Annotated in this window: 108 protein-coding genes, 1 other RNA gene and 1 other annotated feature (1 of these 110 running past the window's edge); of the genes, 40 read left to right on the top strand and 69 right to left on the bottom strand. The window is 51.0% G+C overall.

Annotated features, from left to right (window positions below):
- Positions 1 to 1,268: the 3' portion of a YbaL family putative K(+) efflux transporter gene (gene ybaL / locus FEK46_RS14250; RefSeq protein ID WP_135559990.1), read on the top strand. 409 nt of this gene lie to the left of the window's left edge; the window shows 1,268 of its 1,677 coding nt (coding positions 410-1,677); its start codon lies beyond the left edge, outside the window; the stop codon is at positions 1,266 to 1,268.
- Positions 1,269 to 1,398: 130 nt separating this feature from the next.
- Here the strand turns inward: ybaL and gsk are convergent, their stop codons facing one another.
- A complete protein-coding gene (gene gsk, locus FEK46_RS14245) occupies positions 1,399 to 2,703 on the bottom strand; it encodes an inosine/guanosine kinase (RefSeq protein ID WP_130206313.1) in 1,305 nt (434 codons plus the stop codon).
- 151 nt (positions 2,704 to 2,854) lie between these two features.
- Here gsk and aes point away from each other — a divergent pair, with 151 nt between their 5' ends.
- Positions 2,855 to 3,823 (top strand): acetyl esterase, encoded by a 969-nt coding sequence (aes, locus tag FEK46_RS14240; RefSeq protein WP_135559991.1) that lies wholly within the window; start codon positions 2,855 to 2,857, stop codon positions 3,821 to 3,823.
- On the opposite strand, the gene hemH is transcribed toward aes, so the two are convergent.
- The 8 genes from hemH to FEK46_RS14200 all read right to left on the bottom strand — a co-directional run bounded on the left by hemH (position 3,798) and on the right by FEK46_RS14200 (position 11,857).
- A complete protein-coding gene (gene hemH, locus FEK46_RS14235; protein ID WP_135559992.1) occupies positions 3,798 to 4,760 on the bottom strand; it encodes a ferrochelatase in 963 nt (320 codons plus the stop codon). The genes aes and hemH overlap by 26 nt on opposite strands.
- 131 nt (positions 4,761 to 4,891) lie before the next feature.
- Positions 4,892 to 5,536: an adenylate kinase gene (adk, locus tag FEK46_RS14230; protein ID WP_001313630.1), complete on the bottom strand. Its 645-nt coding sequence runs from the start codon at positions 5,534 to 5,536 to the stop codon at positions 4,892 to 4,894.
- A gap of 218 nt (positions 5,537 to 5,754) precedes the next feature.
- Entirely contained in the window at positions 5,755 to 7,629 is a 1,875-nt protein-coding gene (htpG, locus tag FEK46_RS14225) for a molecular chaperone HtpG (RefSeq protein WP_000678201.1), read from the bottom strand.
- A 109-nt stretch (positions 7,630 to 7,738) separates the two neighbouring features.
- Positions 7,739 to 8,344: a recombination mediator RecR gene (recR, locus tag FEK46_RS14220; protein ID WP_130206305.1), complete on the bottom strand. Its 606-nt coding sequence runs from the start codon at positions 8,342 to 8,344 to the stop codon at positions 7,739 to 7,741.
- A complete protein-coding gene (locus tag FEK46_RS14215; protein WP_001515903.1) occupies positions 8,344 to 8,673 on the bottom strand; it encodes a YbaB/EbfC family nucleoid-associated protein in 330 nt (109 codons plus the stop codon). Before FEK46_RS14215 ends, recR begins: the two co-directional genes overlap by 1 nt.
- Before the next feature lie 52 nt (positions 8,674 to 8,725).
- Positions 8,726 to 10,657 (bottom strand): DNA polymerase III subunit gamma/tau, encoded by a 1,932-nt coding sequence (gene dnaX / locus FEK46_RS14210; protein WP_135559993.1) that lies wholly within the window; start codon positions 10,655 to 10,657, stop codon positions 8,726 to 8,728.
- Positions 9,329 to 9,393 (bottom strand) — a sequence feature (DnaX frameshifting element). It overlaps the preceding gene by 65 nt.
- Positions 10,658 to 10,775: 118 nt before the next feature.
- Positions 10,776 to 11,327, bottom strand: a complete 552-nt coding sequence (apt, locus tag FEK46_RS14205; protein WP_064529079.1) for an adenine phosphoribosyltransferase — start codon at positions 11,325 to 11,327, stop codon at positions 10,776 to 10,778.
- 161 nt (positions 11,328 to 11,488) lie between these two features.
- Positions 11,489 to 11,857, bottom strand: coding sequence for a DUF454 family protein (locus tag FEK46_RS14200; protein WP_130215613.1), 369 nt, complete (start codon positions 11,855 to 11,857; stop codon positions 11,489 to 11,491).
- Positions 11,858 to 11,926: 69 nt separating this feature from the next.
- On the opposite strand from FEK46_RS14200, the gene priC reads away from it, so the two are divergent.
- Positions 11,927 to 12,454: a primosomal replication protein N'' gene (gene priC / locus FEK46_RS14195; protein WP_135559994.1), complete on the top strand. Its 528-nt coding sequence runs from the start codon at positions 11,927 to 11,929 to the stop codon at positions 12,452 to 12,454.
- Positions 12,455 to 12,467: 13 nt separating this feature from the next.
- On the top strand, positions 12,468 to 12,635 hold the full coding sequence (rsmS, locus tag FEK46_RS14190; RefSeq protein WP_000051154.1) for a pleiotropic regulatory protein RsmS: 168 nt from the start codon (positions 12,468 to 12,470) through the stop codon (positions 12,633 to 12,635).
- 204 nt (positions 12,636 to 12,839) lie between these two features.
- Here the strand turns inward: rsmS and mscK are convergent, their stop codons facing one another.
- Together mscK and acrR are read right to left on the bottom strand one after the other, a co-directional pair.
- Positions 12,840 to 16,202, bottom strand: coding sequence for a mechanosensitive channel MscK (gene mscK, locus FEK46_RS14185; RefSeq protein ID WP_135559995.1), 3,363 nt, complete (start codon positions 16,200 to 16,202; stop codon positions 12,840 to 12,842).
- Positions 16,203 to 16,323: 121 nt separating this feature from the next.
- On the bottom strand, positions 16,324 to 16,977 hold the full coding sequence (acrR, locus tag FEK46_RS14180) for a multidrug efflux transporter transcriptional repressor AcrR (RefSeq protein ID WP_130206295.1): 654 nt from the start codon (positions 16,975 to 16,977) through the stop codon (positions 16,324 to 16,326).
- Between the two features lie 141 nt (positions 16,978 to 17,118).
- On the opposite strand from acrR, the gene acrA reads away from it, so the two are divergent.
- From acrA to FEK46_RS14145, 7 genes are all read left to right on the top strand, one after another.
- A complete protein-coding gene (gene acrA / locus FEK46_RS14175; RefSeq protein ID WP_130206293.1) occupies positions 17,119 to 18,312 on the top strand; it encodes a multidrug efflux RND transporter periplasmic adaptor subunit AcrA in 1,194 nt (397 codons plus the stop codon).
- 22 nt (positions 18,313 to 18,334) lie between these two features.
- Entirely contained in the window at positions 18,335 to 21,484 is a 3,150-nt protein-coding gene (acrB, locus tag FEK46_RS14170) for an efflux RND transporter permease AcrB (protein ID WP_130206291.1), read from the top strand.
- A gap of 556 nt (positions 21,485 to 22,040) precedes the next feature.
- A complete protein-coding gene (tomB, locus tag FEK46_RS14165; RefSeq protein ID WP_021532618.1) occupies positions 22,041 to 22,415 on the top strand; it encodes an Hha toxicity modulator TomB in 375 nt (124 codons plus the stop codon).
- 25 nt (positions 22,416 to 22,440) lie between these two features.
- The gene (locus FEK46_RS14160) at positions 22,441 to 22,659 is read left to right on the top strand and encodes an HHA domain-containing protein (RefSeq protein ID WP_001280991.1); all 219 of its coding nucleotides are present in this window, start codon (positions 22,441 to 22,443) and stop codon (positions 22,657 to 22,659) included.
- A gap of 171 nt (positions 22,660 to 22,830) precedes the next feature.
- Entirely contained in the window at positions 22,831 to 23,382 is a 552-nt protein-coding gene (maa, locus tag FEK46_RS14155) for a maltose O-acetyltransferase (RefSeq protein ID WP_130206289.1), read from the top strand.
- Positions 23,383 to 23,495: 113 nt separating this feature from the next.
- Positions 23,496 to 23,966, top strand: coding sequence for a YlaC family protein (locus FEK46_RS14150; protein WP_130206287.1), 471 nt, complete (start codon positions 23,496 to 23,498; stop codon positions 23,964 to 23,966).
- Between the two features lie 162 nt (positions 23,967 to 24,128).
- Positions 24,129 to 25,679: an EAL domain-containing protein gene (locus FEK46_RS14145; protein ID WP_135560000.1), complete on the top strand. Its 1,551-nt coding sequence runs from the start codon at positions 24,129 to 24,131 to the stop codon at positions 25,677 to 25,679.
- A 37-nt stretch (positions 25,680 to 25,716) separates the two neighbouring features.
- Here the strand turns inward: FEK46_RS14145 and FEK46_RS14140 are convergent, their stop codons facing one another.
- Both FEK46_RS14140 and ffs read right to left on the bottom strand, forming a co-directional pair.
- Complete coding sequence (locus FEK46_RS14140) at positions 25,717 to 26,070, bottom strand: DUF1428 domain-containing protein (RefSeq protein WP_064529090.1); 354 nt, start codon at positions 26,068 to 26,070, stop codon at positions 25,717 to 25,719.
- A 119-nt stretch (positions 26,071 to 26,189) separates the two neighbouring features.
- Positions 26,190 to 26,286: signal recognition particle sRNA small type (gene ffs / locus FEK46_RS14135), an RNA gene on the bottom strand.
- Between the two features lie 162 nt (positions 26,287 to 26,448).
- On the opposite strand from ffs, the gene FEK46_RS14130 reads away from it, so the two are divergent.
- Positions 26,449 to 26,760: an MGMT family protein gene (locus FEK46_RS14130; protein ID WP_130215477.1), complete on the top strand. Its 312-nt coding sequence runs from the start codon at positions 26,449 to 26,451 to the stop codon at positions 26,758 to 26,760.
- A 30-nt stretch (positions 26,761 to 26,790) separates the two neighbouring features.
- Here the strand turns inward: FEK46_RS14130 and FEK46_RS14125 are convergent, their stop codons facing one another.
- Entirely contained in the window at positions 26,791 to 27,363 is a 573-nt protein-coding gene (locus FEK46_RS14125; RefSeq protein ID WP_131160985.1) for a YbaY family lipoprotein, read from the bottom strand.
- A gap of 218 nt (positions 27,364 to 27,581) precedes the next feature.
- Here FEK46_RS14125 and tesB point away from each other — a divergent pair, with 218 nt between their 5' ends.
- Positions 27,582 to 28,442 (top strand): acyl-CoA thioesterase II, encoded by an 861-nt coding sequence (gene tesB / locus FEK46_RS14120; RefSeq protein WP_130223207.1) that lies wholly within the window; start codon positions 27,582 to 27,584, stop codon positions 28,440 to 28,442.
- 182 nt (positions 28,443 to 28,624) lie between these two features.
- Here the strand turns inward: tesB and amtB are convergent, their stop codons facing one another.
- The 6 genes from amtB to cof form a co-directional block, all read right to left on the bottom strand.
- Positions 28,625 to 29,911 carry an ammonium transporter AmtB gene (gene amtB, locus FEK46_RS14115; protein WP_130206280.1) on the bottom strand — a complete coding sequence of 429 codons (1,287 nt, stop codon included), beginning with the start codon at positions 29,909 to 29,911 and terminating at the stop codon, positions 28,625 to 28,627.
- A 29-nt stretch (positions 29,912 to 29,940) separates the two neighbouring features.
- Positions 29,941 to 30,279: a P-II family nitrogen regulator gene (gene glnK, locus FEK46_RS14110; protein WP_000780338.1), complete on the bottom strand. Its 339-nt coding sequence runs from the start codon at positions 30,277 to 30,279 to the stop codon at positions 29,941 to 29,943.
- Between the two features lie 180 nt (positions 30,280 to 30,459).
- Positions 30,460 to 32,241, bottom strand: a complete 1,782-nt coding sequence (locus tag FEK46_RS14105; protein ID WP_135560001.1) for a SmdB family multidrug efflux ABC transporter permease/ATP-binding protein — start codon at positions 32,239 to 32,241, stop codon at positions 30,460 to 30,462.
- Complete coding sequence (locus FEK46_RS14100) at positions 32,234 to 34,006, bottom strand: SmdA family multidrug ABC transporter permease/ATP-binding protein (protein WP_130260299.1); 1,773 nt, start codon at positions 34,004 to 34,006, stop codon at positions 32,234 to 32,236. The genes FEK46_RS14105 and FEK46_RS14100 overlap by 8 nt, the downstream gene beginning before the upstream one ends.
- Before the next feature lie 29 nt (positions 34,007 to 34,035).
- Positions 34,036 to 34,494 (bottom strand): DNA-binding transcriptional regulator DecR, encoded by a 459-nt coding sequence (gene decR, locus FEK46_RS14095; protein ID WP_000884589.1) that lies wholly within the window; start codon positions 34,492 to 34,494, stop codon positions 34,036 to 34,038.
- Between the two features lie 152 nt (positions 34,495 to 34,646).
- Complete coding sequence (gene cof / locus FEK46_RS14090) at positions 34,647 to 35,465, bottom strand: HMP-PP phosphatase (protein ID WP_135406152.1); 819 nt, start codon at positions 35,463 to 35,465, stop codon at positions 34,647 to 34,649.
- Positions 35,466 to 35,564: 99 nt separating this feature from the next.
- Between cof and FEK46_RS14085 the strand changes: the two genes are divergently transcribed.
- Together FEK46_RS14085 and queC are read left to right on the top strand one after the other, a co-directional pair.
- Positions 35,565 to 37,265 carry an SgrR family transcriptional regulator gene (locus FEK46_RS14085; RefSeq protein ID WP_135560002.1) on the top strand — a complete coding sequence of 567 codons (1,701 nt, stop codon included), beginning with the start codon at positions 35,565 to 35,567 and terminating at the stop codon, positions 37,263 to 37,265.
- Positions 37,266 to 37,328: 63 nt separating this feature from the next.
- A complete protein-coding gene (queC, locus tag FEK46_RS14080; RefSeq protein WP_135560003.1) occupies positions 37,329 to 38,024 on the top strand; it encodes a 7-cyano-7-deazaguanine synthase QueC in 696 nt (231 codons plus the stop codon).
- A gap of 51 nt (positions 38,025 to 38,075) precedes the next feature.
- Here the strand turns inward: queC and fadM are convergent, their stop codons facing one another.
- The 9 genes from fadM to bolA all read right to left on the bottom strand — a co-directional run bounded on the left by fadM (position 38,076) and on the right by bolA (position 48,404).
- On the bottom strand, positions 38,076 to 38,474 hold the full coding sequence (gene fadM, locus FEK46_RS14075) for a long-chain acyl-CoA thioesterase FadM (protein ID WP_001194534.1): 399 nt from the start codon (positions 38,472 to 38,474) through the stop codon (positions 38,076 to 38,078).
- A gap of 93 nt (positions 38,475 to 38,567) precedes the next feature.
- Positions 38,568 to 38,939, bottom strand: coding sequence for a helix-hairpin-helix domain-containing protein (locus FEK46_RS14070; RefSeq protein WP_135560004.1), 372 nt, complete (start codon positions 38,937 to 38,939; stop codon positions 38,568 to 38,570).
- A gap of 150 nt (positions 38,940 to 39,089) precedes the next feature.
- Complete coding sequence (gene ppiD, locus FEK46_RS14065; protein ID WP_135560005.1) at positions 39,090 to 40,961, bottom strand: peptidylprolyl isomerase; 1,872 nt, start codon at positions 40,959 to 40,961, stop codon at positions 39,090 to 39,092.
- 191 nt (positions 40,962 to 41,152) lie between these two features.
- Entirely contained in the window at positions 41,153 to 41,443 is a 291-nt protein-coding gene (hupB, locus tag FEK46_RS14060) for a nucleoid-associated protein HU-beta (RefSeq protein WP_254892905.1), read from the bottom strand.
- A gap of 190 nt (positions 41,444 to 41,633) precedes the next feature.
- Positions 41,634 to 43,988 (bottom strand): endopeptidase La, encoded by a 2,355-nt coding sequence (lon, locus tag FEK46_RS14055; protein ID WP_064527151.1) that lies wholly within the window; start codon positions 43,986 to 43,988, stop codon positions 41,634 to 41,636.
- Positions 43,989 to 44,175: 187 nt separating this feature from the next.
- On the bottom strand, positions 44,176 to 45,450 hold the full coding sequence (gene clpX, locus FEK46_RS14050; RefSeq protein ID WP_000130305.1) for an ATP-dependent protease ATP-binding subunit ClpX: 1,275 nt from the start codon (positions 45,448 to 45,450) through the stop codon (positions 44,176 to 44,178).
- Positions 45,451 to 45,575: 125 nt separating this feature from the next.
- Entirely contained in the window at positions 45,576 to 46,199 is a 624-nt protein-coding gene (clpP, locus tag FEK46_RS14045; RefSeq protein ID WP_000122253.1) for an ATP-dependent Clp endopeptidase proteolytic subunit ClpP, read from the bottom strand.
- Positions 46,200 to 46,444: 245 nt separating this feature from the next.
- Complete coding sequence (gene tig, locus FEK46_RS14040; protein ID WP_032362268.1) at positions 46,445 to 47,743, bottom strand: trigger factor; 1,299 nt, start codon at positions 47,741 to 47,743, stop codon at positions 46,445 to 46,447.
- 343 nt (positions 47,744 to 48,086) lie between these two features.
- Complete coding sequence (gene bolA, locus FEK46_RS14035) at positions 48,087 to 48,404, bottom strand: transcriptional regulator BolA (protein WP_000973459.1); 318 nt, start codon at positions 48,402 to 48,404, stop codon at positions 48,087 to 48,089.
- Positions 48,405 to 48,709: 305 nt separating this feature from the next.
- Here bolA and FEK46_RS14030 point away from each other — a divergent pair, with 305 nt between their 5' ends.
- The 7 genes from FEK46_RS14030 to cyoE all read left to right on the top strand — a co-directional run bounded on the left by FEK46_RS14030 (position 48,710) and on the right by cyoE (position 56,063).
- Complete coding sequence (locus FEK46_RS14030) at positions 48,710 to 49,288, top strand: lipoprotein (protein WP_130206262.1); 579 nt, start codon at positions 48,710 to 48,712, stop codon at positions 49,286 to 49,288.
- A gap of 43 nt (positions 49,289 to 49,331) precedes the next feature.
- Positions 49,332 to 50,807 carry a muropeptide MFS transporter AmpG gene (gene ampG, locus FEK46_RS14025; protein ID WP_135560006.1) on the top strand — a complete coding sequence of 492 codons (1,476 nt, stop codon included), beginning with the start codon at positions 49,332 to 49,334 and terminating at the stop codon, positions 50,805 to 50,807.
- Between the two features lie 460 nt (positions 50,808 to 51,267).
- Positions 51,268 to 52,215, top strand: coding sequence for a cytochrome o ubiquinol oxidase subunit II (cyoA, locus tag FEK46_RS14020; protein ID WP_001239440.1), 948 nt, complete (start codon positions 51,268 to 51,270; stop codon positions 52,213 to 52,215).
- A gap of 21 nt (positions 52,216 to 52,236) precedes the next feature.
- The gene (gene cyoB / locus FEK46_RS14015; RefSeq protein WP_130258542.1) at positions 52,237 to 54,228 is read left to right on the top strand and encodes a cytochrome o ubiquinol oxidase subunit I; all 1,992 of its coding nucleotides are present in this window, start codon (positions 52,237 to 52,239) and stop codon (positions 54,226 to 54,228) included.
- Entirely contained in the window at positions 54,218 to 54,832 is a 615-nt protein-coding gene (locus tag FEK46_RS14010; RefSeq protein ID WP_032328763.1) for a cytochrome o ubiquinol oxidase subunit III, read from the top strand. The genes cyoB and FEK46_RS14010 overlap by 11 nt, the downstream gene beginning before the upstream one ends.
- Positions 54,832 to 55,161 (top strand): cytochrome o ubiquinol oxidase subunit IV, encoded by a 330-nt coding sequence (locus FEK46_RS14005; RefSeq protein WP_130206254.1) that lies wholly within the window; start codon positions 54,832 to 54,834, stop codon positions 55,159 to 55,161. The genes FEK46_RS14010 and FEK46_RS14005 overlap by 1 nt, the downstream gene beginning before the upstream one ends.
- 11 nt (positions 55,162 to 55,172) lie before the next feature.
- Complete coding sequence (gene cyoE, locus FEK46_RS14000; RefSeq protein ID WP_130206252.1) at positions 55,173 to 56,063, top strand: heme o synthase; 891 nt, start codon at positions 55,173 to 55,175, stop codon at positions 56,061 to 56,063.
- Positions 56,064 to 56,088: 25 nt separating this feature from the next.
- Here cyoE and FEK46_RS13995 read toward each other — a convergent pair whose 3' ends face one another.
- Together FEK46_RS13995 and FEK46_RS13990 are read right to left on the bottom strand one after the other, a co-directional pair.
- On the bottom strand, positions 56,089 to 57,027 hold the full coding sequence (locus FEK46_RS13995) for a tetratricopeptide repeat protein (protein WP_130206250.1): 939 nt from the start codon (positions 57,025 to 57,027) through the stop codon (positions 56,089 to 56,091).
- A 10-nt stretch (positions 57,028 to 57,037) separates the two neighbouring features.
- Positions 57,038 to 58,537 carry an SEL1-like repeat protein gene (locus FEK46_RS13990; RefSeq protein ID WP_135560007.1) on the bottom strand — a complete coding sequence of 500 codons (1,500 nt, stop codon included), beginning with the start codon at positions 58,535 to 58,537 and terminating at the stop codon, positions 57,038 to 57,040.
- 393 nt (positions 58,538 to 58,930) lie between these two features.
- On the opposite strand from FEK46_RS13990, the gene FEK46_RS13985 reads away from it, so the two are divergent.
- Positions 58,931 to 60,295 carry an MFS transporter gene (locus FEK46_RS13985; protein WP_135560008.1) on the top strand — a complete coding sequence of 455 codons (1,365 nt, stop codon included), beginning with the start codon at positions 58,931 to 58,933 and terminating at the stop codon, positions 60,293 to 60,295.
- Between the two features lie 127 nt (positions 60,296 to 60,422).
- Here the strand turns inward: FEK46_RS13985 and yajQ are convergent, their stop codons facing one another.
- Complete coding sequence (gene yajQ, locus FEK46_RS13980) at positions 60,423 to 60,914, bottom strand: nucleotide binding protein YajQ (RefSeq protein WP_001138904.1); 492 nt, start codon at positions 60,912 to 60,914, stop codon at positions 60,423 to 60,425.
- A 167-nt stretch (positions 60,915 to 61,081) separates the two neighbouring features.
- On the opposite strand from yajQ, the gene panE reads away from it, so the two are divergent.
- Together panE and yajL are read left to right on the top strand one after the other, a co-directional pair.
- On the top strand, positions 61,082 to 61,993 hold the full coding sequence (panE, locus tag FEK46_RS13975) for a 2-dehydropantoate 2-reductase (protein ID WP_130206244.1): 912 nt from the start codon (positions 61,082 to 61,084) through the stop codon (positions 61,991 to 61,993).
- Positions 61,956 to 62,546 carry a protein deglycase YajL gene (gene yajL, locus FEK46_RS13970; RefSeq protein WP_001276309.1) on the top strand — a complete coding sequence of 197 codons (591 nt, stop codon included), beginning with the start codon at positions 61,956 to 61,958 and terminating at the stop codon, positions 62,544 to 62,546. The genes panE and yajL overlap by 38 nt, the downstream gene beginning before the upstream one ends.
- 53 nt (positions 62,547 to 62,599) lie before the next feature.
- Here yajL and thiI read toward each other — a convergent pair whose 3' ends face one another.
- The gene (gene thiI / locus FEK46_RS13965) at positions 62,600 to 64,048 is read right to left on the bottom strand and encodes a tRNA uracil 4-sulfurtransferase ThiI (RefSeq protein ID WP_135560009.1); all 1,449 of its coding nucleotides are present in this window, start codon (positions 64,046 to 64,048) and stop codon (positions 62,600 to 62,602) included.
- A 205-nt stretch (positions 64,049 to 64,253) separates the two neighbouring features.
- Here thiI and xseB point away from each other — a divergent pair, with 205 nt between their 5' ends.
- Genes xseB through yajO form a run of 4 tightly spaced genes read left to right on the top strand, consistent with a single transcriptional unit; the run spans position 64,254 to position 68,311 of the window.
- Positions 64,254 to 64,496 carry an exodeoxyribonuclease VII small subunit gene (gene xseB / locus FEK46_RS13960; protein ID WP_001124935.1) on the top strand — a complete coding sequence of 81 codons (243 nt, stop codon included), beginning with the start codon at positions 64,254 to 64,256 and terminating at the stop codon, positions 64,494 to 64,496.
- Entirely contained in the window at positions 64,496 to 65,395 is a 900-nt protein-coding gene (gene ispA, locus FEK46_RS13955) for a (2E,6E)-farnesyl diphosphate synthase (protein WP_135560010.1), read from the top strand. The genes xseB and ispA overlap by 1 nt, the downstream gene beginning before the upstream one ends.
- A gap of 24 nt (positions 65,396 to 65,419) precedes the next feature.
- Entirely contained in the window at positions 65,420 to 67,282 is a 1,863-nt protein-coding gene (dxs, locus tag FEK46_RS13950) for a 1-deoxy-D-xylulose-5-phosphate synthase (protein WP_105477759.1), read from the top strand.
- A gap of 54 nt (positions 67,283 to 67,336) precedes the next feature.
- Positions 67,337 to 68,311, top strand: a complete 975-nt coding sequence (gene yajO / locus FEK46_RS13945) for a 1-deoxyxylulose-5-phosphate synthase YajO (RefSeq protein WP_135560011.1) — start codon at positions 67,337 to 67,339, stop codon at positions 68,309 to 68,311.
- A gap of 53 nt (positions 68,312 to 68,364) precedes the next feature.
- Here the strand turns inward: yajO and pgpA are convergent, their stop codons facing one another.
- The 6 genes from pgpA to nrdR all read right to left on the bottom strand — a co-directional run bounded on the left by pgpA (position 68,365) and on the right by nrdR (position 72,471).
- Positions 68,365 to 68,883, bottom strand: coding sequence for a phosphatidylglycerophosphatase A (gene pgpA, locus FEK46_RS13940; protein WP_130223239.1), 519 nt, complete (start codon positions 68,881 to 68,883; stop codon positions 68,365 to 68,367).
- Entirely contained in the window at positions 68,861 to 69,838 is a 978-nt protein-coding gene (gene thiL, locus FEK46_RS13935) for a thiamine-phosphate kinase (RefSeq protein ID WP_130260311.1), read from the bottom strand. Before thiL ends, pgpA begins: the two co-directional genes overlap by 23 nt.
- A 78-nt stretch (positions 69,839 to 69,916) precedes the next feature.
- Positions 69,917 to 70,336: a transcription antitermination factor NusB gene (nusB, locus tag FEK46_RS13930; RefSeq protein WP_000801121.1), complete on the bottom strand. Its 420-nt coding sequence runs from the start codon at positions 70,334 to 70,336 to the stop codon at positions 69,917 to 69,919.
- Between the two features lie 19 nt (positions 70,337 to 70,355).
- Complete coding sequence (ribE, locus tag FEK46_RS13925) at positions 70,356 to 70,826, bottom strand: 6,7-dimethyl-8-ribityllumazine synthase (RefSeq protein ID WP_001021161.1); 471 nt, start codon at positions 70,824 to 70,826, stop codon at positions 70,356 to 70,358.
- 88 nt (positions 70,827 to 70,914) lie between these two features.
- A complete protein-coding gene (gene ribD, locus FEK46_RS13920; protein ID WP_135560012.1) occupies positions 70,915 to 72,018 on the bottom strand; it encodes a bifunctional diaminohydroxyphosphoribosylaminopyrimidine deaminase/5-amino-6-(5-phosphoribosylamino)uracil reductase RibD in 1,104 nt (367 codons plus the stop codon).
- Between the two features lie 3 nt (positions 72,019 to 72,021).
- Entirely contained in the window at positions 72,022 to 72,471 is a 450-nt protein-coding gene (gene nrdR, locus FEK46_RS13915) for a transcriptional regulator NrdR (protein WP_064527125.1), read from the bottom strand.
- A 150-nt stretch (positions 72,472 to 72,621) separates the two neighbouring features.
- Between nrdR and FEK46_RS13910 the strand changes: the two genes are divergently transcribed.
- The gene (locus FEK46_RS13910) at positions 72,622 to 73,164 is read left to right on the top strand and encodes a DUF3251 domain-containing protein (RefSeq protein ID WP_130206232.1); all 543 of its coding nucleotides are present in this window, start codon (positions 72,622 to 72,624) and stop codon (positions 73,162 to 73,164) included.
- Positions 73,165 to 73,461: 297 nt separating this feature from the next.
- On the top strand, positions 73,462 to 74,346 hold the full coding sequence (gene tsx, locus FEK46_RS13905) for a nucleoside-specific channel-forming protein Tsx (RefSeq protein WP_116836751.1): 885 nt from the start codon (positions 73,462 to 73,464) through the stop codon (positions 74,344 to 74,346).
- Positions 74,347 to 74,562: 216 nt separating this feature from the next.
- Here tsx and yajD read toward each other — a convergent pair whose 3' ends face one another.
- The 8 genes from yajD to queA form a co-directional block, all read right to left on the bottom strand.
- Positions 74,563 to 74,910, bottom strand: a complete 348-nt coding sequence (gene yajD, locus FEK46_RS13900) for an HNH nuclease YajD (RefSeq protein ID WP_000974823.1) — start codon at positions 74,908 to 74,910, stop codon at positions 74,563 to 74,565.
- A gap of 87 nt (positions 74,911 to 74,997) precedes the next feature.
- Positions 74,998 to 75,279, bottom strand: coding sequence for a type II toxin-antitoxin system RelE/ParE family toxin (locus tag FEK46_RS13895; RefSeq protein WP_135409602.1), 282 nt, complete (start codon positions 75,277 to 75,279; stop codon positions 74,998 to 75,000).
- Positions 75,272 to 75,514, bottom strand: coding sequence for a type II toxin-antitoxin system ParD family antitoxin (locus tag FEK46_RS13890; RefSeq protein ID WP_001226938.1), 243 nt, complete (start codon positions 75,512 to 75,514; stop codon positions 75,272 to 75,274). Before FEK46_RS13890 ends, FEK46_RS13895 begins: the two co-directional genes overlap by 8 nt.
- Before the next feature lie 152 nt (positions 75,515 to 75,666).
- Positions 75,667 to 76,638, bottom strand: coding sequence for a protein translocase subunit SecF (gene secF / locus FEK46_RS13885; RefSeq protein WP_130206230.1), 972 nt, complete (start codon positions 76,636 to 76,638; stop codon positions 75,667 to 75,669).
- Between the two features lie 10 nt (positions 76,639 to 76,648).
- On the bottom strand, positions 76,649 to 78,496 hold the full coding sequence (secD, locus tag FEK46_RS13880) for a protein translocase subunit SecD (RefSeq protein ID WP_130206228.1): 1,848 nt from the start codon (positions 78,494 to 78,496) through the stop codon (positions 76,649 to 76,651).
- A gap of 27 nt (positions 78,497 to 78,523) precedes the next feature.
- Complete coding sequence (gene yajC / locus FEK46_RS13875; RefSeq protein WP_000007629.1) at positions 78,524 to 78,856, bottom strand: preprotein translocase subunit YajC; 333 nt, start codon at positions 78,854 to 78,856, stop codon at positions 78,524 to 78,526.
- A gap of 22 nt (positions 78,857 to 78,878) precedes the next feature.
- Positions 78,879 to 80,006: a tRNA guanosine(34) transglycosylase Tgt gene (gene tgt / locus FEK46_RS13870; protein WP_000667317.1), complete on the bottom strand. Its 1,128-nt coding sequence runs from the start codon at positions 80,004 to 80,006 to the stop codon at positions 78,879 to 78,881.
- Between the two features lie 54 nt (positions 80,007 to 80,060).
- On the bottom strand, positions 80,061 to 81,131 hold the full coding sequence (gene queA, locus FEK46_RS13865) for a tRNA preQ1(34) S-adenosylmethionine ribosyltransferase-isomerase QueA (RefSeq protein WP_130206226.1): 1,071 nt from the start codon (positions 81,129 to 81,131) through the stop codon (positions 80,061 to 80,063).
- Positions 81,132 to 81,223: 92 nt separating this feature from the next.
- On the opposite strand from queA, the gene acpH reads away from it, so the two are divergent.
- The gene (acpH, locus tag FEK46_RS13860; protein ID WP_130206223.1) at positions 81,224 to 81,805 is read left to right on the top strand and encodes an ACP phosphodiesterase; all 582 of its coding nucleotides are present in this window, start codon (positions 81,224 to 81,226) and stop codon (positions 81,803 to 81,805) included.
- 4 nt (positions 81,806 to 81,809) lie between these two features.
- On the opposite strand, the gene malZ is transcribed toward acpH, so the two are convergent.
- From malZ to phoB, 5 genes are all read right to left on the bottom strand, one after another.
- The gene (gene malZ / locus FEK46_RS13855; RefSeq protein WP_135560013.1) at positions 81,810 to 83,627 is read right to left on the bottom strand and encodes a maltodextrin glucosidase; all 1,818 of its coding nucleotides are present in this window, start codon (positions 83,625 to 83,627) and stop codon (positions 81,810 to 81,812) included.
- A gap of 154 nt (positions 83,628 to 83,781) precedes the next feature.
- A complete protein-coding gene (proY, locus tag FEK46_RS13850; protein ID WP_130206219.1) occupies positions 83,782 to 85,155 on the bottom strand; it encodes a proline-specific permease ProY in 1,374 nt (457 codons plus the stop codon).
- 75 nt (positions 85,156 to 85,230) lie between these two features.
- On the bottom strand, positions 85,231 to 86,550 hold the full coding sequence (gene brnQ / locus FEK46_RS13845) for a branched-chain amino acid transporter carrier protein BrnQ (RefSeq protein WP_130206217.1): 1,320 nt from the start codon (positions 86,548 to 86,550) through the stop codon (positions 85,231 to 85,233).
- Positions 86,551 to 86,955: 405 nt separating this feature from the next.
- Complete coding sequence (phoR, locus tag FEK46_RS13840; RefSeq protein ID WP_130206215.1) at positions 86,956 to 88,251, bottom strand: phosphate regulon sensor histidine kinase PhoR; 1,296 nt, start codon at positions 88,249 to 88,251, stop codon at positions 86,956 to 86,958.
- 57 nt (positions 88,252 to 88,308) lie between these two features.
- On the bottom strand, positions 88,309 to 88,998 hold the full coding sequence (phoB, locus tag FEK46_RS13835) for a phosphate response regulator transcription factor PhoB (RefSeq protein WP_000113933.1): 690 nt from the start codon (positions 88,996 to 88,998) through the stop codon (positions 88,309 to 88,311).
- A 189-nt stretch (positions 88,999 to 89,187) separates the two neighbouring features.
- Between phoB and sbcD the strand changes: the two genes are divergently transcribed.
- The 3 genes from sbcD (at position 89,188) to araJ (ending at position 94,840) form a co-directional block, all read left to right on the top strand.
- On the top strand, positions 89,188 to 90,390 hold the full coding sequence (gene sbcD, locus FEK46_RS13830; RefSeq protein WP_130206213.1) for an exonuclease subunit SbcD: 1,203 nt from the start codon (positions 89,188 to 89,190) through the stop codon (positions 90,388 to 90,390).
- Positions 90,387 to 93,530: an exonuclease subunit SbcC gene (gene sbcC, locus FEK46_RS13825; RefSeq protein ID WP_135560014.1), complete on the top strand. Its 3,144-nt coding sequence runs from the start codon at positions 90,387 to 90,389 to the stop codon at positions 93,528 to 93,530. Before sbcD ends, sbcC begins: the two co-directional genes overlap by 4 nt.
- Positions 93,531 to 93,655: 125 nt before the next feature.
- Positions 93,656 to 94,840 (top strand): MFS transporter AraJ, encoded by a 1,185-nt coding sequence (araJ, locus tag FEK46_RS13820; RefSeq protein ID WP_135560015.1) that lies wholly within the window; start codon positions 93,656 to 93,658, stop codon positions 94,838 to 94,840.
- A gap of 330 nt (positions 94,841 to 95,170) precedes the next feature.
- On the opposite strand, the gene mak is transcribed toward araJ, so the two are convergent.
- The gene (gene mak, locus FEK46_RS13815) at positions 95,171 to 96,079 is read right to left on the bottom strand and encodes a fructokinase (RefSeq protein WP_135560016.1); all 909 of its coding nucleotides are present in this window, start codon (positions 96,077 to 96,079) and stop codon (positions 95,171 to 95,173) included.
- A 124-nt stretch (positions 96,080 to 96,203) separates the two neighbouring features.
- Here mak and rdgC point away from each other — a divergent pair, with 124 nt between their 5' ends.
- Positions 96,204 to 97,115 carry a recombination-associated protein RdgC gene (gene rdgC / locus FEK46_RS13810; RefSeq protein WP_130206205.1) on the top strand — a complete coding sequence of 304 codons (912 nt, stop codon included), beginning with the start codon at positions 96,204 to 96,206 and terminating at the stop codon, positions 97,113 to 97,115.
- 82 nt (positions 97,116 to 97,197) lie between these two features.
- Here rdgC and FEK46_RS13805 read toward each other — a convergent pair whose 3' ends face one another.
- The 7 genes from FEK46_RS13805 to FEK46_RS13775 all read right to left on the bottom strand — a co-directional run bounded on the left by FEK46_RS13805 (position 97,198) and on the right by FEK46_RS13775 (position 102,767).
- Positions 97,198 to 97,653 carry a hypothetical protein gene (locus tag FEK46_RS13805; RefSeq protein WP_130260317.1) on the bottom strand — a complete coding sequence of 152 codons (456 nt, stop codon included), beginning with the start codon at positions 97,651 to 97,653 and terminating at the stop codon, positions 97,198 to 97,200.
- Positions 97,650 to 99,929 (bottom strand): DUF2773 domain-containing protein, encoded by a 2,280-nt coding sequence (locus FEK46_RS13800; protein ID WP_135560017.1) that lies wholly within the window; start codon positions 99,927 to 99,929, stop codon positions 97,650 to 97,652. Before FEK46_RS13800 ends, FEK46_RS13805 begins: the two co-directional genes overlap by 4 nt.
- 144 nt (positions 99,930 to 100,073) lie before the next feature.
- Positions 100,074 to 100,358 carry a pyrimidine/purine nucleoside phosphorylase gene (ppnP, locus tag FEK46_RS13795; RefSeq protein WP_130206199.1) on the bottom strand — a complete coding sequence of 95 codons (285 nt, stop codon included), beginning with the start codon at positions 100,356 to 100,358 and terminating at the stop codon, positions 100,074 to 100,076.
- A gap of 71 nt (positions 100,359 to 100,429) precedes the next feature.
- On the bottom strand, positions 100,430 to 101,107 hold the full coding sequence (locus FEK46_RS13790; protein WP_130206197.1) for an AroM family protein: 678 nt from the start codon (positions 101,105 to 101,107) through the stop codon (positions 100,430 to 100,432).
- Positions 101,108 to 101,360: 253 nt separating this feature from the next.
- Positions 101,361 to 101,552, bottom strand: a complete 192-nt coding sequence (gene yaiA / locus FEK46_RS13785) for a protein YaiA (RefSeq protein ID WP_130206195.1) — start codon at positions 101,550 to 101,552, stop codon at positions 101,361 to 101,363.
- A 28-nt stretch (positions 101,553 to 101,580) separates the two neighbouring features.
- Positions 101,581 to 102,126 carry a shikimate kinase AroL gene (gene aroL, locus FEK46_RS13780; protein WP_130206193.1) on the bottom strand — a complete coding sequence of 182 codons (546 nt, stop codon included), beginning with the start codon at positions 102,124 to 102,126 and terminating at the stop codon, positions 101,581 to 101,583.
- A gap of 182 nt (positions 102,127 to 102,308) precedes the next feature.
- Positions 102,309 to 102,767: a YaiI/YqxD family protein gene (locus FEK46_RS13775; RefSeq protein WP_130206191.1), complete on the bottom strand. Its 459-nt coding sequence runs from the start codon at positions 102,765 to 102,767 to the stop codon at positions 102,309 to 102,311.
- Between the two features lie 119 nt (positions 102,768 to 102,886).
- Here FEK46_RS13775 and proC point away from each other — a divergent pair, with 119 nt between their 5' ends.
- A complete protein-coding gene (gene proC / locus FEK46_RS13770) occupies positions 102,887 to 103,696 on the top strand; it encodes a pyrroline-5-carboxylate reductase (protein ID WP_135560018.1) in 810 nt (269 codons plus the stop codon).
- Positions 103,697 to 103,712: 16 nt separating this feature from the next.
- Here proC and adrA read toward each other — a convergent pair whose 3' ends face one another.
- From adrA to iraP, 4 genes are all read right to left on the bottom strand, one after another.
- Positions 103,713 to 104,828: a diguanylate cyclase AdrA gene (adrA, locus tag FEK46_RS13765; RefSeq protein WP_130260319.1), complete on the bottom strand. Its 1,116-nt coding sequence runs from the start codon at positions 104,826 to 104,828 to the stop codon at positions 103,713 to 103,715.
- A gap of 100 nt (positions 104,829 to 104,928) precedes the next feature.
- A complete protein-coding gene (gene psiF, locus FEK46_RS13760; protein ID WP_130206185.1) occupies positions 104,929 to 105,249 on the bottom strand; it encodes a phosphate starvation-inducible protein PsiF in 321 nt (106 codons plus the stop codon).
- Positions 105,250 to 105,367: 118 nt separating this feature from the next.
- On the bottom strand, positions 105,368 to 106,783 hold the full coding sequence (phoA, locus tag FEK46_RS13755) for an alkaline phosphatase (protein ID WP_130260321.1): 1,416 nt from the start codon (positions 106,781 to 106,783) through the stop codon (positions 105,368 to 105,370).
- A 100-nt stretch (positions 106,784 to 106,883) separates the two neighbouring features.
- Positions 106,884 to 107,144, bottom strand: a complete 261-nt coding sequence (iraP, locus tag FEK46_RS13750; RefSeq protein WP_064527081.1) for an anti-adapter protein IraP — start codon at positions 107,142 to 107,144, stop codon at positions 106,884 to 106,886.
- A gap of 463 nt (positions 107,145 to 107,607) precedes the next feature.
- Here iraP and ddlA point away from each other — a divergent pair, with 463 nt between their 5' ends.
- Complete coding sequence (gene ddlA, locus FEK46_RS13745; RefSeq protein WP_130206181.1) at positions 107,608 to 108,702, top strand: D-alanine--D-alanine ligase; 1,095 nt, start codon at positions 107,608 to 107,610, stop codon at positions 108,700 to 108,702.
- Positions 108,703 to 108,855: 153 nt separating this feature from the next.
- On the opposite strand, the gene FEK46_RS13740 is transcribed toward ddlA, so the two are convergent.
- Positions 108,856 to 109,068, bottom strand: a complete 213-nt coding sequence (locus tag FEK46_RS13740) for a DUF2754 domain-containing protein (RefSeq protein WP_130237775.1) — start codon at positions 109,066 to 109,068, stop codon at positions 108,856 to 108,858.
- A 259-nt stretch (positions 109,069 to 109,327) separates the two neighbouring features.
- Between FEK46_RS13740 and FEK46_RS13735 the strand changes: the two genes are divergently transcribed.
- Positions 109,328 to 109,636: a YaiY family protein gene (locus FEK46_RS13735; protein ID WP_064527077.1), complete on the top strand. Its 309-nt coding sequence runs from the start codon at positions 109,328 to 109,330 to the stop codon at positions 109,634 to 109,636.
- Positions 109,637 to 109,688: 52 nt separating this feature from the next.
- On the opposite strand, the gene yaiW is transcribed toward FEK46_RS13735, so the two are convergent.
- Positions 109,689 to 110,783, bottom strand: a complete 1,095-nt coding sequence (gene yaiW, locus FEK46_RS13730) for a surface-exposed outer membrane lipoprotein YaiW (protein WP_135560019.1) — start codon at positions 110,781 to 110,783, stop codon at positions 109,689 to 109,691.
- A 12-nt stretch (positions 110,784 to 110,795) separates the two neighbouring features.
- Positions 110,796 to 112,016 carry a peptide antibiotic transporter SbmA gene (sbmA, locus tag FEK46_RS13725; protein ID WP_130215390.1) on the bottom strand — a complete coding sequence of 407 codons (1,221 nt, stop codon included), beginning with the start codon at positions 112,014 to 112,016 and terminating at the stop codon, positions 110,796 to 110,798.
- A gap of 351 nt (positions 112,017 to 112,367) precedes the next feature.
- On the opposite strand from sbmA, the gene ampH reads away from it, so the two are divergent.
- Complete coding sequence (gene ampH / locus FEK46_RS13720; protein WP_130258527.1) at positions 112,368 to 113,525, top strand: D-alanyl-D-alanine-carboxypeptidase/endopeptidase AmpH; 1,158 nt, start codon at positions 112,368 to 112,370, stop codon at positions 113,523 to 113,525.
- Here the strand turns inward: ampH and iprA are convergent, their stop codons facing one another.
- Entirely contained in the window at positions 113,526 to 114,149 is a 624-nt protein-coding gene (iprA, locus tag FEK46_RS13715) for a hydrogen peroxide resistance inhibitor IprA (protein ID WP_130206171.1), read from the bottom strand.
- An 87-nt stretch (positions 114,150 to 114,236) separates the two neighbouring features.
- The coding region (locus FEK46_RS13710) for an autotransporter outer membrane beta-barrel domain-containing protein (RefSeq protein WP_138194689.1) at positions 114,237 to 115,343 on the bottom strand (1,107 nt) is incomplete at its 5' end.

Below are 115,343 nucleotides of genomic sequence, written 5' to 3'. Positions count from 1 at the left end.
AAGAACGGCAGTTGATAGACAGCCAGCGAGGGCAAATCGCCATTGGCTGGCTGATTGTGGAAGACCTGGTGATGGTCCTGACGCTGGTGTTGCTGCCAGCGGTAGCCGGAATGCTGGAACAGGGCGATGTGGGCTTTGCGACGCTGGCGCTGGATATGAGTATCACCATCGGCAAAGTCGTCGCGTTTATTGCCATTATGATGTTGGTAGGTCGCCGTCTGGTGCCGTGGATTATGGCACGTAGCGCGGCAACGGGTTCGCGTGAGCTGTTTACCCTGTCGGTGCTGGCGCTGGCGTTAGGGATTGCTTTTGGCGCGGTGGAGCTGTTTGACGTCTCCTTTGCACTCGGCGCGTTCTTTGCCGGGATGGTGCTGAATGAGTCCGAACTTAGCCACCGTGCCGCCCACGATACACTGCCATTACGTGATGCGTTTGCAGTGTTGTTCTTCGTCTCTGTCGGGATGCTGTTTGATCCGTTAATCCTGATTCAGCAGCCGTTGGCGGTGCTGGCTACGCTGGCGATTATTCTGTTTGGTAAATCGGTTGCGGCGCTTTTCCTCGTCCGGTTGTTTGGTCACTCCCAGCGTACGGCGTTGACCATCGCCGCCAGCCTGGCGCAAATTGGTGAGTTCGCCTTTATTCTGGCGGGTCTGGGGATGGCGTTGAATCTGCTGCCGCAGGCGGGGCAAAACCTGGTGCTGGCGGGGGCGATTTTGTCGATTATGCTCAACCCGGTGCTGTTCGCGCTGCTGGAGAAATACCTGGCGAAAACCGAAACGCTGGAAGAGCAGACGCTGGAGGAAGCTATCGAAGAAGAGAAGCAGATTCCGGTTGATATCTGCAACCATGCGCTGCTGGTAGGTTATGGTCGTGTGGGCAGCCTGCTGGGGGAGAAATTGCTCGCGTCTGATATTCCTTTAGTGGTGATTGAGACGTCACGTACTCGCGTCGACGAACTGCGTGAGCGCGGAGTCCGGGCGGTATTAGGCAACGCGGCTAACGAAGAGATCATGCAACTGGCGCATCTGGAATGCGCAAAATGGCTGATCCTGACGATTCCCAACGGTTACGAAGCCGGCGAGATTGTGGTGTCTGCTCGCGCGAAAAACCCGGATATTGAGATTATCGCCCGCGCCCATTATGACGACGAGGTGGCATATATCACCGAACGTGGCGCAAATCAGGTGGTGATGGGCGAGCGTGAAATTGCCCGCACCATGCTGGAACTGCTGGAAACGCCACCGGCAGGTGAAGTGGTGACGGGGTAAACGGTGGTTGCCGGATAATAGGCGCGGATATGTAGGCCTGATAAGACGCGGCCAGCGTCGCATCAGGCATCGAGCGCCAAATGCCAGATGCGGCGTGAACGCCTTATCTGGCCTACGAACCGACGATAACTTAACGATCCCAGTAAGATTCTTCCAGGCTGTCTTCACGCTCCGGCAGCCCGCGCGTTAAGCGTGGAGAATGCTGGTTCAGTACCTGATAGCTCACACGGTTGGCGTATTTACACACCTGCGCTAATGACGAATACGTCAGCCAGGTGAATTTATGTTTGCTGGAATTTGGTACGTTGCTACGGTGATAACTGTTAGCGGTAATGTCATGCAACAGCGCCGCCAGCGCCCCATCTCCGGCACCGTTGGTGTTCATGATTTTTTCTGGTCCGCCCATATACGGCGCAATGTGCGAATAGACGCGCAGCGGATTCTGGCAATCCTTGTGGCGCATAGCGCGGCTAAACTCATACTGGTTAAATTCCGCGATAGCGCCCGGCAGCAGCGGATGCTGGGTTTTGCGTTTCGCTTCGTCTTCAGTAAAGCCCGCCATATACAAACCGATTGGCCCGGCGGTACACAGCACCAGATCCACCCAGTCCAGCGCCTTATCAGACGCCAGCAGCGGATCGCTCTCTCCGGTCAACGCTTCGGCTTCTTCTTCATTCATCGCAAGGATGGAAACGTGTTCTTTGAGGAATTGCTGCCACCACTGCGGATTCTCGGCGATGACAAATTTGGTCCCCAGCGTCAGCACCACCGGCACGTTATATTTCTTCGCGTACTCAATGGCTTTCATGGTCGCTTCCGGCATCGGTTCGCCCGGCTTGCAGCGCACCAGATATGAGGTGAGTACCAGCGCCGACGCTCCGGCAATCACATCTTCCGGAATGCTTTCTGCCCGTAGCTGGTTCATGTGGCCAGGGCTAATGGCAAAAGTGCGTTCGCCAGACTCGCCAATCAGCGTAAAGCAGCGTCCAATCGGGCCGTCTACGCCTTGCAGATAATTAAGATCGGTACGGCTGGAGGTATTACACAAATAACGATAGGCGTAGCTGCCAATTTCAATATTGCTGCACATCACGCCCAGTAGTACCGAGCGGTCATCCGCCAGTACCGAGTAGTTATGCATGGTGTTACCAATAGTGCCCCCCGCAAACTGATGGGTAATCAGGTTTTTCTCTTTAAGTTCCTGATAGAGTGCTTCGGCAACATCATCTTCAATCACCAGTGAATGCCCGGCGCTTAATCCATAACGCTCAATAAATTCATCATCCACTTTTGCTTCAATATCTACCAACGTCTGGTCGATACCCACCACCCAGGCAGCGCTGGTTTCGTTTTCTGGCTGGATTTGCTGCAACAGCGGATCGCGTGCGTTTACAGGGAAGTAATGTTTGGATTTACGTTTACCGGGAAATTTCATGGTTGTTTTTACGGGTGGTTAACTGAGCGGCGAATGTTAACACAATCTCACGGGAACGCGCGAGATGCAGCCAGTTTCAATATCAGCAGACGAGATCGCATTATCATGGCAGAGCTTCCTTACAATGGCGTAATTTGAAAGGAGTTTTTCTATGAAGATGGAAAACAAATTACCCGCACTGGAACTGATTTCTGCCGAAATGAGGGCCGTTGTTAATACGCTTCAGCCTGATTTACCGCCCTGGCCCGCAGAAGGAACACTTGCCGAGCAGCGTCAGCATTACACGCTCGAGCGGCGATTCTGGAATGCGGGCGCTCCAGAAATGGAAACCAGGGATTACGCAGTTCCGACAAAATATGGACAAGTGGAGGCCCGTTTATTTTGTCCAAATTCAGATAGCCCAGCGACGCTATTTTATCTTCACGGCGGTGGTTTTATTCTCGGCAATCTCGATACTCACGATCGCATCATGCGCCTGCTGGCAATCTACACTCAGTGTACGGTGATTGGCATTGATTACACCCTTTCGCCAGAAGCGCGTTTTCCGCAGGCGATAGAGGAAATCGTGGCCGCCTGTTGTCACTTCCACCAGCAGGCGGGCGATTATCAAATTAATATGTCACGTATTGGCTTTGCCGGTGATTCCGCTGGCGCAATGCTGGCGTTCGCCAGCGCCTTGTGGCTGCGGGATAAACAGATCGATTGCGGTAAGGTTGTGGGCGTTTTGCTGTGGTATGGACTTTATGGGTTACGGGATTCCGTGACTCGTCGCCTGCTGGGCGGTGCCTGGGATGGCTTAACGCAACAGGATTTGCAGATGTATGAAGAGGCATATTTAGGCAGCGAAGCGGATCGCGAGTCGCCGTATTACTGCCTGTTTAATAATGATCTCACTCGAAATGTGCCGCCCTGTTATATCGCCGGAGCGGAGTTCGATCCGCTGCTGGATGACAGTCGCCTGCTTTACCAGACGTTAGCGGCGCATCAGCAACCTTGTGAGTTCAAACTCTACTCCGGTACGCTGCACGCCTTTTTGCATTATTCACGGATGATGAAAACCGCCGACGATGCTCTACGCGACGGTGCTCGATTCTTTAGCGATAGGCTGCAACAAGATTAGCCATCATTTCGATATGTTCCGGTGTAGCATTAAGCGCCGGAATATATTCGTATTTTTTCCCGCCAGCGCCGAGGAAGACTTCACGGTTTTGCTCGGCAATCTCTTCCAGCGTCTCCAGACAATCCGCCGCAAAGCCTGGACACATCACCTGAATATGACCGACACCTTTTTCTCCGAGCATTTTCAACGTTTCATCGGTATAAGGCATCAGCCAGGGTTCCCGACCAAAGCGCGACTGAAAGGTCATCATCACTTTTTCCGGTGCCATCCCCAGTGCGGAAGCCAGTTCGCGAGTCGTTGTGCGGCAACGCTGCGGGTAATCATCACCTTCATCCGCGTAACGCTGAGGAATGCCATGATAAGAGAGCAGCAGCAGATCCGGCTCGCCATGTTTTTCGAAAGAGGCCCGCACGCTATTTGCCAGCGCATTAATGTAATCGTGGTTATCGGCGTAATCACGAATAAACGAAATCCCCGGAATGCTACGCTTGCGCGCGAGAATGCGTGCAAGTTCATCCCACACAGCGCCAACCGTAGAACAGGAGTATTGCGGATAGAGCGGCAGCACCACAATATGATCAACATGTTCTGCCAGTAGTTCATCGACGGCGCTTTCCAGTGATGGCGAGCCGTAGCTCATGCCCAGCGCCACTGGCGTTTTCGGTAAACGTTGTGCCAGCGCCTGCTGTTGCTGGCGGCTGTAAACCATCAGTGGCGAGCCGTCTTCCATCCAGACCGAGGCGTACAGCTTCGCCACGCGCGGTGAGCGCAGCGGCAAAATCACACCACGCAGCAACGGCCACCACAACAGCCGTGAGGTATCAACCACGCGTCTATCGCTTAAAAATTGTTTCAGATAGCGTTTTACCGCTTCAGGAGTGGGGGCATCGGGCGTCCCCAGGTTTGCCAGCAGGATACCGGTTTTAGTCTGACGCATTACCGCCTCTTATCGATTCAACTTGTTGATAATTGTAGCGGAAAAGTGAGGAAGAAGAACTAATTGCTGTGAGAGGCCTGGCCTGAGGAGGATACGCAGACCTGCCCGAGAGCAGATCTGCTGCGGCTTGATTAGCCGAGGATTTTTTCCAGAGCCGCGCGAACTTCAGCAACCGGTTTGGTGCCGTCAACTTTCGCGTATTTGGTGTTACCCGCTTCTGCTTCTTTGGAGTAGTAGCCAATCAGCGGTGCAGTCATCTGATGGTATTCAACCAGACGTTTACGTACGGTTTCTTCCTGATCGTCTTTACGAGTAGTCAGCTCTTCACCAGTCACGTCGTCTTTGCCTTCTACTTTCGGCGGATTGAATTTAACGTGATATACACGACCAGACGGCGCGTGAACGCGGCGGCCCACGATACGATCAACGATCAGTTCGTCCGGCACGTCGAATTCCAGAACGTAATCAACATTGATGCCCGCTTCTTTCATCGCGTCTGCCTGCGGAATGGTACGCGGGAAGCCGTCCAACAGGAAACCATTACGGCAATCTTCCTGAGCAATGCGCTCTTTAACCAGCGCGATCACCAGTTCATCGGTGACCAGTTTGCCAGCGTCCATAATGTCTTTAGCCTGTTTACCCAGCTCGGAGCCAGATTTGACTGCGGCACGCAGCATATCGCCAGTGGAGATTTGCGGAATACCATATTTCTCCATGATGAACTGAGCCTGAGTCCCTTTCCCCGCGCCCGGAGCGCCAAGCAGAATGATACGCATTGCGAAAATCCCCTTAAATTGTGTCGAATTTTTTGAAAAAGCGATAAACGATACCACCAACAGGCGATTGCCTCAAGAAAGGCGCCCGGGGCTGAAACGGTTAATGGTGAGATAATTTGCGGAAAGTGCAGAGGATGAAAAGAAAAATGCCGGATGACACGAAGGTCATCCGGCACCACATTCAGCTGTATGCCGGATAAAATTCATCCGGCATTACATCAGGAAACCAGTAACTGGTTCATACGACGAATAAACAGGTTCGGATCTTCCAGCGTACCGCGTTCTGCCAGCAGCGCCTGATCCAGCAGCAGTTCTACCCACTCGCTGAACTTGGCTTCATCTTCAGTATCTGCAGCACGTTTCACCAGTACGTGATCCGGGTTCAGTTCGAAGATGTATTTCACTTCTGGCACTTTCTGGCCCGCTGCGGCGAACAGTTTAGCCATCTGGGTGCTCATTTCGTCCGCGTCGGTAGAAACAATCGCTGGCGTATCGGTCAGACGGTGAGTCAGACGGACATCTTTCACGCGCTCGCCGAGCAGGGCTTTCACACGGTCGATGAATGGAGTCAGTGCTTTTTCCGCTTCTTTCGCACTTTCATCGACTTCATCAGCCAGTTTTTCCAGCGATTCATCAACTTTAGACACCGACTGGAACGGTTTACCGTCGAACTCAGTCAGATAGTTCATCATCCACTCATCGATGCGGTCGGAAAGCAGCAGAACTTCGATGCCTTTCTTACGCAGCAGTTCCAGGTGCGGGCTGCTCTTCGCCGCCGCATAGCTGTCTGCGGTGATGTAGTAGATTTTCTCCTGCCCTTCTTTCATGCGGGAAACGTAGTCTTCCAGAGACACGGTCTGCGCAGAAGAATCGGTATGGGTAGACGCAAAACGCAGCAGTTTGGCGATCGCTTCCTGGTTAGCGAAATCTTCCGCCGGACCTTCTTTCAGTACCAGGCCAAACTGTTGCCAGAAGGTCTGGTATTTTTCCGCGTCGTCTTTCGCCAGTTTTTCCAGCATTTGCAGCACACGCTTGGTCAGCGCATTGCGCAGGTTACGCGTGACTGTGCTGTCCTGGAGGATTTCACGGGAAACGTTCAGCGGCAGATCGCTGGAGTCAATCAGACCACGCACGAAGCGCAGATAGTTCGGCATGAACTGTTCTGCGTCGTCCATGATGAACACACGCTGGACGTACAGTTTCAGACCGTGTTTATGATCGCGGTTCCACATATCCCACGGTGCCTGCGACGGAATGTACAGCAGGCTGGTGTACTCCTGCTTACCTTCAACGCGGTTGTGGCTCCAGGTCAGCGGATCGTTAAAGTCGTGGGCGATGTGTTTGTAGAACTCTTTGTACTCTTCATCGGTGATTTCCGACTTGTTACGGGTCCACAGCGCCTGCGCTTTGTTGATTTTCTCCCAGGAGATAACGGTTTCGCCGTCTTTCTCTTCGCGTTTTTCGATCTCTACCGGCAGCGCGATATGGTCGGAGTATTTGCTGATGATGGAACGCACGCGCCAGTCATCGAGGAACTCGTCTTCGCCTTCACGCAGATGCAGGGTGATTTCAGTACCACGATCTTCTTTGGTGATGTCGGCAACGGTGTATTCACCTTCACCAGCCGATTCCCAGAACACGCCGTTTTCTGGTTTTTCGCCCGCCGCACGAGTACGCACGGTCACTTTATCGGCCACGATAAACGCAGAGTAGAAACCAACACCGAACTGACCGATCAGCTGGCTGTCTTTTGCCTGGTCAGAGCCCAGGGATTCGAGGAATGATTTGGTGCCGGATTTAGCGATAGTCCCCAGATGGTCAATCACTTCGTCGCGGGTCATCCCCACGCCGTTATCGGAGATGGTCAGCGTGCGCTTGTCTTTATCGAAAGAAACACGAACGCGCAGTTCGCCGTCACCTTCGTACAGATCCGGGTTAGAGAGCGCGCGGAAACGCAGCTTGTCCGCCGCATCGGAGGCGTTAGAGATAAGCTCACGCAGGAAGATTTCTTTATTGGAATACAGAGAATGGATCATCAGGTGCAGAAGCTGTTTCACTTCTGACTGAAAACCACGAGTTTCTTGTCCTTTCATGTAGGTCTACCTCAATAATGCCATTTTAAGGTTAAAAATAGGATGAGGGGTAAATGGGGACAAGGAAGGATAATTTCAAGCGAGAGCAGGTGATCCTGCTCTCGTTTGCTTAAAAACGAATCTTATGACGCCCGGCAAGGGAGTGTGACAGCGTGGTGCCATCGACCATTTCCAGCTCGCCGCCAACCGGTACGCCATGAGCGATTCGGCTGGCTTCCACGTCATATTGTGCGCAAAGCTCGGCAATGTAGTTAGCGGTGGCTTCACCTTCGACCGTCGGGTTGGTGGCGAGGATCACTTCGGTGATTTTTTCTGCCGCCAGACGCTGTTCCAGGCGATCAAGTCCGATATCATCCGGGCCGATGCCGTCCAGCGGTGACAGATGCCCCATCAACACAAAATAACGACCGGAAAACTGCCCAGTCTGCTCAATGGCGTAGATGTCCGCCGGACTCTCCACCACGCAGATTTGACCGTTTTCCTGACGACGCGGATTTGAACAGATGTTACAGACTTCCTGTTCAGTGAAGGTCCGACAATCGGCGCAGTGGCCGATTTCCGACATCGCCCGGGTGAGCGCCTGCGCCAGACGCATCCCGCCGCTACGATCGCGCTGAAGCAGCGTGAACGCCATACGCTGCGCCGACTTCGGGCCAACGCCCGGCAGACAGCGCAGTGCTTCCATAAGCTGTGTTAACAGCGGGCTGGTTTGCATCAGAACGGCATCTTAAAGCCTGGCGGCAGCTGCATTCCGGAGGAAACAGAGGCCATTTTTTCTTTCTGGGTTTCTTCGATGCGACGCGCTGCGTCGTTGAATGCCGCAGCGACCAAATCTTCCAGCATCTCTTTGTCGTCTTCCAGCAGGCTCGGGTCGATCTCTACGCGACGGCAGTTGTGAGCGCCATTGATGGTCACTTTCACCAGACCTGCGCCGGATTCGCCAGTCACTTCTAGCTTCGCGATTTCTTCCTGCATCTGCTGCATTTTTTCTTGCATCTGCTGGGCTTGCTTCATCAGGTTGCCCAGACCGCCTTTACCAAACATAGGTTTCTCTCTCAATCACGTTAAGGATGACGATCGTAAGCAGTGCTTACGATCAAATGGGGCGGATACTTTCTTCATCCAGCTCTGCATCAAAGAATCGACGCAGGGTCTGAATATTATTATCCGCAATAATGGACTCGCGCGCCTGCGCAAGTTTTTCTTCGTATATCGCCTGACGCCACTCCAGCGGCGTACGCACCGCGGGATTATCATCTTCAACGATAGTCAGTTCAACCGTTGAACCTTTTAACGCGCTCAACGCTTCAGCCAGTTTTTGCTGTGCGCCGCGGTTATTCAAATGCCGCTGAGAGGAGCGCAAATGCAGGCATACAGCGTTGTCGCTCTCCTCTTTCCAGGCATTTAACGCCACCTGCTCGACCAGTTTGGGTAGCGATAGTTGGCTCACCTGTGCCGCCCACGGGTCGCGCTCAATGGCTTCTGCCGCCAGCTTCGCCGCCAGTTCCGGCGTTTTTTCATGTTCCAGCGCTTTTTTTAGCGCCTTCGGCGTGGCGACCACTTCTTTTTGCTGCATCACTGGGGTGGTCGCCTTCCAGCGATACGCTTCTTTTTTGGCTGGCGCTTTTTCCAGCGCCGATGGCACAGGACGCGACTGAACGCGATCGGTGACCGAAGCCAGTCTTTCCAGCGCAGCGTTATTCACCGGCCGCGCGCGGGTAGCGGCTGCCGGTTCACTCTTTTTTGCTTTGGTTGCTCCCTGAGCGCGCTGCAGTTGCTGACGCGCCGCCAGCACCTGGCTGGTGGTTTCTGAGAGCGGTACAGTCGGTGCCTGCTGCGGCGCTGGTTGCGGTTGCGGCGGCACCTGGGTTGGCGTCATTACTGCCGTTGGCGCGACGGGCGCAAAGGACTGGCGTGGCACTTCTGGCTCAGGCAGCGGCATACGCGGATGGAACGCCAGCGCGCGCAGCAGTGTCATCTCAACGCCCATGCGGCGGTCCGGCGCATACGGTAATTCTTTGCGACCAATCAACAGCGTCTGATAGTAAAGCTGAATATCCGTCGGCGGTATGGTGCGCGCAAGTTCACGCATCCGCAACTCGATGGCGGCCATGTCGTTGCCAAGTGCAGCAGGCGAAAGTTGTACCATCGCAATGCGGTGCAACAGGCCGAGCATTTCCACCAACAACGCTTCCCACTCGATACCACGGGCAGCAGCTTCATTAATCAGCGCCATTACGCGCTCGCCGTTGGCCTCGACCATCGCTTCAACCAGCGACAGCGCCTGATCGTCGTCAAGCGTGCCAAGCATCGCGCTTACTGACTGGGTCGAAACCTGGCCGTCGCCGCTAGCAATCGCCTGGTCGGTCAGACTTAAGGCATCTCGCAAACTGCCTTCGGCGGCGCGCGCCAGCAGTTGCAGTGCGCGTGGCTCGTGAGCGATATGTTCTTCGTTGAGGATGTGCTCAAGCTGGTGGCGAATTTGCTCGACATCCAGCGCCTTAAGATGGAATTGCAGACAGCGTGACAAAATCGTCACTGGCAATTTCTGCGGATCGGTCGTCGCCAGCAGGAACTTGACGTGCTCTGGCGGCTCTTCAAGGGTTTTTAACAGTGCGTTAAAGCTGTGACGCGACAGCATATGCACTTCGTCGATCAGATAGACTTTAAAACGACCACGCGCCGGAGCGTACTGAACGTTATCCAGCAGGTCGCGGGTATCTTCAACTTTAGTGCGCGAGGCGGCGTCGATTTCAATCAAATCGACAAAGCGCCCCTGCTCGATTTCACGGCAGTTATCGCATACGCCGCACGGCGTCGCGGTAATGCCGGTTTCGCAGTTTAGCCCCTTCGCCAGCAGTCGGGCGATAGAGGTTTTTCCGACGCCACGGGTGCCGGAAAAAAGATAAGCATGATGAATACGCCCTAACGACAAGCCGTTCGCCAGTGCGGTCAGCACATGTTCCTGGCCGACGACGTCAGCAAAGGTTTGTGGGCGCCATTTTCGGGCTAAGACCTGATAACTCATTGGCAGGCTCTGAAACGCTGGAAGGTGGATTCACGAAGGGGTAATGCTAACACAGCCCCGTCAGAACGGCGAGGCTGAATGTACAACTTGTGCTGCCCATGACGTGGGCTGGCGAAAATTAATGGCCCGGGAACGGGACAAGGCTATAACAGGTAATGCCCTGCTTTTCGAGGCGCTGTTCGCCGCCAAGATCGAACAGATTAATGATGAACGCAGCGTCAGTAACTTCACCACCTAAACGGCGGATCAGTTTAACCGTCGCTTCAATGGTGCCGCCTGTTGCCAGCAAATCATCAACCACCAGCACTTTGTCGCCAGGTTTAATGGCATCAACGTGGATTTCCAGCTTATCGGTGCCGTATTCCAGTTCATAAGATTCGTTGATAGTTTCGCGCGGCAGTTTGCCTGGTTTACGTACCGGCACAAAACCAACGCCCAGACCCAATGCTACCGGAGCGCCGAACAAGAAGCCACGAGCTTCAGTGCCGACAACTTTGGTAATGCCCGCATTTTTGTAACGCTCAACCAGTAAATCGATGCTGAGAGCGTAAGCTTTCGGGTCTTCCAGTAAGCTGGTGACATCGCGGAAAAGAATGCCGGGTTTCGGGTAGTCCTGAATGCTTTTGATGCTATTTTTGAGATACTCAAGCTGCTGTGCAGTCGCGGTCATAAGTGTATGCCTGCTTGTTACGGTGGTACTCACGGCGCGTTTTAAACGAGTCAAAAGTAACAGTTGTTTAACCTTTGACCGCCTGCGCCTGTGCTCGAAAACGCCAGAATGTACTGGCTGTGGGCGATAATTGCAACAGCGATTGTTGTGCTTTGCCGTTTTTATTGCTTTTCATCAATCACCGGGATTCGCCACATAAAAATCAGCAAACAGCCGAGGATCACCAATAACAGAATCCGCACCCACGTCATATGGACGAACCAAAGTGAAATAGCAAAAGTCAGTAAAATAATGCATATCGCCCGAGGCTTTGCGCCGCGTGGCATTGCATGATATTTCTGCCAGAAGCGTAAATAGCTGCCAAACCATGAACGGTACAGCAACCAGGCGTGGAAGCGCGGCGATGAACGGGCAAAGCACCAGGCGGCCAGCAGGATAAATGGCGTCGTCGGCAATACCGGTAATACCACGCCCAGCGTACCCAACACTACCGCCAGCCAGCCAATGATGATTAAAATGATTCGTTGCATATTATGTGTAGTCAGCATACAGAGTGGCTACTTTAGCATAACAATTATCATTTTCATTGAGGTCTTATCGTGAAAACTGCCCTGCTGCTGGAAAAACTGGAAAGTCAGCTTGTTACGCTGCGCCAGCGTTGCGCCCCGGTGGCGCAGTTCGCCACGTTAAGCGCCCGTTTCGACAGGCACCTTTTTCAGACCCGTGCGACAACGTTACAGGCGTACCTGGAAGAAGCGGGAGATAATTTGTCAGCGCTTCGCCATGCGGTTGAGCAACAGCAACTGCCGCAAGTCGCCTGGCTGGCAGAACATCTGGCGGCACAACTGGAAGCCATCGCGCGTGAAGCCGCAGCCTGGTCGCTACGCGAGTGGGATAGCGCACCACCAAAAATTGCCCGCTGGCAGCGTAAACGTATTCAGCATCAGGAGTTTGAACGACGGCTACGTGAAATGGTTGCCGAACGTAAAGCCCGTCTGGTGCGGGCGACCGATCTCGTGGAACAGCAAACGCTACATCGTGAAGTGGAAGCCTATGAAGCGCGCCTGGCGCGTTGCCGTCATGCGTTGGAAAAAATCGAAAACAGGTTAGCGCGTTTAACCCGCTAACAATGGAGAAAGTATGTCACTGGAAAATGCCCCTGACGATGTCAAACTGGCCGTCGATTTAATTGTGCTACTGGAAGAAAATCAAATCCCTGCCAGCACCGTGCTGCGCGCGCTGGATATTGTAAAGCGTGATTATGAAAAGAAATTAACGCGGGATGATGAGGCGAAAAGTGATAAATAAAAGGGGCCGCTAAATGTCCCCTAAGATTGCGGGCAAACGCAAAACTGCCTGATGCGCTACGCTTATCAGGCCTACACCGCTCCTGCAATATATTGAATTTTCGCGGTTTCGTAGGCCGGATAAGGCGGTCACGCCGCATCCGGCATGAACAACGCGCACTTTGTCAGCAATCTCGGGGGCAACTAAATGCCGCCCCTTTCGTTATTATCCTACCGCAGGCGTCGGATCGTCACCTTTGTAGTCACGTTTCACTTCCGTCACTTCATCGCCCTTCTCGTTATGCAAATGCACTTCAAGCTGGTTAAAGGCAATGTTGATGTCGTTTTCACGGCATAACTGATCGATAGTACGGTTCAGTTCATCGACGGTGCGGCTACGGTCGCGCAGTTCACGAACATACAAGCGCAGTTCGTGATCCAGCGTGCTGGCGCCAAATGCAGTAAAGAAGACTTCTGGCATTGGCTCGTGCATCACCCTTGGATGCTCAGTCGCTGCCTGGAGCAGGACTCTGCGGACTTTTTCCAGATCGGAGCCATAGGCCACGCCCAGACGGATCACCAGACGCGTGGTGGTATCAGTCAACGACCAGTTAATCAGACGCTCGGTAACAAACGCTTTGTTCGGGATGATCACTTCTTTGCGATCGAAATCGGTAATCGTTGTCGCACGAATACGGATCTTACTGACCGTCCCAGAGTAGGTACCAATGGTTACCGTATCGCCAATGCGCACCGGACGTTCGAACAAGATGATCAAACCGGAGACAAAGTTACCGAAGATCTCCTGTAAGCCAAAACCAAGACCTACGGATAATGCTGCTGCCAGCCACTGGAGTTTATCCCACGAGACTCCCAGCGATCCGAACACCATCATCGCACCAACGGCAATGATGATGTAGTTAAGGATAGTGGTGATGGCATACGATGCCCCCTGGCGCATGTTCAGGCGCGACAGCACCAGCACTTCCAGCAAACCAGGCAGGTTGCGAATCAACGCCCAGGCCACCATTGAGACGATAATCGCAAACAACAGACTGCCCATGGTGACGTTTTTCACCACCGCAGCGCCAGCTTCAGTGCCGTTGTAATGCCAGAGCGTGATGCTGTCGAGATAGCTGAACACGGTGATCAAATCGGACCAAATTGCCCAGAACATGACACCGAACAGCGCAAACATCAGCAACATGGTAATACGCAGCGTCTGTTGGTTAACCTGCTCCAGCGCGATGGTGGGTTCTTCCGGCGGTTCGGCACCTTCTGCGCCCTCTTTCACCAGATTCTGCCGACGCGCCAGCGCACGACGCCAGGCGATACGCCGCGCCGCTACGCTTAAACCGCGCAATACTGTCTGGTAGAGCAGGTTCCAGATGATCACCAGATAAACGGTTTCAATCCAACGCCCGGAGAGGCGAAGCGTGGTGTAGAAGTAACCTGTAGCGGTCAGCACCATCAGCACAATCGGGATAATCGACAGCACGGTAATGGTGACCAGTCGCATGGTGTGCGACTCTTTATCACGCCAGCTTTCGCGGCACATCGGCCACACCAGGAAGGCAATCAGCAGCAGGTTGAAGAAAATCATCGCCTGCCCCAGCACATCATCCATCAGATGCAGCGGGGAAAGTTCTGCCACCACAGACCAGAAATGGATCGGCAGCAACGCGAGGCTGATGCGGACAATTTGCCGACGCCAGTGGCTGGTCTGCTGTTCCGGCATACCAAAGTGACGCACGGCAACACCGTTTTTCTCCAGCACTTTCCAGCACAGGCCAAACACCAGCCAGAAAATCGCCAGTTTTTTGCTGAACGACCACAATAATTCACTGATGTTGAGTTGCATCGTCAGTAGAATCAGGCCGACAGCGAGAATAATCAGGCACACCGGCAGTGCGCGGATCAGATCAATAAGAATCGCTTTTGGCGTATTGAGCTGGCTATCGTTACGCAGGGAACCTACCGCCGAAGCCAGTTTTTGTTGATATGCTTTCAGCCAGCCTAAACGCCAGTGAATCAGCCCTGCAATCAACAGCAGCGGCAAACCGGCAAGGAAAGCGATAAATACGGCGGGCCAGGCTTTTTCCCAGTTCACCGTAATTTTCATCGATTTAAACTCATCTTTCAGGGTTTGCGGGAACGCTTTGATCCAGTCCCAGTCCATCGGACGGTTACTGTTCACCCAAAAAATTTGCTGAGTCAGGATGGATTTCAGGTTTTTCGATACGCTCATTAACTGCTGCTGGTTGATTTGCAGGTTAATGGCCATCATCAGCTGGTTACCCAACTGTTTGTTAAGCTGATCCAACAGTTCGCGACGCATATCAACCACTTGCAATAACGCATCGTGAACTTCGCTGTTGACTTCGTTGGCGTGACCTTCTTCCAGCTTGCTGACGAACGCATCGCTCTGGAACAGCGCGTCACGTTGCTGGTTGACTTCAAACTGTTCGAGACGCAAGTCCGCGATGCGGTTGGTCATATTTTCCAGTTCATCCGCCGAGGGCAGCGTTTGTTGTTGCTGATAAAGAATGCGTGAAAGCAGCAGACTGCCCTTCAGGACAGAAATCTGCTCTTTGATGTTACGTTCCGATTGCAGCGCCCGCTCCAGCCAGTTTTTGACTTTGATGTTTTGCTGCATCAGGACATTACCGTTTTCGGTAGCGGTAATCAGACGCTGGCTTAATTGCTGGTTTATTTCCAGCTCCTGCTTCACCAGCGGATTAGCCTGAATACGCGCAGCTTCATCCGGGGTAACGGCTTCCTGCGCCGTTTTTTCGGTTAATGTCAGGCGCTTGCTGTTCACCGCCTCCTGCAACAGTTGTAGCTGATGTTCAAGTCGCGTACTGTTCGCCGTCACGTAATCACGCTGCTTTTGCAGGGTATCCTGTAAGACTGTGTTCCCTTCCAGGCTTTTACGCTGTTGGTCAATCTCGGCATTCAGCAAAGCCTGCTGCGCCTGCATTAACACTTTCTGGCTGGGACGTAAGGCGGCTTCGCCGACCTCGGTTCCATCCAGGCGGCTGCGAATTTGTTGCAATTGCTGCGAGGCGGTATACATCGCATTTTGCACGCGTTCAGGCTGCGTCTGTAACGAAACTAACTGGCTGTTATAAGAAGCCAGATCATTTTGTGCATTCTGCAAATCGTCCAGCGCCTGGGAGACACGTAACTCCAACTGGCGCAACGATAGCGTACTCAGAATTTTGCGGGTTTCTTCGTCGTTATCCACATCGTTGAGCGCAGTTAACGCTGCGGTCGCTTGACGCATTTTCTCTGGCGCTTCGGCAACTTTTTGCCGTAATTGCACCGTTTCGTCTTTTATGCGATCGATTTTCTCGAGGGTGGCTAACGTGTCAGTAATATCTTGCTGCACCAGCTTGTCCTGGGCAGAAAGATCTTTTTGTTTATTCAGTGAGTCAAGTTGTGCCTGCAGGTCTGCTTTCGTCGGTAGATCACCATTCGATGACGCCCGCGCAAACGCCGTGTTCTGGCATAACAAGACAAGAACAAAAGCAATAAATGCTGAAAAAACAAAATGCCGTGATCGTTTGTAATACTGGAACATAGTCATGATGAATGAAGGTTTCTGAACCTGAAGAACGACCTGAACGAGTCGGGTGGCTAGAATATCACGGTGTAGAGAGCCAGAATAGCAACAGCGAAAATGTCCAGGATAAATCCTGGAGTCTGATTCAGGATTTTTCGTTGGCGGCGGGAGTACGAAGAGTCGGGCAAAGAAGATACATTTCCAACAAGATGGCTACGTAATCGCGGGCTTCTTTTTTGAGATCAAAAGATTGCGGTGCAAACAGCCAGTTTTCCATCAGGCCGGAAATATAACCGCGCATAATTATCGCCGCACGGCGCGTCATTAAATTGGTTGGTAATAATTTCTTTTCAATACAATGTCTTAACGTTTGTTCTATACGTTCATAACTTTCCAGACAGAGATTTCGTTGTGCCTGTTGGACAACCGCCATTTCTCCGACAAACTCGCATTTGTGGAAAATAATCTCCATTAATAATCGACGCCGTTCTTCCGTCACCGTCGATTCAAGCACATGAATTAGTATTTCTCTTAAAACTGAGAGTGGATCGTCAGGGAATTTTGCCTGATACTCAAGCTCTAGTTCACCAATATTGGACTCTGACAGCTCCCAGATCTCACTGAACAAATCCGACTTGTCTTTAAAATGCCAGTAGATTGCACCGCGCGTAACGCCTGCCGCTTTTGCAATCTCTCCCAGTGAGGTGGATGATACCCCCTGCTGTGAGAAAAGACGTAGCGCCACATCGAGGATGTGTTGACGCGTTTCTTGCGCTTCTTGTTTGGTTTTTCGTGCCATATGTTAGTGAATTTACAGGCGTTAGATTTACATACATTTATGAATGTATGTACCATAGCACGACGATAATATAAACGCAGCAATGGGTTTATCGACTTTTGACCATTGACCAATTTGAAATCGGACACTCGAGGTTTACATATGAACAAAAACAGAGGGTTTACGCCTCTGGCGATCGTTCTGATGCTCTCAGGCAGCTTAGCGCTTACAGGATGTGACGACAAACAGGCCCAACAAGGTGGCCAGCAGATGCCCGCCGTTGGGGTAGTAACAGTCAAAACTGAACCTCTGCAGATCACAACCGAGCTTCCGGGCCGCACCAGTGCTTTCCGGATCGCAGAAGTTCGTCCTCAAGTTAGCGGGATTATCCTGAAGCGTAATTTCAAAGAGGGTAGCGACATCGAAGCAGGTGTCTCTCTTTATCAGATTGATCCTGCTACCTACCAGGCGGCGTACGACAGTGCAAAAGGCGATCTGGCGAAAGCGCAGGCGGCAGCCAATATCGCGCAACTGACTGTTAATCGTTACCAGAAACTGCTGGGTACTCAGTACATCAGTAAGCAAGAGTACGATCAGGCGCTGGCCGATGCGCAACAGGCAAATGCGGCTGTCACTGCGGCAAAAGCGGCTGTTGAAACCGCGCGGATCAATCTGGCTTACACCAAAGTCACCTCTCCGATTACTGGCCGTATTGGTAAATCAAACGTGACGGAAGGCGCCCTGGTGCAAAACGGTCAGGCGACTGCGCTGGCAACCGTGCAGCAACTTGATCCTATCTATGTGGATGTTACCCAGTCCAGCAACGACTTCCTGCGTCTGAAACAGGAACTGGCAAACGGTACGCTGAAGCAAGAGAACGGCAAGGCCAAAGTCTCGCTGATCACCAGCGACGGCATTAAGTTCCCGCAGGACGGTACGCTGGAGTTCTCTGACGTGACTGTCGATCAGACCACTGGGTCTATCACTTTACGCGCTATCTTCCCGAACCCGGATCACACTCTGCTGCCGGGTATGTTCGTGCGCGCTCGTCTGGAAGAAGGGCTCAATCCTAACGCCATTTTAGTTCCGCAACAGGGTGTAACTCGTACACCACGCGGTGAGGCTACCGTTCTGGTGGTTGGCGCGGATGACAAAGTGGAAACCCGCCCAATCGTCGCAAGCCAGGCTATTGGCGATAAGTGGCTGGTGACAGAAGGTCTGAAAGCAGGCGACCGCGTAGTAATAAGTGGGCTGCAGAAAGTGCGTCCTGGTGTCCAGGTAAAAGCACAAGAAGTTACCGCTGATAATAACCAGCAAGCCGCAAGCGGTGCTCAGCCTGAACAGTCCAAGTCTTAACTTAAACAGGAGCCGTTAAGACATGCCTAATTTCTTTATCGATCGCCCGATTTTTGCGTGGGTGATCGCCATCATTATCATGTTGGCAGGGGGGCTGGCGATCCTCAAACTGCCGGTGGCGCAATATCCTACGATTGCACCACCGGCGGTCACGATCTCCGCTTCCTACCCCGGCGCTGATGCGAAAACAGTGCAGGACACGGTGACACAGGTTATCGAACAGAATATGAACGGTATCGATAACCTGATGTATATGTCCTCTAACAGTGACTCCACGGGTACTGTGCAGATCACCCTGACCTTTGAGTCTGGTACTGATGCGGATATCGCGCAGGTTCAGGTGCAGAACAAACTGCAACTGGCGATGCCGTTGCTGCCGCAAGAAGTACAGCAGCAAGGGGTGAGCGTTGAGAAATCTTCCAGCAGCTTCCTGATGGTTGTCGGTGTTATCAACACTGACGGCACCATGACGCAGGAAGATATCTCCGACTACGTAGCGGCAAATATGAAAGATGCCATTAGCCGTACGTCGGGCGTTGGTGACGTTCAGCTGTTCGGTTCACAGTACGCGATGCGTATCTGGATGAACCCGAATGAGTTGAACAAATACCAGCTAACGCCGGTTGATGTCATTACCGCTATCAAAGCACAGAACGCCCAGGTCGCAGCCGGTCAGCTCGGCGGTACACCGCCGGTGAAAGGCCAGCAGCTTAACGCCTCTATTATTGCTCAGACGCGTCTGACCTCTACTGAAGAGTTCGGCAAAATTCTGCTGAAAGTGAATCAGGATGGTTCCCGCGTGCTGCTGCGTGATGTGGCGAAGATTGAGCTGGGTGGTGAGAACTACGACATCATCGCGGAATTTAACGGACAACCGGCTTCTGGTCTGGGTATCAAGCTGGCAACCGGTGCGAACGCGCTGGAAACTGCTGCGGCAATCCGTGCTGAACTGGCGAAGATGGAGCCATTCTTCCCGTCAGGTCTGAAAATCGTTTATCCGTACGACACGACGCCGTTCGTGAAAATCTCTATTCACGAAGTGGTTAAAACCCTGGTCGAAGCGATCATCCTCGTGTTCCTGGTTATGTATCTGTTCCTGCAGAACTTCCGCGCGACGTTGATTCCGACCATTGCCGTACCGGTGGTATTGCTGGGGACCTTTGCTGTCCTTGCCGCCTTTGGCTTCTCGATAAACACGCTAACGATGTTCGGGATGGTGCTCGCCATCGGCCTGTTGGTGGATGACGCCATCGTCGTGGTAGAAAACGTTGAGCGTGTGATGGCGGAAGAAGGTCTGCCGCCGAAAGAAGCCACACGTAAGTCGATGGGGCAGATTCAGGGCGCACTGGTGGGTATCGCGATGGTGCTGTCGGCGGTATTTATCCCGATGGCCTTCTTCGGCGGCTCTACTGGTGCAATCTATCGTCAGTTCTCCATTACCATTGTTTCGGCAATGGCACTGTCAGTGCTGGTGGCGTTGATCCTGACTCCGGCACTTTGTGCCACTATGCTGAAACCTATCGCTAAAGGCGATCACGGCGAAGGCAAAAAAGGCTTCTTCGGCTGGTTTAACCGCATGTTCGAGAAGAGCACGCACCACTACACCGACAGCGTAGGCGGTATTCTGCGCAGCACGGGGCGTTATCTGGTGCTGTATCTGATCATTGTGGTCGGCATGGCTTATCTGTTTGTACGTCTGCCAAGTTCCTTCTTGCCAGATGAAGACCAGGGTGTATTTATGACCATGGTCCAACTGCCAGCGGGTGCGACGCAGGAACGTACGCAGAAAGTGCTCAATGAGGTGACGGATTACTATCTGACCAAAGAGAAGAACAACGTTGAGTCGGTATTCGCCGTTAACGGCTTCGGCTTTGCGGGACGTGGTCAGAACACCGGTATTGCGTTCGTTTCGTTGAAGGACTGGGCTGACCGTCCGGGTGATGAAAACAAAGTTGAAGCGATTACCACGCGTGCAACGCGCGCTTTCTCGCAGATTAAAGATGCGATGGTCTTCGCCTTTAACCTGCCTGCGATTGTGGAACTGGGTACGGCAACGGGCTTCGACTTTGAGCTGATTGACCAGGCGGGCCTCGGTCACGAAAAACTGACTCAAGCGCGTAACCAGCTGCTGGGCGAAGCGGCGAAACATCCTGATCTGTTGACCAGCGTGCGTCCAAACGGTCTGGAAGATACTCCGCAGTTCAAGATTGATATCGACCAGGAGAAAGCTCAGGCACTGGGTGTTTCTATTAACGATATTAACACTACCCTGGGCGCTGCATGGGGCGGCAGCTACGTGAACGACTTTATCGACCGCGGTCGTGTGAAAAAAGTTTACGTCATGTCAGAAGCAAAATACCGCATGCTGCCGGAAGATATCGGTAACTGGTATGTGCGTGCTGCTGATGGCCAGATGGTGCCGTTCTCGGCATTCTCATCTTCGCGTTGGGAGTACGGTTCGCCGCGTCTGGAACGTTACAACGGCCTGCCATCCATGGAGATCTTAGGCCAGGCGGCACCAGGTAAGAGTACCGGTGAAGCAATGGCGCTGATGGAACAACTGGCGAGCAAACTGCCTACCGGTGTTGGCTACGACTGGACGGGGATGTCCTATCAGGAACGTCTCTCCGGCAACCAGGCGCCGTCGCTGTATGCGATTTCGTTGATTGTCGTGTTCCTGTGTCTGGCGGCATTGTACGAGAGCTGGTCGATTCCGTTCTCCGTTATGCTGGTCGTGCCGCTGGGGGTTATCGGTGCGTTGCTGGCAGCCACCTTCCGCGGCCTGACCAACGACGTCTACTTCCAGGTGGGCCTGCTCACAACCATTGGGTTGTCGGCGAAGAACGCGATACTTATCGTCGAATTCGCCAAAGACTTGATGGATAAAGAAGGTAAAGGTCTGATTGAAGCAACTCTGGATGCGGTGCGGATGCGTTTACGTCCAATCCTGATGACTTCACTGGCATTTATCCTCGGTGTTATGCCGCTGGTTATCAGCACCGGTGCTGGTTCCGGCGCGCAGAACGCAGTAGGTACTGGTGTAATGGGCGGGATGGTGACCGCAACGGTACTGGCTATCTTCTTCGTTCCGGTGTTCTTCGTGGTGGTTCGCCGCCGCTTTAGCCGCAAAAATGAAGATATCGAACATAACCATACAGTCGATCATCATTGATTAACGTCGTAATCACTAAGGCCGCGCAAGCGGCCTTTTTTATACGCGTAATCTTAATGTTGAAATGTTTATAGTTAATGATTTCAAACGTAAGTTAGTTTTAACGCCGCATAAAATTCATAAAAAATACTTATTGTTAGTTAATTTATATTAAGTCGTACCGATGGATTTAATAACCCCCAGGCATCTAGAGGCTATTCTTAATTATTTGCGGCAATTCTTTATTTGTTCATGTCAATTACATCATAATCAGAGTAATCCTGGGTATTAGTGTGACAAATCGTCAGACCATTTTATCACTCTCAAACATCCTGATTACATTATGTTATGAATAGCATCAGACAAAGTGCTTTAGCCATTACGTCGTCAGCGCTGGAATGAGGAAGAGAGTCTTTTCCCTCCCCTCCTCCTAATTGTAATTTTTCGTAATAATACGATGAAAACCGCCAAAGAGTAGCTTATAGTTAATCTAACAAGTGAGAGGGCAGGCCAGGTCTGTAAGTTTTCCATCCCAAAAGGTGTCCGTTAGTTCAACCGCTAAGAAGGGGGACGCGTTATGGATGAATACTCACCAAAAAGACATGATGTCGCGCAGCTTAAATTTCTCTGCGAAACCTTGTATCATGACTGTCTTGCAAACCTTGAAGAAAGTAACCATGGTTGGGTTAACGACCCTACCTCGGCCATCAATCTGCAGCTTAATGAACTCATTGAACATATAGCAACCTTCGCACTTAATTACAAAATTAAGTATAATGAAGACAATAAGCTCATTGAGCAGATAGATGAATATCTGGACGACACCTTTATGTTGTTCAGTAGTTATGGTATTAATATGCAGGATCTCCAGAAATGGCGGAAGTCAGGTAACCGACTGTTCCGTTGTTTTGTGAATGCCACTAAAGAGAATCCTGCGAGTTTATCTTGTTAGAATTATTACAACCATGGGTAGAAGTATGTCCGATAAACCTTTAACGAAAACCGATTATTTGATGCGTCTGCGTCGTTGCCAGACAATTGACACGCTAGAGCGTGTTATCGAGAAAAATAAATACGAATTATCAGATAATGAACTGGCGGTATTTTACTCAGCCGCAGATCACCGCCTCGCAGAATTGACCATGAATAAACTGTACGACAAGATCCCCTCCTCTGTATGGAAATTTATTCGGTAATTAAATAGCAGACATTCGAAAATGTAACCGACTGTTTATTAACATTATTATATTATTCGCAATGAAAGCATACTGCATGTGACCTTCATCACATTCGGAAAACGGGAACGTTCTCTTAACTGACTATTCGCATTACCGTGTTGCCGCATTTTCAGCAACGGGAGGTCAGTAATGAGCACAGAAAAAGAAAAAATGATTGCTGGTGAGTTGTATCGCTCGGCAGATGAGGAGTTATCTCGCGATCGCCTGCGCGCTCGTCAGCTTATTCACCAATACAATCACTCCGCACCGGAAGAACAAACATTACGCCAGAAAATTCTCACCGATTTATTCGGTCAGGTAGCAGATGCTTATATTGAACCCTCTTTTCGCTGCGACTATGGCTATAACATTTTTTTGGGCAAAGGATTTTACGCCAACTTCGATTGCGTGATGCTCGATGTCTGCCCAATTCGTATCGGTGATAATTGCATGTTGGCACCAGGTGTTCACATTTATACCGCTACGCACCCTGTCGACCCAGTAGCCCGTAATAGTGGCGCTGAACTGGGGAAACCTGTGACTATCGGTAATAACGTCTGGATTGGCGGACGTGCTGTCATCAACCCTGGTGTAACCATTGGCGATAACGTCGTGGTGGCCTCTGGTGCCGTCGTCACAAAAGATGTTCCGGCTAACGTTGTCGTGGGCGGTAACCCGGCCACTGTCATTAAAAAACTGTAACCATAGTTGCAACTGTTATGCAAAATTGTGGTTAATCTGTTACTTTCATCATATGATTCCCACGTTAAAATAGGGTGTTCCCTGAAAAGTTGCAGATACCACAAAGGCAAAAGATGACTGAAATACAACGCCTGCTGACCGAAACAATTGATGCACTAAATGCACACGAAAAACGCGATAATAAACCTCGCTTTAGTATCAGTTTTATCCGTAAACATCCGGGGCTGTTTATCGGTATGTATGTCGCTTTTTTTGCCACTCTGGCTGTGATGTTACAGTCTGAAACGCTGGTTGGTTCAGTCTGGCTCCTGGTGGTATTGTTCATCCTGCTTAACGGTTTCTTCTTTTTTGACGTTTATCCACGTTACCATTACGAAGATATCGACGTTCTTGATTTCCGGGTTTGCTACAACGGCGAATGGTACAATACACGCTTTGTTCCAACTGCATTGGTCGACGCTATTCTGAACTCGCCGCGTGTCGCGAACATCCACAAAGAACAGTTGCAGAAAATGATCGCTCGTAAAGGTGAGTTGTCCTTTTACGATATTTTCACTCTCGCCCGCACCGAAGCGACACCATAAGTTGTATCGCCCTCACCAGGCGTAAACATCCGCGCCTGGTGAATTGACAACAATCGTTGCCACAACGCATTTAACGAAACTCCCCCGCATCACTTATCTTTTGCATGCCCTTATTCGCTATCGGATATACTTTCCCTACACTGCGTAAATAAGGACATGCTGGTGAGAACACGACATCTGGTCAGCCTAATTTCAGGAGTACTGATCCTTTCCGTACTTCTACCAGTGGGCTTAAGCATCTGGCTGGCTCATCAACAGGTAGAAACGTCATTTGTTGAGGAGCTACATACCTACTCATCCCGCGTCGCTATTCGCGCCAACAAAGTGGCGTCGCAAGGGAAAGATGCACTACAAAAACTGGAAAAATGGCAAGGCGCAGCCTGTAGCAAGGCTCATCTAATGGAAATGCGCCGGGTATCTTATAGTTATCGTTATATTCAGGAAGTGATCTATGTTGATAACAACGTGCCTCAGTGCTCTTCTCTGGAACATGAAAGTCCGCCAGATACCTTCCCCGAGCCAGGTAAAATATCGAACGATGGTTATCGGGTATGGTTAACCTCGCACAACGATTTAGGTATTACCCGCTACATGGTTGCAATGGGAACTGCACATTACATAGTGATGATTGACCCCGCCTCATTTATAGATGTGATTCCTTATAGCTCGTGGCAAATTGATGCCGCGATTATTGGCAATGTGCATAACATTATCATTACCAGCAGTGACGAAATAGCCCAGGGAATTATTACCCAGCTGCAAAAAACACCGGGTGAACACATCGAAAAGAATGGAATCATTTACGATATCCTGCCTCTCCCCGAGATGAATATTTCCATAATCACCTGGGCTTCGACAAAAACGTTACAAAAAGGTTGGCATCGGCAGGTCTTTATCTGGTTGCCTGTCGGATTGTTAATTGGCCTACTGGCGGCAATGTTCGTCCTGCGGATTTTACGCCGTATCCAGTCACCGCATCATCGCCTGCAGGATGCTATCGAGAACCGCGATATTTGCGTGCACTATCAGCCTATTATCTCCTTATCGAATGGAAAGATTGTCGGAGCCGAAGCGCTGGCGCGCTGGCCGCAGACAGACGGTAGCTGGTTGTCACCGGATAGTTTTATCCCGCTGGCGCAACAAACGGGCCTGTCAGAATCTCTGACTCTGCTTATTATCAAAACGGTCTTTGAAGATATGGGCGACTGGCTGCGTCAGCATCCACAGCAACATATTTCGATCAATCTTGAATCCACTGTGCTCACCTCGGAAAAAATCCCGCAATTGCTGCGTGAAATGATCAATCACTACCAGGTCAATCCCAAACAGATCGCTCTTGAACTCACTGAACGCGAGTTTGCTGATCCAAAAATCAGCGCCCCGGTAATCTCCCGATATCGACAGGTTGGTCATGAAATTTATCTTGATGATTTTGGTACCGGTTATTCGAGCTTAAGTTATTTGCAGGATCTGGATGTCGATATTCTGAAGATCGATAAATCTTTTGTTGATGCGCTGGAATATAAAAATGTCACACCGCATATCATCGAAATGGCAAAAACACTGAAACTTAAAATGGTGGCGGAAGGGATCGAAACCAGCAAACAGGAAGAGTGGCTACGCCAGCATGGCGTGCATTACGGCCAGGGATGGTTGTACAGCAAAGCATTACCGAAAGAGGAGTTTATACGCTGGGCAGAACACCATCTGTGAATTTTGGGGCTGGCGGCACGCCGCACAGCCCGTCACGCTACTCGTCAATGATTGACTCGAACCCACCGTAGATCATTCGTTTACCATCAAACGGCATGGACTCGCCGAACTCTTTCATCCGTGGGTCCGACATCATCTTCTGATTGGCAGCGTCGCGGACCTCTTTTGAAGGGTATTCAATCCAGCTAAAAACCACTTCCTCATTCTCTTCCGCTTTGACCGCCATACGAAAATCGGTCACTTTGCCATTCGGTACATCGCTGGCCCAGCATTCAACAATGCGCAGGGCGCCAAACTCTTTAAACAGCGGCGCGGCCTTTGCGGCCATTTCACGATAGGCATCCTTTTTGTCGGCAGGAACAGCAACCACAAAACCATCAACATACTTCATCAGACATACCTCCGAAGCGTACCGTGCAGCCAGAAAATTCTTGCGGCATCAGTCGTGGTTAAAGTTTAGCCATATTGAGGTTTTTTGACGAAACGGTGGGAGGCAGAAATGGGTGGGGGCCCTGCCAGCTACATCCCGGCACACGCGTCATCTGCCTTGGCTGCTTCCTTCCGGACCTGACCTGGTAAACAGAGTAGCGTTGCGGGAGAACCAACAGAGCCCCCATTGAGAGCGTTGAGAACCAACGCGCAGGCGCATTATCACTGCTGCCCCGGCTAATTGCAACCCATTGCGTGCCGGATGCTGGTTTCTTGCGCAATGCGACTTCACTCGGACGTTTTTCCAGATTATGCTGAAAAATTACCTCAGGAAGAAAAGATGGAAAAAGAAGATTCATTTCCCCAGCGCGTGTGGCAAATCGTAGCCGCTATTCCCGAAGGGTATGTCACTACTTACGGCGATGTCGCGAAACTGGCAGGATCGCCCCGTGCCGCGCGCCAGGTGGGCGGTGTGTTAAAGCGCCTGCCCGAAGGCAGCACTTTGCCCTGGCATCGGGTGGTTAACCGCCACGGCACAATCTCATTAACCGGACCAGATTTACAGCGTCAGCGGCAGGCATTACTGGCAGAAGGCGTGATGGTATCGGGAAACGGACAAATCGACTTACAGCGTTATCGCTGGAACTACTAACCCTCTCCGGGCGGAGAGGGTTAACTTCGCTTAATATTGCGTAGGAGCTGGAACTGCCGAAGACGGATTCACCTGAGTTGGTGAAGTCGAAGGTATGGTAGTTGTTGCGCCACCACTGGCCTGGACAGGCACGGCGGTTTGCTGAACCGGCACCAATGTCAGGTCGGCTTTGGTTCCCCCCTGATTGACAACCGGCTGGACGGTATCGGTAATAAATACCAGTTTGTCATTCACGGTAATCGCCGCACTCAACAGAATACGCGCGTTCGGCTGAACATCTGCCGGGTTAAATGGCAGAACAAAGCTGAATGGCGACTGTTTACCTTCGGTACGCACCGCTTTTTGCGCCAGTACTTTAGACGGCGCATCGGCTAAAGACGCGTCAGAAAGTGTCACGGTCAGCACAGCATCGGGAGGCAGTGCGACTTTCTGACGGATCCAGACCGTACCGGAGACATTAGGTTGCTGTATAGCAGGTTGTTGTGTCGCCGCAATAGAGGTATTTGCAGCAGGTGCTGGCGTCTGAATATCCGCGCTTTTATCAGCGCAAGCCGCCAACGCAATCGCAACCGCTAAACCACTGGCCATGTGCACGAGTTTCATTCACTTCTCCTTATTATCAATGCACCAGCGGGCTAACTTTCCTCGCCGGAAGAGTGGTTAACAAAATCGTAACGTCAATAAGTGTGGCACAAATCACGTATTTACGCCTGCATTTAGCCCGTAATTCAGACCATTGCACCCATCGGACCAGTGACAAAATTGCGTTATACTCAACTCACTTTGGCTTGCTGCGGCAGCTTTGTTACTGGAGAGTTAATATGAGTCAGGCCTTAAAAAATTTACTGACATTGTTGAATCTGGAAAAAATTGAGGAAGGACTCTTTCGCGGCCAGAGTGAAGATTTAGGTTTACGCCAGGTGTTTGGCGGCCAGGTCGTGGGTCAGGCCCTGTATGCCGCAAAGGAGACAGTACCCGAAGAGCGTCTGGTGCATTCATTCCACAGCTACTTTCTTCGCCCTGGTGATAGCAAGAAGCCGATTATTTATGATGTCGAAACACTGCGTGACGGCAACAGTTTCAGTGCCCGCCGTGTGGCAGCGATTCAGAACGGCAAACCCATTTTTTATATGACAGCGTCTTTCCAGGCGCCAGAAGTTGGATTCGAACACCAAAAAGAGATGCCTCCGGCCCCAGCGCCCGATGGTTTGCCTTCGGAAACACAGATCGCCCAGTCGCTGGCGCACCTGCTGCCGCCAGTGCTGAAAGATAAATTCATCTGCGATCGTCCGCTGGAAGTGCGTCCGGTGGAATTTCATAACCCACTGAAAGGTCACGTCGCCGCGCCGCATCGTCAGGTGTGGATCCGCGCAAATGGTAGCGTGCCGGATGATCTGCGCGTTCATCAGTATCTGCTGGGATACGCTTCTGATCTTAACTTCCTGCCGGTAGCTCTACAGCCGCACGGCATCGGTTTTCTCGAACCGGGGATTCAGATAGCCACCATTGACCATTCCATGTGGTTCCATCGACCATTTAATTTAAACGAATGGCTGCTGTATAGCGTGGAGAGCACGTCAGCGTCCAGCGCCCGAGGATTTGTGCGCGGTGAGTTTTATACCCAGGACGGCGTACTGGTTGCCTCGACCGTTCAGGAAGGGGTAATGCGTAATCACAATTAAAAAAACAGCCGGAGGTGAAAACCGTCCGGCTGCCAGATAGTTGGTAACATGCTTTTGTTGATGCCGGATGCGGCGTAAACGCCTTATCCGGCCCACCAATTATTGTAAATTCAACAAATTGTGATTTTTAATGTAGGCCTGATAAGCGCTGCGCATCAGGCTAAATTGCATTTGATTGCTTGTTACGCGTTATAGGCATTTTCGCCGTGGCTGTTGACGTCCAGCCCTTCTCGCTCCTGTTCTTCCGGCACACGCAGGCCAACCGTCAGATCCGCCAGTTTGTAGCCGATAAATGCCACCACACCGGACCAGACGATCGTAATGGCGACGCTTTCCAGCTGTACCAGCAACTGATGCCCCATCGTCACACCTTCAGCGAAGCCCACGCCGCCCAGCGAGCTGGCGGCAAAAATCCCGGTCATGATACAGCCGACAATGCCACAAACGCCGTGCACACCGAAGACATCGCAAGGATCATCGACCCGCAACAGGCGTTTGAGCATGGTAACGCCCCACAAGCCCGCCAGACCAGCTACCACGCCGATAATCAACGCACCGCCAACCCCAATGTAGCCACAGGCTGGCGTCACGCCGACCAGACCGGCAATCGCGCCAGAACACGCCCCCAGCAGTGAAGGCTTACCACGCAGCGCCCATTCACCGAAGATCCAGCCAAGAATTGCCGCCGCCGTTGCCACCACAGTATTCACAAATGCCAGTGCCGCGATTTCATTCGCCGTACCCGCTGACCCGGCGTTAAAACCAAACCAACCGATATAGAGAATGGCAGTCCCGGTGAAGACCATTGGCAGGTTGTGCGGTTTAAACGCCTCTTTGCCAAAGCCCACGCGTTTACCTATCAGATACGCGCCCACCAGACCGGCGATTGCGGCGTTAATGTGCACCACCGTGCCACCCGCGAAATCCAGCGCACCATGAGAAGCCAGCAAGCCGCCGCCCCACACCATATGTGCAATTGGAATGTAGGAGAGCGTCAGCCACACTACCACGAAAATCAGCACTGCTGAGAAGCGGATCCGTTCCGCCAGCGCCCCGACTATCAAGCCGACGGTAATGCAGGCAAACGATCCCTGAAACGCCACGTGGATATACTGATAAATGCTGCCCATCACCGCCGTCAGTTCGATGTTTTTCAGCATCAACCAGTTAATGTTGCCGAAGAAGTTGTTGCCCTCACCAAACGCCAGCGAGTAACCGTAAACCACCCAGAGAATACAGACCAGTGCAAACGTCACGGTCACCTGCGTTAGCATCGACAGCACGTTTTTGCCGCGAATCAACCCGCCGTAAAACAGGGCAATCCCCGGAACAGTCATAAACAGTACCAGCGCAGTACAAATCATCATAAACGCATTGTCGGCTTTATCGGCTACCGCAGGTGCAGCCATTACCAGTCCCGGCAGCATCGCCAGTGAAGCAAGCCCAGTTTTTATCGTCGCTATCTTCATGTTTCGTTCCTGTTGCTGTGTGCCAGAGATTACAGCGCCGCTTCGTCGGCTTCGCCGGTGCGAATACGAATGACGCGTTGCAATTCAGCGACGAAGATTTTGCCATCGCCAATTTTTCCGGTGTAAGCCGCCTTACTGACGATATCGATCACTTCATCGAGTTGATCATCAGCAATCGCCACATCAATTTTTACTTTTGGCAGGAAGTTGACGCTGTATTCCGCGCCCCTGTACAGCTCAGCATGGCCCTTCTGACGCCCGAAACCTTTCACTTCGGTGACGGTCAGGCCCTGAATACCAATGGAAGATAACGCTTCACGAACGTCTTCCAGCTTGAATGGTTTGATTATCACGGTCACCAGCTTCATAGATCCCCTCCGGTCAGAATTCGGTAATGGTTCTGCTACACGAAGAAGGTATTGCAAGCGGTGTGCCAGAAATGAAAAACGAGAAAGAGAGCAGGAAGTTAAGAAGATTGAAAATAAAAACGCACTATGACAGTGCACAGTGCGTTACATTTTTGCACCACCGATGAAATTTTGCGCTAATCAGGCGCTCAGAGATTCATCTTCACGCACGCTGGCTGCCAGCTCTTCGCCCGCAAGTTGCAGTTGATACATCTGCCAGTAGCGCCCCTGGGCGGCCAGCAGTTGCTGGTGAGTGCCCTGTTCCACAGCCTGACCACGATGAAGCACCAGAATGGTATCAGCATCAACAATGGTCGATAAGCGGTGAGCAATCACCACAAGCGTAGTGTGTTCACGCACCGCCGCCAGAGCGTGCTGAATCGCCTGTTCAGTACCGGAGTCAATGCTGGCGGTTGCCTCATCAAGGATCAGGATTTGCGGCGTCTCCACCAGCACGCGTGCCAGTGCCAGCAGTTGCTTTTGCCCGACTGAGAGATTATTCCCCTGCTCGCCCAGCGGTGTATTAATACCGTCGCTCATGCTACGCGCGAGTTCCGCCAGTTGTACCGTTTCCAGCGCCTGCCAGACGCGCTCTTCGGAGATATCTCGTCCCAGCGTCACGTTGGCGAGGAAGGTATCCGCCAGCACTACCGGATCTTGCTGCACCATCGCCACGCCCTGACGCAGCGCGCTATGACTGAGCGAACTTAACGGACGTCCATCAAGCCGAATCACACCTTCTGTTAGTGGGTAATAGCCCATCAGCAAACTTGCCAGGGTACTTTTGCCGCTACCGGTATGCCCCACCAACGCCACAAAGCTGCGCGAAGGAACGGCAAGATTAATATTTTTCAGCACCAGATTGTCATCGCGATAAGCAAACGACACGTTATCGACATCAATGGTGCCGCTCTGTAACGGGCGATCATCATTGCCATATTGCTGGCGCGGTCCGTCCATCAGTTCAAACACACGCTCGCCAGCAACAACAGCCTGTTGCAGCATCGCCTGCTGCGTGGTCAGTTCGATTAAGGGTTCGTTAAGTCGCCCCAAATAGCTGATAAACGCATACAGCACACCCACTTCAATGGTGCCGCTGGCGGAGAAGCCAAACAGCATCAACAAGCCACAAAGAATGAGCGATGAAAACAGACTCAGCAAGGGACGCAGTAAAAAGCCGTCCAGCCGTAGCGTTTGCATTCGCGCCATATAGTGTGAACGGCTGGCTTCGCCCATACGTTCGCCAAATCGCGCCTGCTGGCGGAACTGCTGGATGACGCTCATGCCGTTAATAACTTCGTTAAAGCCGTCGTTGATATCAGCCAGATAGGCGCGTACTCGGCGGACAATCGGCGTACTGTAACGCTGGTATATCACCATCACCACCAACACAACAGGGAATATCATTATCGCTACCAGCGCCATTCGCCAGTCGAGACTGAACATCGCTACCAGCATCGCCCCTACCAGGGCGGCACTACGCAAAACAGTCGCGACCACGGTAACGTAGAGATCGCGGATAACTTCAGTATCATTGGTAACGCGGGAAATCACCTGCCCGACCGGCTGAGTATCAAACTCACTCAACGGTTGGCGCAGTGCAGCATCCATCACATCGGTACGTAACTGTTGTACAACGCCTACTGCCGCCCGGTTAAACAACAGCGACTGCGCGTAATGTAGCCCGGCGGCAAACAGTTGCAGTACGACATATGCCGCCGCCAGCCCGACAACCATTTTCAGCGGCAGATTATTTTTCGCCACCATATTGTCGATAAAGTAACTGACGAGCAGCGGGCAGCTCACTTCTGCCGCCGCTGCCACCCACATCATCAACACTGCGATACCCAGCGGTTTACGCCATGGTGAACCGTAAGCTAACAGGCGCTTCAGAGTCGGCCAGAGTTGGTTAAAACTACGCATCAACAGCTTCCTCATGATTTTCCGGAGCATCGTTGAGCGCCGCTTCCAGTTGTTGATAGCGATACATATCGCGATACCAGCCGCTTTGTTGCGCCAGCACATCATGATCGCCGCGCTGGGCAATATGCCCATGCTGCATCACAATAATTTCACTCGCTTCGGTCAGGGCAGAAAGGCGATGGGCGCTGATAATCACCGTTCGCCCCTGCCCCCACTGGCGCAGGTTATGGAGAATCTGGTATTCCGTGCGACCATCTACCGCCGATAGAGCATCGTCAAGAATGAGGATTTCCGCATTCACCAGCAATGCCCTGGCAATGGAGATTCGCTGTTTTTGCCCACCGGAAAGCATCACGCCGCGTTCGCCCACTTCTGTGTCGTAACCTTGCGGCAGACGCAAAATATCGTCATGCACGCTGGCTAACCGCGCTACGTGTTCAATCTCTTGCTGGGTGGCATTCGGGCAACCCAGCGCGATGTTATTAGCAACCGTGTCAGAAAAAAGGAACGGTGTCTGGCTAACTACCGCCAGGCGGCTACGCCAGCTGTCGAGTTGCAACTGCGTCAAAGGAATATCATGAAAACGGATATCACCCTCGGTGACATCAAAATGACGTTGAATTAATGACAGCACAGTACTTTTTCCGGAGCCGGTCGGCCCGCAAATTCCCAGCATCTGACCCGGTTTCAGCGCAAAACTGACATTCTCGAGCGCAGGGTGATGAGTTTGAGGATACGTAAACTGACGAATATTCACATCCAGTTCACCACGACCTTCTGGCACCTTATCTTTACCATCAATAACGACTGGCGCTTCGGCCAGCATGGTACGAATTCGGCTATACGCCGCGCTGCCGCGCTCCACAATGTTAAACATCCACGCCAGCGCCAGCATCGGCCAAATCATCAAACCAAGGTACATCATAAAACTGGTGAGCTGGCCCAACGTTAAGCTGCCCTGCACGACCATCCAACTACCACCGCCAATCGCCAGTAAATTCGCCATGCCAATCGCGATATAAATGGTCGGGTCGAAACGAGCATCAATGCGCGCTACTCGCATGTTTTTCTTACCGGTATCTTCGGCATCTGCGGCGAACAGCGCAGACTGGCGATCCTCCAGACCAAAGGATTTAATCATGCGAATACTGGTCAGACTCTCCTGGGTACGATCGTTAAGGCTGGAAAAGGCGGCTTGTGCCAGCTTAAAGCGTTCATGCAAGGCATCGCCGTTGCGTTTAATCATGATTGCCATCACTGGCATCGGCAACAGCGCTATTAAAGTTAACTGCCAGCTAATCTGCGTTGACATCATTATCAGCACTGCGCAACCCATCACCAGCGAATCCACCAGCGTTAGCACCCCTTCACCGGCGGCAAATACCACACGATCGACGTCATTTGTCGCACGGGCCATAAGGTCACCCGTACGATGACGCAGATAAAACTCTGGATGCTGGCGGCTTAGCTGGCGGTAATAGTCTTCACGCAGTTCAACAGCCAGTTGATAAGACGCGCCGAACAGCAGTACGCGCCAGACGTAACGCAGGAGATAAACCACCACTGCAATCAACACCATGGTGGCGATCCACATCAGGATCTGCCCGGTAGTAAAGTGTTTTTCTGTCACGCCATCGACAACAATACCAACGACTTTTGGCGGGATCAGTTGCAGAATCGCAATAATGACAAGCAAGGCAACAGCCCCGAGATAGCGGCGCCATTCCCGGCGGAAATACCAGCTTAGTTGAGCAAATAATCGCACGCGTTATGTCCTGACCTGATCCTGGATAATTATTCGATAGGTAACGAGGTAGTGTACTTAATCTGTTCCATCGCGAAGCTGGAAGTGACGTCCGAAAGCCCCGGCACACTGTTAACCAGACGCTTATAAAACTCATCGTAGCGCTTCATATCAGCAACCTGAACCCGCATCAGATAATCGTATTCACCGGCCATGCGCCAGAAACCGAGAACTTCCGGCATTTCCGTGACGACCGTAACAAAGCGACAATACCATTCACTGCTGTGATGTTGCGTTTTAATCAGCACAAAAGCAGTCAGACCCAGGCCAATTTTTTCCGGATCCAGCAACGCGACTTTGCCGATAAGAATACCGTCATCTTCCAACCGTTTCAGACGCTTCCAGCAAGGCGTGGTTGTCAGATTAACGGCTTCTGCCAGTGCCTGCAAAGAAAGGGTGCAATCCTGCTGTAATAAGGCCAGCAGCTTACGGTCAATTTTATCTAACATAGCCAATCCACAGAGAATTATTTTCTCTTTTGATTCTATTTTAAAGGCCAAATAGCGACAATTTATTCCGTGCGATTTCACAGAGAATGCACAAAATGACAAATTCGGGGCAAAAAAAACCGGGCAGTTGCCCGGTGCTGGAAGGGATCTCGTTATTCGGGGGAATAAGGTAGATGTGGATTATCCAGCCAGTGCGTCAAAAAGTGAGAGACAGCCTGATTACGGCAGTGTCCAATCACCGGTAAATGAGGGAGTTCCGCACGCAATTGCGGCATCGCATTACCCATAATGAAGCCCTTACCGACGCTGCCTAACATTTCGCGATCATTCATCGCGTCACCAAAGGCCATACAGTCACGCAGCGAAAAACCTAAATGTTGGGTCAGCACCGTCAACGCAGCGCCTTTATTGCAGCCCACCGGCAGCACTTCCAGGCAATCAGTCGCGGAAAAACACAAATGTGCATGCTCACCTAAAGCTTCGTGTAGTTGGATCTGCAAGCGTGCAAGATCGTCGTGATCGCCACAGAAACAGATCTTGGTGACTCGATCGAGTGGCATTTTTTTGACATCGATTATCTGATAACGAAAACCGCTATAGACAAATGCCTGCAACAGCGCAGGGATCTCTTTCCCGGTAAACCAACCATCGTCATTGAAGATATGCATGCTGGCTCGGGTATCCCATTGCTGATACAACACCAGCTCCGCCACATCCGCAGGTAAATCATCACGATGTAAAAGTTCGCCTTCCAGAGAGTGCACACGCGTGCCGTTGCCGGTAATTAAATACGCATCCAGCGATAGCGCCCCGAGAATATGCTGCATCTCCAACGCATGACGACCCGTAGCAAATGTAAGGGTAATATCGCGTTCACGCAGGCGCGCCAGAGTAGAGAGCGTTTTCTCACCTAAATGATGGTCAGGCATCAATAAAGTGCCGTCCATATCAAATGCTGCCAGACGAGCCATTTCTTTCTCCACTCTGTGACACGGTTAATGGTGATTGAGTATCACTTGATATATACGGAAGTAATAGTGAATAGATAAAAAATATTGTTCCGGGTTTATATGCGACTGCTTAATCGTCTTAACCAGTATCAACGTTTGTGGCAACCTTCCGCCGGAGCACCACAATCCGTTATCGTCAGCGAACTGGCGGAACGTTGCTTTTGCAGCGAACGCCATGTACGCACATTGTTACGTCAGGCGCAGGATGCGGGATGGCTGGAGTGGCAGGCACAATCCGGGCGCGGAAAACGCGGGCAACTGCGCTTTCTGGTGATGCCGGAATCCTTGCGCAATACGATGATGGAACAGGCGCTGGAAAGTGGAAAACAACAGGATGTGCTGGAACTCGCGCAGCTGGCGCCTGGCGAACTGCGTACCATGTTACAACCGTTTATGGGCGGGCAATGGCAAAACGATACCCCGACATTGCGTATTCCTTATTATCGCCCGCTCGAACCACTGCAACCGGGTTTTTTAGCCGGACGTGCCGAACAGCATCTCGCCGAGCAAATTTTTTCCGGCCTGAGCCGTTTCGACAATAACTTCCAACGCCCAATTGGCGATTTAGCGCATCACTGGGAAACGTCTGCTGACGGGTTACGCTGGGATTTTTATCTTCGCTCAACCCTACACTGGCATAACGGTGATGCAGTAAAAGCAACACAGCTACATCAACGCTTGCTGATGCTGCTACAGTTGCCTGCCCTGAGGCAGTTATTTATTAGCGTGCAGCGTATTGAAGTCACCCACCCGCAGTGTCTGACCTTCTTTTTAAATCGCCCCGATTACTGGCTGGCACACCGACTGGCGAGCTATTGCTGCCATCTGGCGCATCCGCAATTACCACTGGTAGGAACCGGACCTTTCCGCTTAACACAATTCACACCGGAACTGGTGCGACTCGAAAGCCATGATTATTACCATTTACGTCATCCGCTACTAAAAGCGGTTGAGTACTGGATAACCCCGCCGCTTTTTGAAAAAGATTTGGGTACGAGTTGTCGGCATCCCGTCCAAATCACCATCGGCAAACCAGAGGAATTGCCACGGGTCAGTCAGGTCAGTAGCGGCATCAGTTTAGGTTTTTGCTATTTAACGTTGCGCAAAAGCCCCCGACTGACTCTCTGGCAGGCACGAAAAGTGATCACCATTATTCATCAATCCGGTTTACTACAAACGTTAGAAGTCGGAGAAAACCTGATCACCGCCAGTCATGCATTGCTGCCAGGCTGGACTATTCCGCAATGGCAAGTACCGGATGAGGTCAAACTACCGGAAACTTTGACGCTGGTTTATCACCTGCCGGTGGAACTTCATGCCATGGCAGAACAGCTACGAACGACGCTGGCAGCAGAAGGTTGCGAGCTAAAGATTATTTTTCATAACGCGAAAAACTGGGATCGAGCCACGCCACTGGAGCAAGCAGACCTCATGATGGGCGACAGATTAATTGGCGAAGCGCCGGAATATACCCTTGAACAGTGGCTGCGCTGCGATCCGCTGTGGCCACATGTTTTTACTGCCAGTAAATACGCACATCTACAATCGACACTGGATGCCGTGCAAATAATGCCTGATGAAGAAAACCGATTTAATGCCCTGAAAACGGTGTTTAGCCAGTTAATGGCTGACGCAACGCTGACACCACTGTTCAACTATCACTATCGCATTAGTGCGCCGCCAGGCGTGAACGGTGTGCGACTGACACCGCGCGGCTGGTTTGAATTTACCGAGGCCTGGCTACCCGCACCGTCGCAATGAAGAGCTGGCCCGGGTTAACCGCAGGCGTTACCATAACGTTTTATCGATTTAGCAGGATGATTTATGAAACGTGCTGTCGTTGTATTCAGTGGGGGCCAGGACTCTACAACCTGTCTGGTGCAGGCATTGCAACAATATGATGAAGTCCATTGCGTGACGTTTGATTACGGTCAGCGCCATCGCGCAGAGATCGACGTCGCGCGCGAGCTGGCGCTGAAACTGGGCGCACGCGCGCATAAGGTGCTGGATGTCACCCTGCTTAACGAGCTGGCAGTCAGCAGTCTGACGCGTGACAGCATTCCAGTGCCAGATTATGAACCTGAAGCCGATGGCATCCCGAATACGTTTGTTCCAGGGCGTAATATTTTGTTCCTGACGCTCGCGGCGATTTACGCATATCAGGTGAAAGCCGAAGCGGTGATCACCGGCGTCTGCGAAACAGATTTCTCCGGTTACCCGGATTGCCGCGATGAATTTGTCAAAGCACTAAACCATGCCGTCAGTTTGGGCATGGCGAAAGATATTCGTTTTGAAACGCCGCTGATGTGGATTGATAAAGCGGAAACCTGGGCGCTGGCGGATTATTACGGCAAGCTGGATTTAGTGCGTAACGAAACACTGACCTGCTATAACGGCATCAAAGGCGATGGTTGCGGTCATTGTGCTGCATGTAATCTGCGCAGTAATGGGTTGAATCATTATCTGGCCGATAAACCAGCGGTGATGGCGGCGATGAAGCAGAAAACAGGGTTGAAGTAATTATTCCGGGTGTTGCCGGATGCGGCATAAGCATCCGGCACAACAAAACGTTTACTTAACCATCTGCTCCAACTTTTCGCGCAGCTCCCCTTCCAGAGCTAAAGCCTTCTGCGTTTTAAGATCAATACAAACAAACGTGATAAGCGCATCCGCCACCACCTGCCCTTCCGGCTCCAGAGTAATAACCTGGCTTAAGATGCCGCTTTTACCGTTTAATTGCTGTAACTGGCTCGTAATGGTTAACAGGTCGCTTAATACCGCCGGGCGGCGATAGTTGATATTGATATTCACCACCACGAAAGCGATGTTATGGGCGGTCATCCATTGAAAACTGTCGCTGTTTTCCAGTCCATCCCAGCGGGCTTCTTCGAGAAACTCAAGGTAGCGTGCGTTGTTTACGTGCTGGTAGACGTCGAGATGATATCCACGAACTTTGATTTGTGTTTGCATAGCGCAATAACCTTACGTTGTTGTTATAAGTACAGAGGCCATAACTGGTATGACCTCTTCAGTCTGGCAAAAAATTGCCACTATGCAAATTAATTACAGGGTTAATACCGCCAGATTACGTTCCACCAGCGAATTGCCCATCCCCGGCACCTGCTTTAGATCCTCCACCGTTTTAAACGGGCCATACTCTTCGCGATAACTGACAATCGCCTGCGCTTTCTTCAGGCCAACGCCATTCATCGCGCGGGCTAGCTCTTCCGCGCTGGCATTATTAATGCTGACTCTGGTGCCTTCCTCATCACTGGCTTTCGCCGGTACTGCCGCTTTGCTTTGTACTGCAGTGGCTTCCGCTTTGGTTTCGACCGCCGCCGGTTTCGCTGCAGGAGCTGCCGCCAGCGCACAGTGAGACATTCCAGCACAGGCCAGGGACAGGGTAATGAGCAGTGCTTTGATTCCGTGTTTCATACTGTTTTCTCCTTGTTTGTTAACAGTGGAATCACCTTAACGGCAGTGAAAACAGTAAACAAATGGCAATGTTCAGAAATGGAAAAGGCCGCGAAAGCGACCTTTTCTTGTTACAGCTGCAAAGCATTTTTTTGCGAGGCGGCTTCAGGATTATTGCTGTTCCAGCGCATCGCCAATTTTGATTTTCGCCTCTTTGCGCAGGTTACTCATCAGAGCTTCAAAGACGATTTGTGCGTTGTTTTGGGTAATACCCTGCACCATCGCTTTTTTCTGCTCTTCCGGCATTGAACCTTGTTTCACTTCGTCCAGCGCCAGCAGAACGACATTGCCCTGCATATCGGTCGCCATACCGTAGCTCGGTTTGTCTTTCGCTGGCAGAGGCAGAGCAAATGCCGCCTGGCTAATCGGGTCACGGCCAGAACGGCTTAAGGTTTTCGGCTCACCAAATTTCACACCGGCAGCCTGCATAGCTTCCGCACCTTTGCCCGCTTTCAGATCAACCAGCAGTTTTTCAGCATCCACTTTCGCTTTCTGTTCAGCTTTGTTGTGCTGAACCATCGCTTTAACCTGTTCCTGAACATCTGCCAGCGGTTTAACCGCTTCCGGTTTATGCTCACTGATACGCAGAACGAATGCACGATCGCCGTCTACGGTGATGATGTCAGAGTTGATGCCCGGTGCGCCATTTTCACCAATCAGACCGCCGTTAAAGATAGCGTCCGCCACCGGTTTGAAGTTTAACTCTTCCGGCAGCTTATCTTTGCTGAACCAACCAGTCTGAGTAGCTTTAACGCCCGCTGCCTGCTCTGCACCTGCCAGAGATTCAGTGTCGTTGCTTGCTGCATCGCTTATTTTCTGTTGCAACGCGTAGTATGCATCCAGCGCTTTTTCGTGTTTCACTTTCGCTGCGATTTCGTCACGCACTTCGTCTAACGACTTCACTTTTGCTGGCTGAATGTCATCCAGACGGACGATCAGGAAACCTACCGAGGATTTGATCACACCAGAAAGCTGGCCTTTTTCTTTCAGACCGGCATTTTTCAGTTCGTCTGGGGTGGTGGAGTCTTCTAACCAACCCATATCACCGCCGTTACGGGCAGAGATAATATCAGCAGATTTTTCTTTTGCTAACGCGGCAAAATCACCGCCTTTGTTCAGCGCATCAAGTACAGCTTTCGCTTCATCTTCAGTTTTGGTCTGGATGATGCTGTAGCGCGTGCGCTGCGGCTGGGTGAATTGATCCTGATGCTGATCGTAGTAGCTCTGGATATCCGCATCGCTAACCGGTTGCTGCATTGTAGCGGCATCCAGCTTGATGTAGCTCACGCGGAACTGTTCCGGAGTCATGAAATTGTTTTTGTTTTGCTCGTAGTAGCTGGCGATTTCTGGTTCGGTCACGGCTTGCTTAGCCGCCAGCGCATTAACGTCGATAGTCGCTTCACGCACTACACGTTGTTGAGCGACCAGTGCAGCCAGTTCGTCAGTTTCACCTTTCAGCATAAAATCGGTGCCAGCAACGCCATTAATCAGCTGTTGGGTGGTGAGCTGGTTACGCAGCGCCTGCGCGTACTGATCGGCACTCATTCCCATTCGGTTGAGGATATCGTTGTAGCGGCTGTTATCGAACTTGCCGTCAACCTGGAAAGCCGGGGTCGCGAAAATAGCCTGCTTGACCTGCTCATCGCTGATACCCAGTTTCAGTTCGCGAGCGTACTGATCCAGTAGAGCCTCGTCGATAAGACGATTCAGCACCTGTTGACGCAGGGTTTTCATATAGCCTTCGTTCGCCGCCAGCTCGGAGTATTGATCGCCCAGCTGTTGCTGCATGCGATTACGCTCGCTGTTGAAGGCGTTCTCGAACTGCCCACGGCTGATTTCCTGGTCATTCACTTTTGCGGCGTAGTTATTGCCTCCGCCAATCAGGTAACCACTCACGCCGGTCAATATGAACGACACGATAATGATACCGAAAATAATCTTGAGCACGAGACTGTTTGCAGCCGTGCGTAAGCTGTCCATCATGGTGTAACAACACTCCGCTGTAGATGACTGTATACCTCACGCAACTTATCGCTGCGCGCAAAGGCCTATTGTGACAAGAAACGGGGGCAATTGTCAGCCCACAATGCGCAGAAAGTCACGGAATACAAATAAAAAAGGCACATCAGTAGATGCGCCCTTGAACTTCGTCACATCCCCAATGGGGACAACACTTAGTTTACCGCGTCTTTCAGTGCTTTACCTGCACGGAAGCTCGGTACTTTAGCTGCAGCGATGGTGATCTCTTTACCGGTCTGCGGGTTGCGACCAGTACGGGCAGCACGCTCTTTAACGGCAAAAGTACCAAAACCTACCAGTGCTACATCATCCCCTTCTTTCAGGGATTCAGTTACGGAAGCAATAATAGCATCTAACGCACGGCCAGCCGCAGCTTTAGAGATATCAGCCCCTGCAGCAATCTTGTCAATCAATTGAGATTTATTCACTCTTCTCTTCCTCTTTATAATTTATCTCGCACTTGAATCCTTCAAGGTGCGAACGCGCAGCAGTTATATCAGGCCAGCCATCCCCTTACAACACCCCTTAATAAGGGCAAGCCTAATCCGCCCTCTAACTTAACGAGACAAAAAAAGGCTGGCAAGTCCGAATTTACCTGCCAGCCCTTTTTTTATTAGTGCATTTTGCGCGAGGTCACTATTTTGCGGTTACAACCTGCATGCCAGACGGTTCATTTTGCAACGCGAGAGTCAGAACTTCCTCAATACGTTTCACCGGATGAATGTCCAGATCGGCTATCACGTTGTCTGGAATCTCTTCCAGATCGCGTTTATTTTCGTACGGAATTAACACAGTTTTAATTCCACCACGATGCGCCGCCAGCAGTTTTTCTTTCAAACCGCCGATTGGTAACACTTGGCCACGCAAGGTTATCTCGCCCGTCATCGCCACATCGGCGCGAACCGGGTTACCGGTCAGGCAAGAAACCAGCGCAGTGCACATGGCAATACCAGCGCTCGGACCATCTTTCGGCGTCGCACCTTCCGGTACGTGCACGTGGATGTCGCGTTTTTCGTAAAAATCTGGATTGATCCCCAATTTTTCCGCACGCGCACGAACCACCGTTAACGCCGCCTGAATGGACTCTTGCATCACTTCGCCCAGCGAACCGGTATAAGTGAGTTTACCTTTGCCTGGTACACACGCAGTTTCGATGGTCAGCAAGTCGCCGCCGACTTCTGTCCACGCCAGACCCGTTACCTGACCGACGCGGTTTTCGTTATCCGCGCGACCATAGTCGAAACGTTGTACGCCGAGGTAGTCATGCAGGTTATCGCCGTTAATTTCGATATGTTTTAATGACTTATCGAGAAGTAACTGCTTAACCGCTTTACGGCACAGTTTGGAGATTTCACGCTCCAGACCACGCACGCCTGCCTCACGGGTGTAGTAACGAATAATGCCGATAATGGCGCTATCGTCGACGGTCAGCTCACCTTTTTTCAGTGCATTACGTTCAATCTGCTTCGGCAGCAGGTGACGTTTGGCGATGTTCAGTTTTTCATCTTCGGTATAACCGGAGAGGCGAATCACTTCCATACGATCCAGCAGCGGTGCCGGAATGTTCATGGAGTTCGACGTCGCGACAAACATCACGTCACTCAGGTCGTAATCCACTTCCAGGTAATGGTCGCTGAACGCCACGTTCTGCTCTGGATCCAACACTTCAAGCAGTGCGGAGGCCGGATCGCCACGCATGTCAGAAGACATTTTGTCGATCTCATCGAGCAGGAACAGCGGGTTTTTCACGCCCACTTTCGCCATTTTCTGGATCAATTTACCCGGCATAGAACCGATGTAAGTACGGCGGTGACCGCGGATTTCCGCTTCATCACGCACGCCACCCAGTGCCATACGAACATATTTACGTCCTGTGGCTTTGGCGATGGACTGACCCAGGGACGTTTTACCTACCCCCGGCGGCCCTACCAGGCAGAGGATCGGCCCCTTGATTTTGTTTACACGGCTTTGAACCGCGAGGTACTCAAGGATACGATCTTTCACGCGCTCCAGACCATAATGATCGGTATCGAGGATTTCTTGCGCCTGACGCAGGTCTTTTTTGACCTTGCTACGCGCATTCCACGGCACCTGTACCATCCAGTCGATATAACCACGCACCACGGTTGCTTCTGCCGACATCGGAGACATCATTTTCAGCTTCTGCAGTTCTGCTTCCGCTTTTTCTTTTGCCTCTTTCGGCATTTTCGCCGCGTCGATTTTGCGCTTCAGGGCTTCATTTTCGTCCGGCGCGTCATCCATTTCGCCGAGTTCTTTCTGAATGGCTTTCATCTGCTCGTTCAGATAGTACTCACGCTGGGATTTCTCCATCTGCTTTTTCACGCGGTTACGAATACGTTTCTCAACCTGCAGCAGATCGATTTCCGACTCCATCATCGCCATCAGATATTCCAGACGCTCGTTAACGTCGGACATCTCAAGAACAGACTGTTTATCAGCCAGTTTCAGCGGCATATGCGCGGCAATGGTATCTGCCAGACGCGCAGGATCGTCGATGCTGTTAAGCGACGTCAACACTTCTGGTGGGATTTTCTTATTCAGCTTGATGTAGCCTTCGAACTGGCTGATTGCAGTACGCACCAGCACTTCCTGTTCCCGCTCCTCAATGGTCGGCGATTCCAGATACTCCGCCTTCGCAGAAAAGTGTTCGCCATTGTCAGAGAGCGCAGAAATACGCGCGCGCTGTAACCCCTCGACCAGCACTTTGACGGTGCCGTCAGGCAGCTTCAGCATCTGCAATATAGAGGCCACGGTCCCGACGGTGAAAAGATCGTTTACACCCGGCTCATCCGTTGAAGCTTCTTTCTGCGCGACCAGCATAATTTTTTTATCATGGTCCATCGCCGCTTCCAGACAACGGATAGATTTTTCCCGCCCGACAAATAAGGGGATGACCATGTGCGGATAAACCACCACATCGCGCAGCGGCAATACGGGGATTTCAATGCGTTCAGAACGCTCAGGATTCATAGAGCTCTCTCTTAGTTTAATTTCCGCCAGGTAATCAGATGACACGACTGTGCTTCACGCCATCTATTAACATGTACGTCAGTATATGGGGATGTTTCCCCCACATTCAACGTCGAGAATAGAGGAAAAATGAAAGGGGAGATAAAATCCCCCCTTTTTGGTTAACTGACTGTATGCGAATGGTTAATTATTCACCAGATGCCTGTTGCGCTTCCGGCTTACCATAAATCAGCAGCGGTTTGCTCTGGCCATCAATTACCGATTCGTCGATAACCACTTTTTCGACATCTTCCATGGACGGCAGATCGTACATGGTATCGAGCAGTGCGGCTTCTACGATGGAACGCAGGCCACGGGCACCGGTTTTACGCGCCATCGCTTTCTTAGCGATAGCATCCAGCGCCTCGTCACGGAATTCCAGATCCACGCCTTCCAGATTAAACAGCGCCTGATACTGCTTGGTCAGAGCGTTTTTCGGCTCTTTAAGGATCTGAATCAAGGCTTCTTCGCTCAGTTCATTCAGCGTTGCTACAACTGGCAGACGACCGATGAACTCAGGGATCAGACCAAATTTGATCAGATCTTCCGGTTCTACCTGCGCCAGCAGTTCGCCTTCACTTGCTTTGTCGGACTTCGCTTTTACCGTCGCGCCAAAACCAATGCCAGAGCCGGTTTCTACACGATGGGAAATCACTTTATCCAGACCAGCAAACGCACCACCACAGATAAACAGTATCTTAGAGGTATCTACCTGCAAGAACTCCTGCTGCGGATGCTTACGCCCGCCCTGCGGTGGAACGGCAGCAACTGTACCTTCGATCAGTTTCAACAGTGCCTGCTGTACGCCTTCACCGGAAACGTCACGGGTAATAGACGGGTTGTCAGACTTACGTGAAATCTTGTCAATTTCATCGATGTAGACAATCCCGCGCTGCGCTTTCTGTACGTCGTAGTCGCACTTCTGCAACAGCTTCTGAATGATGTTTTCAACGTCTTCGCCCACATAACCGGCTTCGGTCAGTGTAGTCGCATCGGCCATAGTGAACGGAACATCCAGCAGGCGTGCCAGCGTTTCAGCCAGCAGCGTTTTACCGGAACCGGTCGGACCGATCAGTAGAATGTTACTTTTACCCAACTCGACGCCATTGCTGGTATCGCCATTGCGCAGACGTTTGTAGTGGTTGTATACCGCGACCGCCAGCACTTTTTTCGCCTGTTCCTGACCGATTACGTAATCGTCCAGATGGTTGCGAATTTCATGCGGCGTCGGTAGCGCACTGCGTTCACGATGCGGTGCAACTTCTTTAATCTCTTCGCGAATGATGTCGTTACATAAATCAACACATTCGTCGCAGATATACACGGATGGTCCGGCAATCAGCTTGCGCACTTCATGCTGGCTTTTGCCGCAAAAAGAGCAGTACAACAGTTTGCCTGAGCCATCTTTGCGTTTATCTGTCATGGGTCAAAACCTCTTCTTTGTTCTTTGTGCCGCACACGACGACGCAAATGCCATTCTCAGGCGCAAGTCGCTTATAGCGTTGTGCCGCCCTGGATAAGTATAGCGGCACAGTTGCGCCTCTGGCATCAATTACGATGGGTCAGAATCGAATCGACCAGACCGTATTCCACCGCTTCAGGGGCGGAAAGGAAGCGATCGCGCTCGGTATCTCGTTCAATCTGTTCTAATGATTGACCCGTATGGAGCGCCATAAGTTCATTCATGCGCCCTTTAACTTTCAAAATTTCACGGGCATGAATTTCGATATCGGTCGCCTGGCCCTGATAGCCGCCCAGTGGCTGGTGAATCATCACGCGCGAGTTCGGCAGGCAGAAACGTTTACCTTTTGCCCCTGCGGTCAGCAGGAATGCGCCCATCGAGGCCGCCTGGCCCATACAGATGGTGCTGACATCAGGCTTGATAAACTGCATGGTGTCATAGATAGACATCCCGGCAGTGATCACTCCGCCTGGGGAGTTAATGTACAGATAGATATCTTTTTCTGGGTTTTCCGCTTCCAGGAACAGCATCTGCGCCACAATCAGGTTAGCCATGTGGTCTTCAACCTGGCCAGTCAGAAAAATGACGCGTTCCTTAAGTAGACGAGAATAGATATCAAAAGAGCGCTCACCGCGTGAGGTCTGTTCAATGACCATCGGCACCAGCGCCATATGGGGTGCAAAGTTATCTCGTTCGCCGCTGTATGACATTTCCGTCTCCTGGATAAAATTGAAAAAACCTGCTGTACCGATTGTAACCTTATGGACGGATTATCAGCTAGTCCCTGTGTTATGGGTACGGCATCACCATATTTCAAGCATAACAATCTTTTGTTGTTACGCTAACACCGAAAGAGCGTTTTCGCACGGTTCCATGCAAAATTCATGACAAAAAAAAGCCCACCACCTGGCGGTGACGGGCCTTTGTGCGAATTTAGCGCGTTATGCTGCGTAAATTACGCCTGCTGGTTCATCAGCTCATTGAAAGTGGTTTCTTTTTCAGTCACTTTCGCTTTCGCCAGTACAGCTTCTACAGCCTGTTCTTCCAGAGCAACATTGCGCATGTTGTCCATCAGTTCTTTGTTTTTGCTGTAGAACTCGATAACTTCTTTCGGATCTTCGTACGCAGAAGCCATCTCTTCGATCAGACCTTTCACACGCTCTTCGTCAGCTTTCAGCTCGTTGGTGCGGATAACTTCGCCCAGCAGCAGGCCAACAACTACGCGGCGTTTAGCCTGTTCTTCGAACAGTTCACGCGGCAGTTCCAGCGCTTGTTTCTCGTTGCCACCGAAACGCTGTGCAGCCTGACGACGCAGAACGTCGATTTCGCTGTCGATCAGCGCAGCCGGTACGTCGATGTCGTTAGCTTTTACCAGACCTTCGATCGCCTGAGACTTAACGCGGTTACGGATGGCGCTCTTCAGCTCGCGCTCCATGTTTTTACGCACTTCAGCGCGCAGACCTTCTACAGAACCATCTTCAACGCCGAAACGTTTGATGAATTCTGCAGTCAGTTCCGGCAGTTCACGCTCTTCAACTTTCTTCAGGTTGATAGCGAATTTCGCTGCTTTACCCTTCAGGTTTTCTGCGTGGTATTCTTCCGGGAAGGTCACGTCGATGGTGAACTCTTCGCCAGCTTTGTGGCCTTTGATACCGTCTTCAAAGCCCGGGATCATGCGACCCTGGCCCATCGCCAGTACGAAATCAGACGCTTTACCGCCTTCGAACTCTTCGCCGTCAACTGAACCGATGAAGTCGATGGTTACGCGGTCTTCTGCTTCAACAGCGCCGTCTTTTTCTTTCCAGGTAGCCTGCTGTTTACGCAGAGTATCCAGCATGCCGTCAACGTCAGCGTCGGTCACTTCCACGATCGGTTTTTCAACTTCGATCGCTTCCAGGCCCTGCAGTTCAACTTCCGGATACACTTCAAACTCTACAGAGTAGGTGAAGTCTTCACCCAGCTTGTATTCGCCCGGAACATAGGTCGGTGCGCCAGCCGGATTGATTTTTTCTTTAATGATGGCGTCAATGAAGTTACGGCTCATCAGGTCGCCCAGAACGTCCTGGCGTACAGACGCGCCATAACGCTGAGCAACGATATTCATTGGCACTTTGCCTTTACGGAAGCCGTCAATACGTACTTTTTTCGCAACGTTGACCAGCTCGCTTTTAACAGCGGTTTCGATGCTGTCAGCAGCGATAGTAATCGTTACACGGCGGCCAAGGCCTTGAGTGGTTTCAACTGAAACTTGCATCTTGTTACCTCAAAAAATCACAGTGCTCGGTCAACTCTTACCCCGCAAGCACAGGTTGTTGGCTTCGCGGTACCGGGATGTTCTTATAATCAATCACATTCCCTGTTACCAGAATCATCCCGAAAGCATTCAAATAGGACGCGGCATTATAGCGGCATCACTTTTATGAGTCGAGAACGGTTATTGCGCGCTACCGCGTATTTTTTCACAATTCCCGGGGAATTTTCGTCTGAATGCTGGGCAAAAAGCACAAAATCCAGACAAAACAAAACGGCCCGCAGGCCGTTTTTCATAAAATCTTTAGCAACATACTGGAAAAGCGCTGACGGTTGCAAATGCGTTTTTACGCGATGCTTCCTGCTCCACGACAGGGAGGAGAGGCAAAAATGGTATCCTGCAACCCTTCCCATTCCTTAATAGTGTAAGTATGCAGAGCCAGCGCATGAACGGTAGTAGAGAGTTCCTCCGCTAAAGTACTGTAAATCATTCGATGACGATTCAGAAAACGTTCACCCGTAAAACGATCGCTGACCAGCACAACTTTAAAATGGCTTTCAGAGCCGGCTGGGACATTGTGACGATAGCTTTCATCCACAACTTCGAGGAATACGGGTTGGAACGCCGTCCTTAATTTTTCTTCTATCCGCTCACGTATCATCATGAAATATCTCCTCCGACAACGCTGAGATGTCACCCATCCCTTTAAATACTAGCCGCTTTTACCGTTACCATTACAGCTTAGCAACAAATATTTAGCTTTCGTCCCAGTTTTTCAGTCAACCGTATGAAGTTTACTGATTTAAAGATTAATTCGCAGGCTGCGCACGAGTGATTCTTTTACTCACGGTGATTATTTCGTCAACACGATGAATTTACATGCCTTACCCACTTCCCCTCGTCGTTGGCAATGTTATGATGGCGAGAATTTTTTACCAAACACGCTTACCAGTCTCTGAGAGCCAGAACATGTTCAAAAAAATCCTCTTCCCATTAGTTGCTCTGTTTATGCTTGCAGGATGCGCAACACCACCAACGACGATTGACGTTTCCCCAACGATGACGCTGCCGCAGCAGGATCCAAGCTTGATGGGCGTCACCGTTAGCATTAATGGTGCCGATCAACGTACCGATCAGGCGCTGGCGAAAGTGACCCGCGATAATCAGATTGTCACCCTGACCGCCTCTCGCGATTTGCGTTTCCTGCTGCAAGAAGTGCTGGAAAAACAAATGACCGCGCGTGGTTACATGGTCGGCCCAAATGGTCCGGTTAATCTGCAAATCATCGTTAGCCAACTGTATGCTGACGTGTCCCAGGGTAACGTGCGTTACAATATCGCCACTAAAGCAGATATCGCCATCATCGCCACCGCGCAGAATGGCAACAAGATGACCAAAAACTATCGTGCCAGCTACAACGTTGAAGGCGCTTTTCAGGCTTCCAACAAAAATATCGCCGATGCGGTTAACAGTGTGCTGACCGACACCATTGCTGACATGTCTCAGGACACCAGCATTCACGAATTCATCAAGCAGAACGCGCGTTAATTTCTGCCCTCTGGCCCGGTGCAAGCCGGGCCTGTAGACGCCCATGTCCAGTCAATATTTACGTATTTTCCAACAACCGCGTTCAGCCATTTTGCTGATCCTGGGTTTTGCTTCTGGGCTACCGCTAGCCCTGACATCCGGCACGTTACAGGCGTGGATGACCGTTGAGAATATCGATCTTAAAACCATCGGTTTCTTCTCTCTGGTAGGCCAGGCTTATGTATTTAAATTTCTCTGGTCCCCGCTGATGGACCGCTACACCCCACCGTTCCTCGGACGTCGGCGCGGTTGGCTGCTCGCGACACAAACTCTATTGTTACTGTCCATTGCGGCGATGGGTTTTCTCGAACCTGGTACCCAATTACGCTGGATGGCAGCTCTGGCGGTGGTGATCGCTTTTTGCTCCGCCTCCCAGGATATCGTCTTTGATGCCTGGAAAACGGATGTGCTGCCAGCGGAAGAACGCGGCGCAGGTGCGGCAATCAGCGTGCTGGGGTATCGCCTGGGGATGCTGGTATCCGGCGGCCTGGCTTTATGGCTGGCAGATAAATGGCTGGGCTGGCAAGGCATGTACTGGTTGATGGCAGCGCTGTTGACCCCCTGTATTATCGCGACACTGCTTGCACCAGAACCAACCGACACCATTCCTGTACCCAAAACGCTGGAACGGGCCGTTGTAGCACCATTGCGTGATTTCTTTGGCCGCAATAACGCATGGCTGATTCTGCTTTTAATCGTACTGTACAAACTGGGCGATGCTTTCGCCATGAGCCTGACAACCACGTTTTTGATTCGCGGCGTCGGATTTGATGCCGGCGAAGTGGGTGTAGTTAACAAAACGCTCGGTCTACTGGCGACCATCATCGGCGCATTGTTCGGCGGAATTTTGATGCAGCGCCTGTCATTGTTCCGTGCGCTCATGATTTTCGGCCTTTTACAAGGAGCGTCCAACGCCGGTTACTGGCTACTTTCCGTGACTGATAAGCATCTCTACAGCATGGGCGCGGCTGTCTTTTTCGAAAATCTGTGTGGCGGGATGGGAACATCAGCATTTGTGGCGCTATTAATGACCCTGTGTAATAAGTCATTTTCCGCTACCCAGTTCGCCCTGCTCTCGGCGCTTTCTGCTGTAGGACGGGTTTATGTAGGGCCAGTAGCAGGTTGGTTTGTTGAAGCTCACGGCTGGCCGACGTTCTATCTGTTCTCTGTTGCCGCCGCCGTACCTGGACTTATTTTGCTGCTGGTTTGCCGCCGCACGCTGGAGTACACATGGGTCAATAACGACTTTATCCCTCGTACCGGGTATCCGGCAGGTTATGCCTTTGCCATGTCGACGCTGGCAACGGGCGTCAGTCTGTTAGCCGTGTGGTTACTGCTATTGACGATGGACGCGCTGGATTTGACCCACTTCTCTTTCCTGCCTGCTCTGCTGGAAGTCGGCGTTTTAGTCGCCCTGGGCGGAGTCGTGCTTGGTGGTTTGCTGGATTATCTGGCACTACGAAAAACACATCTGACGTAATCTGTGAATATTATTTAGCTGTAGTAATCACCCGGCGTAATTATTACGGCTAAATAAACATCAGCATCGCTTAATAATATTTGTTCTTTTGTGCGGCTTAGATTTCTAAAATTATTGACGACATTTATAGATTCTATTTTTCTTACACGATTCAGCTAATGACACTTTATTTCCCCTCACCTGAGTTGTCACTTCAATGATAATTATTTGTTAAATAATTGTTTTATTTTGAGATTGGTTATACCAATTGCCCTGCTACCCCCCTTCCGCGCGCCCCTTTCGTTATAACGCCCTTTTGCAACAGCTTCTTAAAACCAACTTGATATGTTTTGCAACATATGTGACCTGGCAGCCAAATCCAAGTAACAGGAATTTAATCATGTTTACAGTAATGTAACCTTCCCGTAAAATGCCCACACACTTTAAACGCCACCAGATCCCGTGGAATTGAGGTCGTTAAATGAGACTCAGGAAATACAATAAAAGTTTGGGATGGTTGTCATTATTTGCAGGCACTGTATTGCTCAGTGGTTGTAATTCTGCGCTGTTAGATCCCAAAGGACAGATTGGTCTGGAGCAACGTTCACTGATACTGACGGCATTTGGCCTGATGTTGATTGTCGTTATTCCCGCAATCTTGATGGCTGTTGGTTTCGCCTGGAAGTACCGTGCGAGCAATAAAGATGCTAAGTACAGCCCGAACTGGTCACACTCCAATAAAGTGGAAGCTGTGGTCTGGACGGTACCTATCTTAATCATCATCTTCCTTGCGGTACTGACCTGGAAAACTACTCACGCTCTTGAGCCTAGCAAGCCGCTGGCACATGACGAGAAGCCCATTACCATCGAAGTGGTTTCCATGGACTGGAAATGGTTCTTCATCTACCCGGAACAGGGAATTGCTACCGTGAATGAAATCGCTTTCCCGGCGAACACTCCGGTGTACTTCAAAGTGACCTCCAACTCCGTGATGAACTCCTTCTTCATTCCGCGTCTGGGTAGCCAGATTTATGCCATGGCCGGTATGCAGACTCGCCTGCATCTGATCGCCAACGAACCCGGTACTTATGACGGTATCTCCGCCAGCTACAGCGGTCCGGGCTTCTCAGGCATGAAGTTCAAAGCTATCGCAACGCCGGATCGCGCCGAATTCGACCAGTGGGTCGCAAAAGCGAAACAGTCGCCGAACAGCATGTCTGACATGGCAGCGTTCGAAAAACTGGCCGCGCCTAGCGAATACAACCAGGTGGAATATTTCTCCAACGTGAAACCAGACTTGTTTGCCGATGTGATTAATAAGTTTATGGCTCACGGTAAGAGCATGGACATGACCCAGCCAGAAGGTGAGCACAGCGCACACGAAGGTATGGAAGGCATGGACATGAGCCACGCGGAATCCGCCCATTAAAGGGGTTGAGGAAGAATAAAGATGTTCGGAAAATTATCACTTGATGCAGTCCCGTACCATGAACCTATCGTCATGGTTACGATCGCTGGCATTATTTTGGGAGGTCTGGCGCTCGTTGGCCTGATCACTTACTTCGGTAAGTGGACCTACCTGTGGAAAGAGTGGCTGACCTCCGTCGACCATAAACGCCTCGGTATCATGTATATCATCGTGGCGATTGTGATGTTGCTGCGTGGTTTTGCTGACGCCATTATGATGCGTAGCCAGCAGGCCCTTGCCTCGGCGGGTGAAGCGGGCTTCCTGCCACCTCACCACTACGATCAGATCTTCACCGCGCACGGCGTGATTATGATCTTCTTCGTGGCGATGCCTTTCGTTATCGGTCTGATGAACCTGGTGGTTCCGCTGCAGATCGGCGCGCGTGACGTTGCGTTCCCGTTCCTCAACAACTTAAGCTTCTGGTTTACCGTTGTTGGTGTGATTCTGGTTAACGTTTCTCTCGGCGTGGGCGAATTTGCGCAGACCGGCTGGCTGGCCTATCCACCACTATCGGGAATAGAGTACAGTCCGGGAGTCGGTGTCGATTACTGGATATGGAGTCTCCAGCTATCCGGTATAGGTACGACGCTAACCGGTATCAACTTCTTCGTTACCATTCTGAAGATGCGTGCACCGGGCATGACCATGTTTAAGATGCCGGTATTTACTTGGGCATCACTGTGCGCAAACATTCTGATTATTGCTTCCTTCCCAATTCTGACGGTTACCGTCGCGTTGTTGACCCTGGATCGCTATCTGGGCACCCATTTCTTTACCAACGATATGGGTGGCAACATGATGATGTACATCAACCTGATTTGGGCCTGGGGCCATCCGGAAGTTTACATCCTGATCCTGCCTGTTTTCGGTGTGTTCTCCGAAATTGCGGCAACCTTCTCGCGTAAACGCCTGTTTGGTTATACCTCGCTGGTATGGGCAACCGTCTGTATCACCGTGCTGTCGTTCATCGTCTGGCTGCACCACTTCTTTACGATGGGTGCGGGCGCGAACGTAAACGCCTTCTTTGGTATCACCACCATGATTATCGCCATCCCGACCGGGGTGAAGATCTTCAACTGGCTGTTCACCATGTATCAGGGCCGTATCGTGTTCCATTCTGCGATGCTGTGGACCATCGGCTTTATCGTCACCTTCTCGGTGGGCGGTATGACGGGTGTGCTGCTGGCAGTACCGGGCGCGGACTTCGTTCTGCATAACAGCCTGTTCCTGATTGCGCACTTCCATAACGTTATCATCGGCGGCGTGGTCTTCGGCTGCTTCGCAGGGATGACCTACTGGTGGCCTAAAGCGTTCGGTTTCAAACTGAACGAAACCTGGGGTAAACGCGCGTTCTGGTTCTGGATCATCGGCTTCTTCGTTGCCTTTATGCCGCTGTATGCGCTGGGCTTCATGGGTATGACTCGTCGTTTGAGCCAGCAGATTGACCCGCAGTTCCACACCATGCTGATGATTGCAGCCAGCGGTGCAGTACTGATTGCGCTGGGTATTCTCTGCCTCGTGATTCAGATGTACGTTTCTATTCGTGACCGCGACCAGAACCGTGACCTGACTGGCGACCCGTGGGGTGGCCGTACGCTGGAGTGGGCAACCTCTTCCCCGCCTCCGTTCTATAACTTTGCCGTTGTGCCGCACGTTCACGAACGTGATGCATTCTGGGAAATGAAAGAGAAAGGCGAAGCGTACAAAAAGCCTGACCACTATGAAGAAATTCATATGCCGAAAAACAGCGGCGCCGGTATCGTCATTGCGGCTTTCTCCACCATCTTCGGTTTCGCCATGATCTGGCATATCTGGTGGCTGGCGATTGTTGGCTTCGCAGGCATGATCATCACCTGGATCGTGAAAAGCTTCGACGAGGACGTGGATTACTACGTGCCGGTGGCAGAAATCGAAAAACTGGAAAACCAGCATTTCGATGAGATTACTAAGGCAGGGCTGAAAAATGGCAACTGATACTTTGACGCACGCGACTGCCCACGCGCACGAACACGGGCACCACGATGCAGGCGGAACCAAAATCTTCGGATTTTGGATCTACCTGATGAGCGACTGCATTCTGTTCTCTATCTTGTTTGCTACCTATGCCGTTCTGGTGAACGGCACCGCAGGCGGCCCGACAGGTAAGGACATTTTCGAACTGCCGTTCGTTCTGGTTGAAACTTTCTTGCTGTTGTTCAGCTCCATCACCTACGGCATGGCGGCTATCGCCATGTACAAAAACAACAAAAGCCAGGTTATCTCCTGGCTGGCGTTGACCTGGTTGTTTGGTGCCGGATTTATCGGGATGGAACTCTATGAATTCCATCACCTGATTGTTAACGGCATGGGCCCGGATCGCAGCGGCTTCCTGTCAGCGTTCTTTGCGCTGGTTGGTACCCACGGTCTGCACGTCACTTCCGGTCTTATCTGGATGGCGGTGCTGATGGTGCAAATCGCCCGTCGCGGCCTGACCAGCACTAACCGTACCCGCATCATGTGCCTGAGCTTGTTCTGGCACTTCCTGGATGTGGTTTGGATCTGTGTGTTCACTGTTGTTTATCTGATGGGGGCGATGTAATGAGTCATTCTAACGAACATAGCGGCGCATCCCATGGCAGCGTAAAAACCTACATGACAGGCTTTATCCTGTCGGTAATCCTGACGGTGATTCCGTTCTGGATGGTAATGACAGGGGCTGCCTCTCCGGCCGTAATTCTGGGAACAATCCTGGCAATGGCAGTGGTACAGGTTCTGGTGCATCTGGTGTGCTTCCTGCACATGAATACCAAATCAGATGAAGGCTGGAACATGACGGCGTTTGTCTTCACCGTGCTAATCATCGCTATCCTGGTTGTAGGCTCCATCTGGATTATGTGGAACCTCAACTACAACATGATGATGCACTAAGAGCGGCGGTTATGATGTTTAAGCAATACCTGCAAGTAACGAAACCAGGCATCATCTTTGGCAACCTGATCTCGGTGATTGGGGGATTCCTGTTGGCCTCAAAGGGCAGCATTGATTATCCCCTGTTTATCTACACGCTGGTTGGGGTGTCACTGGTTGTGGCGTCGGGTTGTGTGTTTAACAACTACATCGACAGGGATATCGACAGAAAGATGGAAAGGACGAAGAATCGGGTGCTGGTTAAAGGCCTGATCTCTCCTGCTGTCTCGCTGGTGTACGCCACCTTGCTGGGTATTGCTGGCTTTATGCTGCTGTGGTTTGGCGCGAATCCGCTGGCCTGCTGGCTGGGGGTGATGGGCTTCGTGGTTTATGTCGGCGTTTATAGCCTGTACATGAAACGCCACTCGGTCTACGGCACATTGATTGGTTCGCTCTCCGGCGCTGCGCCACCGGTGATCGGCTACTGTGCGGTAACCGGCGAGTTCGATAGCGGCGCAGCGATCCTGCTGGCTATCTTCAGCCTGTGGCAGATGCCTCACTCCTATGCCATCGCCATTTTCCGCTTTAAGGATTATCAGGCGGCGAACATTCCGGTACTGCCGGTGGTAAAAGGCATTTCGGTAGCGAAGAATCACATCACGCTGTATATCATCGCCTTTGCCGTTGCCACGCTGATGCTCTCTCTTGGCGGTTACGCTGGGTATAAATATCTGGTGGTCGCCGCAGCGGTTAGCGTCTGGTGGTTAGGCATGGCCCTACGCGGTTATAAAGTCGCTGATGACAGAATCTGGGCGCGTAAGCTGTTCGGCTTCTCTATCATCGCCATCACCGCCCTCTCGGTAATGATGTCCGTTGATTTTATGGTGCCGGACTCGCATACGCTGCTGGCGTCTGTTTGGTAAATCTTATCGTCATCAAAAAACCCGCTTACTCTGGCGGGTTTTTTATTGCCCCCACTTTTAGCAGATCCACTTCTTTACCCTTTATCGTTGCCGTTGCGGCAATAATGCGAGTCTTCACCTGTGAACACATTTTCGACTCAAAATCGGATCTATAAAGAAGGAGCAATGAATTGCTGCTAAACGAACCGATTATGTAATCAGTAAAGTTAATATTCAGCCGGTTTAAGCCGAAAGGCTTGAAACCAACCGTTTGGATAATTTCTTTACCAGACGGACTCTTAATGTTGTACGTAACACGAAGATTGGCCACTTCGCCTAATTTATTGGTTTCGGCAAAGAGGCTGTCCATACAGGAAAAGCTCTCATCTAAAAAATTATCCCGCATTCCAGAATGGGTAATTGTGATGGCTGGCAACATATCATCAACCGTTTTTCTGTCAATCATGTCTTTTCGACAGGCGGCAAGAAAGTTCTGCGGGCCACCATAAATGTGGACACCCTTATCAAGATATTCCTTCGCTTTCTTACAATCTACCTCAACATACTGACCATTGGCGTACATCATACCCAATCTGGACCATGCTAAATTTATACCGTGTTGCGCGGCCTGATTAAATAACACATACGCTTTGGCATAATCCACCCGCACCTGCTCACCGTCGTAGTAGATATCCCCCAGCGCTAACGGAGCTTCTCTGTCACCTTGTTTAGCGGCTAACTCGAACCATTTAATGGCTTCCTGAACGTTGGGTTTCGTATCGTAGCGGGGCTGATGATATTCCCAGCCTAACAGGCTTTGCGCGTCGACATCCCCCGACTCAGCCATTTTATGTAGTGTACTTATAACATCGGGGGCTGGCTTTTTACTGTATATGCTGTCATACAATTCATGCGCTTTCTCGCTTGCCACCACGCCTGGTGGAACTATCAACATTAAAGAAAACAATATTCTTTTAGGCAACATAAAATATCCCTTATTTATCTTGCACCTGAATATGCTCTTCTTTTAACAAGTCGCGTTGTTTCCCATTCAGTATCGTCGTCGCAGATTTAACAGAATAAGTTAAATCATGAAAATCGCATAAATTACGATTATAAACTGGGATATCTATATAGGTCTGTCTTATATGAGTGGAGTTATTGTACATACCCACGCCAAGTGTATTTAGACTAAAAGGCGGTACGACAATGGTATATTCTTCACTGATACCTTCACTTCCCTTTAGCTCAAGCGTCAACTGCAAATTAGTTATACCACTGATTTTATCAGCATTAATTTTAATACTGACATCGCATATTTTTGGTTTTTCATTTGCGTTAAAACCATAGGTCCCGTAATGTTTTAACGTGAGATAAGGTAAAATATCACCCTGTGTTTCTCGGATTTTCTGATCTTGATTACAACGGTTTAAATATTCATCCTTACTGAATTTCAATGAATATTTCCCCGCACCTTTTTCGTAATAATCCCAGGCCTTATCACAATCAAGCCTTTCACCTAATCCGTTGTAATACATCCAACTTAACCACAATGCGGCTTTTTTTGCCCCTTGCTGTTCAGCCTTGTTAAAAAGCACGCTCGCTTTAGAATAATCAACTTCGCCGGTCAACCCAGAATAGTATATATTCCCCAGGGCTACTAATGCTTTTTCGTCATTCTTATTTGCAGCTAATTCGTACCATTTTTTGGCTTCGACAGCATCAATCTTTAAACCAGCACTGCCATTTTCGTAGGCATCGCCCATGGTATACTGCGCCATCGGATAACCTTTTTCTGCCGCAGTGCGAAACCATTGCAGTGCTTTCTTTTTGGTGTCTAAAGAACGTCTATCATCAGAAGGTGAAAAATCATCGAGATAAAGATTTCCGACAATATAATCCATTTTTGGGTCGTCTTCCTGCGCCCATAGAGTCGCCAGACGCAAAATTTCCGGTTTACTGAAACCAATTCGCCCCCAAAAAAGCAAATCATTCTCGGGTGCCTGACCGACATAACGACTGACAAATTCAATTAAACTCGCCCGTTTCGTTTTGTCTGTCTCGGCCCCGGATTTCAATTCATAGGCCTGATTGATTATTTTATTCATCAAATCAGGAGGGATATTAAGATCGTCAGTTTTCGACTTACTGGCATACATCTGTGCTCGTGTCACGTCCAGGGTTACGCCTTTACCATATTGAAGGAAATAACGTGCATTATAACAACCGTATTCTCCCCCCTGGTTACAGGCTTTCTCATACCACTGAATCGCCTTTGGGATGTCAACAGATACTGTCACTCCGTGTTCATAAATAAATCCCAGTAGCACTAGCGCCTGCGTGTTATTGGAGTCAGCTAATTTTTGCAGTTCTTTTAACGCCATCCGATCTTTATTGACAATACGTTCATACAGTTGATTAATATCCGTTGAAGCATGACAAAAAGAAGCCAGAGACAAACCAAATGATAATAAAATAACTTTACCAGACCACATATATAACCCCTTATTATACCTAACCACCAAACATCCACTTCATGAATAAATACACTGCCATAACGGCCCAGGTAATAAGCACGCATTTAAGCTGAAACAGCATAATCAGTGCCTCCTACACCTCTATTTATTGAGTTAAAATAACATCATCCTTTGATAAAAAGTTACATGCCACTCAATAAAGCCAAAAATAATGTCATTGCCTGGAGGATAAAATCATGTGAGCTTTTCATTTGTTATATTTAACGCACAAAGTATTAATGGCAAGAATACGAAAGAAGCTCATACCTGACGTAAAAACCACTCTCTTATGTAATATTTACTCATTAACACTCTGTTTACCCAACATGCGCTCCGCACTACACTATGTGGGCAATTTTTTAAGAGGTGGTAATGAACGATTATAAAATGACGCCAGGTGAGCGGCGCGCGACCTGGGGTTTAGGGACCGTATTTTCATTGCGCATGCTGGGCATGTTTATGGTACTGCCGGTTCTGACTACGTACGGTATGGCACTGCAAGGGGCCAGCGAAGCGTTAATCGGTATTGCCATTGGTATTTATGGTTTGACCCAGGCCGTTTTTCAGATTCCGTTTGGCCTGCTTTCCGACCGCATTGGTCGCAAACCATTAATTGTCGGCGGACTGGCAGTGTTTGCTGCCGGTAGCGTTATTGCTGCGCTTTCTGACTCCATCTGGGGAATCATTCTGGGTCGTGCGTTACAAGGCTCCGGCGCCATAGCCGCAGCCGTTATGGCGTTGCTTTCCGATCTCACTCGCGAACAAAACCGCACCAAAGCGATGGCGTTTATTGGCGTGAGCTTCGGCATTACCTTCGCCATTGCGATGGTGCTTGGCCCGATCATTACTCACAAACTTGGGCTGCACGCGCTGTTCTGGATGATCGCTATTCTGGCAACGATCGGCATTGCGTTGACCATTTGGGTTGTACCTAACAGCAGCACGCACGTACTCAACCGTGAATCCGGGATGGTGAAAGGCAGTTTCAGCAAAGTGCTGGCAGAACCGCGGCTGCTGAAACTCAACCTTGGCATTATGTGTCTGCACATGCTGCTGATGTCGACGTTTGTTGCCCTGCCAGGGCAACTGGCTGATGCGGGTTTCCCGGCGGCTGAACACTGGAAGGTCTATCTGGCAACGATGTTAATCGCCTTTGGCTCTGTCGTGCCTTTCATTATCTACGCTGAAGTTAAGCGCAAAATGAAGCAAGTCTTTGTCTTCTGCGTCGGGTTGATCGTGGTTGCGGAAATCGTGTTGTGGAACGCACAAACGCAGTTCTGGCAACTGGTGGTCGGCGTGCAGCTTTTCTTTGTGGCGTTTAATTTGATGGAAGCCCTTCTGCCTTCGCTTATCAGTAAAGAGTCGCCAGCTGGTTACAAAGGTACGGCGATGGGTGTTTACTCCACCAGCCAGTTTCTTGGCGTGGCGATTGGCGGTGCGCTGGGCGGCTGGATTGACGGCATGTTTGACGGTCAGGGCGTATTTCTCGCTGGCGCAATGCTGGCAGCAGTGTGGCTGGCAGTCGCCAGTACCATGAAAGAACCGCCGTATGTTAGCAGTTTGCGCATTGAAATCCCGACGGACATTGCCGCAAACGAGGCGTTAAAAGTGCGTTTACTGGAAACCGCAGGCGTCAAAGAAGTGTTGATTGCAGAAGAAGAACATTCAGCTTATGTGAAAATCGACAGCAAAGTGACGAATCGCTTTGAGGTTGAACAGGCAATTCGTCAGGCATAAAAAACGAGGCGAATTGCCTGCTGCGCTACGCTTATCAGGCCTACAAAGCTTCTGAGTTACAAACCTTTGTAGGCCGAATCAGGCGTTCATGCCGCATCTGACATGAACAAAGCGCATGTTGTCGCGATTAATCGCGGAAGTTTTTGAACTGGAACGGCTGACCGAGATCGCCACCGCGTACCATCGCCATGACAGCCTGCAAATCATCACGAGATTTACCCGTTACGCGGATCTCATCGCCCTGAATTTGCGCCTGCACTTTCAGTTTGCTGTCTTTGATCATCTTGACGATTTTCTTCTGGGTCGCGCTCTCAATACCCTGCTTCAGTTTTGCTTCCACAAACCAAGTTTTACCGCTATGAACGATATTTTCCGGTACATCCAGCGAACTGCCTTCAATGCCGCGCTTCAGCAGCTTGGCACGCAGAATATCCAGCAACTGATTGACCTGGAAATCGGACTCGCTCAACACTTTGATGGTTTTGCTGGCGTCGTTCAGCTCAAATGAGGCTTCAACGTTACGGAAGTCAAAACGGGACTCCACTTCGCGGCTCGCGTTATCGACCGCGTTACGCGCTTCCTGAAGATCAACTTCAGAAACAATATCGAAAGATGGCATCTTTTCCTCTCCCTTAATTTTTGATGCGAAGCATAATACCTGCAAAGTTAAATAACCAACAGTCCTGCACCAGGACGTATCCCTTAATTGTGCATAGTCGCAACAGCATGCACAATTAAGGGATAGCCTTATTGAACACCCGGAGTGGTTGCGGGTGAGGAGGAACAATGAAAATTACCGTATTGGGATGCGGTGCCTTAGGGCAATTATGGCTTACAGCACTTTGCAAACAGGGTCACGAAGTTCAGGGCTGGCTGCGCGTACCGCAACCTTATTGTAGCGTGAATCTGGTTGAGACTGACGGTTCGATATTTAACGAGTCTCTGACCGCTAACGATCCCGATTTTCTGGCCACCAGCGATCTGTTACTGGTGACGCTGAAAGCATGGCAGGTTTCCGATGCCGTCAAAAGCCTCGCGTCCACACTGCCTGTAACCACGCCAATACTGTTAATTCACAACGGCATGGGTACCATCGAAGAGTTGCAAAGCATTGAGCAGCCGTTACTGATGGGCACTACCACCCATGCGGCGCGCCGCGACGGAAATGTCATTATTCATGTGGCAAACGGTATCACGCATATTGGTCCGGCACGGCAACAGGACGGCGATTACAGTTATCTGGCGGATATTTTACAAACCGTATTACCTGACGTTGCCTGGCATAACAATATTCGCGCCGAGCTGTGGCGCAAGCTGGCAGTCAACTGTGTGATTAATCCACTAACCGCCATCTGGAATTGCCCGAACGGTGAATTACGTCATCATCCGCAAGAAATTATGCAGATATGCGAAGAAGTCGCGGCCGTGATTGAACGCGAAGGGCATCATACTTCAGCAGAAGATTTGCGTGATTACGTGATGCAGGTGATTGATGCCACAGCGGAAAATATCTCGTCGATGTTGCAGGATATCCACGCGCTGCGCCACACTGAAATCGACTATATCAATGGTTTTCTCTTACGTCGCGCCCGCGCGCATGGGATTGCCGTACCGGAAAACACCCGCCTGTTTGAAATGGTAAAAAGAAAGGAGAGTGAATATGAGCGCATCGGCACTGGTTTGCCTCGCCCCTGGTAGTGAAGAGACTGAAGCCGTCACCACTATCGATCTGCTGGTTCGCGGCGGGATCAAAGTCACCACTGCCAGCGTCGCCAGCGATGGCAACCTGGCAATTACCTGCTCGCGCGGCGTGAAGCTGCTGGCGGATGCGCCGCTGGTCGAAGTTGCCGATGGCGAATATGACGTGATTGTGCTGCCTGGTGGCATTAAAGGCGCGGAATGTTTTCGCGATAGCACTCTGCTGGTTGAAACTGTTAAACAGTTCCACCGTTCCGGGCGTATCGTCGCGGCTATTTGCGCCGCGCCAGCCACCGTGCTGGTGCCGCACGATATCTTCCCGATTGGCAATATGACCGGCTTCCCGACGCTGAAAGATAAAATTCCCGCCGAACAATGGCAGGACAAGCGCGTCGTCTGGGATGCACGAGTAAAATTGCTGACCAGCCAGGGGCCGGGTACAGCTATCGACTTTGGTCTGAAAATTATTGACTTGCTGGTTGGACGTGAAAAAGCCCATGAAGTGGCATCACAACTGGTGATGGCGGCAGGGATTTATAATTATTACGAGTAGTGTCGGATGCGGCAAACGTCGCATCTGACCAGATGCGACGTAAAAACCACAAATTACGGGCGATATACCTTCACATTCTTAAAGCCCTGCTCGCGCAGATAGAGCGCCTGCAAGCGGCTCATCACCCCGCGCTCACACCACAGCAGCCAGGTTTTGTTCTGGTCGAGATCGCCAAATTTGGTGCTCAGTTTATAGAACGGCAGAGAAACCACATCAATCCCTTCAACTTTCAGCGGCTTATCTTCCTGTTCATCGATAGAACGGATATCGAGGATCACGTCGTTCGGACCGAAGCCATTGACGGTTTCCACTTCCACCACTTCCTGCTCGGTTTGCTGGGCGATTTCGCGGATATCAACGTTATTCGCTTCCTCAACCACTTTATCGAGAATGCTGAAGTCGAACTTCTCTTCTTCCGCTTCAATCTTCGATTTAACCGCTTTCACCGTCGGGCTTTTGGAGATCACGCCGCAATATTCCGGCATAGTACGGGCAAAGTCTTCGGTGCCAATCTGGCGAGCCAGGTTGATGATGTGCTCTTTGTCGTAAGAGATCAGCGGACGCAGGATCAGCGTATCGGAGACGTTATCAATCAGGCGCAGGTTGGTCAGCGTCTGGCTGGACACCTGGCCGAGCGCTTCACCGGTGACCAGCGCCTGTACGCCGTAACGTTCAGCCACTTTAGACGCGGCACGGACCATCATGCGTTTCAGCACGACGCCCATCTGACCGTCGTCAACTTTTTCCAGGATCTCACCGACCACTGGCTCAAAGTTGATGGCGACAAATCGCACGCGGTGGGAGCTGCCAAAGCGGTTCCACAGATAATGCGCTACCTGGCGAACGCCGATTTCATGCGCCGCGCCGCCGAGGTTAAAGAAGCAGTAATGCACGCGGCAGCCGCGACGCATCAACATATAGCTGGATACACCGGAGTCGAAACCGCCGGAAATGAGCGACAGTACATCTTCCTGGGTGCCGATCGGGAAACCACCAATACCTTCGTAGCGACCTTTGATCAGCAGGAGACGATCGTCTTCCACTTCCAGATGGACAGTCACTTCCGGATTGGTCAGCTTCACGCGCGCGGATTCAATATGCTGATTTAAACCGCCGCCGACGTAACGTTCCACATCAATCGAACTAAAATCATGCTTACCGCGGCGCTTCACGCGCACGCAGAAGGTTTTGCCTTCCAACTGATCGCGATACTGAACCAACGCTTTCTCGAAAATATCGTGCATGTCGGTAAACGGCACGTCTTCAACTTCGAGAATATGGTGGATACCCGGAATACGGGTCAGGGCGTCGCGAATGGCCAGACGCTGGTTTTCATCTTTCGCGCGAACTTCGATGTTATCCCAGTGGCGGACGACAGCGAGCGTCTCATCATAGTGCTTTAAAACGTTACGAATGTTCCCGGTAAGGATTTTTATAAAGCGCAAGCGCACAGATTGGCTTTTGATGGTGATTTCCGGGAACAATTTAATGATAAACTTCATGGCGGCAATGGTTCGTTGGCAAGTCTTAAGCGACTTGTATAGGGAAAAATACAGCAGCCCACACCTGCGGCTGCATCCAGGCGCGGAAGTATACCACTAACATCGCTTTGCTGCGCACATCACCTTACCATTGCGCGTTATTTGCTATTTGCCCTGAGTCCGTTACCATGACGGGGCGAAAAATATTGAGAGTCAGACATTCATTATGCCGAAGAAAAATGAGGCGCCCGCCAGCTTTGAAAAGGCGCTGAGCGAGCTGGAACAGATTGTAACCCGTCTGGAAAGTGGCGACCTGCCGCTGGAAGAGGCGCTGAACGAGTTCGAACGCGGCGTGCAGCTGGCACGTCAGGGGCAGGCCAAATTACAACAAGCCGAACAGCGCGTACAAATTCTGCTGTCTGACAACGAAGACGCCTCTCTAACCCCTTTTACACCGGACAATGAGTAATGGACTTTCCGCAGCAACTCGAAGCCTGCGTTAAGCAGGCCAACCAGGCGCTGAGCCGTTTTATCGCCCCACTGCCCTTTCAGAACACTCCCGTGGTAGAAACCATGCAGTATGGCGCATTATTAGGTGGTAAGCGCCTGCGACCTTTCCTGGTTTATGCCACCGGTCAAATGCTCGGCGTAAGTCTGAATACTCTGGACGCACCCGCCGCCGCCGTAGAGTGTATCCACGCTTACTCATTAATTCATGATGATTTACCGGCAATGGATGATGACGATCTGCGTCGCGGCTTGCCGACCTGTCATGTGAAGTTTGGCGAAGCGAACGCGATTCTCGCTGGCGACGCTTTACAAACGCTGGCGTTCTCGATTTTAAGCGATGCCGATATGCCGGAAGTGTCGGACCGCGACAGAATTTCGATGATTTCTGAACTGGCGAGCGCCAGCGGTATTGCCGGAATGTGCGGTGGTCAGGCATTAGATTTAGATGCAGAAGGCAAACACGTACCTCTGGATGCACTCGAGCGTATTCACCGTCATAAAACCGGCGCATTGATTCGCGCCGCCGTTCGCCTTGGTGCATTAAGCGCCGGAGATAAAGGACGTCGTGCTCTGCCAGTACTCGACAAGTACGCAGAGAGCATCGGCCTTGCCTTCCAGGTTCAGGATGACATCCTGGATGTGGTGGGAGATACTGCAACGTTGGGAAAACGCCAGGGTGCCGACCAGCAACTTGGTAAAAGTACCTACCCTGCACTTCTGGGTCTTGAGCAAGCCCAGAAGAAAGCCCGGGATCTGATCGACGATGCCCGTCAGTCGCTGAAACAACTGGCTGAACAGTCACTCGATACCTCGGCACTGGAAGCGCTAGCGGACTACATCATCCAGCGTAATAAATAAACAATAAGTATTAATAGGCCCCTGATGAGTTTTGATATTGCCAAATACCCGACCCTGGCACTGGTCGACTCCACCCAGGAGTTACGACTGTTGCCAAAAGAGAGTTTACCGAAACTCTGCGACGAACTGCGCCGCTATTTACTCGACAGCGTGAGCCGTTCCAGCGGGCACTTCGCCTCCGGGCTGGGCACGGTCGAACTGACCGTGGCGCTGCACTATGTCTACAACACCCCGTTTGACCAATTGATTTGGGATGTGGGGCATCAGGCTTATCCGCATAAAATTTTGACCGGACGCCGCGACAAAATCGGCACCATCCGTCAGAAAGGTGGCCTGCATCCGTTCCCGTGGCGCGGCGAAAGCGAATATGACGTATTAAGCGTCGGGCATTCATCAACCTCCATCAGTGCCGGAATTGGTATTGCGGTTGCTGCCGAGAAAGAAGGCAAAAATCGCCGCACCGTCTGTGTCATTGGCGATGGCGCGATTACCGCTGGCATGGCGTTTGAAGCGATGAATCACGCGGGCGATATCCGTCCTGATATGCTGGTGGTCCTCAACGACAATGAAATGTCGATTTCCGAAAATGTTGGCGCGCTCAACAACCATCTGGCGCAGCTGCTTTCCGGTAAGCTTTACTCTTCGCTGCGCGAAGGCGGGAAAAAAGTTTTCTCTGGCGTGCCGCCAATTAAAGAGCTACTCAAACGTACCGAAGAACATATTAAAGGCATGGTAGTGCCTGGCACATTGTTTGAAGAGCTGGGCTTTAACTACATCGGCCCGGTTGACGGTCACGATGTGCTGGGGCTTATCACCACACTTAAGAACATGCGCGACCTGAAAGGCCCGCAGTTCCTGCATATCATGACCAAAAAAGGTCGTGGTTATGAACCGGCAGAGAAAGACCCAATCACTTTCCACGCCGTGCCTAAATTTGATCCCTCCAGCGGTTGTTTGCCGAAAAGTAGCGGCGGCCTGCCAAGCTATTCAAAAATCTTTGGCGACTGGCTGTGCGAAACGGCAGCGAAAGACAACAAGCTGATGGCGATTACTCCGGCGATGCGTGAAGGCTCCGGCATGGTCGAGTTTTCACGTAAATTCCCGGATCGCTACTTCGACGTGGCGATTGCCGAGCAACACGCAGTGACCTTTGCTGCGGGTCTGGCGATTGGTGGATACAAACCCATTGTCGCGATCTACTCCACCTTCCTGCAACGCGCCTATGATCAGGTGCTGCATGACGTGGCAATTCAAAAGCTTCCGGTCCTGTTCGCCATCGACCGTGCGGGCATTGTTGGTGCTGACGGTCAAACCCATCAGGGTGCTTTTGATCTCTCTTACCTGCGCTGCATACCGGAAATGGTCATTATGACCCCGAGCGATGAAAACGAATGTCGCCAGATGCTCTATACCGGCTATCACTATAACGATGGCCCGTCAGCGGTGCGCTACCCGCGCGGCAACGCGGTCGGCGTGGAGCTGACGCCACTGGAAAAACTGCCAATTGGCAAAGGCATTGTGAAGCGTCGTGGCGAGAAACTGGCGATCCTTAACTTTGGTACGCTGATGCCAGAAGCGGCGAAAGTCGCCGAATCGCTGAACGCTACGCTGGTCGATATGCGTTTTGTGAAGCCGCTTGATGAAGCGTTAATTCTGGAAATGGCCGCCAGCCATGAGGCGCTGGTTACCGTTGAAGAAAACGCCATTATGGGTGGTGCAGGCAGCGGCGTGAACGAAGTGCTAATGGCCCATCGTAAACCAGTACCCGTGCTGAACATTGGCCTGCCTGACTTCTTTATTCCGCAAGGAACGCAGGAAGAAATGCGCACCGAACTCGGCCTCGATGCCGCCGGTATGGAAGCCAAAATCAAGGCCTGGCTGGCATAATCCCTACTCCACTCCTGCTATGCTTAAGAAATTATTCATGGCAGGAGTGGCAGCATGCAATACAACCCCTTAGGAAAAACCGACCTTCGCGTTTCCCGACTTTGCCTCGGCTGTATGACCTTTGGCGAGCCAGATCGCGGTAATCACGCATGGACACTGCCGGAAGAGAGCAGCCGTCCCATCATTAAACGCGCGCTGGAAGGCGGCATAAATTTCGTTGATACCGCCAATAGCTATTCCGATGGAAGCAGCGAAGAGATCGTCGGTCGCGCACTGCGGGATTTCGCCCGTCGTGAAGACGTGGTCGTTGCCACCAAAGTGTTCCATCGCGTTGGTGATTTACCGGAAGGATTATCCCGTGCGCAAATTTTGCGCTCTATCGACGACAGCCTGCGCCGTCTCGGCATGGATTATGTCGATATCCTGCAAATTCATCGCTGGGATTACAACACGCCGATCGAAGAGACGCTGGAAGCCCTGAACGACGTGGTAAAAGCCGGGAAAGCGCGTTATATCGGCGCGTCATCAATGCACGCCTCGCAGTTTGCTCAGGCGCTGGAACTGCAAAAACAGCACGGCTGGGCGCAGTTTGTCAGTATGCAGGATCACTACAATCTGATTTATCGCGAAGAAGAGCGTGAGATGCTGCCGCTGTGTTATCAGGAGGGCGTGGCGGTGATTCCGTGGAGCCCGCTGGCACGGGGACGTCTGACTCGTCCGTGGGGAGAAACCACTGCACGGCTGGTGTCTGATGAGGTTGGGAAAAATCTCTATAAAGAAAGCGATGAAAATGACGCGCAGATCGCAGAGCGGTTAACGGGCGTCAGTGAAGAACTTGGTGCGACACGAGCACAAGTTGCGTTGGCCTGGTTGTTGAGTAAGCCGGGCATTGCCGCGCCGATTATCGGAACTTCGCGGGAAGAACAGCTTGATGAACTACTAAACGCGGTAGATATCACGTTGAAACCGGAACAGATTGCCGAACTGGAGACACCCTATAAACCGCATCCGATAGTGGGATTTAAATAGGTATGCAGGCCTGATAAGACGCAACAAGCGTCACATCAGGCTCTGGTGCAAAACTATGACAGAAGACCCAACGGCCAGTGATGACCGATAAAGTACAGGATGCCTGCGGAAATCACCCCGGCGACAATATCGTCGATCATGATCCCCATGCCGCCATGTACATTGCGATCAAACCAGCGGATCGGCCACGGTTTCCACATATCCAGAATACGGAAAATCACAAACCCGGCGGCGACCCACTGCCAGTCATTGGTCGGCAGCGCCATCAGAGTGATCCACATGCCGATAAATTCGTCCCAGACAATGCTGCCATGATCGTGCACGCCCATATCTTTCGCGGTCTGATGACAAAGATAAACGCCAATACAGATCCCAAGCATGACTACCAGCGAATAAAGCTGCCAGGGTAAAAAGGTCATCAGATACCAGAACGGAATCGCCGCCAGCGATCCCATCGTGCCAGGAACAATCGGGCTTAATCCACTTCCGAATCCGACAGCAAGCAAATGCCACGGATTACTCATCTTCAGGCGACTTTTCGCGACATCTTTATGGCGTGGCAAAATGGTCATATCCTTTCCAGTCTAACGTGACAGGTTCGCCGTCACGAATAAAACAAAGCCCTTCTATATCGGCGGTCATTTGCCCGATACAGGTAAATGGTACGCCCAGATGTCCCAAAGCGACATCCAACGCACCACGGTTCAGTTCCGGCACAGTGAAACACAACTCGTAATCTTCGCCACCAGAGAGCGCCCAGCGCAGCGCCTGTTCCGGTTCAACATGACGTGAAAGTGCGTCAGAGAATGGTAACAACGCCAGGTCAATGCGTGCGCCGCAGTCGCTGGCTTTCACGATATGCCCGAGATCGGAAATCAGACCGTCAGAGAGATCGATGGCTGAATTTGCCAGATCGCGCAATGCCTGTCCCTGTAAAATACGCGGCGACGGACGGAGGTGACGTTTGACCAAGTAGTCAGCATCTTTGCCATCCGCCACGTGGAGACGATTTTGCAAAATCGCCAGCCCGGCGGCGCTATCGCCCGGTGTACCGGTCACATAAATCCAGTCACCCGGTTTCGCCCCAGAGCGCGTTAAGGCTCGTCCCATCGGAACAAAGCCGTGGATACCCAACGTCATTGATAATGGCCCACGCGTGGTGTCGCCGCCAATGAGTTGCATATCGTAATAATTGAGGAGCTCAAACAAACTGTCGCTGAAGGACTCAAGCCACGATTCGTCTACGTCCGGTAAGGTTAATGCCAGCGTCAACCAGGCCGGATCGGCGCCCATCGCTGCCAGATCGCTTAGGTTTACCGCCAGTGCTTTATATGCCAGATCCGCAGGATCGATATCAGGGAGGAAATGGTTGCCCGCCACCAGCGTATCAGTGCTGATCGCCAGGGTCTGTTTCTCGGGGATATTGAGAAGTGCGCAATCGTCGCCAATGCCAAGTTCGACATCAAGACGAGAGCTTCTTACACGGTCAAAATAACGGGCAATCAGGGAGAACTCGCCACATGCCATACGTTATGCCTCAGCAGGTAAAAAAGAAAAGGCCGGCGAGTGCGGAACTGTTTTTCCGTTACTCTGCCGGCCTGGATATCACTTTTTGTTAGGGCGAATCACAGGTGCTGCTTTATCCAGTACGCCATTGACGAACTTATGGCTGTCTTCTGCGCCGAACGATTTCGCCAGTTCAATCGCTTCGTTAATGGCCACTTTGTACGGCACATCGCTACGTTTAGACAGCTCGTACAGCGCAATGCGCAGTACCGCTTTTTCTACCTGGCCCAGCTCTTCCAGCAGGCGAGACAGATATGGCTTCATCAGTCCGTCGAGGTATGCGGTGTTAGTCGCCACCCCGGCCAGCAGCTCACGGAAGTACAGGATGTCAACGTCTTTTACATCCTGTTCAGCCAGGAACTGGTATTCAACATCAGCGATGTCGTTCTGGGACAACTGCCAGGAGTAGAGCGCCTGGACGGCACACTCACGAGCGCGGCGACGAGCAGCAGGTTTCACGGATTTCCCCTTACTAATTTCAGGCCTTGATGGCTTTCAATACATTAATCATTTCAAGCGCGGTCAGTGCAGCTTCTGCACCTTTGTTACCAGCTTTGGTGCCAGCACGTTCGATCGCTTGTTCAATGCTTTCAGTGGTCAAAACCCCAAAAGCAACCGGAATTTCGCTGTCCTGGGCAACATGCGCCAGGCCGTTGCTTGCACCACCAGCGACATATTCAAAGTGGGCAGTGCCACCACGAATAACCGTCCCCAGCGCAATCACCGCGTCGTATTTACCGGTTTTAGCCAGTGCACCCGCCGCCAGCGGCAGCTCATAGGCACCTGGCACCCAAACAACGGTAATGTTTTCATCTTTTACCTGACCGATACGTTTCAGTGCGTCAATTGCACCTTCCAGCAGGCTGTCATTGATAAAGTTGTTGAAACGCGCAATGGTGATGGCGACGCGAGCGTCCGGGGTAGCAACGTTAGCTTCAATAATGTTCATTTTCTTCCTTCGGGTTCGAGTATGGCCCCGCAGGGGGGCGGATTTTAGCATAATATTTCGTGCGCTGCTTCCCTTTCGAGCCGGGAGATCATGCACCCACTAAATGCAGGCAAACATCCGGGCCTACATGACGTATCTCTTTGAATTTAAATTGGGGCGCGTCGGCTAATTTCTCAAGCCCCGGCAGCGTACATAATCCGCGGGCGTCGCTGCCTAATAGTTTAGGTGCGATATAGACAATCAGCTCATCGACTAAACCCGCCTGTAGCAATGCGCCAGCGAGCGTTGGCCCCGCTTCCACCCAGATACTGTTAATCTGTTGCTTGCCGAGTTGCATCATCAGCACAACCAGATCCAGATGACCTTTATGCTCTGGAATCAGCAAAGTACGCACCGTTTCCGGCCATTCACGAGAATCTTCCTGCGTACGCGCGAACCAAGTTTCGCCCGGCTGTTGCACGATGCGGTGTTCCGGCGTCACGCGATTTTGGCTATCAATCACAATACGTACCGGCTGACGGAGATTTTGTTGCGGATAGAGCGCCTGAGTGTGTTCATCCAGTTCAGACCAACGCACCGTTAAGGCTGGATCGTCCGCCAGCACCGTGGCGCTGCTGGTTAAAATGGCATGACTTTGCGCGCGCAGTCGTTGTACATCGAGTCGAGCCTGAGGTGAAGTGATCCACTGGCTTTCACCGCTGGCCATCGCAGTGCGGCCATCTAGCGACGCGCCGAGTTTCAACTGTATATAAGGAAAGCCGGTGCGCATGCGCTTGAGGAAGCCTTTATTCAATTGCTCGGCTTCGCTCATCATCAGGCTGTGGCTGACGTCAATGCCAGCTTGTTGCAAACGGTAAAGTCCACGCCCAGCGACCTGCGGATTAGGGTCCTGCATCGCAGCCACAACGCGCGCCACGCCAGCAGCAATTAATGCGTCACAACACGGTGGCGTACGACCATGATGACTACAAGGTTCGAGTGTCACATACGCCGTTGCGCCTTTGGCTTTTTCACCTGCCATGCGCAACGCGTGTACCTCTGCATGCGGTTCGCCCGCGCGGTGATGGTAACCTTCACCGACAATTTCGCCATCTTTCACAATGACGCAACCGACATTCGGGTTAGGGTGAGTGGTGAAGCGCCCTCGTTGCGCCAGCTTTAGCGCCCGCGCCATGTATAACTCGTCCTGCACGGTTTAATCCTCCAGGCGCGCAATCTCTTCGCCAAATTCTTTGATATCTTCGAAACTGCGATAGACAGAGGCAAAACGGATATAGGCGACTTTATCGAGCTTTTTCAATTGCTCCATCACCAGATTGCCAATCATTTTGCTCGGCACTTCGCGCTCACCGGTGGCGCGGAGTTGCGATTTAATATGGTTGATCGCCATTTCGACGTCATCGGAACTCACCGGACGTTTTTCCAGCGCCCGCAGCATTCCGCTACGCAATTTTTCTTCATTAAACGGTTCGCGCACGTCGTTGCTTTTCACGACACGCGGCATAACCAGTTCCGCAACTTCAAAAGTAGTGAAACGTTCATTACACACCAGACACTGCCGACGGCGGCGTACGGAAGAGCCCTCGCTCACGAGACGAGAGTCAATTACCTTAGTGTCCACGGCGAAACAGAATGGGCAATGCATACGGCGTCCTGACCAGGTGGTTAATAGAAATCTATTTTACCCTGAACTGACGATACAACAAAGGCGCAACGCTTTTGAGATAAAGGATCGATGCTTTCACGGCTTTAAGCCTCTACCATTAGACTTATTGAGATGAGAAAGGGACGACCTATGAACATTAAAGTATGTTTTCGACTATTCCTGCTGGGAAGCCTGTTCAGCCTGAGCGCCTGCGTACAGCAAAGCGAAGTGCGCCAGATGAAACACAGCGTCAACACGTTGAATAAAGAGATGACTCAGCTCAACAAAGAAACCGTCAAAATCACCCAGCAAAATACGCTGAACGCAAAATCCAGCAGTGGGGTTTACCTGTTGCCTGGTGCAAATACACCGGCACGGCTGGAAAGCCAAATTGGCACTTTACGTATGTCGCTGGTGAATATTACGCCAATTGCAGATGGCACCACTCTGACGCTGCGTATTCAGGGTGAGTCCAATGATCCCTTACCCGCTTTCAGCGGAACCGTTGAATATGGGCAAATTCAGGGAACAATCGACAGTTTTCAGGAAATCAATGTGCAGAATCAATTGATTAACGCGCCGGCCAGCCTCCTCGCGCCCAGTGATGTTGACATTCCGTTACAGTTAAAGGGCATTTCTGTGGATCAGTTAGGCTTTGTACGCATCCACGACATTCAACCTGTTATGCAGTAAACGTTTTTCGGGGCATTTTGTGCGTCCCGCAACATCCTCCCCCATCATTTTGTTACTCTGCTTACATCACCCAGATTGATAGTAAAAGTTTGCAACAAGGGTGAAAGTCAGTACAATTCCCGCCCGAATATGTGTATTCGTGAACGCAATCGATTACGTAAATGATAGAACTGTGAAATACAACATATTTTTGTGAGCAATGATTTTTATAATAGGCTCCTCTGTATAGGAAATATTTAGAAACGCAATTTGCGCCTTTTTCACTCCCGTAAGGGATTTTCAAACAGTGGCATACATATGAAAAAAACATTACTGGCAGCCGGTGCGGTACTGGCGCTCTCTTCGTCTTTTACTGTCAACGCAGCTGAAAACGATAAACCGCAGTACCTTTCCGACTGGTGGCACCAGAGCGTTAACGTAGTTGGTAGCTATCACACTCGTTTCGGACCGCAGATCCGTAACGATACTTACCTGGAGTATGAAGCATTCGCTAAAAAAGACTGGTTCGATTTCTATGGTTACGCGGATGCGCCGGTATTCTTCGGCGGTAACTCCGATGCCAAAGGTATCTGGAACCACGGTTCTCCGCTGTTTATGGAAATCGAACCGCGTTTCTCCATCGATAAGCTGACCAATACTGACCTTAGCTTCGGTCCGTTCAAAGAGTGGTACTTCGCGAACAACTACATTTACGACATGGGCCGTAACAAAGATGGTCGCCAGAGCACCTGGTATATGGGTCTGGGTACTGACATCGACACTGGCCTGCCGATGAGCCTGTCCATGAACGTGTATGCGAAATACCAGTGGCAGAATTACGGCGCAGCGAACGAAAACGAGTGGGACGGTTACCGTTTCAAAATTAAATACTTTGTGCCGATTACCGATCTGTGGGGCGGTCAGCTGAGCTACATCGGCTTCACCAACTTCGACTGGGGTTCCGATCTGGGTGATGACAGCGGTAACGCAATCAACGGTATTAAGACGCGCAGCAATAACTCCATCGCTTCCAGCCATATTCTGGCGCTGAACTACGATCACTGGCACTACTCTGTCGTTGCACGTTACTGGCATGACGGTGGTCAGTGGAACGATGATGCAGAGCTGAACTTCGGTAACGGCAACTTCAACGTTCGCTCTACCGGCTGGGGTGGTTACCTGGTGGTAGGTTACAACTTCTGATTATGAAAATGCCGGGATTTATTCCCGGCATTTCAGATTGTCGACAACGTGCGCTTTGTTCATGCCGGATGCGGAGTAAACGCCTTATCTGGTCTACAAAAGCACGAAAATTCAATACATTGCTGAGATTACGTAGACCTGATAAGCGTAGCGCATCAGGCAATTTTTCGTTTGTCACAAAGCTCAAATAGCGGATTTTATATCCGGCATTTTTTATTACTTCTTCTTATTCATCATCGCTTTTAAATCAGCAAACGGGTTGTATTTCGCTTCACCGACATCTTTCTGCGCATCTTCCCCTGCGATAACCGTCGTACCATACTGATCCGCTTCGGTATATTTCGAATGCTCATGATCATGGCAATAGAGACAAAGCAATTCCCAGTTACTACCATCTTCCGGATTATTGGTATGGTCGTGATCGATATGGTGCACAGTTAGCTCACGCAGGTTGGAATAGACAAACTCGCGGGAACAGCGACCGCAGACCCACGGATAGAGTTTTAATGCTTTTTCGCGATAGCCGCTTTCTAACCGCGCATAGTTTTTTGGGATGATAGCCATGAAAAGTTACCTGGATGAAATGTAGGGTTACGCGCAGTTTCCCAAGATGCGGGGATTTTCGCAATCCTGAGTAAAGAAATTCTCACATTACCAGTGACGGCGAGGTTCCATCTGCTGATGAAGAATACGCGCAATGAGAATGTCATCTACTCTTATAATGTAATAAACAGTGTGAAACCTGAATGCGATCTTCTTTACCTCTGGAATCGCATCATAGTCTTGCCCTATCTCGGGCATTTGAGAGAGTGTATCCAGAAAAATGCCGAGAGAGTCGGTATAGCGATCCGCCTGCTCCTCACCAAACTTTCCCAGCGTGTAGTCATAGATCCCTCTGAAATCTTCAACAGCTTTTCCGCTAAGCTTATACACGATGTTTTTGCTTCCTTTCTGCCGCGATATCACGAAGCGTCATCGAACTTTCACCGCTCTCAAGACCTTCAATAACAGCATTTCTGACAGCTTCATCCCTGGATTCTTGTTGTTCCAATAGACGAAGCGCCGAACGCATCACTTCACTGGCCGAGCCATAACGACCAGACTGAACCATCCGGGTAATAAAACTATCTAATTGTTCGCCAACGCTTACTGAGGTAATTTTGCGCATAAGCGATCTCCACGTATTAACTATTAATACAAAGTATATGTCAGAACTCTTTCTACAACCAAAGCTGTATTCAGTACAATAAGCAACTATCGAAAAAAAACCGCAGCGTAAATACGCCACGGTTTTTTAACTGAACGGATTTAAAAACACCCTTACGGCAGAATTGACGGCTGGTCCGCCCCTTCTTTTTCCACTTTCTGTTGCAGCATATGCTCACGCTTCATACCCAGTTTCAGGGCCAGCGCAGATGCTACATAGATGGAAGACGCCGTACCGATGGTTACACCGATCAGCATGGTCAGCGAGAAGCCTTCCAGTACCGGACCACCAAAGAGATACAGCATCAGGATCACCATCAAGGTGGTACCGGATGTGATCAAAGTACGGTGCAGCGTCTGGGTCAAGGACACGTTAAAGATTTCGTAAGGCGTACCGCGACGGATTTTGCGGAAGTTTTCACGAATACGGTCCGATACCACAATACTGTCGTTAAGCGAGTAACCGATAACCGACATCAACGATGCCACAATGGTCAGGTCAATCTCGATATGGAATAACGACAAAATACCCAGCGTAATGATAACGTCGTGCGCCAGCGCGATTACTACCCCTGCCGCCAGTCGCCACTCAAAGCGGAAACCGACATATACAAGGATAGACAGCAGTGCCGCCATCAGCGCCATCGCACCGGTTTGCGCAAGGTCTGCCCCTACGCTCGGACCGACGAACTCAATACGCTTCACCGCCGCGTTCTGATTGGTAGCTTCGTTAATCACCTTCAGAACTTTGCTGCCCAGCACCTGACCACCGGTTTCGCCTTCAGCTGGCGGCATGCGGACCATGATGTCGTGGCTGCTACCGAAGTTTTGCAGCATCGGCTCTTCAAAGCCCGCTTTCTGCAATGCATCACGCATTACATCAATTTCAGCCGGTTTTTCGAGCGTAATTTCAATAACCGTACCACCGGTGAAATCCAGCCCCCAGTTAAAACCGCGCACGCCCATAATGACGATCGCGGCGATTAACAGCAGACCAGAGATTCCGAAAGCCCAGTAGTCCCAGCGCATAAAGTCATAGACTTTACGGCCGTGGTTTAGTTGTTCAACAGTATATTCCTGTGCCACATCGCACTCCTCAGATTGACAGCTTCTTGACGCGCTTGCCGCCATATAGCAGGTTTACGATGGCACGCGTACCGACAATCGCGGTAAACATCGACGTCGCCACACCGATACCGGTAGTAATCGCGAACCCTTTAATTGCCCCGGTACCCACTGCGTACAGGATGATGACTTTAATCAGCGTGGTGATGTTCGCATCGAAGATGGAACTGAACGCGCCACGATAACCTTCATCAATTGCCTGCTGAACAGTACGCCCGTTGCTTAACTCTTCTTTAATACGTTCGTTGATCAGTACGTTCGCATCGACCGCTACCGCAAGGGTTAAGACGATACCCGCGATCCCCGGCATACTCAGCGTCGCGCCAGGCAGCAGCGACATAATGCCAACAATCAAGATCAAGTTCGCAATCAGAGCACTGGTCGCAATCAGACCAAACTTCTTATAGAAGATGATCATGAACAGAATAGAAACCAGCAGACCGGCGAGACATGCCTCCAGCCCCTGTTCAATGTTCTGCATACCCAGGGTCGGACCAATGGTACGTTCTTCAACAATCTGAATCGGTGCAATCAACGCACCGGCACGCAGCAGCAGCGACAGCTGACGCGCTTCGTTCGGGTTGTTGATACCAGTGATACGGAAGCTGTTACCCAGACGAGACTGGATATTCGCGATGTTAATCACCTCTTCCTGTTTCACCAGAACCGCACGACCATTAGCATCTTTCTTACCGCTGTCTTTATACTCCACAAACAGGGTCGCCATCGGTTTGCCGATGTTGTCCTTAGTGAAGTTAGACATGATGTTACCACCTGCGCTGTCGAGCGAGATGTTAACCTGCGGCTGGTTGTATTCGTCCTGGCTGGAAGTGGAATCGGTGATATGGTCACCGGTCAGAATCACGCGTTTGTACAGCACAACCGGCTGACCTTCGCGGGTCTGTTTCACTTCAGAGTCGCCCGGTACGCGTCCAGATGCAGCAGCAGCCTGGTCAACGTTGGTATTCACCAGACGGAATTCCAGCGTCGCGGTAGCGCCAAGAATCTCTTTCGCGCGAGCGGTATCCTGAATACCAGGCAGCTCAACGACAATGCGGTCTGCGCCCTGACGTTGTACTACAGGCTCCGCCACACCAAGCTGGTTTACACGGTTACGCAGGATGTTAATGTTCTGCTGCACCGCATATTCACGCGCTTCACTGAGACGCGCATCGCTCATGACCGCACGCAGCTGGTTGCTACCCTGGCTGCTAATGACCAGATCGGGATGACGCTTGCTCAGATATGCAATGGCCTCATCACGGGCGTTGCCATCGCGGAAAGTGATGCTCAGACCGTAATTATTTTCTTTACGAACAGTGGTATACGGGATGCCTTTTTCACGCAGATCGCTGCGCAGGCTATCGATATTTTGTTCCTGGAGTTTGCCAAGCGCAGTGTCCATATCCACTTCCATCAGGAAGTGAACGCCGCCACGCAAGTCAAGACCGAGCTTCATCGGCTCAGCGTGAATAGCTGCCAGCCAGCGCGGCGTGGCCGGGGCAAGGTTAAGCGCCACGACATATTTGTCACCCAGAATGCCCATTAATGCTTCACGAGCGCGTAGCTGGGTGTCAGTGGAGTCGAAGCGCGCAAGAATAGCGCCCTCTTCCAGTGCCACAGACTTAGCAGTTATTTTTTCTTCTTGTAACGTTTTCTGGACCTGGATCAGCGTTTGCTCACTGGCGGCGACTCCGCGCGCGCCAGTGATCTGAACAGCCGGATCCTCACCAAACAGGTTGGGAAGCGCATACAGCAGACCGATGACAATCACCACGATCAGCATGACGTACTTCCACAAAGGATAACGGTTTAACACGGCAATTCCCTTAGGGAAAAATTTTAATTACAGCGCCTTCATGGTGCCTTTCGGCAGAACGGCGGCTACGAAGTCACGTTTAATAACTACTTCAGTGGTGTCATTCAGCGCGATAGCAATGTAGCCGTTTTCTGCTACTTTGGTTACGCGACCGACCAGGCCACCGTTCGTCAGCACTTCATCACCTTTCGCGATGGAGTCCATCAGCTTTTTGTGTTCTTTGGTGCGCTTCTGCTGTGGGCGCAGGATCATGAAATAGAAAATCAGACCGAATACCACCAGCATCAAAATCAAAGACATCGGGCTACCTTGTGCCGGAGCACCCGTTGCCGCTACCGCATCAGAAATAAAAAAGCTCATTAAATTTCCCTCATTATTAATATTAATCAACGTTCAAAGGTGGTACTTCTCGCCCCTGACGCTGGTAAAAATCAGCTACGAAGCTCTCTAATTTACCCTCTTCAATAGCCTTGCGTAAACCCGCCATCAAACGCTGGTAGTAACGAAGGTTATGAATGGTGTTGAGTCGCGCGCCTAATATTTCGTTGCAACGGTCGAGATGATGCAAGTAGGCACGTGAATAATTGCGACAGGTGTAGCAATCACACTCAGGATCGAGCGGGCCAGTGTCGCTCTTATACTTCGCATTGCGGATTTTCACCACGCCATCGGTCACGAACAGATGACCGTTACGCGCATTACGTGTTGGCATTACGCAGTCAAACATATCGATACCGCGGCGCACGCCTTCAACCAGGTCTTCCGGTTTACCAACGCCCATCAGGTAACGTGGTTTGTCTGCCGGAATTTGCGGACACACATGCTCCAGGATACGGTGCATATCTGCTTTCGGCTCACCCACTGCCAGACCGCCGACAGCGTAGCCATCAAAACCGATATCTACCAGACCTTTAACAGAGATATCACGTAAATCTTCGTAAACGCTGCCCTGAATGATACCAAAGAGCGCATTTTTGTTGCCGAGACTGTCAAAACGCTCGCGGCTACGCTTCGCCCAACGCAGCGACATCTCCATAGAGCGCTTCGCGTAATCCCAGTCAGCAGGATACGGCGTACACTCGTCAAAAATCATGACGATGTCTGAGCCAAGATCGTATTGAATCTCCATCGATTTTTCGGGATCGAGGAAAATCGGGTCGCCGTTGATGGGGTTACGGAAGTGCACGCCCTGTTCGGTGATTTTACGGATATCGCCAAGACTGAAGACCTGGAAGCCGCCGGAGTCGGTAAGGATCGGGCCTTTCCACTGCATGAAATCGTGCAGATCGCCATGCAGTTTCATGATTTCCTGACCCGGGCGCAGCCACAGGTGGAAGGTGTTACCCAGAATAATTTGCGCGCCAGTGGCTTCAACTTCTTCCGGCGTCATCCCTTTTACGGTGCCGTAGGTGCCAACAGGCATAAAACAAGGCGTTTCCACTACGCCACGATCGAAGACCAGGCGGCCACGGCGTGCGCGACCGTCGGTGGTGTCCAGTTCAAATTTCATTTTTTCTCCACTACGTCAGAAAAACAGTCCAACGTTTAAACCAGCGCCGCGGAATTACTCCCCGACGCGCTCATTAATTGCCTGCGGATTGTACGTGATAAACATCGCATCACCGTAACTAAAAAAGCGATATTTCTCTTCTACTGCCGCTTTATAGGCGTTCATGGTGTGTTGATAACCGGCAAATGCGGAAACCAGCATAATCAGCGTTGACTCCGGCAGATGGAAGTTAGTCACCAGCGCATCGACTACTTTGTACTGGAAGCCGGGATAGATAAAGATTTGTGTATCATCGAAAAACGGTTCAATCAGATCGTTTTTCGCCGCCTGGGCCGCACTCTCAAGCGAGCGAACAGAGGTGGTGCCAACCGCTATCACCCGGTTACCACGCGCTTTCGCAGCCAGCACTGCGTCAACCACATCCTGCGGCACTTCTGCATATTCCGAGTGCATGATGTGGTCTTCAATGGTGTCGACGCGTACCGGCTGGAACGTACCCGCCCCCACATGCAGGGTCACGAATGCCATCTCCACGCCTTTGGCGCGTAATTTTTCCAGCAGCGGTTCGTCAAAGTGCAGTCCGGCGGTCGGTGCTGCTACCGCGCCTGGTTTTTCGCTATAAACCGTTTGATAAAGTTCGCGGTCTGCATCTTCGTCCGGACGGTCGATGTACGGCGGCAGTGGCATATGGCCGATGCTGTTGAGAATATCCAGCACCGAGCGCTCATCGTTAAATTCGACTTCAAACAGCGCGCCGTGACGAGCGGTCATTGTTGCTTTGATGCTTTCGTCATCGCCCAGCAGCAATTCAGCGCCCGGTTTTGGCGCTTTCGAGGCGCGAATATGCGCAAGAATGCGTTTGTCGTCGAGCATCCGCTCAACCAGCACTTCAATTTTACCGCCGCTAGCTTTTCGCCCAAACAGACGCGCCGGGATCACGCGGGTATTGTTAAAAACCAGAAGATCGCCGGGGTTGAGCTTATCGAGTAAATCGGTGAAAGTACCGTGCGTCAGCGCGCCCGTCGGCCCGTCCAGCGACAGTAAACGACAGCTACTGCGTTCAGGCATGGGATAGTGGGCAATCAGGGATTCGGGCAATTCAAAGGAGAAATCGGTAACGCGCATGACACTGACTCAGACTAAAATAAGAGGCGGGTAGTCTAGTGCCGGGGCGCTCTCCCTGCAACCTTTACCCCCCTTTGGATAGAATATAATCGATGAATTTTTTAGCTCACCTGCATTTAGCCCATCTCGCTGAAAGTTCGCTTTCCGGCAATTTACTGGCTGATTTTGTTCGCGGAAATCCTGACGAAAGTTTTCCGCCCGACGTGGTTGCAGGTATTCATATGCATCGGCGTATCGATGTGTTAACCGACAATCTGCCGGAAGTCCGCGAAGCGCGGGAGTGGTTTCGCAACGAAACTCGCCGCGTTGCGCCTATTACGCTGGATGTGATGTGGGATCACTTTCTTTCCCGCCACTGGTCGCAGCTGTCGCCGGACTTTCCGCTACAGAAATTTGTCTGTTATGCCCGCGAACAAGTGATGACGATTTTGCCGGACTCACCGCCGCGCTTTATCAATCTGAATAATTACTTATGGTCAGAGCAATGGCTGGTGCGCTATCGCGATATGGATTTCATCCAGAGCGTGTTAAACGGCATGGCAAGCCGTCGCCCACGTCTGGATGCTCTGCGTGACTCCTGGTACGATTTAGACACCCATTACGACGCCCTTGAAACCCGCTTCTGGCAATTTTATCCGCGGATGATGGAGCAGGCGTCACGCAAAGCGTTGTAGGGTATTAATTCATCCACACCGTGGCTGATATCGCGGGCAACGTCAGGATCTCATCGACCAGTTGTCCGTTCCCTTCTTTGCATTGCCATTGCGCGACATTAAGCAACGGCGATGCGGGTAGCACCACTTCACACGCTTCACCACGGTTGATTGCCACTAGCACACGCTGCTGATTGAGCACACGCACAAACACCACCACGTTATCTTCCGCATACAACACCTGACTGCCGCCACGACGCAATGCCAGGCTCTTCTTACGCAGCGCAATCATTCGCTGGTACAGCGCGAATAGTTCCGTATCTTGTTTTTCCGGGTCCCAGGGAAAAGGTTTACGACAAAATGGATCGTTATTGCCGTCCAGCCCCACTTCATCGCCGTAATAAATACACGGCACACCAGGCCAGGTGAACAGCCAGACGACCGCCAGTGGCAGACGCGTAACATCCCGTCCGAGTAACGTTTTAAATCGCGCGGTATCGTGGCTATCGAGCTGGTTAAACATACGCAGTTGCTGTTGATGAGAAAGCCCGGCACGGTAATTGTCCATCCAGGTCATACAGATTTGAGCGTCAATCTGCTGCGGATCGTAAGAGACATCGGTATTAGCGAGAAAGCCCCACAGCGGAAAAGTAAAGCCGCGATAGTTCATCGATGCATCCTCCACATCGGCCTGTAACCATTGCCGCGCATCGCCAAAATATTCACCGACAATGTACGCTTCTGGCTGGGTTTCTTTCGCCGCCTCAGTGATGCCGGCGACATGCTGCAAATTATTGCGCGCCCCGCCCGCTTCCCCCAGCATATGCACCACATCCAGCCGCCAGCCGTCCATATTCCACGGCGCTTTCAGCCAGTGACGGACAATGCTGTCTTCACCGCGATAAATTTCATTCACCAGACTTTCCGACTGATAATCCAGTTTTGGCAGGCTGGCATAGCCCAGCCAATCGAGCGCCGTGCCGTCATCGCGAAACGAGTACCAGTCGCGCCAGGGCGATTCGGGGTTATGGCAAGCGCCGCCCGTCCCGCGATTGTGCCTGTCAAACCAGGCATGAGAATCGCCACTGTGGTTAAACACGCCGTCCAGCATCAGGCGCATTCCTTGCTGCTGCGTGTTGTGTCTCAAACGCAGCAACGCCCCGTCGCCGCCAAACTGCGGATCGACGTGGCGATAATCTTCGGTATCGTATTTGTGCACGCTGGGTGCTTTAAACACCGGATTAAGATACAGCGCCGTCACGCCGAGTTTTTTCAGGTACGGCAGTTTTTCGCTTATCCCGTCCAGATCGCCGCCATAGAACGTTGATCCGCCAGCCTGTGCCGTGACCGGTTCATCCCAGTCACGTAATATGATTTTCCGCCCGGCGGCGTGATGATAATAGACATGATCCTGATCGGCATTACGAGGCAGACTCCGGGCAAAACGATCCGGGAAGATCTGATAAAAAATCTGATCCGCCGCCCATTGTGGCCCGATATCTGGCACATCGACGGCAAACTGTTCCAGCCGTGCTGGTGGTATTGGGCTGAAACCTTGCGGCGTAAACCAACGCTGGCGATCGTGCCACAGCAATTTGAAACTGTAGCGCCGCCGTGGTTGCCCGGTGGCGAGAGAGAGCGCTCCCCGCCACGCCGTCACGCCTGGCTGCGGCTGGCTGCGCTGTTTATGCATCGGTATTGATGTTTCTTCGTTATCGTTTTCCATGCGCAACATAATGCGCTGTGGCGGCTCTTCGCCCGTCAGCCACAGTGTAATGAGCAGTTGATCTTTGCTTTGTTTAACAAATGGGGGCACCGGCAGGTGCCATGCATTTAACATCATAATTCCCCTGTGATGAAAATGTGTTCACCTTGCCATAGCCTAATGCAGGATCACTCATCATCTGAAGGATATTTGGGGGAGGAGAACGGGGGCGGATAATTTTCGGAATAGCCGGATCAGGTTTTGCTCCTGATCCGGCGACAAAAGGCAGGAATTAGTGGTTTTCTGCCAACTGGCGATCGTGGCGGCGTTTAAACATCCAGCCAATCAACAGCACCACAATCCACGCAAAACCAACGTACAGAGAGATACGCGTTTCAGGGTGATAACCAATCAGTCCGATGATAAAGAGCAGGAAAACCAGCCCAGTGATGGTCGTTGCCACCCCGCCAGGAACTTTAAATTTCAGCGCTTTAACTTCTTCTGGCGGCAGGCGGCGACGGAAGGCAATCTGCGACAGCAGGATCATAATCCACACCCACACGGTAGCGAAGGTCGCCAGCGAGGCAATCACCAGGAAGACGTTTTCCGGCATGATGTAGTTCAGATACACCGCAAACAGCAGCGCGGTAGTCATGACCAGCACCGTGACCCACGGAATACCGCGACGCGACGTTTTGCTGAAAATTTTCGGCGCACTGCCCTGCTCTGCCATGCCGTGCAACATACGGCCTACGCCAAACACGTCGCTGTTAATTGCCGACAAAGAGGCTGTCAGCACAACGAAGTTAAGAATGCTGGCGGCAAAGGTAATCCCCAAATGCTGGAACGTCAGCACGAACGGGCTACCAGCAGTACCAACCTGATTCCACGGATAGATAGACATAATGACGAACAGCGTACCAACATAGAACACCAGAATACGCATCGGCACTGAGTTAATCGCGCGCGGAATAGACTTCTCCGGCTCTTTCGCTTCACCGGCGGTAATACCAATAATTTCAATACCACCGTAGGCAAACATCACCATTTGCAACGACATCACCATGCCAAGCCAGCCGTTACTGAAGAAGCCGCCGTTGCTCCACAGGTTATGGATACCGGTCGGTTGCCCGCCGTTGCCAATCCCCCAAATGATGATACCGAAACCAGCAACGATCATGATGATAATGGTGGCGACTTTAAAGAACGAGAACCAGAACTCCAGCTCACCAAAGACTTTCACGCTCATCAGGTTAATGGCGCAGATAATCAGCACCACGCTCAACACCCATATCCAGTGCGGCACCGTCGGGAACCAGACGCCCATATAGATACCGAAAGCGGTCACATCGGCGATGGCGACAATAAGGATTTCAAAGCAGTAGGTCCAGCCGGTGATATAACCTGCCAGCGGGCCAAGGTTTTCCTGCGCATAACGCGAGAAAGAGCTGGCGGCCGGGTTATGTACCGACATTTCTCCCAGCGCACGCATAATGATATATGCCGCGACACCACCGATAATATAGGCCAACAACACGCTCGGTCCGGCCATTTTGATGGCGTCCGCCGAACCGTAAAACAACCCGGTGCCAATTGCTGAACCCAGTGCCATAAAGCGTATGTGTCGGGTACTTAGCCCACGCTTTAGCTTGTTCTTACTTTCCATCAATTCCTAACCCATCAACACAATAAAAAACCACGGGGCATCGCAGCCCCGTGGTTAAAACAAATTTACAGTGATTTAGTGGGCGCTGGAGGTCACCTGACGACCTGCTGCGCGATCCCAGATAATGGCCAGAACCACCATCACCACCGTTGGCATTAACCACGCCAGACCTTGTTCGGCCAGCGGTAAACGCTGCGCCCAGGACGGTAAAATATCGCTGAATGCAGATGCTTTGATCCCGTCGAGAATACCAAAAAGCAGGCTGATAAACATCGGCGGAGCAATCACGCGGGACGAATTATGCCACCATGAGCGTGTAAAACTTAATACAACCAGTGCGATACACGGCGGATAAATGGCAGTCAGCACCGGTACAGAGATCTGAATCAGCTGGCTTAAGCCCAGATTAGACACCACCATCGAGAAGCCGCCGAGGATAAACACCAGCGTACGGTATGAGAGCGGGATGTATTGAGCGAAGAATTCCGCACAAGCGCAGGTCAGGCCAACCGCCGTTACCAGACAAGCGATGAAGATTAACGCCGCCAGCAGGAAGCTACCGCCGCCGCCAAAGGTGTGCTGAACGTAAGCATGCAGAATAGCGGCACCGTTCGCGGATTGATCAACCAGCGACGCGCTGTCTGAGCCCAGACGGAACAGCGCCAGGTACAGCAGAGTCAGACCAACACCCGCCATCAGGCCAGCCCAGACGGTATAACGGGTCAGCAGACGCGCTTCAGTAACGCCGCGAGAACGCGCCGCGTTAACAATAACGATACCAAACACCATCGCGCCCAGCGTATCCATGGTCAGATAGCCGTTAACGAAGCCGTTAGAAAACGCAGCGTTTTGATAAGCCTCAGTTGCCGTGCTGATAGAACCCGCAGGCCAGACAATCGCCGCAACAGACAGGATGACCAGCGCGATAATTTTCAGCGGCGCAAGGAAGTTGCCCACGGTATCCAGCAGCTTGCCCGGATAGAGCGAAACCAGAATAACGATAGCGAAATAGACCAGGCTGTAGATAAACAGCGGCAGTGCGGAGTCACCCGTCAGCGGCGCAATGCCCACTTCAAAGGAGACTGTTGCCGTACGCGGTGTTGCAAACAGCGGCCCTACCGCCAGGTAGCAGACTGTTGCCAACAGCACGCCTGCGACTTTACCGATTGGTGTGCTCAGACTGTCAACGCCGCCGCCAACTTTCGCCAGCGCCACTACCGTTAATACCGGCAGACCAACGGCAGTAATAAGGAAGCCGAATGCCGCAGTCCAGACGTGTTCGCCTGCCTGCAAGCCGACCATAGGAGGGAAAATAATGTTACCTGCGCCAACGAACAACGCAAATGTCATAAAGCCCAGAGCGATGATATCGCGCGATCTTAACTGATGGGTCATAAATCATACTGCCTGTGGATGTGGTGTTGTAACGTTAAATTTTGTGCCAATCCCTGGGGATGATACAGCGGTATATTTAAACAATTTTAGCGGGAAATACTCCCAACCAGGCGCGGCGAAGAATAGTTTTTCGATTTACCGCGTGAATGCAGTCAGTATGACAGCACCTGAAGCGCAATTTAAACGCTTATAACGTTTTAAAGCAAGGAGGGATCTAAAAACCAGAGGGATATAATGATAAGAAATCACAAACCAGTATAAAACACTATTTCCGTGAAAAAGATATGGCTTATCATGCGAACAAAAAATCACCAGACATGGTAAAATTCAGCGCCCGATTTTTGACTGCAAAGAAAAAAAGCCAGCATCGGCTGGCTTATGGCAACAAAAAATGACAAAGGCGGATTAATCGCTATTTTTGGCAATTAAACGTTCCGGCAGAACAAAACTGAAACGCGTACCTTTGCCCACCGTACTTTCAATATTGAGCCGGCTTTCATGATGATTTACCGCATGCTTCACGATCGCTAACCCCAACCCGCTACCGCCAGTTTGTCGGGAACGCGCTTTATCAACGCGATAAAAACGCTCGGTCAGGCGCGGAATATGCTCCGGTGCAATGCCCGGTCCATTATCTTCAACACTAAATTCGGCACCGTGCGGCACTCGCTGCCAGCGTACGGTGATATGCGTACCTTCCGGCGTATGATTCACGGCGTTATAGACCAGATTCGAAATCGCACTGCGTAACTGGTCTTCGCTGCCAGACACTTTGAGGCCGTTATCAATCTCAAAGGTAAATGTCTGTTTTTGCTGGCTCAGCGTCTGAGCTTCACGCTCAACGACGCGCAGCATCATCGGCACATCAACCTTCTCATTCAGCAACTGCGTCGGCGCGGCTTCAATTTTCGACAAGGTCAGTAACTGCTTCACCAGCCCTTCCATCCGCTGAGTCTGCTCACGCATGGTGTGCAATGCTTTTTCGCGTACCGCGCCTTCCAGCGGCTGCTCATCCATCATCTCCAGGTAACCCTGTAACACCGTCAATGGCGTGCGTAACTCATGGCTTACGTTGGCAAAAAAGTTGCGTCGCGCCCCTTCCAGTTGATGCATTTGCGTGACATCTCGCGCCACCATCAGCAACTGTTTATGGGTATAAGGCATGACACGAATTTCCAGATGCCGCCCGGTGTTGAGCACCAGATTGAGCGGGCGAGAAAAATCACGCGTTTTCAGATATTGCGTAAACTCCGGATAACGCAGCAGGTTAAGGATGTTCTGCCCGTTATCTTCCGGCCAGCGCAGACCAAGAATTTGTTGCGCCAGACCGTTACACCAGAAAATCCCACCCTCTTCCGTGGTCAGGACCACCGCATCGGGTAGCGACTCCGCGCCGCTACGAAAGCGTTTGATAAGATTACCCAGCTCGCGGCGGCGTTTTTTATTACGCAGTTGCATCTGGTGTAAACCGTACAGCAGCGGTTCCCAGCTACCACGCCCCGGTGGCGGGGTCATACTGCGATCCACCCACAGCCACCATGAAAGGCGCAATAAATTCCAGAAATGCCAGATAAGCAGTCCTGTTACCGATGCCAGCAAAAACCAGGGCAGGTAACCAAAAAATGCACCCAGGATGAAAGCCGGGAGGCAGCAAAGTAGCAGCTCCAGCACCAGCCTTTTCCACGACAGCCGTTCCAGCACGTAAGATACTCCAGTTAAGAAATCATAAGCCCTGCTCTGCGTCCGATGAGCAAGGCGTTAAAAGCGGGTTGAAAAACGATATCCTGTACCGCGCACGGTCTGCACCATGCGGTCATGCCCGCCGGGTTCCAGTGCTTTACGCAGGCGGCGAATGTGGACATCGACCGTGCGGTCTTCTACATATACGTTGGTTCCCCAGACGTGATTTAGCAGTTGCTCGCGACTGTACACGCGCTCGGGATGCGTCATAAAAAAGTGCAGCAGTTTAAATTCAGTCGGCCCCATCTCCAGCGGTTCTTCGCCCGCCATCACCCGGTGAGATGTCGGGTCGAGACTTAGCCCCTGCATCTCAATCACCTCTTCCACCGCCATCGGCGATATACGGCGCATTACCGCTTTGATTCGCGCCACCAGCTCCTTCGGCGAAAACGGCTTGGTGATATAGTCATCCGCACCGGTTTCAAGGCCGCGCACGCGATCTTCTTCTTCCCCTCTGGCGGTCAACATCACAACCGGAATATCACGGGTCATCGACTCACGCTTGAGATGTTTGATGAACTGGATACCGGAGCCGCCGGGTAACATCCAGTCGAGGAGAATTAAATCCGGCCAGGGTTCATTCAGTTGGTTCACAGCACTGTCATAATCTTCCGCTTCGACCGGCTGGAAGCCATTTTGCTCGAGCACGAAGCAGACCATTTCGCGAATTGGAGCTTCATCTTCTACGACCAGAATACGTCTCGCCATGATTTGCCCTGTTGTAATAAATAGATTGCGATCATTAATGCGACGTCATTATGCGTCAGATTTATGACAGATTTATGAAAAGCACGCCGCACATCCTTTCAGGTTATTGATTTCTGTGGTGCAGAAAAAAGCAAATAGCGCACCTGTTTGGGTATAATCGCGCCCATGCTTTTTCGCCAGAGAATCGTTATGCGCATCCTTCACACTTCAGACTGGCATCTCGGCCAGAACTTCTACAGTAAAAGCCGCGAAGCTGAGCATCAGGCTTTTCTTGACTGGCTGCTGGAGACAGCACAAACCCATCAGGTGGATGCGATTATTGTTGCCGGTGATGTTTTCGATACCGGCTCACCGCCCAGTTACGCCCGCACGTTATACAACCGTTTTGTTGTCAATTTACAGCAAACTGGCTGTCATCTGGTGGTACTGGCAGGAAACCATGATTCGGTCGCCACGCTGAATGAATCGCGCGATATCATGGCGTTCCTCAATACTACCGTGGTCGCCAGCGCCGGACATGCGCCGCAAATCTTGCCTCGTCGCGACGGGACGCCAGGCGCAGTGCTGTGCCCCATTCCTTTTTTACGCCCGCGTGACATTATTACCAGCCAGGCGGGACTTAACGGTATTGAAAAACAGCAGCATTTGCTGGCAGCTATTACTGATTATTATCAACAACACTATGCCGATGCCTGCAAGCTGCGCGGCGATCAGCCTCTGCCCATCATCGCCACGGGACATTTAACGACCGTGGGCGCCAGTAAAAGTGACGCCGTGCGTGACATCTATATTGGCACGCTGGACGCGTTTCCGGCACAAAACTTTCCGCCAGCCGACTACATCGCGCTCGGGCATATTCACCGCGCGCAGATTATTGGCGGCATGGAACATGTTCGCTATTGCGGCTCCCCCATTCCACTGAGTTTTGATGAATGCGGTAAGAGTAAATATGTCCATCTGGTGACATTTTCAAACGGCAAATTAGAGAGCGTGGAAAATCTGAACGTACCGGTAACGCAACCCATGGCGGTGCTGAAAGGCGATCTGGCGTCGATTACCGAACAGCTGGAACAGTGGCGCGATGTATCACAAGAGCCACCTGTCTGGCTGGATATCGAAATCACTACCGATGAGTATCTGCATGATATTCAGCGCAAAATCCAGGCATTAACCGAATCATTACCTGTCGAAGTATTGCTGGTACGCCGGAGTCGTGAACAGCGCGAGCGTGTGTTAGCCAGCCAACAGCGTGAAACCCTCAGCGAACTCAGCGTCGAAGAGGTGTTCAATCGCCGTCTGGCACTGGAAGAACTGGATGAATCGCAGCAGCAACGTCTACAGAATCTTTTCGCCACGACGTTGCAGACCCTCGCCGGAGAACACGAAGCATGAAAATTCTCAGCCTGCGCCTGAAAAACCTGAACTCATTAAAAGGCGAATGGAAGATTGATTTCACCCGCGAGCCGTTCGCCAGCAACGGGCTGTTTGCCATTACCGGTCCAACAGGTGCGGGAAAAACGACCCTACTCGATGCCATTTGTCTGGCGCTGTATCACGAAACCCCGCGCCTCTCTAACGTTTCGCAATCACAAAATGATCTCATGACCCGCGATACCGCCGAATGTCTGGCGGAAGTGGAATTTGAAGTGAAAGGTGAAGCGTATCGCGCGTTCTGGAGCCAGAATCGGGCGCGTAACCAGCCGGACGGTAATTTGCAGGTGCCACGCGTAGAGCTGGCGCGCTGCGCAGACGGCAAAATTCTCGCCGACAAAGTGAAAGATAAGCTGGAACTGACGGCGACGTTAACCGGACTGGATTACGGGCGCTTCACCCGTTCGATGCTGCTTTCGCAGGGGCAATTTGCTGCCTTCCTCAATGCGAAACCGAAAGAACGCGCGGAATTGCTCGAGGAGTTAACCGGCACCGAAATCTACGGGCAAATCTCGGCGATGGTTTTTGAACAGCATAAATCGGCCCGTACTGAGCTGGAGAAACTGCAAGCGCAGGCCAGCGGCGTTGCGTTATTAGCGCCAGAACAGCTGCAATCGCTTACAGATAGTTTGCAGGTACTCACTGACGAAGAGAAACGGTTACTCACTGCGCAGCAGCAAGAACAACAATCACTTAACTGGTTAACGCGTAAGGACGAGTTGCAGCAGGAAGCCAGTCGCCGTCAGCAGGCACTGCAACAGGCGTTAGCCGAGGAAGAAAAAGCACAACCGCAACTGGCAGCCCTCAGCCTGGCGCAACCGGCACGAAATCTTCGTCCGCACTGGGAACGCATCGCAGAACACAGCGCGGCGCTGGCGCATACTCGCCAGCAGATTGAAGAAGTAAATACTCGCTTACAGAGCACAATGGCGCTTCGCGCGAGCATTCGCTACCACGCGGCGAAGCAGTCAGCAGAATTACAGCAGCAGCAACAAAGCCTGAATGCCTGGTTACAGGAACACGATCGCTTCCGTCAGTGGAACAACGAACTGGCAGGTTGGCGTGCGCAGTTCTCCCAACAAACCAGCGATCGCGAGCATCTGCGGCAATGGCAGCAACAGTTAACCCATTCTGAGCAAAAACTTAATGCGCTTGCGGCGATCACGTTGACGTTAACTGCCGATGAAGTTGCTAGCGCCCAGGCGCAATATGCTGAGCAACGCCCACTGCGTCAACGCCTGGTTGCGCTGCATGGGCAGATTGTTCCCCAACAAAAACGTCTGGCGCAGTTACAGGTCGCTATCCAGAATGTCACTCTGGAACAGACGCAACGTAATGCCGCACTTAACGAAATGCGCCAGCGTTATAAAGAAAAGACGCAGCAACTTGCCGATGTCAAAACCATTTGCGAGCAGGAAGCTCGCATTAAAACGCTGGAAGCCCAGCGCGCGCAGTTACAGGCAGGTCAGCCTTGTCCACTTTGTGGTTCCACCAGCCACCCGGCGGTCGAGGCGTATCAGGCGCTGGAACCGGGCGTTAATCAGGCCCGGCTATTAACGCTGGAAAACGAAGTGAAAAAGCTCGGCGAAGAAGGCGCGGCGCTGCGCGGGCAACTGGACGCCTTAACGAAGCAGCTTCAGCGTGATGAAAACGAAGCGCAAAGCCTCCGGCAAGATGAGCAAGCACTTACTCAACAATGGCAAGCCGTCACGGCCAGCCTCAATATCACCTTGCAGCCACAGGACGATATTCAACCGTGGCTAGATGCACAAGATGAGCACGAACGCCAGCTGCGGTTACTCAGCCAACGGTATGAATTACAAGGTCAGATTGCCGCGCATAATCAGCAAATTATCCAGTATCAACAGCAAATTGAACAACGCCAGCAGCAACTCTTAACGGCATTGGCGGGTTATGCACTGACATTGCCACAGGAAGATGAAGAAGAGAGCTGGTTGGCGACACGTCAGCAAGAAGCGCAGAGCTGGCAGCATCGCCAGAACGAATTAACCGCGCTGCAAAACCGTATTCAGCAGCTGACGCCGATTCTGGAAACGTTGCCGCAAAATGATGAACTCCCGCACAGCGAAGAAACTGTGGCGCTGGAAAACTGGCGGCAAGTTCACGAACAATGCCTCGCGTTGCAAAGCCAGCAGCAAACGTTGCAGCAACAGGAGGTTCTGGCAGCGCAAAGTCTGCAAAAAGTTCAGGCGCAGTTTGACACCGCGCTACAGGACAGCATTTTTGACGATCAGCAGGCATTTCTTGCGGCGTTAATGGATGAGCAGACGCTAACTCAGCTGGAACAGCTGAAACAGAATCTGGAAAACCAGCGTCGTCAGGCACAAGCGCTGGCCACTCAGACAGCTGAAACACTGGCACAGCATCAGCAACACCGACCTGGCGGACTGGATCTCACGGTGACGGTGGAACAGATTCAGCAAGAGTTAGCGCAAACTCACCAAAAGTTGCGTGAAAACACCACTCGCCAGGGGGAAATTCGCCAGCAGCTGAAGCAGGATGCAGACAACCGTCAGCAACAACAAACCTTAATGCAGCAAATTGCACAGACGACGCAGCAGGTTGAGGACTGGGGATATCTTAATTCGCTGATTGGCTCCAAAGAGGGCGATAAATTCCGTAAATTCGCTCAGGGGCTGACGCTGGACAATCTGGTCCATCTGGCTAACCAGCAACTTACCCGGCTGCACGGTCGCTACCTGTTACAGCGTAAAGCCAGCGAGGCGCTGGAGGTCGAAGTTGTCGATACCTGGCAGGCAGATGCGGTACGCGATACCCGTACGCTTTCCGGCGGCGAAAGTTTCCTCGTGAGCCTGGCTCTGGCGCTGGCACTTTCGGATCTGGTCAGCCATAAAACGCGTATTGACTCGCTGTTCCTCGATGAAGGTTTCGGCACGCTGGATAGCGAAACGCTGGATACCGCCCTTGACGCACTGGATGCCCTGAACGCCAGTGGTAAAACCATCGGGGTGATTAGCCACGTTGAAGCGATGAAAGAGCGTATTCCGGTGCAGATTAAAGTGAAGAAGATCAACGGACTGGGCTACAGTAAACTGGAAAGCGCGTTTGCGGTGAAATAACTATTCAGCAGGATAATGAATACAGAGGGGCGAATTATCTCTTGGCCCGGATGGTCGTTATCCTGCAAGCTATCACTTTATTGGCTACGGTGATTCGTAGCTGCTCTGTTGGTTGTGATGGTGGTATGAAAAAAGTTATTTTATCTTTGGCACTCGGCACATTTGGCCTGGGGATGGCTGAATTTGGCATTATGGGGGTGCTCACTGAGCTGGCGCATAATGTGGGAATTTCGATTCCAGCCGCCGGGCATATGATTTCGTATTATGCGCTGGGGGTGGTGGTCGGTGCGCCAATAATCGCGCTTTTTTCCAGTCGCTACTCACTCAAACATATCTTGTTGTTTCTGGTGGCGTTGTGCGTCATTGGCAACGCCATGTTTACTCTCTCTTCGTCTTACCTGATGCTCGCCATTGGCCGCCTGGTTTCCGGTTTTCCGCATGGCGCATTTTTTGGCGTCGGGGCGATCGTGTTATCGAAAATTATCCAACCCGGCAAAGTCACCGCCGCCGTGGCGGGTATGGTTTCTGGGATGACAGTCGCCAATCTGCTGGGCATTCCGCTGGGGACGTATTTAAGTCAGGAATTTAGCTGGCGCTACACCTTTTTATTGATCGCTGTTTTTAATATTGCGGTGATGGCATCGGTCTATTTTTGGGTACCGGATATTCGCGACGAGGCGAAAGGAAAGCTGCGCGAACAATTTCACTTTTTGCGCAGCCCGGCCCCGTGGTTAATTTTCGCCGCCACGATGTTTGGCAACGCAGGTGTGTTTGCCTGGTTTAGTTACGTTAAACCTTACATGATGTTTATTTCCGGTTTTTCGGAAACGGCGATGACCTTCATTATGATGCTGGTCGGACTGGGGATGGTGCTGGGGAATCTGCTAAGTGGCCGGATTTCCGGACGTTACTCGCCGCTACGCATTGCGGCAGTGACTGACTTTATTATTGTGCTGGCACTGTTGATGCTCTTTTTCTTCGGCGGCATGAAAACAACGTCGCTTATTTTTGCTTTTATTTGTTGCGCGGGATTATTTGCCCTTTCAGCACCGCTGCAAATATTGTTACTGCAAAATGCCAAAGGTGGGGAGTTATTAGGTGCCGCGGGTGGGCAAATAGCGTTTAACCTCGGTAGCGCCGTGGGTGCTTATTGCGGCGGGATGATGCTGACGCTGGGGCTGGCGTATAATTACGTGGCGTTACCTGCCGCCCTGCTCTCGTTTGCTGCGATGTCCTCATTGCTGCTGTATGGTCGCTATAAGCGCCAGCAAGTAGCGGAGAGTCCGGTGCTGGCGAAACCACTGGGGTAGGTTGCAGTCACGGTGCACGTTACTTGTTGCCGGATGCGGCGTGAACGCCTTATCCGGCCTACGGCTGCTTATTTTGTAGGCCTGATAAGACGCGACAAGCGTCGCATCAGACATCTGAGCACGGTGCCGGATGCGGCGCGAGCGCCTTATCCGGCCTGCGGCTGCTTATTTTGTAGGCCTGATAAGACACGCCAGTGTCGCATCAGGCATCTGAGCACGGTGCCGGATGCGGCGTGAACGCCTTATCCGGCCTACGGCTGCTTATTTTGTACGCCTGATAAGACGCGACAAGCGTCGCATCAGGCATGATGCACCAATTGCCTGGGTTTTTTACTCTTGTGGCCATAACCATGCGGCGCCGCGTACGCCGCTGGAATCACCATGCTTCGCCTTACGCACGGGCGTTTCACATTCGCCACCGAAGACAAATTGTTTAATCAACGGTGGAACTGTTTGATATAAACGGTCAATATTGCTCATCCCTCCGCCCAGGACAATCACATCCGGGTCGAGAATATTCACCACATGCGCCAGCGACTTCGCCAGTCGTAGCTCATAGCGACGCAATACCAACTCGGCAACCGGATCGCTTTCTTCAACGAGATGAATAATTTCACTGCCTTTCAGTGCATGTCCGCTTAAACGACGATAATCTGTGGCAAATCCGGTACCCGAAATAAAGGTTTCAATACAGCCTTGTTTACCGCAATAACAAGGGACTTCCTCGCGATAACGCAGTTCGTCTTCGTCCATCCACGGTAGCGGATTGTGTCCCCACTCGCCTGCCGTGCCATTGCCGCCGATATGCGCCCGCCCATTGAATGCCACGCCCGCGCCGCATCCCGTGCCGATAATCACAGCAAATACCGTCTGCGCTCCCGCTGCCGCGCCATCTACCGCTTCCGAAACCGCCAGACAGTTGGCGTCATTTGCCAGCCGCACTTCCCGCTGCAACCGCGCACTTAAGTCTTTATCGAATGGCTGACCGTTAAGCCAGGTTGAATTGGCATTTTTCACCACTCCGGTATAGGGTGAAATCGAGCCGGGGATCCCCATCCCCACTGTTCCACGCTGCCCCGTCGCCTGCTCCGCCAGATCAACCAGCGTGGCGATCGTTTCTATGGTCTGGCGGTAATCATCACGCGGCGTGGGCAGACGATGACGGTACAACTGCTCCCCTGCATCGCCCAGTGCAATCACTTCAGTTTTGGTGCCGCCTAAATCGATACCTATACGCACGGTACTCTCCTTATTTTTTTCAATATCAATAGCGTAGAGACGGACAACCGGATTGGCAATGCAAGGCCGCCGACAATTCGTTATCATGCCCGCTAAATTTAACGACAAGGCCGTGGAAATTATCATGCTGTGGTTCAAAAATTTAATGGTTTACCGTCTTAGCCGCGAAATTTCGCTGCGTGCAGAAGAGATGGAAAAACAGCTAGCCTCGATGGCATTTACCCCATGCGGCAGCCAGGATATGGCGAAGATGGGCTGGGTTCCTCCGATGGGATCACACAGCGATGCGTTAACGCACGTTGCCAATGGTCAAATTGTTATCTGCGCGCGCAAAGAAGAAAAAATCCTCCCGTCTCCGGTGATTAAACAGGCGCTGGAAGCGAAAATCGCCAAACTGGAAGCGGAACAGGCGCGTAAGCTGAAGAAAACCGAAAAAGATTCGCTGAAAGATGAAGTGTTGCACTCTCTGCTGCCTCGCGCCTTCAGCCGTTTCAGCCAAACCATGATGTGGATCGACACGGTGAACGGTTTGATCATGGTGGACTGCGCCAGCGCCAAAAAAGCGGAAGATACGCTGGCACTGCTGCGTAAAAGCCTGGGGTCGTTACCGGTTGTGCCATTGAGCATGGAAAACCCGATTGAACTGACGCTGACCGAATGGGTACGCTCCGGCAGCGCGGCACAGGGCTTCCAGCTGCTTGATGAAGCCGAGCTGAAATCGCTGCTGGAAGATGGCGGCGTGATCCGCGCGAAGAAACAAGATCTGACCAGCGAAGAGATCACCAATCACATTGAAGCCGGAAAAGTGGTGACTAAACTGGCGCTCGACTGGCAGCAACGCGTTCAGTTTGTGATGTGCGACGATGGTTCGCTCAAGCGCCTGAAGTTCTGCGACGAGCTGCGCGATCAAAACGAAGATATCGACCGCGAAGATTTTGCCCAGCGTTTTGACGCCGATTTCATCCTGATGACCGGCGAACTGGCAGCGTTAATTCAAAACCTGATCGAAGGATTGGGCGGCGAAGCGCAACGTTAATAGCTGGTTTGCCTTCAATGCCGGATGCGACGCCTCGGTGCGTCTTATCCGGCGTACGAAGCCATGCCAGGCATTAATCTAATCATTCGCTACGTCGGATGATGATTTTTAACGCTGCAATATTGTGTGTTTTACGCCGTAACTGATCTAACCGCCTCGTCCCGATTCGCCTGTCGGCAGCACGCAGAATATTCACTAACCCCCACTTATCACTGGCAAACTGTTTCGTTAACAGCTCCGCTTTCGGTGTATCAATATATTCACGCAATAAATTAGAAATTGAACAAATATCCGTCAGGTAAGGATACCAGCAAGTTTCGCCGTGAAAATTTCGCACCCCATGATTACCCGCGACAAAATCTTTTGGATAATCCCAGATAACATCTTGATCCAGAGTGATCCAGTAACGCGGCAAATCGGTGCTTCCACCATTTTGGCTGCGCATTGGATAACGGGTACAGTGAATTTGCAGATTGATGGTCGGCGTCAGTAAATCATAGATTTCCCGCTGTAATTTACTCCAGGGCCGTGACCTCATTTTAATTCCTCAAGCTTATTGCGCGCTTCACTACGAATTTGTCGTGTCGATCCGGTTTTAACTAATTCACGTAATTGTTGTGGATCAGGATGATCGGCAAATAACAGTAAAGACGGATCCTCTTTTAACCACGCCGTTTTCACCTTAGCAGGCAGTTGCGGGTTGGCAATCGCTCCCTGACGATCCTGCGGTGTAACCAATGCTGTGAATGCGGAAGTCGGCGTATGCGCATTAATCAACGCCGTTTTACGTAATTGTTCATGCCGACTTTGCAGTAATGCCAGCCAAAACTCATCATCAGGCTTATCTGTCAGCTTATCCAGCTCGATTAAAATAACGCTATCATCATCATTCCAGCGACGTAATCCTCTATCACACTGCCTACGATTACTATTTGTCATGTCTGTAACAGACAGCGCCCAGTCAGAATTAAAGCGATATTGCTTATCAAGACGGGCAATAATCTCTGAAGGTAAATCATTTTTATCAAATAACTGATTGCGCATCCGGTAACGATATTCAGCCGGTAAATCAGGTAGCAAATCGATGGCGTCATTGAGCATTGCTTCATCTACTATGCCATTATCAATCAGTTCCAGTTGTATATCATACGCCTGCTCCTGATCCTCTTGCCGTTTGCTCATCATTAATTGCAATGTGCGCTGCCACAATTTTTTCTTGTATTCCAACGGCAGCAGTTTATCGTGTGCTAATTCATTCCAGACAGCGGGGTTATCATGATGTGTCAGGAGATAGTTAATCACTTCAGTTGACGTCAGATAACGCGCACCTTCACGTAAATATTGTATATCTTCTTTTGCCAGCGACAGTTGGCGCGCTTCAGGTAAAGCAATAAATAATGCCATAACGATATTTTTATGGTCTTTATTATCGAGATACATTTGATCTGCAATACGTTCAATATCGGGAATACTCATGTTTGCAGAAAGCCGCGTAACTTTTAGTTCCACAAGGGCATGAGCTACGGCTTCACGGACCTTAAGTGATTGATCGTTACTCAGCGCCACGGCTTGTCGTGTAGTCAAATCGGCACCAGCAATTCGTTCGCGTAGTTCATCATCATCGCTATTTATCAGTTCATCCACCACAGATGTTGGCGCCAGCCACGCGTAATCGTACTGGCTGACTAACGTCTTACGTACAATCGGAAACGGACTCTGACTTAATAGGGCAATGAGTTCCGGAGAAAGATTATCCTGTCTGGCCTGCTCGAGTTGGACGCTCTCGACAGGCGTCGACATTAATTTTTCATTCACTACTGGTGAAATATCGCTGTTTTTAATCAGTCCTTTCGCCACTGCCTGGTCTTTAATAAACGGCGCGGTGAGTAAATGCATTTGCCTGGCGGGCCAACGCTGCGCCATATATTCTCGTGTCTGGTCATCAGGATGCTGTAGCAATTGCAGCATAACATCAGTTGGTAGACTCTCCATGCGAGTCAGAAAACGCGCCACCAGCGGATCTTCATGCTTAACGTTGCCAGCCGCAAATTTTTCGACCTTGCCCTGTTCAATCCACTGCAATTTTTCACTTAACCCCGATACAGGTTTATCGCGAAACAACGGCAATCCCTGGACAATACTGGCCGCTACACTGTCATAATCAGGATAGGCATTTAAAACATTGTCGGTTTCAATTTCAGTAATCTCATAGAGATCGGGCTCAAACAGCGAATACGCTTTTCGAATATTCGCATCCCAGTCATAATTTTCATTACTGGTATCTTCGTTGATATAAAACTCAGCGTTATTAACCTCAAATTGCGTCGCCTTGTCTGAAACAATAATTCCGCGAGCCGTAATACCTTTCATTACTTCAAAGTTATGATCATTATAATCAGCATAGACTAAACCTTTCGCTTGCATCTCACCTTTGACGTATGCGAAATCATGATTAATAAAGTTGTCGACAATCACATTGCCCAACACAATGAGTTGACCATCACCTGCCGAATAATCATCATAATCACCATTAATGGTTAAATTCCCCTTGACCACCAGGGTATGCTTATTACTAAAATTGCTGGGTATTGATAAATCTCCATTATGATAATACCAACGAATGTTATTTTTAAGCATATAAGAGGCTTCCATACTATCATCGGTTTCCTCTTTAACTCCATTACGTTCTTCTGCGGTCAAGATATGGAAATCTGACTTAATAAGATCATCGCTCGTGATCCACTTTGCAGCGTAAACATTTTCGGTGGCAATAAATACAACCATACAGATGATCAATATTTTTATTTTATTCATAATCTTCACTGATATTAATATCAACCTTGATAGATTATGAATATATCGAAAATAGAAAAATTAGCAGCAATGGAGATTTTATTATTCGTGAAATAAGGAATATTTCAGAAAAATGCCCTCCCATTCAGACGGGAAGGCGCGATATTACAGATAGCGGCACAAATAGGAGGTCGGTTCGGCAACTTGCAGATGGAACTCGCTGTGGCCGGGAACATTAAATACTTCACCAGCTTCATACACGCGCCAGTCGGTAGCGCCAGGCAGCAAAACATTCAGCGCCCCGCTGACCACCGTCATCTCTTCGGGTTCCGCAGTACTGAACATGTATTCACCTTCAACCATCACACCGACGCTGGCGCGGCCAGTATCGCTGCTGGTAAAGCCGATCGATTTCACTTTTCCGGAAAAGTATTCGTTACTTTGAAGCATAAACTGGCCCTGTCAGGTGGTTTAACATCTTCTTCACTATAGGGGCCAAAGGTGCTAACTGTCACGTAAAATTACACCAGCAATTCCGCCGCCAGCCTGGCAATCAATACGTTAGAGAGCAAAACAGGTACATCGAGCTTTTTTTGCAGTAAATCGCGATGACGCTGATTAAATCCTAAACAATCCAGCATGATGACATCCGCGCCATTCGCCAGCAATTCTTTCCCGGCATCAACGATTTTCTGTTCAGAATCATGAATGGGATTTCCCAGCGAGAATAGTGGTGTTCTCTGCAAAATTTGCCATTTTTGCGCCTGAACGGCCAAAAGCTCTTCTACTGGAACAATAACACCGACCTGGTGACCTTCAACAATGGAGGAAACCAAGGGTGGGAGAATGCGCAAAGGCTCGAGGAAGATCGTATTTCGCGCTGTCATATTGCTAATGTTGGCCGTACTCATTAGCAAAATAACGTCATAATCCTGATTATCGAGTACCTCAATCACGCTTTGTAGATCACGCTCCACTTTACGGCGTGAAACGTGGGCCAGCTGGTTGTCATTTAATAATGTAAGAATAGTTTCTTCGCCTGCTTCTGGCGCATACTCCGCCATCACCTCTTCGCGGCTTAATTTCCCCAGCAGGCTATGATGGGAAATATTATTTTCGTCAATGTACTCCGTCAGAAGCGGCAAAACTTCATGCATTGGTACAATGCCGATGGTCAGAATCGCCAACGACGCGCTCATTGTCTTCCACCTTTCTTTTTCGTCGTTAATTACCGGGCAAATACTAAGCACCACAGCGGGCGCTTGCCGATGCTACAAATGCAAAAAAGCGTAGCAGCAGACGCGCACGGCATAATGTAAAGATTCCCAATAGTTCCAGTAATGGATTGTTATTGTTTAATATTCTAATTATTTGAAAAACATGAATTGTGAAAAGTGTGATGCAGGTCCGTTGCAATAGCACTCAGAGTCCCTTCCGAGCAGTCTGATGCGGTCACTCTTTATCAGGATCCTCATAGCGTTTTTTAGCATCCATCGCCTCCTGGGCCGTAGGATGTTCGCTGATCAAAGAGTCTGGTTTGGGATGATCGGCTCGCAGCTGATACCAGGTCACAGTCTGTCCTTGCTGGCCTTTTTCTACCGTAACAATTCTGGCTTCTCGGGGATAAGGCGGTTTCGTTGGCATTGTTCTTCCTTATTTCACGGGATGAACATTAAGTATAGGTGCCAGGACAATGACAGTTTGCCGTTTGTGCCAAAGCGGTTCGAATTTCAGAGATCACCTGACTGGGTTCGTTGTTAGCATCGACGATAATATGCGCAACTTCACGATATAATGCATCGCGTTCTTCCAGCACTTCCTGAACTTCTTCACTTAACGGTTTTCCTGTGAGTGTTGGCCGTAAATCCTCTTCTGGCGCTGCTTGCAGACGATTTACCAGCACTGACACCGGCGCGCACAAGTAAACCACAATCCCGTTATTACGCATGTAGTGGCGATTAAATTCCGTCAGAATAATACCGCCGCCCGTCGCGATAACGGTGGATGGTGCAGTAACTGCTTCCAGAGCGGCGCTCTCCCTGGCGCGAAATCCTGCCCACTCTTCCCTTTCGACGATCTCTGCTACCGTCATATTGAGTTGTGATTGCAACCATTGGTCGGTATCAACAAACCGACAGTTGAGCGAATCGGCAAGGGCCATTCCGACCGTTGTTTTACCACAGCCCCGAGGCCCGATCAGAAAAAGAGGGTGTGTCATCGTGGGTTTTCCCCAAAAGGTCGCAATGCGGCGAAAGCCGGTTTCGTAAGAATAACGATCATACCATCAAACTAGTACAATTTCGATTGTAAAGAAATAATTCCACTTAAGGAGCGAACTTCAATACATTCCTTACTATATCAAGAAATGAGCGAGAAAGAAGTGTAAATAATATATTACATTTACGAACGGTTACGTTGAACTTCCTGCCACCATTTTTCAAGTTCAGCCGCAAATGCCTGGCGGTCACGTTGCGAAAGGCTATCTGGTCCTCCGGTCTGGATGCCGCTGGCTCGTAGGGTATCCATAAAATCGCGCATCGTCAGACGTTCACGAATAGTCGCTGGTGTGTACCGTTCGCCACGCGGATTAAGTGCTGCCGCGCCTTTCTCGATGGCTTCAGCAGCCAAAGGAATATCTGCGGTTATTACCAAATCGCCCGCCTCACACTGACGTACAATTTCATTATCAGCCACGTCAAAACCTGCCGCGACGCGCAGCGTGCGAATAAACCGCGATGGCGGCACGCGTAAACTCTGATTTGCCACCAACACCAGCGGCATCTGCATACGTTCTGCCGCGCGATACAGAATCTCTTTAATTACATTGGGACACGCATCGGCGTCCACCCATATTGTCATAAGGCTATCCTCTGTTGGGTAATCCTCTATTGTGTCGCGCTTTTGCCTTCCGGCATAGTTCTGTTTATGCTTCTGACCAGGCGCTTTTCAAAATAATGAATTCACGGCAGGAGTGTGCAATGGAAAAGAAAATCGGTTTTATTGGCTGCGGCAATATGGGAAAAGCCATTCTCGGCGGTCTGATTGCCAGCGGTCAGGTCCTTCCAGGGCAAATCTGGGTGTATACCCCCTCCCCGGATAAAGTTGCCGCCTTACATGAACAGTTTGGTATCAACGCCGCAGAATCGGCACAGGAAGTGGCGCAAATCACCGATATCGTCTTTGCTGCCGTCAAACCGGGCATCATGATTAAAGTCCTTAGCGAAATCACTTCCAGCCTGAATAAAGACTCTCTGGTGGTTTCTATCGCCGCAGGCGTTACGCTCGACCAACTTGCCCGGGCGCTGGGTCACGACCGGAAAATTATTCGCGCCATGCCGAACACCCCCGCGTTGGTCAACGCCGGGATGACATCCGTAACGCCAAACGCGTTGGTCACTCCCGAAGATACTGCCGATGTGCTGAATATTTTCCGCTGCTTTGGCGAGGCGGAAATCATTGCTGAGCCGATGATCCACCCAGTGGTTGGCGTGAGCGGTTCTTCGCCAGCCTATGTCTTTATGTTTATCGAAGCGATGGCCGACGCCGCCGTGCTGGGCGGGATGCCACGCGCGCAAGCATACAAGTTTGCCGCCCAGGCGGTAATGGGTTCCGCGAAAATGGTGCTGGAAACCGGCGAACATCCGGGCGCCTTGAAAGATATGGTCTGCTCACCAGGAGGCACAACCATTGAAGCGGTACGCGTTCTGGAAGAGAAAGGATTCCGTTCCGCGGTGATCGAAGCGATGACGAAGTGTATGGAAAAATCAGAAAAACTCAGCAAGTCCTGATGACTCTCGCTGGACGTCAGGCCGCCACTTCAGTACGGTTACGTCCGGCTCTCTTTGCTTTGTAGAGCGCCATATCAGCCGATTTCAGCCACTCACGGTAGTGACTCATTTGCGGATTCAGCGGCGCGATACCGACGCTTATCCGTAATATCACCTGCGGCGTATTTGGCAGGCGTAATGCATTTAATCCTTCATGTACACGTAACATGGCAGTAATGGCGTTTTCGGCTGGCGTACCTGACATAATTACCGCAAATTCATCACCACCAAAACGACCAATCACATCGCTGCCACGCAGGGTAATTTGTAACTGTCGGGTAAGGGCAACGATTGCTTCATCACCGACATCGTGACCCCATGTATCGTTGATACTCTTAAAATGGTCGATATCAATAATCAATAGCGTCGCATCGCGATTGTGTCGGCGACAGTTATCAAACTCATTACGTAGCATGATTTCCCAGTGGCGCCGGTTGTAAACGCCCGTCATGCCGTCACGGGTACTCATGACCTGCAATCGTCGTTTATGTTCAGCCAGTTTGGTCGCTGTCTGGTAGCTGACCCAGCCAAACAGCAGAGGATAAATGACGATAATGGGAAGGGAGAGCCACCATTCCAGCGGCGCACTCTTGAGCGACACCGTGATCCCCGTGAGTTCGAGTGTGACAAGGCAGGAAACGACCATCAACACCAAACCGGCGACAAACAGACGGGGGCCCCCTGCCCCCATCAAATTCAGGCACATAATCATCAGCATTGCGATCGAAGGCAGCACGTTTACGCCCATCACGCCTACCCACATACCGGCTAACACTGCATCAGTTTTTAAGTTGTATATTTCCCGGCCAAGCGGATCAACGGCCCTGCTCGCCAACTGCCAGGCTAAATGCGGCCAGACAAATGCCCAGCCAACCAACACCAGCCACCACCAGCCTGACAGCGGGTGCGAAACCAACGTCGAGGCGATTGGTAAGAACATCCCAGCCAGTCCTACCGCTCGCGGTAGTCTGACGCGACGGGCGAAGCGCAGCCCGGATCGCTGATGTTCGTTTTGAGGAGCTAATGGTGGTATCTCCCCGTGTGCCGCCGCTTTTTTGAAAAAATTTTCATCATTCATTATTTTTGGGAACATTCAGAAACAATTTTCCCAAATTATAGAGATGGGGCGAAAGGCGGGAGTATGATATTTCGGGTGAGCCATTTTCTTAACTCACCCGTTAGCACTATAGGTTTTACGCGGCTTTCTTGAGGCAAGTACTCATAAACTTATTACGATCATCACCTTTCAGAGATTGCTGCGTCGCCTGACTATTACATTCGCGCATCTTCTGCTGCTGCGGCGTCAAACTCTTTTCACCGGGCGCAGATTTGCTGTTCTTCAGGCAATCACTCATGTATGTCTTACGGGCATCCCCTTTCAACGCCTGCGCTGTCGCCTGTTGATTACAGGAGGTCATACGCTGTTGTTGTGGGGTTAACGTTCTCTCGGCAGCGCCGACAGTGGTTAAAAAAACCAGGCCGAATAGCAGGGTAACCAGTAATGTTATTTTCATAGCACCATCCCTCTTCACATTTTAACCAGGAGCGTTTGCGCCCTTGATCTGCTTTTAAGTCTGGTTGCTAACAGCAAAAAAACCACCCGACAGCCAAAATTAGCCGCCGGGTTCGGTGTTATTTCAGCCCCAGTGCAGCTTTCATGGTGTAGAAGAGATCGGTCTGATCGGTCAAACCAACCACATTCGCAGCGTGCGGACCATATGCAGCAATACGCAACTGGCTACCGGTATGCTCTTGTGAATCCTCTTCGGAGTTCCCGTAACTCATCACCATCACTGCGCCATCTTTGGTGTTTAACGCCTGAGTCAGACCCGGCGCTTTGGTATCTGGCGCGACAATCTGGCTGGCGTGGGCGTGGTCAGCGGTGACCACCACCAGTGTGTTGCCATCCTTTTTGGCAAATTCCAGCGCCCGCTGTACGGCTTCATCGAGATCGACCGTCTCGCCAATTTGGCCACAAGGATTCGCGGCGTGATCCTGTTTATCGATCGACGCACCTTCAACTTGCAGGAAGAATCCTTTCTCATTTTTGCTCAGTAGTTCAATGGCTTTATCGGTCATCTGCGCCAGCGTAGGCACACTGTCATTGCGTTGCGGATTCGGGGTACAGGTGACTGCGGGCTTATCGATATTACCGTGGTACGTTGCTTTCGGTCCTTGCCAGCGCACTGGCATATTGCCGTCAGCAAACAGTCCAAGCAGGGGTTTTTGCTGGTTCGCTTCCGTCACCGCATTCAGCGATGCGGTATCGCTGACTAACTGATAACCACGCGCCTGCGCCTGTTCACGCAGCGTTTTTCCCTGCCATTCACCGGCGGTAGCCGTTTCAGCAAAGGTTTTTGCACCGCCGCCAAGCGTAACATCTGCACGGGCGTTAAGCAGTTGTTCAGTAATCGATCCTTTTCCACCTTTTTCCAGCGCGTTGCTCGGGCATTTTTCGCTGGTAACGCTCGGACCATAGCATTTGCGCGAGGTCACATGTGCCACTAGCGCGGCGGGAGTGGCATCCTGTATTTCAGCCGTTGAAACGTTGCCGGTCGCCAGCCCTGCGGCTTTTGCCAATTCCAGAATCGTTGGATGATCTTTTTCATGAATATCGACACCCAGCGCGCCGTTATACGTTTTGACGCCAGTTGACCAGGCCGTTGCTGACGCTGCGGAGTCGGTCACGTAGTCTGGTTTTCCGGTTTTTTTATCCAGCGCATAATGGGTGTATTGTCCGGTAAGCGGCAAGGCATCGATCCCTTTAAAAAAACCGCCCGCGCCTTCAGCATAATTGCGTGCGGCAGTGATTTCCGAATCCCCCATCCCATCACCAATCAATAAAATAATATTTTTCGCGGGTTTATCGCTAAGAGAATCGCGTAAGGCAGCGGTCTGATCGCTCGTTAATCGGCGAGCGCCGCCAGGCGCGGTAATATCCCCCTGTGCCGCCCGGTTTTCCAGAATTGGCATCTCTGGGGTCCGGGCTTTAGTAACAGGGGTAAACAGTAACGGCAAGAGAGCCAGTGCAATAGTGCTTTGTTTCACTTTATTTTCTCCATGTACAAATACATTAAAAAATAAAAACAAAGCGACTATAAGTCTCTGGCATGACAGCATTATGACAACTGTTGGAGGGCTTAACTTTTTACTGACGAGGATGCCTCAATAACTTCTTTACGTAATCGCGCAGCAGCTCCGTATCGTCATCAGGAATGCTGGCATCGGGCTTTACCGAGTATAGCGCCCCTTCAACCTGATCAATCAACCGCTGTTGGTCATTTTGCGCCATATTGCGAAGCATCGCAGTAACGATAATCTCTAGTGCTTCGACCTGCGCGCACAATTCTTTCGACTCCTCTTCCTTTTGGGCAAGCTTAAATAACAACTCAGCAATGAGATTTTTCATATCTGTATTTCCTTATCCAAAGTATGGAGAAGTTAACATTATGTTTCACAACTGCATAGAGTCTTGATGTAGTATTTTTATGACAGAGGAAATAATTTTAGCAAATATTTTTTTTCACATTTATCAGCGAAACGTTTCTCTATTTTTAAATAATTCCACACATAAAATATAGGTATACAATTATTAATGTTTTTTATAATAAAAAGTTATGGAATATATACTCTTGGTTAACTTATTATTACGTATAATAACCATCCAGGCAGCAATTCACACCAGGAATAAATTAGTTTCCCGTTCATCATTTTTGTGATCTTACGCACATAATTTAGTCAGCGATGAATCTTACCCCGCAAGCTGCACGGTTTATCAGCAGAAGATTGCAACAAACTGTCAGAAGGCCGCGAATCCCCCGTTTTGTCGTGGTAATGTATGCTCTTTGTGTTCTACGGGATAGGTTTTTAAGATGGAAAAACTGCGGGTAGGAATCGTTTTTGGTGGAAAGTCAGCAGAACATGAAGTGTCTCTGCAATCGGCAAAAAACATTGTCGATGCCATTGATAAAAGTCGCTTTGACGTTGTGCTGCTGGGCATTGATAAACAAGGGCAATGGCACGTCAGCGATGCCAGCAATTATTTGCTGAACGCAGACGATCCTGCCCATATTGCGCTGCGCCCTTCGGCCACCAGTCTCGCGCAGGTGCCGGGTAAACATGAACAGCAACTTATTGATGCGCAGAACGGCCAGCCGTTGCCGACGGTGGATGTCATTTTCCCAATTGTCCACGGTACGTTGGGTGAAGATGGTTCCTTACAGGGAATGCTGCGGGTCGCCAATCTACCGTTTGTCGGTTCCGATGTTCTGGCTTCTGCTGCATGCATGGATAAAGACGTCACCAAACGTCTGCTGCGTGACGCTGGATTGAACATCGCGCCATTTATTACCCTGACGCGCGCCAATCGCCACAAAATCAGCTTCGCCGAAGTGAAGTCTAAACTTGGGTTGCCGCTGTTTGTAAAACCAGCTAATCAGGGTTCCTCTGTTGGCGTCAGCAAAGTGACCAGCGAAGAGCAGTATGCCCTTGCTGTCGATCTGGCGTTCGAATTCGATCACAAAGTGATCGTTGAGCAAGGGATCAAAGGTCGTGAGATCGAATGTGCGGTTCTGGGTAATGACAATCCGCAAGCCAGTACCTGTGGCGAGATCGTACTGACCAGCGATTTCTACGCCTACGACACCAAGTACATTGACGAAGATGGCGCGAAAGTGGTGGTTCCTGCGGACATTGCGCCGGAAATCAACGATAAGATTCGGGCGATTGCCGTTCAGGCTTACCAGGCGTTGGGATGTGCTGGCATGGCGCGTGTAGACGTCTTTTTAACGCCGAAAAACGAGGTGGTGATCAACGAGATCAACACGCTGCCAGGGTTCACTAACATCAGTATGTATCCGAAGCTGTGGCAAGCCAGTGGCCTGGGCTACACCGACCTGATCACACGTTTGATTGAGCTGGCGCTGGAGCGTCACGCAGCGGATAACGCACTGAAAACCACCATGTAATATTCAAACGCCCGGTAATATTTTTATTGGGCGTTTAATACTAATGGCAAACGTAAGATTGCCTGACAGGCCAACCAGATTTTCGTAAGCGGATAAGGCGTTCACGCCGCATCCGGCGCAATTTGTCAGCATTCCCGACCGCCCAATCCACTGTTATTGGGCGTTTTCAGTATCGTCATCGCGACGGCGAATAATCAGTCCCGCCAGCCAGAAGCTAATCACCCACGTCACCAGCCCCACCGCGTAGGTCTGCCAGCCTTTTGCTTCAAACCCCAGCAACCCCACCACGCCATTAAGAATGAATATAAGGCCAATGGCGAACGCATAGTAATGCCAGTCGCGGCGGATTTTTACAGGCAGATTCATGGCAGCTCCGTTAACGAAAAACAACATCCTTGCATATTCTGCAACATCCGTCTGTGGTGTAGACAGCATTTCCAGAACCGTTAAGAAATTTAACTTAAGGTTGCAATTTTGTGAGTCATGACGAAGATTCTCGCTTCGGGAATATTCCCAACATCAATTTACCATGATTCTGATATTGACAATCCCAATGACCTGTCAGACTTGCCATAAGCCGCTGGTATCACACCAGAAGAGAAGCAGATGACTTCCGGAGGTTTTTATGGCTGATTTCACCCTGTCAAAATCGCTGTTTAGCGGAAAATATCGCGATGCCTCTTCAACGCCTGGCAACATTGCCTATGCATTGTTTGTGCTGTTTTGCTTTTGGGCTGGGGCGCAATTGCTGAATTTGTTGGTGCATGCGCCAGGTGTCTATGAGCGTTTAATGCAGGTCCAGGAGACAGGCCGCCCACGAGTGGAAATTGGTCTGGGAGTTGGCACCATTTTCGGGCTGATCCCGTTTTTGGTTGGCTGCTTCATCTTTGCGGTGGTTGCGGTGTGGCTGCACTGGCGACATCGCCGCCAGTAAGATTTATTTTGCCAGATGCGACGTAAACATCTGGCCTACGATTACCTATTGGTCACGGCTTCATACAGCGCGCTCGTCTTTCATCGACGCGCTTCGCAAACCATGCGGTGGTAAGGTTACGGGTGATTTTCGGGCTTTCCAGTTGAATACCGGGCAACATTTCACGCGGTAGCGATTTACCCGTTTTCGCTTCGGCGAGTTGATAAACCTTCTTATACAACGCCGTCTCTTCAAAAGAGAAACTATCCCCTTTCTCGAGCTGACGACGAATTTCGCTGTCGCTCATTCCCAGTTTGCCCGCCAGCTTACGCGTCGCCAGTTCTGTTTTACCCGGCTCTTTACTGTCATAACGAATCAAATCACCATCCAGCGCCAACTTCACGCCGCTGGCTTTGCTGACCGCATTCTGAAACGCGGCATTACGACTGGCGTACCAACCGGCATTAAAATCGGCGAAACGGAAAATCGGCGCGCTATAGCTGGCAGGATAATTAAGTAAATGGTAAGTCCCGAACCATAATCCGCCGCGACGACTGAAGACCTCCTGACGTACCGTACCGTCCATTTTCCACGGATACCCCCTGGTATGCTGTTCGGCAAAAGCAATGCTGACCTGCATCGGCCCACCGGTGCGCACCGGGTTAAGCGAACCAAACAGTGTCTGCCCCATCGGCACCATGCTGATCAGATCGTCAAAAATTGCACTCAACTGCTTTTCCGTGCGCACGGAATCTAACCGTTCGCTGTAGCTTTTACCGTTTGGCGATTTGATTTTTAGCGCGGTATGAACCAGAAAAGCAGGAATGTGCATCCGTTCGGCGCGGCGGTCAATCTCTTGCCAGGCGATTTTACTTAATCCAGGAACGACCGGATCCGCCTGATAATTTGACTCCTGTTGCGCCACCGCCAGCACCGAGCAGACATTTTCCAGTGTCGGTGCCAGCCCCTGGCTTTCAAAAGTGGTGGCAAGATCTTTCGCCCAGGCATCGCGGTCTTTTACGCTGGCGGGTAACTTCTGCCGCACCACGCTCGCCACATCTATCGCTTTTTCGCCCTTTTTCAACGGCTGTGGCGCCTGATTGCTACACCCCGCTAAAACCAGAACCGCCAACAATGAAAGCGAAGACAGATGATTGACTCGCGACATTACCTCTCCTTTTTAACTCAATGTATGGGTTACTTCCTGAATTTTGTCATTATCCAGTTCATGTTCAAAGCTGCGCAGACGTTTGTAGATCGACATCAACTCGACCAGCGTGGTCCATGAGTTAATCAGATACTGGAAAGCGCCGCGAACCTGACCAAAAACGTTGGTGATTTGGGTCATCAGGCCGAGCGTAATCGTACCGGCAACAATCGACGGAAACAGCAAGAACAAACCGAAAACGTTATCGACCTGCAGGTAGAGAATGCGGGCGATGTTGAAATACATATAGTGAAAATAGAGGCGGAAATAGTTCTTCCGTACCGCGCTGAACAACTCGCGCACCGTTGGCGGTGTCGCACGCGTGGCGTCGTCTTCACCATAGACCAGCTCTTTACGGTAAGCTGCTTCTACTCGCTGGTTTTTAAACTCAAGTCCCGGCAGTTTGATCCCCACAACCGCCAGTAATCCGGTCCCCATCAGCGACCAGATAATCGCGGCAATCACCAAACCATACGGAATGTGCCCCACAATCGGCAACTCTGGCACGTGCGCGGAGAGCGTCACCAACACCGGCAAGAAGGCGATCAGCGTCATGATGGCATTAATAAAGCTGACGCCCATATTCTCAAGCGTTGAAGCAAAACGCATGGTGTCTTCCTGCACACGCTGCGCGGCCCCTTCGATATGGCGCAGTTGCTGCCAGTTCGCCATGTAGTATTCGTTCATCGCCGTACGCCAGCGGAACACATAGTGGCTGACAAAGAAATTGTTCAACACACTGATAACCACCGCGATCAGTGCTATCCCCAGAAAGACGCCCACCTCGCGATAAAACTGTTCGATGGTCACTTTATGCGGCGAACTGAGCGCGGTTTGAATCAGGTCATAAAACGGTGCATACCAGGCGTTGACTGCAACCCCAACTTCCACCAGAAACCAGGTCACGAAGATAATTAGCGCAGTGCCGAGTATTGACCAGTATTGCCAACGATGTGGGCTGTAGATAAACCAGAACAGCGCGAAAAGTCCTACGCAAACAATGTAATAAGCGTAAAAAACCAGGAAGTCTAACGACCAGAAACGGGCAGCGCTAATCGGTATCTGCCCAGAAGCCCCGGTGATGTGGGCAACCCAGTCACCGCCTCCCGCTTGCCAGAAGATGACGGCAATCAATGCCCAAACAAAGGCCGAGAGAAAAAAGGCTCCCGGTTTTGGGAAAAAAGACTTAAACATATGCTCTCCTGCTAGCTTCTTATCGTTTTAGCAACTGCTGTGTATTAACCGCATGGCCGCTTCAAAGAATCAGCCAAATGAAACCGCCCATTGTGACCAACCGCGGGGCGCTTAGTTCGTCCTCCTGACCGGAAGAATTGTTTCGACGGATTTCACAAACAAAGGATTGTTTACATAAGCGCATTAACACGAACAGGATCACAAATGCAGACATTGGTGAGCAGGAAAAAGATCGTGTTTACGCGCCGTTACGTTTTTAACACTATTATTGCACTAATTTGCGCTTTGCAATCCATCAACGAGTAGTATAAATACGCTCAGTTACCTTCATTTAATTTATGGACACCACCGTTGAAACGTAGTCTGCTTTTTTCTGCCGTGCTGTGTGCGGCGTCATTGACCTCTGTCCACGCGGCGCAACCTATCGCCGAACCTGAATTCGCCTCTGATATTGTTGATCGCTATGCCGATCATATTTTTTACGGCAGCGGTGCCACCGGGATGGCGCTGGTCGTTATCGACGGTAATCAGCGTGTCTTTCGCAGTTATGGCGAAACTCGCCCTGGTAATAACGTTCGCCCGCAGTTGGATTCAGTAGTACGTATTGCTTCGCTCACCAAGTTGATGACCAGTGAGATGCTGGTGAAATTGCTGGACCAGGGGACAGTGAAGTTAAACGATCCACTGAGTAAATATGCCCCGCCAGGCGCACGCGTGCCAACTTATAACGGAGCCCCCATCACATTGGTGAATCTGGCAACCCACACCAGCGCCCTGCCCCGTGAACAGCCCGGTGGCGCGGCAAATCGTCCGGTGTTTGTCTGGCCGACGCGAGAGCAACGCTGGAAATATCTTTCTACGGCAAAACTAAAAGCCGCGCCAGGCAGCCAGGCCGCGTACTCCAACCTTGCGTTCGACCTGCTGGCGGATGCGCTGGCGAATGCATCCGGCAAGCCTTATACCCAGTTGTTTGAAGAGCAAATTACCCGTCCGCTGGGGATGAAAGACACCACCTACACACCATCGCCGGACCAGTGCCGCCGTTTGATGGTTGCCGAGCGCGGTGCCAGTCCGTGTAACAATACGCTGGCGGCCATTGGCAGCGGCGGCGTTTATTCCACACCTGGCGATATGATGCGCTGGATGCAGCAATATTTGTCTTCTGATTTTTATCAGCGCAGTCACCAGGCGGATCGCATGCAGACGCTGATTTATCAGCGTGCACAGTTTACGAAAGTGATTGGCATGGATGTGCCAGGCAGAGCGGATGCTCTCGGTTTAGGCTGGGTGTATATGGCACCGAAGGATGGACGTCCGGGTATTATTCAGAAGACCGGTGGTGGCGGTGGCTTCATTACCTATATGGCGATGATCCCGCAAAAAAATATCGGTGCGTTTGTGGTCGTGACCCGCTCACCATTAACACGGTTTAAAAATATGAGCGATGGCATCAATGATTTGGTGACCGAACTTAGCGGGAATAAACCGATGGTCATTCCCGCTTCCTGATTAATACTCTGAAGGCAAACGGTTGATAGCGACCAGTTTGCCTTTATTCATTTCGATATAGCCGCCCTTGCGTAAAGCCGCAAGAACTTCTGCCACGACGGAACGTGATATGCGTGTACGTTGATGGATATAATTCATTACGCCAATGCGTGATCGTAATTCATCATTCCAATCAATCATTGATAATAATGTCGCACGGATTTGCTCGTAGGAATTATGCCCAATGAGCTGAACGTCGCGTAATTCCAGGATTTTATTTTGCCAGGCTAACCAGTAAAAAGCGTCACGCCAGAGTTGATTTTGTTCAATAAGAGTAATGGTTTGTTTGGCTGGTAGATGATATCCCGTACAGTTTCCTTCTGATATTAATTTGTATGGTATATCGTTTTTCATTAAACCATCAGTCAGTCCCATAATATAAGGGGCTTGCGTAATACCGATAAGTACGTTTTCTTCTCTACGGAGAGAGATAACACCTTCTAAAATAACGAATGTATCTTCGCTGTTTACATCACTGGAGAATATGACTTGTTTTTCATTATTAAACTCGAAGCGCGTGCCGTATCTGGACAAACATTTATCGAGCTTACCAAATTCCTGAAGAGGTTTAACTACAGATAACATTTGCGCGTCCTTTGCAGTAATGCCCGTCAAATCCTTGACGGGCATTATTTAGATTAAATTACCAGTATTTCTTCAGAGTGAAGAATATTACCAGGTATATTTAACACCCACGTTCGCGGACCAATCTTGATCTACGTCACCACCACCGAGGTAGTTAGCATCGGTATAGGCGCTGAAGTTCTTGGTGAAGCTGAACTGAGCCCCCAGACCAACACGTACCGCAGACCCTTCAGTACCGTTATCGATGGAATCGCCGTTCACATCGTTATCGTTGTTAGAGTCGTCGTAGACGTAAGCCAGTTTGAAGTACGGAGTCAGAGCCTGGTCTTCGCTGTAAGTGAAGGTATAACCTGCATCTACACCCAGTTCATAACGCATGCTGTCGTAAGACTGACCGTCAACTTTCATGTCGTTGCTCAGCTGGTAGTCATCACCAGACTGGAACAGACCAGAAATGCTGCCGTAAGGAGTTACGTAACCAGCATCACCCAGTTTGAAGTCGTAACCGGCTTTCAAACCGAAGCCCCACGCGTCAGAGTTGGTGCTACCGTCAACGTAAGTACCGTTGCTCATGGTTGCAGACAGATCGTTGTTGAAGTGAGAGTAGCTCAAGCTACCATCAACAAAGATATTGTTCGCGAAGCGAGCAGAAGAGTAGATGTAGGCAGACTGGCTGTCTTGATCCACCTGACCAGAACGGTCATTCATGTCGCCTTTACCGAAGCCTGCAGCCGCACCGACGATCCACTTAGCGTTGTTACCATCAATTTTGGTATCAACACCGACCATGATGCCGTTAACATCCTGATCGTAGTCAATGGTACCGTTGTTGCCGTTGAAGTTACCACCGAAGTAGCTTACCCATGCGCCGCCGTTATCAGCCAGACCATGACGAGAGTTGGTCAAACGAGTACCAACGGTGTCTTGTTCCAGGTTCCAGATATTGGTGTTTGCAGACGGGATGCTCAGCGCCATGTTAGCGTAGTCAGTCAGCTCGGTCTGATGCAGAACAACGGTGTTACCTTCCTGACGAGCTTCGTAGGTGTATGCACCCAGGTCAGCTTTGTTAGCAGCAGAGAAGGTAGCGTCGGTGTTGACGTCGTTTACATAGATAATTTCTTTATCTTTGTAATCAGCGATTGCGCCAGCGCCAGTTGCGTTGTCGATACGAACTGGAGTGACCACATTCCGGTA

This window comes from Escherichia sp. E4736 (assembly GCF_005781225.1).
Taxonomy (GTDB): domain Bacteria; phylum Pseudomonadota; class Gammaproteobacteria; order Enterobacterales; family Enterobacteriaceae; genus Escherichia.
This window is presented reverse-complemented; position numbering and strand designations above follow the sequence as displayed.

Bases quoted from the DNA above. Each gene is read 5' to 3' on its own strand.
- aes (WP_135559991.1), top strand. From the start codon at position 2,855: ATGAAGATGGAAAACAAATTACCCGCACTGGAACTGATTTCTGCCGAA.
- adrA (WP_130260319.1), bottom strand. From the start codon at position 104,828: ATGTTCCCAAAAATAATGAATGATGAAAATTTTTTCAAAAAAGCGGCG.
- queC (WP_135560003.1), top strand. From the start codon at position 37,329: ATGAAACGTGCTGTCGTTGTATTCAGTGGGGGCCAGGACTCTACAACC.
- ispA (WP_135560010.1), top strand. From the start codon at position 64,496: ATGGACTTTCCGCAGCAACTCGAAGCCTGCGTTAAGCAGGCCAACCAG.
- decR (WP_000884589.1), bottom strand. From the start codon at position 34,494: ATGTTAGATAAAATTGACCGTAAGCTGCTGGCCTTATTACAGCAGGAT.
- sbmA (WP_130215390.1), bottom strand. From the start codon at position 112,016: ATGTTTAAGTCTTTTTTCCCAAAACCGGGAGCCTTTTTTCTCTCGGCC.
- tsx (WP_116836751.1), top strand. From the start codon at position 73,462: ATGAAAAAAACATTACTGGCAGCCGGTGCGGTACTGGCGCTCTCTTCG.
- hemH (WP_135559992.1), bottom strand. From the start codon at position 4,760: ATGCGTCAGACTAAAACCGGTATCCTGCTGGCAAACCTGGGGACGCCC.
- proY (WP_130206219.1), bottom strand. From the start codon at position 85,155: ATGGAAAGTAAGAACAAGCTAAAGCGTGGGCTAAGTACCCGACACATA.
- FEK46_RS13890 (WP_001226938.1), bottom strand. From the start codon at position 75,514: ATGCGCAAAATTACCTCAGTAAGCGTTGGCGAACAATTAGATAGTTTT.
- cyoB (WP_130258542.1), top strand. From the start codon at position 52,237: ATGTTCGGAAAATTATCACTTGATGCAGTCCCGTACCATGAACCTATC.
- apt (WP_064529079.1), bottom strand. From the start codon at position 11,327: ATGACCGCGACTGCACAGCAGCTTGAGTATCTCAAAAATAGCATCAAA.
- sbcC (WP_135560014.1), top strand. From the start codon at position 90,387: ATGAAAATTCTCAGCCTGCGCCTGAAAAACCTGAACTCATTAAAAGGC.
- FEK46_RS14150 (WP_130206287.1), top strand. From the start codon at position 23,496: ATGACTGAAATACAACGCCTGCTGACCGAAACAATTGATGCACTAAAT.
- acpH (WP_130206223.1), top strand. From the start codon at position 81,224: ATGAATTTTTTAGCTCACCTGCATTTAGCCCATCTCGCTGAAAGTTCG.
- mscK (WP_135559995.1), bottom strand. From the start codon at position 16,202: ATGACTATGTTCCAGTATTACAAACGATCACGGCATTTTGTTTTTTCA.
- lon (WP_064527151.1), bottom strand. From the start codon at position 43,988: ATGAATCCTGAGCGTTCTGAACGCATTGAAATCCCCGTATTGCCGCTG.
- malZ (WP_135560013.1), bottom strand. From the start codon at position 83,627: ATGATGTTAAATGCATGGCACCTGCCGGTGCCCCCATTTGTTAAACAA.
- cyoA (WP_001239440.1), top strand. From the start codon at position 51,268: ATGAGACTCAGGAAATACAATAAAAGTTTGGGATGGTTGTCATTATTT.
- panE (WP_130206244.1), top strand. From the start codon at position 61,082: ATGAAAATTACCGTATTGGGATGCGGTGCCTTAGGGCAATTATGGCTT.
- FEK46_RS14070 (WP_135560004.1), bottom strand. From the start codon at position 38,939: ATGAAACACGGAATCAAAGCACTGCTCATTACCCTGTCCCTGGCCTGT.
- yajL (WP_001276309.1), top strand. From the start codon at position 61,956: ATGAGCGCATCGGCACTGGTTTGCCTCGCCCCTGGTAGTGAAGAGACT.
- ddlA (WP_130206181.1), top strand. From the start codon at position 107,608: ATGGAAAAACTGCGGGTAGGAATCGTTTTTGGTGGAAAGTCAGCAGAA.
- yaiW (WP_135560019.1), bottom strand. From the start codon at position 110,783: ATGTCGCGAGTCAATCATCTGTCTTCGCTTTCATTGTTGGCGGTTCTG.
- bolA (WP_000973459.1), bottom strand. From the start codon at position 48,404: ATGATGATACGTGAGCGGATAGAAGAAAAATTAAGGACGGCGTTCCAA.
- psiF (WP_130206185.1), bottom strand. From the start codon at position 105,249: ATGAAAATAACATTACTGGTTACCCTGCTATTCGGCCTGGTTTTTTTA.
- aroL (WP_130206193.1), bottom strand. From the start codon at position 102,126: ATGACACACCCTCTTTTTCTGATCGGGCCTCGGGGCTGTGGTAAAACA.
- FEK46_RS13735 (WP_064527077.1), top strand. From the start codon at position 109,328: ATGGCTGATTTCACCCTGTCAAAATCGCTGTTTAGCGGAAAATATCGC.
- amtB (WP_130206280.1), bottom strand. From the start codon at position 29,911: ATGAAGATAGCGACGATAAAAACTGGGCTTGCTTCACTGGCGATGCTG.
- thiI (WP_135560009.1), bottom strand. From the start codon at position 64,048: ATGAAGTTTATCATTAAATTGTTCCCGGAAATCACCATCAAAAGCCAA.
- FEK46_RS14005 (WP_130206254.1), top strand. From the start codon at position 54,832: ATGAGTCATTCTAACGAACATAGCGGCGCATCCCATGGCAGCGTAAAA.
- FEK46_RS14215 (WP_001515903.1), bottom strand. From the start codon at position 8,673: ATGTTTGGTAAAGGCGGTCTGGGCAACCTGATGAAGCAAGCCCAGCAG.
- brnQ (WP_130206217.1), bottom strand. From the start codon at position 86,550: ATGACCCATCAGTTAAGATCGCGCGATATCATCGCTCTGGGCTTTATG.
- yajC (WP_000007629.1), bottom strand. From the start codon at position 78,856: ATGAGCTTTTTTATTTCTGATGCGGTAGCGGCAACGGGTGCTCCGGCA.
- acrR (WP_130206295.1), bottom strand. From the start codon at position 16,977: ATGGCACGAAAAACCAAACAAGAAGCGCAAGAAACGCGTCAACACATC.
- htpG (WP_000678201.1), bottom strand. From the start codon at position 7,629: ATGAAAGGACAAGAAACTCGTGGTTTTCAGTCAGAAGTGAAACAGCTT.
- araJ (WP_135560015.1), top strand. From the start codon at position 93,656: ATGAAAAAAGTTATTTTATCTTTGGCACTCGGCACATTTGGCCTGGGG.
- FEK46_RS13910 (WP_130206232.1), top strand. From the start codon at position 72,622: ATGAACATTAAAGTATGTTTTCGACTATTCCTGCTGGGAAGCCTGTTC.
- dnaX (WP_135559993.1), bottom strand. From the start codon at position 10,657: ATGAGTTATCAGGTCTTAGCCCGAAAATGGCGCCCACAAACCTTTGCT.
- iraP (WP_064527081.1), bottom strand. From the start codon at position 107,144: ATGAAAAATCTCATTGCTGAGTTGTTATTTAAGCTTGCCCAAAAGGAA.
- yaiA (WP_130206195.1), bottom strand. From the start codon at position 101,552: ATGCCAACGAAACCGCCTTATCCCCGAGAAGCCAGAATTGTTACGGTA.
- yajO (WP_135560011.1), top strand. From the start codon at position 67,337: ATGCAATACAACCCCTTAGGAAAAACCGACCTTCGCGTTTCCCGACTT.
- thiL (WP_130260311.1), bottom strand. From the start codon at position 69,838: ATGGCATGTGGCGAGTTCTCCCTGATTGCCCGTTATTTTGACCGTGTA.
- tomB (WP_021532618.1), top strand. From the start codon at position 22,041: ATGGATGAATACTCACCAAAAAGACATGATGTCGCGCAGCTTAAATTT.
- clpX (WP_000130305.1), bottom strand. From the start codon at position 45,450: ATGACAGATAAACGCAAAGATGGCTCAGGCAAACTGTTGTACTGCTCT.
- pgpA (WP_130223239.1), bottom strand. From the start codon at position 68,883: ATGACCATTTTGCCACGCCATAAAGATGTCGCGAAAAGTCGCCTGAAG.
- FEK46_RS14125 (WP_131160985.1), bottom strand. From the start codon at position 27,363: ATGAAACTCGTGCACATGGCCAGTGGTTTAGCGGTTGCGATTGCGTTG.
- glnK (WP_000780338.1), bottom strand. From the start codon at position 30,279: ATGAAGCTGGTGACCGTGATAATCAAACCATTCAAGCTGGAAGACGTT.
- phoB (WP_000113933.1), bottom strand. From the start codon at position 88,998: ATGGCGAGACGTATTCTGGTCGTAGAAGATGAAGCTCCAATTCGCGAA.
- yajD (WP_000974823.1), bottom strand. From the start codon at position 74,910: ATGGCTATCATCCCAAAAAACTATGCGCGGTTAGAAAGCGGCTATCGC.
- FEK46_RS14160 (WP_001280991.1), top strand. From the start codon at position 22,441: ATGTCCGATAAACCTTTAACGAAAACCGATTATTTGATGCGTCTGCGT.
- ribE (WP_001021161.1), bottom strand. From the start codon at position 70,826: ATGAACATTATTGAAGCTAACGTTGCTACCCCGGACGCTCGCGTCGCC.
- FEK46_RS14200 (WP_130215613.1), bottom strand. From the start codon at position 11,857: ATGCAACGAATCATTTTAATCATCATTGGCTGGCTGGCGGTAGTGTTG.
- FEK46_RS13995 (WP_130206250.1), bottom strand. From the start codon at position 57,027: ATGTTGCCTAAAAGAATATTGTTTTCTTTAATGTTGATAGTTCCACCA.
- FEK46_RS13775 (WP_130206191.1), bottom strand. From the start codon at position 102,767: ATGACAATATGGGTGGACGCCGATGCGTGTCCCAATGTAATTAAAGAG.
- queA (WP_130206226.1), bottom strand. From the start codon at position 81,131: ATGCGCGTTACCGATTTCTCCTTTGAATTGCCCGAATCCCTGATTGCC.
- recR (WP_130206305.1), bottom strand. From the start codon at position 8,344: ATGCAAACCAGCCCGCTGTTAACACAGCTTATGGAAGCACTGCGCTGT.
- fadM (WP_001194534.1), bottom strand. From the start codon at position 38,474: ATGCAAACACAAATCAAAGTTCGTGGATATCATCTCGACGTCTACCAG.
- ampG (WP_135560006.1), top strand. From the start codon at position 49,332: ATGTCCAGTCAATATTTACGTATTTTCCAACAACCGCGTTCAGCCATT.
- gsk (WP_130206313.1), bottom strand. From the start codon at position 2,703: ATGAAATTTCCCGGTAAACGTAAATCCAAACATTACTTCCCTGTAAAC.
- ppiD (WP_135560005.1), bottom strand. From the start codon at position 40,961: ATGATGGACAGCTTACGCACGGCTGCAAACAGTCTCGTGCTCAAGATT.
- FEK46_RS13800 (WP_135560017.1), bottom strand. From the start codon at position 99,929: ATGAATAAAATAAAAATATTGATCATCTGTATGGTTGTATTTATTGCC.
- rsmS (WP_000051154.1), top strand. From the start codon at position 12,468: ATGTCACTGGAAAATGCCCCTGACGATGTCAAACTGGCCGTCGATTTA.
- FEK46_RS14010 (WP_032328763.1), top strand. From the start codon at position 54,218: ATGGCAACTGATACTTTGACGCACGCGACTGCCCACGCGCACGAACAC.
- cof (WP_135406152.1), bottom strand. From the start codon at position 35,465: ATGGCTCGTCTGGCAGCATTTGATATGGACGGCACTTTATTGATGCCT.
- FEK46_RS14085 (WP_135560002.1), top strand. From the start codon at position 35,565: ATGCGACTGCTTAATCGTCTTAACCAGTATCAACGTTTGTGGCAACCT.
- acrA (WP_130206293.1), top strand. From the start codon at position 17,119: ATGAACAAAAACAGAGGGTTTACGCCTCTGGCGATCGTTCTGATGCTC.
- iprA (WP_130206171.1), bottom strand. From the start codon at position 114,149: ATGTTATCTGTAGTTAAACCTCTTCAGGAATTTGGTAAGCTCGATAAA.
- sbcD (WP_130206213.1), top strand. From the start codon at position 89,188: ATGCGCATCCTTCACACTTCAGACTGGCATCTCGGCCAGAACTTCTAC.
- rdgC (WP_130206205.1), top strand. From the start codon at position 96,204: ATGCTGTGGTTCAAAAATTTAATGGTTTACCGTCTTAGCCGCGAAATT.
- FEK46_RS13740 (WP_130237775.1), bottom strand. From the start codon at position 109,068: ATGAATCTGCCTGTAAAAATCCGCCGCGACTGGCATTACTATGCGTTC.
- ppnP (WP_130206199.1), bottom strand. From the start codon at position 100,358: ATGCTTCAAAGTAACGAATACTTTTCCGGAAAAGTGAAATCGATCGGC.
- tesB (WP_130223207.1), top strand. From the start codon at position 27,582: ATGAGTCAGGCCTTAAAAAATTTACTGACATTGTTGAATCTGGAAAAA.
- dxs (WP_105477759.1), top strand. From the start codon at position 65,420: ATGAGTTTTGATATTGCCAAATACCCGACCCTGGCACTGGTCGACTCC.
- proC (WP_135560018.1), top strand. From the start codon at position 102,887: ATGGAAAAGAAAATCGGTTTTATTGGCTGCGGCAATATGGGAAAAGCC.
- yajQ (WP_001138904.1), bottom strand. From the start codon at position 60,914: ATGCCATCTTTCGATATTGTTTCTGAAGTTGATCTTCAGGAAGCGCGT.
- adk (WP_001313630.1), bottom strand. From the start codon at position 5,536: ATGCGTATCATTCTGCTTGGCGCTCCGGGCGCGGGGAAAGGGACTCAG.
- xseB (WP_001124935.1), top strand. From the start codon at position 64,254: ATGCCGAAGAAAAATGAGGCGCCCGCCAGCTTTGAAAAGGCGCTGAGC.
- tgt (WP_000667317.1), bottom strand. From the start codon at position 80,006: ATGAAATTTGAACTGGACACCACCGACGGTCGCGCACGCCGTGGCCGC.
- FEK46_RS13985 (WP_135560008.1), top strand. From the start codon at position 58,931: ATGAACGATTATAAAATGACGCCAGGTGAGCGGCGCGCGACCTGGGGT.
- cyoE (WP_130206252.1), top strand. From the start codon at position 55,173: ATGATGTTTAAGCAATACCTGCAAGTAACGAAACCAGGCATCATCTTT.
- maa (WP_130206289.1), top strand. From the start codon at position 22,831: ATGAGCACAGAAAAAGAAAAAATGATTGCTGGTGAGTTGTATCGCTCG.
- FEK46_RS14130 (WP_130215477.1), top strand. From the start codon at position 26,449: ATGGAAAAAGAAGATTCATTTCCCCAGCGCGTGTGGCAAATCGTAGCC.
- tig (WP_032362268.1), bottom strand. From the start codon at position 47,743: ATGCAAGTTTCAGTTGAAACCACTCAAGGCCTTGGCCGCCGTGTAACG.
- FEK46_RS13790 (WP_130206197.1), bottom strand. From the start codon at position 101,107: ATGAGCGCGTCGTTGGCGATTCTGACCATCGGCATTGTACCAATGCAT.
- FEK46_RS14105 (WP_135560001.1), bottom strand. From the start codon at position 32,241: ATGCGTAGTTTTAACCAACTCTGGCCGACTCTGAAGCGCCTGTTAGCT.
- clpP (WP_000122253.1), bottom strand. From the start codon at position 46,199: ATGTCATACAGCGGCGAACGAGATAACTTTGCACCCCATATGGCGCTG.
- FEK46_RS14030 (WP_130206262.1), top strand. From the start codon at position 48,710: ATGTTCAAAAAAATCCTCTTCCCATTAGTTGCTCTGTTTATGCTTGCA.
- FEK46_RS14140 (WP_064529090.1), bottom strand. From the start codon at position 26,070: ATGAAGTATGTTGATGGTTTTGTGGTTGCTGTTCCTGCCGACAAAAAG.
- FEK46_RS13990 (WP_135560007.1), bottom strand. From the start codon at position 58,537: ATGTGGTCTGGTAAAGTTATTTTATTATCATTTGGTTTGTCTCTGGCT.
- acrB (WP_130206291.1), top strand. From the start codon at position 18,335: ATGCCTAATTTCTTTATCGATCGCCCGATTTTTGCGTGGGTGATCGCC.
- nrdR (WP_064527125.1), bottom strand. From the start codon at position 72,471: ATGCATTGCCCATTCTGTTTCGCCGTGGACACTAAGGTAATTGACTCT.
- FEK46_RS13805 (WP_130260317.1), bottom strand. From the start codon at position 97,653: ATGAGGTCACGGCCCTGGAGTAAATTACAGCGGGAAATCTATGATTTA.